This is a genomic window from Ensifer sp. ENS11 (assembly GCF_014851895.1).
GTDB classification, from domain to species: Bacteria; Pseudomonadota; Alphaproteobacteria; order Rhizobiales; family Rhizobiaceae; genus Ensifer; species Ensifer canadensis.
The window spans coordinates 55,026-169,965 of the sequence record NZ_JACVAN010000002.1; the positions used below are offsets into that span (position 1 = coordinate 55,026).

At 61.0% G+C, this 114,940-nt stretch carries 103 protein-coding genes, 3 tRNA genes, 2 pseudogenes and 1 riboswitch (1 of these 109 running past the window's edge); of the genes and pseudogenes, 45 read left to right on the plus strand and 63 right to left on the minus strand.

The window, feature by feature from the left end; translation table 11 throughout:
* Window positions 1-267: 267 nt before the first annotated feature.
* Window positions 268-1,509 (minus strand): N-acetylmuramoyl-L-alanine amidase, encoded by a 1,242-nt coding sequence (locus IB264_RS04365; protein ID WP_038576015.1) that lies wholly within the window; start codon window positions 1,507-1,509, stop codon window positions 268-270.
* 759 nt (window positions 1,510-2,268) lie between these two features.
* Between IB264_RS04365 and IB264_RS04370 the strand changes: the two genes are divergently transcribed.
* Window positions 2,269-5,079, plus strand: coding sequence for a ribonuclease E/G (locus IB264_RS04370; protein WP_025426641.1), 2,811 nt, complete (start codon window positions 2,269-2,271; stop codon window positions 5,077-5,079).
* A 163-nt stretch (window positions 5,080-5,242) separates the two neighbouring features.
* Here IB264_RS04370 and IB264_RS04375 read toward each other — a convergent pair whose 3' ends face one another.
* Complete coding sequence (locus tag IB264_RS04375) at window positions 5,243-6,355, minus strand: pyridoxal phosphate-dependent aminotransferase (protein WP_051509202.1); 1,113 nt, start codon at window positions 6,353-6,355, stop codon at window positions 5,243-5,245.
* A gap of 536 nt (window positions 6,356-6,891) precedes the next feature.
* Here IB264_RS04375 and IB264_RS04380 point away from each other — a divergent pair.
* The 5 genes from IB264_RS04380 (at window position 6,892) to aat (ending at window position 10,692) form a co-directional block, all read left to right on the plus strand.
* Window positions 6,892-7,659, plus strand: a complete 768-nt coding sequence (locus tag IB264_RS04380) for a DsbA family protein (protein ID WP_025426639.1) — start codon at window positions 6,892-6,894, stop codon at window positions 7,657-7,659.
* A gap of 118 nt (window positions 7,660-7,777) precedes the next feature.
* Window positions 7,778-8,224 (plus strand): type II 3-dehydroquinate dehydratase, encoded by a 447-nt coding sequence (gene aroQ / locus IB264_RS04385; protein ID WP_025426638.1) that lies wholly within the window; start codon window positions 7,778-7,780, stop codon window positions 8,222-8,224.
* Window positions 8,225-8,247: 23 nt separating this feature from the next.
* Window positions 8,248-8,712 carry an acetyl-CoA carboxylase biotin carboxyl carrier protein gene (gene accB, locus IB264_RS04390; protein WP_025426637.1) on the plus strand — a complete coding sequence of 155 codons (465 nt, stop codon included), beginning with the start codon at window positions 8,248-8,250 and terminating at the stop codon, window positions 8,710-8,712.
* A 12-nt stretch (window positions 8,713-8,724) separates the two neighbouring features.
* Window positions 8,725-10,068, plus strand: a complete 1,344-nt coding sequence (gene accC, locus IB264_RS04395; RefSeq protein ID WP_025426636.1) for an acetyl-CoA carboxylase biotin carboxylase subunit — start codon at window positions 8,725-8,727, stop codon at window positions 10,066-10,068.
* 9 nt (window positions 10,069-10,077) lie between these two features.
* Window positions 10,078-10,692, plus strand: a complete 615-nt coding sequence (gene aat / locus IB264_RS04400; RefSeq protein WP_025426635.1) for a leucyl/phenylalanyl-tRNA--protein transferase — start codon at window positions 10,078-10,080, stop codon at window positions 10,690-10,692.
* A 357-nt stretch (window positions 10,693-11,049) separates the two neighbouring features.
* Here the strand turns inward: aat and IB264_RS04405 are convergent, their stop codons facing one another.
* The 5 genes from IB264_RS04405 to gatB form a co-directional block, all read right to left on the minus strand.
* Window positions 11,050-11,502, minus strand: coding sequence for a DUF2155 domain-containing protein (locus IB264_RS04405; RefSeq protein WP_025426634.1), 453 nt, complete (start codon window positions 11,500-11,502; stop codon window positions 11,050-11,052).
* A gap of 127 nt (window positions 11,503-11,629) precedes the next feature.
* Window positions 11,630-12,025, minus strand: a complete 396-nt coding sequence (locus tag IB264_RS04410; protein WP_025426633.1) for an NADH:ubiquinone oxidoreductase subunit NDUFA12 — start codon at window positions 12,023-12,025, stop codon at window positions 11,630-11,632.
* Between the two features lie 108 nt (window positions 12,026-12,133).
* Complete coding sequence (locus tag IB264_RS04415; RefSeq protein WP_192433199.1) at window positions 12,134-12,604, minus strand: GNAT family N-acetyltransferase; 471 nt, start codon at window positions 12,602-12,604, stop codon at window positions 12,134-12,136.
* A gap of 133 nt (window positions 12,605-12,737) precedes the next feature.
* Window positions 12,738-13,235, minus strand: a complete 498-nt coding sequence (locus tag IB264_RS04420) for a GNAT family N-acetyltransferase (protein WP_025426631.1) — start codon at window positions 13,233-13,235, stop codon at window positions 12,738-12,740.
* Window positions 13,236-13,238: 3 nt separating this feature from the next.
* A complete protein-coding gene (gatB, locus tag IB264_RS04425; RefSeq protein WP_025426630.1) occupies window positions 13,239-14,741 on the minus strand; it encodes an Asp-tRNA(Asn)/Glu-tRNA(Gln) amidotransferase subunit GatB in 1,503 nt (500 codons plus the stop codon).
* A 149-nt stretch (window positions 14,742-14,890) separates the two neighbouring features.
* Here gatB and IB264_RS04430 point away from each other — a divergent pair, with 149 nt between their 5' ends.
* Together IB264_RS04430 and IB264_RS04435 are read left to right on the plus strand one after the other, a co-directional pair.
* Window positions 14,891-15,202, plus strand: coding sequence for a DUF1294 domain-containing protein (locus IB264_RS04430; protein ID WP_025426629.1), 312 nt, complete (start codon window positions 14,891-14,893; stop codon window positions 15,200-15,202).
* A gap of 173 nt (window positions 15,203-15,375) precedes the next feature.
* A complete protein-coding gene (locus IB264_RS04435) occupies window positions 15,376-15,630 on the plus strand; it encodes a YjhX family toxin (protein ID WP_025426628.1) in 255 nt (84 codons plus the stop codon).
* A gap of 89 nt (window positions 15,631-15,719) precedes the next feature.
* On the opposite strand, the gene IB264_RS04440 is transcribed toward IB264_RS04435, so the two are convergent.
* The 4 genes from IB264_RS04440 to IB264_RS04455 form a co-directional block, all read right to left on the minus strand.
* Complete coding sequence (locus IB264_RS04440) at window positions 15,720-16,223, minus strand: GNAT family N-acetyltransferase (RefSeq protein ID WP_025426627.1); 504 nt, start codon at window positions 16,221-16,223, stop codon at window positions 15,720-15,722.
* Between the two features lie 127 nt (window positions 16,224-16,350).
* Window positions 16,351-17,832 (minus strand): Asp-tRNA(Asn)/Glu-tRNA(Gln) amidotransferase subunit GatA, encoded by a 1,482-nt coding sequence (gene gatA / locus IB264_RS04445; RefSeq protein WP_025426626.1) that lies wholly within the window; start codon window positions 17,830-17,832, stop codon window positions 16,351-16,353.
* A gap of 70 nt (window positions 17,833-17,902) precedes the next feature.
* Window positions 17,903-18,190, minus strand: coding sequence for an Asp-tRNA(Asn)/Glu-tRNA(Gln) amidotransferase subunit GatC (gene gatC, locus IB264_RS04450; RefSeq protein WP_025426625.1), 288 nt, complete (start codon window positions 18,188-18,190; stop codon window positions 17,903-17,905).
* Between the two features lie 110 nt (window positions 18,191-18,300).
* Window positions 18,301-19,005: a metal-dependent hydrolase gene (locus IB264_RS04455; protein ID WP_025426624.1), complete on the minus strand. Its 705-nt coding sequence runs from the start codon at window positions 19,003-19,005 to the stop codon at window positions 18,301-18,303.
* An 82-nt stretch (window positions 19,006-19,087) separates the two neighbouring features.
* Between IB264_RS04455 and ruvX the strand changes: the two genes are divergently transcribed.
* On the plus strand, window positions 19,088-19,576 hold the full coding sequence (gene ruvX / locus IB264_RS04460; RefSeq protein WP_025426623.1) for a Holliday junction resolvase RuvX: 489 nt from the start codon (window positions 19,088-19,090) through the stop codon (window positions 19,574-19,576).
* On the opposite strand, the gene IB264_RS04465 is transcribed toward ruvX, so the two are convergent.
* The gene (locus IB264_RS04465) at window positions 19,519-19,863 is read right to left on the minus strand and encodes a DUF6105 family protein (protein ID WP_025426622.1); all 345 of its coding nucleotides are present in this window, start codon (window positions 19,861-19,863) and stop codon (window positions 19,519-19,521) included. The two genes, ruvX and IB264_RS04465, sit on opposite strands and share 58 nt — an antisense overlap.
* Window positions 19,860-20,015 (minus strand): hypothetical protein, encoded by a 156-nt coding sequence (locus tag IB264_RS04470; RefSeq protein WP_156407888.1) that lies wholly within the window; start codon window positions 20,013-20,015, stop codon window positions 19,860-19,862. Before IB264_RS04470 ends, IB264_RS04465 begins: the two co-directional genes overlap by 4 nt.
* Before the next feature lie 239 nt (window positions 20,016-20,254).
* On the opposite strand from IB264_RS04470, the gene IB264_RS04475 reads away from it, so the two are divergent.
* Window positions 20,255-21,190, plus strand: coding sequence for an AEC family transporter (locus IB264_RS04475; RefSeq protein ID WP_025426621.1), 936 nt, complete (start codon window positions 20,255-20,257; stop codon window positions 21,188-21,190).
* Here the strand turns inward: IB264_RS04475 and IB264_RS04480 are convergent.
* The gene (locus IB264_RS04480; protein ID WP_025426620.1) at window positions 21,172-22,824 is read right to left on the minus strand and encodes an acyl-CoA dehydrogenase family protein; all 1,653 of its coding nucleotides are present in this window, start codon (window positions 22,822-22,824) and stop codon (window positions 21,172-21,174) included. The two genes, IB264_RS04475 and IB264_RS04480, sit on opposite strands and share 19 nt — an antisense overlap.
* Window positions 22,825-22,981: 157 nt before the next feature.
* On the opposite strand from IB264_RS04480, the gene IB264_RS04485 reads away from it, so the two are divergent.
* The 10 genes and pseudogenes from IB264_RS04485 (at window position 22,982) to rpmG (ending at window position 35,060) form a co-directional block, all read left to right on the plus strand.
* Complete coding sequence (locus IB264_RS04485; RefSeq protein ID WP_025426619.1) at window positions 22,982-23,923, plus strand: aspartate carbamoyltransferase catalytic subunit; 942 nt, start codon at window positions 22,982-22,984, stop codon at window positions 23,921-23,923.
* On the plus strand, window positions 23,920-25,212 hold the full coding sequence (locus IB264_RS04490; protein ID WP_025426618.1) for a dihydroorotase: 1,293 nt from the start codon (window positions 23,920-23,922) through the stop codon (window positions 25,210-25,212). Before IB264_RS04485 ends, IB264_RS04490 begins: the two co-directional genes overlap by 4 nt.
* Window positions 25,213-25,239: 27 nt before the next feature.
* Entirely contained in the window at window positions 25,240-25,851 is a 612-nt protein-coding gene (plsY, locus tag IB264_RS04495; protein ID WP_025426617.1) for a glycerol-3-phosphate 1-O-acyltransferase PlsY, read from the plus strand.
* Window positions 25,851-26,989: pseudogene (dprA, locus tag IB264_RS04500) on the plus strand (DNA-processing protein DprA). The gene plsY and the pseudogene dprA overlap by 1 nt, the downstream one beginning before the upstream one ends.
* A 266-nt stretch (window positions 26,990-27,255) precedes the next feature.
* Window positions 27,256-29,925, plus strand: coding sequence for a type I DNA topoisomerase (gene topA, locus IB264_RS04505; RefSeq protein ID WP_025426616.1), 2,670 nt, complete (start codon window positions 27,256-27,258; stop codon window positions 29,923-29,925).
* A gap of 2 nt (window positions 29,926-29,927) precedes the next feature.
* Complete coding sequence (rnr, locus tag IB264_RS04510; protein WP_025426615.1) at window positions 29,928-32,297, plus strand: ribonuclease R; 2,370 nt, start codon at window positions 29,928-29,930, stop codon at window positions 32,295-32,297.
* 141 nt (window positions 32,298-32,438) lie between these two features.
* Window positions 32,439-32,900 carry a DUF983 domain-containing protein gene (locus IB264_RS04515; protein ID WP_107027590.1) on the plus strand — a complete coding sequence of 154 codons (462 nt, stop codon included), beginning with the start codon at window positions 32,439-32,441 and terminating at the stop codon, window positions 32,898-32,900.
* A complete protein-coding gene (locus IB264_RS04520; protein WP_025426613.1) occupies window positions 32,897-33,601 on the plus strand; it encodes an NUDIX hydrolase in 705 nt (234 codons plus the stop codon). The genes IB264_RS04515 and IB264_RS04520 overlap by 4 nt, the downstream gene beginning before the upstream one ends.
* Before the next feature lie 13 nt (window positions 33,602-33,614).
* A complete protein-coding gene (locus IB264_RS04525) occupies window positions 33,615-34,799 on the plus strand; it encodes an MFS transporter (RefSeq protein WP_025426612.1) in 1,185 nt (394 codons plus the stop codon).
* Between the two features lie 93 nt (window positions 34,800-34,892).
* A complete protein-coding gene (gene rpmG / locus IB264_RS04530) occupies window positions 34,893-35,060 on the plus strand; it encodes a 50S ribosomal protein L33 (protein ID WP_007626161.1) in 168 nt (55 codons plus the stop codon).
* A 543-nt stretch (window positions 35,061-35,603) separates the two neighbouring features.
* Here the strand turns inward: rpmG and IB264_RS04535 are convergent.
* Together IB264_RS04535 and IB264_RS04540 are read right to left on the minus strand one after the other, a co-directional pair.
* The gene (locus IB264_RS04535; RefSeq protein ID WP_025426611.1) at window positions 35,604-36,971 is read right to left on the minus strand and encodes a PleD family two-component system response regulator; all 1,368 of its coding nucleotides are present in this window, start codon (window positions 36,969-36,971) and stop codon (window positions 35,604-35,606) included.
* A gap of 17 nt (window positions 36,972-36,988) precedes the next feature.
* Window positions 36,989-37,360 (minus strand): response regulator, encoded by a 372-nt coding sequence (locus IB264_RS04540; protein ID WP_025426610.1) that lies wholly within the window; start codon window positions 37,358-37,360, stop codon window positions 36,989-36,991.
* A gap of 156 nt (window positions 37,361-37,516) precedes the next feature.
* Between IB264_RS04540 and IB264_RS04545 the strand changes: the two genes are divergently transcribed.
* From IB264_RS04545 to IB264_RS04560, 4 genes are all read left to right on the plus strand, one after another.
* Complete coding sequence (locus IB264_RS04545) at window positions 37,517-37,789, plus strand: DUF3572 domain-containing protein (protein WP_025426609.1); 273 nt, start codon at window positions 37,517-37,519, stop codon at window positions 37,787-37,789.
* Window positions 37,790-37,791: 2 nt separating this feature from the next.
* Window positions 37,792-38,433, plus strand: a complete 642-nt coding sequence (locus tag IB264_RS04550) for a hypothetical protein (protein WP_081788849.1) — start codon at window positions 37,792-37,794, stop codon at window positions 38,431-38,433.
* 162 nt (window positions 38,434-38,595) lie between these two features.
* A complete protein-coding gene (locus tag IB264_RS04555; RefSeq protein ID WP_025426607.1) occupies window positions 38,596-39,888 on the plus strand; it encodes a DNA polymerase IV in 1,293 nt (430 codons plus the stop codon).
* 183 nt (window positions 39,889-40,071) lie between these two features.
* Entirely contained in the window at window positions 40,072-41,304 is a 1,233-nt protein-coding gene (locus tag IB264_RS04560) for a L,D-transpeptidase family protein (protein WP_025426606.1), read from the plus strand.
* Window positions 41,305-41,404: 100 nt separating this feature from the next.
* Here IB264_RS04560 and dnaE read toward each other — a convergent pair whose 3' ends face one another.
* Window positions 41,405-44,902, minus strand: a complete 3,498-nt coding sequence (dnaE, locus tag IB264_RS04565) for a DNA polymerase III subunit alpha (RefSeq protein WP_025426605.1) — start codon at window positions 44,900-44,902, stop codon at window positions 41,405-41,407.
* On the opposite strand from dnaE, the gene IB264_RS04570 reads away from it, so the two are divergent.
* The 3 genes from IB264_RS04570 (at window position 44,828) to IB264_RS04580 (ending at window position 46,480) form a co-directional block, all read left to right on the plus strand.
* A complete protein-coding gene (locus IB264_RS04570) occupies window positions 44,828-45,289 on the plus strand; it encodes a hypothetical protein (protein ID WP_162174733.1) in 462 nt (153 codons plus the stop codon). The two genes, dnaE and IB264_RS04570, sit on opposite strands and share 75 nt — an antisense overlap.
* 73 nt (window positions 45,290-45,362) lie before the next feature.
* Window positions 45,363-45,932, plus strand: a complete 570-nt coding sequence (locus tag IB264_RS04575) for a hypothetical protein (RefSeq protein WP_192433201.1) — start codon at window positions 45,363-45,365, stop codon at window positions 45,930-45,932.
* Between the two features lie 80 nt (window positions 45,933-46,012).
* The gene (locus IB264_RS04580) at window positions 46,013-46,480 is read left to right on the plus strand and encodes a DUF5680 domain-containing protein (protein WP_025426603.1); all 468 of its coding nucleotides are present in this window, start codon (window positions 46,013-46,015) and stop codon (window positions 46,478-46,480) included.
* Between the two features lie 63 nt (window positions 46,481-46,543).
* Here the strand turns inward: IB264_RS04580 and IB264_RS04585 are convergent, their stop codons facing one another.
* From IB264_RS04585 to IB264_RS04705, 25 genes are all read right to left on the minus strand, one after another.
* Window positions 46,544-47,230 (minus strand): ABC transporter ATP-binding protein, encoded by a 687-nt coding sequence (locus IB264_RS04585; protein ID WP_025426602.1) that lies wholly within the window; start codon window positions 47,228-47,230, stop codon window positions 46,544-46,546.
* A 16-nt stretch (window positions 47,231-47,246) separates the two neighbouring features.
* Entirely contained in the window at window positions 47,247-48,557 is a 1,311-nt protein-coding gene (locus IB264_RS04590) for a lipoprotein-releasing ABC transporter permease subunit (RefSeq protein ID WP_025426601.1), read from the minus strand.
* A 20-nt stretch (window positions 48,558-48,577) separates the two neighbouring features.
* Complete coding sequence (gene proS / locus IB264_RS04595) at window positions 48,578-49,906, minus strand: proline--tRNA ligase (RefSeq protein ID WP_025426600.1); 1,329 nt, start codon at window positions 49,904-49,906, stop codon at window positions 48,578-48,580.
* Between the two features lie 780 nt (window positions 49,907-50,686).
* A complete protein-coding gene (locus IB264_RS04600; RefSeq protein WP_025426599.1) occupies window positions 50,687-50,956 on the minus strand; it encodes a DUF1467 family protein in 270 nt (89 codons plus the stop codon).
* Window positions 50,957-51,188: 232 nt separating this feature from the next.
* A complete protein-coding gene (gene mce / locus IB264_RS04605) occupies window positions 51,189-51,593 on the minus strand; it encodes a methylmalonyl-CoA epimerase (protein WP_025426598.1) in 405 nt (134 codons plus the stop codon).
* Between the two features lie 69 nt (window positions 51,594-51,662).
* Window positions 51,663-53,330 (minus strand): ribonuclease J, encoded by a 1,668-nt coding sequence (locus IB264_RS04610; RefSeq protein ID WP_025426597.1) that lies wholly within the window; start codon window positions 53,328-53,330, stop codon window positions 51,663-51,665.
* Window positions 53,331-53,354: 24 nt separating this feature from the next.
* The gene (locus tag IB264_RS04615; RefSeq protein WP_162174742.1) at window positions 53,355-54,119 is read right to left on the minus strand and encodes a biotin--[acetyl-CoA-carboxylase] ligase; all 765 of its coding nucleotides are present in this window, start codon (window positions 54,117-54,119) and stop codon (window positions 53,355-53,357) included.
* Complete coding sequence (gene nuoN, locus IB264_RS04620) at window positions 54,119-55,564, minus strand: NADH-quinone oxidoreductase subunit NuoN (protein ID WP_025426595.1); 1,446 nt, start codon at window positions 55,562-55,564, stop codon at window positions 54,119-54,121. Before nuoN ends, IB264_RS04615 begins: the two co-directional genes overlap by 1 nt.
* Window positions 55,565-55,583: 19 nt before the next feature.
* Entirely contained in the window at window positions 55,584-57,095 is a 1,512-nt protein-coding gene (locus IB264_RS04625) for an NADH-quinone oxidoreductase subunit M (protein ID WP_025426594.1), read from the minus strand.
* Entirely contained in the window at window positions 57,095-59,089 is a 1,995-nt protein-coding gene (nuoL, locus tag IB264_RS04630) for an NADH-quinone oxidoreductase subunit L (RefSeq protein WP_025426593.1), read from the minus strand. Before nuoL ends, IB264_RS04625 begins: the two co-directional genes overlap by 1 nt.
* Before the next feature lie 7 nt (window positions 59,090-59,096).
* A complete protein-coding gene (gene nuoK / locus IB264_RS04635; protein ID WP_025426592.1) occupies window positions 59,097-59,405 on the minus strand; it encodes an NADH-quinone oxidoreductase subunit NuoK in 309 nt (102 codons plus the stop codon).
* A 28-nt stretch (window positions 59,406-59,433) separates the two neighbouring features.
* Window positions 59,434-60,048, minus strand: coding sequence for an NADH-quinone oxidoreductase subunit J (locus IB264_RS04640; RefSeq protein WP_025426591.1), 615 nt, complete (start codon window positions 60,046-60,048; stop codon window positions 59,434-59,436).
* Window positions 60,049-60,185: 137 nt separating this feature from the next.
* Window positions 60,186-60,677, minus strand: coding sequence for an NADH-quinone oxidoreductase subunit NuoI (nuoI, locus tag IB264_RS04645; protein WP_025426590.1), 492 nt, complete (start codon window positions 60,675-60,677; stop codon window positions 60,186-60,188).
* Between the two features lie 64 nt (window positions 60,678-60,741).
* On the minus strand, window positions 60,742-61,785 hold the full coding sequence (nuoH, locus tag IB264_RS04650; protein WP_025426589.1) for an NADH-quinone oxidoreductase subunit NuoH: 1,044 nt from the start codon (window positions 61,783-61,785) through the stop codon (window positions 60,742-60,744).
* Between the two features lie 20 nt (window positions 61,786-61,805).
* Complete coding sequence (gene nuoG, locus IB264_RS04655; RefSeq protein ID WP_025426588.1) at window positions 61,806-63,878, minus strand: NADH-quinone oxidoreductase subunit NuoG; 2,073 nt, start codon at window positions 63,876-63,878, stop codon at window positions 61,806-61,808.
* 103 nt (window positions 63,879-63,981) lie between these two features.
* Window positions 63,982-64,656: an NADH:ubiquinone oxidoreductase gene (locus IB264_RS04660; protein ID WP_025426587.1), complete on the minus strand. Its 675-nt coding sequence runs from the start codon at window positions 64,654-64,656 to the stop codon at window positions 63,982-63,984.
* Between the two features lie 6 nt (window positions 64,657-64,662).
* A complete protein-coding gene (nuoF, locus tag IB264_RS04665; RefSeq protein ID WP_025426586.1) occupies window positions 64,663-65,967 on the minus strand; it encodes an NADH-quinone oxidoreductase subunit NuoF in 1,305 nt (434 codons plus the stop codon).
* 11 nt (window positions 65,968-65,978) lie between these two features.
* Window positions 65,979-67,106 (minus strand): NADH-quinone oxidoreductase subunit E, encoded by a 1,128-nt coding sequence (locus IB264_RS04670; RefSeq protein ID WP_025426585.1) that lies wholly within the window; start codon window positions 67,104-67,106, stop codon window positions 65,979-65,981.
* 16 nt (window positions 67,107-67,122) lie between these two features.
* The gene (locus IB264_RS04675; protein ID WP_025426584.1) at window positions 67,123-67,377 is read right to left on the minus strand and encodes a hypothetical protein; all 255 of its coding nucleotides are present in this window, start codon (window positions 67,375-67,377) and stop codon (window positions 67,123-67,125) included.
* A complete protein-coding gene (locus tag IB264_RS04680) occupies window positions 67,377-68,567 on the minus strand; it encodes an NADH-quinone oxidoreductase subunit D (protein WP_025426583.1) in 1,191 nt (396 codons plus the stop codon). Before IB264_RS04680 ends, IB264_RS04675 begins: the two co-directional genes overlap by 1 nt.
* A gap of 57 nt (window positions 68,568-68,624) precedes the next feature.
* Window positions 68,625-69,230: an NADH-quinone oxidoreductase subunit C gene (locus tag IB264_RS04685; protein ID WP_025426582.1), complete on the minus strand. Its 606-nt coding sequence runs from the start codon at window positions 69,228-69,230 to the stop codon at window positions 68,625-68,627.
* 18 nt (window positions 69,231-69,248) lie between these two features.
* Window positions 69,249-69,827: an NADH-quinone oxidoreductase subunit B family protein gene (locus IB264_RS04690; RefSeq protein ID WP_025426581.1), complete on the minus strand. Its 579-nt coding sequence runs from the start codon at window positions 69,825-69,827 to the stop codon at window positions 69,249-69,251.
* Window positions 69,818-70,183, minus strand: coding sequence for an NADH-quinone oxidoreductase subunit A (locus IB264_RS04695; RefSeq protein WP_025426580.1), 366 nt, complete (start codon window positions 70,181-70,183; stop codon window positions 69,818-69,820). The genes IB264_RS04690 and IB264_RS04695 overlap by 10 nt, the downstream gene beginning before the upstream one ends.
* A gap of 295 nt (window positions 70,184-70,478) precedes the next feature.
* Window positions 70,479-70,555: transfer RNA gene (locus IB264_RS04700), tRNA-Asp, on the minus strand.
* A 75-nt stretch (window positions 70,556-70,630) separates the two neighbouring features.
* Window positions 70,631-70,707: transfer RNA gene (locus IB264_RS04705), tRNA-Asp, on the minus strand.
* Window positions 70,708-71,178: 471 nt separating this feature from the next.
* Here IB264_RS04705 and IB264_RS04710 point away from each other — a divergent pair.
* Window positions 71,179-71,254 (plus strand) — tRNA-Val (locus IB264_RS04710).
* Window positions 71,255-71,552: 298 nt separating this feature from the next.
* Here the strand turns inward: IB264_RS04710 and IB264_RS04715 are convergent.
* Genes IB264_RS04715 through IB264_RS04725 form a run of 3 tightly spaced genes read right to left on the minus strand, consistent with a single transcriptional unit; the run spans window position 71,553 to window position 76,742 of the window.
* Complete coding sequence (locus IB264_RS04715) at window positions 71,553-71,951, minus strand: cupin domain-containing protein (RefSeq protein WP_025426579.1); 399 nt, start codon at window positions 71,949-71,951, stop codon at window positions 71,553-71,555.
* 52 nt (window positions 71,952-72,003) lie between these two features.
* Window positions 72,004-75,465 carry an AAA family ATPase gene (locus IB264_RS04720; protein WP_025426578.1) on the minus strand — a complete coding sequence of 1,154 codons (3,462 nt, stop codon included), beginning with the start codon at window positions 75,463-75,465 and terminating at the stop codon, window positions 72,004-72,006.
* Window positions 75,465-76,742, minus strand: a complete 1,278-nt coding sequence (locus IB264_RS04725; protein ID WP_025426577.1) for an exonuclease SbcCD subunit D — start codon at window positions 76,740-76,742, stop codon at window positions 75,465-75,467. Before IB264_RS04725 ends, IB264_RS04720 begins: the two co-directional genes overlap by 1 nt.
* A 376-nt stretch (window positions 76,743-77,118) precedes the next feature.
* Here IB264_RS04725 and IB264_RS04730 point away from each other — a divergent pair, with 376 nt between their 5' ends.
* Entirely contained in the window at window positions 77,119-78,957 is a 1,839-nt protein-coding gene (locus IB264_RS04730; RefSeq protein ID WP_025426576.1) for a methyl-accepting chemotaxis protein, read from the plus strand.
* Between the two features lie 183 nt (window positions 78,958-79,140).
* Complete coding sequence (locus IB264_RS04735; RefSeq protein ID WP_025426575.1) at window positions 79,141-79,614, plus strand: MarR family winged helix-turn-helix transcriptional regulator; 474 nt, start codon at window positions 79,141-79,143, stop codon at window positions 79,612-79,614.
* Between the two features lie 94 nt (window positions 79,615-79,708).
* Here the strand turns inward: IB264_RS04735 and IB264_RS04740 are convergent, their stop codons facing one another.
* The 9 genes and pseudogenes from IB264_RS04740 to IB264_RS04780 all read right to left on the minus strand — a co-directional run bounded on the left by IB264_RS04740 (window position 79,709) and on the right by IB264_RS04780 (window position 92,345).
* Window positions 79,709-81,904 carry an esterase-like activity of phytase family protein gene (locus tag IB264_RS04740; protein WP_025426574.1) on the minus strand — a complete coding sequence of 732 codons (2,196 nt, stop codon included), beginning with the start codon at window positions 81,902-81,904 and terminating at the stop codon, window positions 79,709-79,711.
* A gap of 98 nt (window positions 81,905-82,002) precedes the next feature.
* Window positions 82,003-82,911, minus strand: a complete 909-nt coding sequence (locus tag IB264_RS04745) for a DMT family transporter (protein ID WP_375154956.1) — start codon at window positions 82,909-82,911, stop codon at window positions 82,003-82,005.
* Between the two features lie 77 nt (window positions 82,912-82,988).
* Window positions 82,989-83,241: riboswitch (FMN riboswitch) on the minus strand.
* A 122-nt stretch (window positions 83,242-83,363) separates the two neighbouring features.
* Window positions 83,364-83,639, minus strand: a complete 276-nt coding sequence (hupB, locus tag IB264_RS04750; protein ID WP_025426572.1) for a DNA-binding protein HupB — start codon at window positions 83,637-83,639, stop codon at window positions 83,364-83,366.
* 222 nt (window positions 83,640-83,861) lie between these two features.
* A complete protein-coding gene (gene lon / locus IB264_RS04755) occupies window positions 83,862-86,282 on the minus strand; it encodes an endopeptidase La (protein WP_025426571.1) in 2,421 nt (806 codons plus the stop codon).
* A 378-nt stretch (window positions 86,283-86,660) separates the two neighbouring features.
* Window positions 86,661-87,938 carry an ATP-dependent Clp protease ATP-binding subunit ClpX gene (gene clpX / locus IB264_RS04760; protein ID WP_025426570.1) on the minus strand — a complete coding sequence of 426 codons (1,278 nt, stop codon included), beginning with the start codon at window positions 87,936-87,938 and terminating at the stop codon, window positions 86,661-86,663.
* A gap of 294 nt (window positions 87,939-88,232) precedes the next feature.
* Window positions 88,233-88,865, minus strand: a complete 633-nt coding sequence (gene clpP, locus IB264_RS04765) for an ATP-dependent Clp endopeptidase proteolytic subunit ClpP (protein ID WP_025426569.1) — start codon at window positions 88,863-88,865, stop codon at window positions 88,233-88,235.
* A gap of 291 nt (window positions 88,866-89,156) precedes the next feature.
* A complete protein-coding gene (locus IB264_RS04770) occupies window positions 89,157-90,716 on the minus strand; it encodes a phospholipase D family protein (protein ID WP_025426568.1) in 1,560 nt (519 codons plus the stop codon).
* A gap of 22 nt (window positions 90,717-90,738) precedes the next feature.
* Entirely contained in the window at window positions 90,739-91,596 is an 858-nt protein-coding gene (locus tag IB264_RS04775) for an endonuclease/exonuclease/phosphatase family protein (protein ID WP_025426567.1), read from the minus strand.
* Window positions 91,597-91,832: 236 nt separating this feature from the next.
* Window positions 91,833-92,345, minus strand: a pseudogene (locus IB264_RS04780) (VOC family protein).
* A 257-nt stretch (window positions 92,346-92,602) separates the two neighbouring features.
* On the opposite strand from IB264_RS04780, the gene IB264_RS04785 reads away from it, so the two are divergent.
* A complete protein-coding gene (locus IB264_RS04785) occupies window positions 92,603-93,850 on the plus strand; it encodes a cytochrome P450 (protein WP_025426566.1) in 1,248 nt (415 codons plus the stop codon).
* Between the two features lie 94 nt (window positions 93,851-93,944).
* Here the strand turns inward: IB264_RS04785 and IB264_RS04790 are convergent, their stop codons facing one another.
* The gene (locus IB264_RS04790; protein WP_025426565.1) at window positions 93,945-94,763 is read right to left on the minus strand and encodes an SDR family oxidoreductase; all 819 of its coding nucleotides are present in this window, start codon (window positions 94,761-94,763) and stop codon (window positions 93,945-93,947) included.
* Window positions 94,764-94,891: 128 nt separating this feature from the next.
* On the opposite strand from IB264_RS04790, the gene IB264_RS04795 reads away from it, so the two are divergent.
* Window positions 94,892-95,380: a MarR family winged helix-turn-helix transcriptional regulator gene (locus IB264_RS04795; protein ID WP_025426564.1), complete on the plus strand. Its 489-nt coding sequence runs from the start codon at window positions 94,892-94,894 to the stop codon at window positions 95,378-95,380.
* Between the two features lie 8 nt (window positions 95,381-95,388).
* Here IB264_RS04795 and IB264_RS04800 read toward each other — a convergent pair whose 3' ends face one another.
* The 3 genes from IB264_RS04800 to IB264_RS04810 form a co-directional block, all read right to left on the minus strand.
* A complete protein-coding gene (locus IB264_RS04800; RefSeq protein WP_025426563.1) occupies window positions 95,389-95,733 on the minus strand; it encodes a cupin domain-containing protein in 345 nt (114 codons plus the stop codon).
* Between the two features lie 56 nt (window positions 95,734-95,789).
* The gene (locus IB264_RS04805) at window positions 95,790-97,073 is read right to left on the minus strand and encodes an O-acetylhomoserine aminocarboxypropyltransferase (protein ID WP_025426562.1); all 1,284 of its coding nucleotides are present in this window, start codon (window positions 97,071-97,073) and stop codon (window positions 95,790-95,792) included.
* A 212-nt stretch (window positions 97,074-97,285) separates the two neighbouring features.
* A complete protein-coding gene (locus IB264_RS04810) occupies window positions 97,286-97,714 on the minus strand; it encodes a CoA-binding protein (protein ID WP_025426561.1) in 429 nt (142 codons plus the stop codon).
* A gap of 198 nt (window positions 97,715-97,912) precedes the next feature.
* Between IB264_RS04810 and IB264_RS04815 the strand changes: the two genes are divergently transcribed.
* On the plus strand, window positions 97,913-98,749 hold the full coding sequence (locus tag IB264_RS04815; RefSeq protein ID WP_025426560.1) for an EamA family transporter: 837 nt from the start codon (window positions 97,913-97,915) through the stop codon (window positions 98,747-98,749).
* A gap of 19 nt (window positions 98,750-98,768) precedes the next feature.
* Here the strand turns inward: IB264_RS04815 and IB264_RS04820 are convergent, their stop codons facing one another.
* A complete protein-coding gene (locus IB264_RS04820; RefSeq protein WP_025426559.1) occupies window positions 98,769-99,590 on the minus strand; it encodes an enoyl-CoA hydratase in 822 nt (273 codons plus the stop codon).
* A 172-nt stretch (window positions 99,591-99,762) separates the two neighbouring features.
* On the opposite strand from IB264_RS04820, the gene IB264_RS04825 reads away from it, so the two are divergent.
* The 3 genes from IB264_RS04825 (at window position 99,763) to rpsI (ending at window position 101,351) form a co-directional block, all read left to right on the plus strand.
* The gene (locus IB264_RS04825; protein ID WP_025426558.1) at window positions 99,763-100,194 is read left to right on the plus strand and encodes a PaaI family thioesterase; all 432 of its coding nucleotides are present in this window, start codon (window positions 99,763-99,765) and stop codon (window positions 100,192-100,194) included.
* A 225-nt stretch (window positions 100,195-100,419) separates the two neighbouring features.
* Complete coding sequence (gene rplM, locus IB264_RS04830) at window positions 100,420-100,884, plus strand: 50S ribosomal protein L13 (RefSeq protein WP_025426557.1); 465 nt, start codon at window positions 100,420-100,422, stop codon at window positions 100,882-100,884.
* On the plus strand, window positions 100,884-101,351 hold the full coding sequence (rpsI, locus tag IB264_RS04835) for a 30S ribosomal protein S9 (protein ID WP_025426556.1): 468 nt from the start codon (window positions 100,884-100,886) through the stop codon (window positions 101,349-101,351). The genes rplM and rpsI overlap by 1 nt, the downstream gene beginning before the upstream one ends.
* Before the next feature lie 54 nt (window positions 101,352-101,405).
* Here rpsI and IB264_RS04840 read toward each other — a convergent pair whose 3' ends face one another.
* Complete coding sequence (locus IB264_RS04840; protein WP_051509158.1) at window positions 101,406-101,879, minus strand: Lrp/AsnC family transcriptional regulator; 474 nt, start codon at window positions 101,877-101,879, stop codon at window positions 101,406-101,408.
* A 112-nt stretch (window positions 101,880-101,991) separates the two neighbouring features.
* Between IB264_RS04840 and IB264_RS04845 the strand changes: the two genes are divergently transcribed.
* Window positions 101,992-102,783 (plus strand): phenylalanine 4-monooxygenase, encoded by a 792-nt coding sequence (locus tag IB264_RS04845; protein WP_025426554.1) that lies wholly within the window; start codon window positions 101,992-101,994, stop codon window positions 102,781-102,783.
* A 183-nt stretch (window positions 102,784-102,966) separates the two neighbouring features.
* The gene (speB, locus tag IB264_RS04850; protein ID WP_025426553.1) at window positions 102,967-103,929 is read left to right on the plus strand and encodes an agmatinase; all 963 of its coding nucleotides are present in this window, start codon (window positions 102,967-102,969) and stop codon (window positions 103,927-103,929) included.
* A 12-nt stretch (window positions 103,930-103,941) separates the two neighbouring features.
* Here the strand turns inward: speB and IB264_RS35345 are convergent, their stop codons facing one another.
* Window positions 103,942-105,627, minus strand: a complete 1,686-nt coding sequence (locus tag IB264_RS35345) for a sulfatase-like hydrolase/transferase (protein WP_192433202.1) — start codon at window positions 105,625-105,627, stop codon at window positions 103,942-103,944.
* A gap of 300 nt (window positions 105,628-105,927) precedes the next feature.
* Between IB264_RS35345 and argC the strand changes: the two genes are divergently transcribed.
* The gene (argC, locus tag IB264_RS04860; RefSeq protein WP_025426551.1) at window positions 105,928-106,860 is read left to right on the plus strand and encodes an N-acetyl-gamma-glutamyl-phosphate reductase; all 933 of its coding nucleotides are present in this window, start codon (window positions 105,928-105,930) and stop codon (window positions 106,858-106,860) included.
* 71 nt (window positions 106,861-106,931) lie between these two features.
* On the opposite strand, the gene IB264_RS04865 is transcribed toward argC, so the two are convergent.
* Window positions 106,932-108,035, minus strand: a complete 1,104-nt coding sequence (locus IB264_RS04865) for a COX15/CtaA family protein (protein WP_025426550.1) — start codon at window positions 108,033-108,035, stop codon at window positions 106,932-106,934.
* A 156-nt stretch (window positions 108,036-108,191) separates the two neighbouring features.
* On the opposite strand from IB264_RS04865, the gene IB264_RS04870 reads away from it, so the two are divergent.
* The 3 genes from IB264_RS04870 to IB264_RS04880 all read left to right on the plus strand — a co-directional run bounded on the left by IB264_RS04870 (window position 108,192) and on the right by IB264_RS04880 (window position 110,550).
* On the plus strand, window positions 108,192-108,404 hold the full coding sequence (locus tag IB264_RS04870; RefSeq protein ID WP_025426549.1) for a DUF2842 domain-containing protein: 213 nt from the start codon (window positions 108,192-108,194) through the stop codon (window positions 108,402-108,404).
* Window positions 108,405-108,420: 16 nt separating this feature from the next.
* Window positions 108,421-109,164 (plus strand): metallophosphoesterase, encoded by a 744-nt coding sequence (locus tag IB264_RS04875; protein WP_025426548.1) that lies wholly within the window; start codon window positions 108,421-108,423, stop codon window positions 109,162-109,164.
* A 138-nt stretch (window positions 109,165-109,302) separates the two neighbouring features.
* Window positions 109,303-110,550: a GNAT family N-acetyltransferase gene (locus tag IB264_RS04880; RefSeq protein ID WP_025426547.1), complete on the plus strand. Its 1,248-nt coding sequence runs from the start codon at window positions 109,303-109,305 to the stop codon at window positions 110,548-110,550.
* Window positions 110,551-110,574: 24 nt separating this feature from the next.
* Here IB264_RS04880 and IB264_RS04885 read toward each other — a convergent pair whose 3' ends face one another.
* The gene (locus tag IB264_RS04885) at window positions 110,575-112,770 is read right to left on the minus strand and encodes an exopolysaccharide transport family protein (protein WP_025426546.1); all 2,196 of its coding nucleotides are present in this window, start codon (window positions 112,768-112,770) and stop codon (window positions 110,575-110,577) included.
* A gap of 206 nt (window positions 112,771-112,976) precedes the next feature.
* Here IB264_RS04885 and IB264_RS04890 point away from each other — a divergent pair, with 206 nt between their 5' ends.
* The 3 genes in view from IB264_RS04890 to IB264_RS04900 are tightly spaced (at most 56 nt apart) and all read left to right on the plus strand, a layout consistent with a single transcriptional unit that may run on beyond the window.
* On the plus strand, window positions 112,977-113,552 hold the full coding sequence (locus IB264_RS04890; protein WP_025426545.1) for a polysaccharide biosynthesis/export family protein: 576 nt from the start codon (window positions 112,977-112,979) through the stop codon (window positions 113,550-113,552).
* Between the two features lie 5 nt (window positions 113,553-113,557).
* Window positions 113,558-114,730, plus strand: coding sequence for a glycosyltransferase family 4 protein (locus IB264_RS04895; protein ID WP_025426544.1), 1,173 nt, complete (start codon window positions 113,558-113,560; stop codon window positions 114,728-114,730).
* 56 nt (window positions 114,731-114,786) lie between these two features.
* Window positions 114,787-114,940, plus strand: partial view of an undecaprenyl-phosphate glucose phosphotransferase gene (locus tag IB264_RS04900; protein WP_025426543.1) — the 5' end (the start) only. Its footprint extends 1,409 nt past the window's final position; only the first 154 of its 1,563 coding nucleotides appear in the window; it begins with the start codon at window positions 114,787-114,789; its stop codon lies beyond the right edge, outside the window.

The following is a 114,940-nucleotide window of genomic DNA, read 5'->3' on the forward strand; positions in this document are numbered from 1 at the left end:
GGCCTGGCCAAACGCTTCTATCAGAAATCGTCTGGCATTGCGGCTACACGCGCCCACCCAGTTCCTCATATGGCGAGGGCCACCGGGCATCAACACTGTTTCCCAACAAATCCGGGCGCAATTCGGGTTAGGTCCCGGATTGTGCGTAAAATAGGGCTTGTTTCCGATTATCGAGTGCGCATCCTGTTGAAAAGCATATCGCTGTTACCGAGGCGACACAAATCACATCGTATGCTGCGCCGTCAAACAGATCATCGCGACCGGATCTCAGCCGCCGTTTGCGACAGCCTGTTCGCGGTAGCGCTTCACGGCAACGGCGAGCAGGCCGGACACTTTCTTGCGCCATTCCGGATCGAGCAGCAGCTTCTCATCGTCCTTGTTCGACATGAATCCGAGCTCGAGCAGGATCGACGGAACATCCGGCGCCTGCAAGACACGGAAGCCCGCGTGACGGTGCGGATTGTTGATGAGGTTGATCTGCCCCTCGAAGGACGACACGACAGTGCGTGCCATGTTGACCGAGAAAGCCTGGGTCTCGCGGCGCGTCAGGTCGATCAGGATATCGGCGACTTCGGCCGGCTCGCTCTGGAGCGGTACGCCAGCGATCTCGTCCGAAAGGTTTTCGCGCTGCGCCAGGTCGGCCGCCAGATGGTCGGACGCCTTGTCGGAAATCGTATAGACGGTGGCGCCGCGAATGTCCTTCTGTCTCAATGTGTCGGCATGGATCGAAATAAACAGATTGGCGCCTTTGTTGCGGGCGATCTGCACGCGTTGCGGCAGCGACAGGAAAACGTCCTTGTCGCGGGTCAGAAAAGCTTCGATGCCGCCTTCGCGGTTGAGCGTGGCGACAAGCTCCTGCGCGAAGGCAAGCGTGACATGCTTTTCCTCGGTCTTGGTGCCGCTGCCGATCGCGCCGGTGTCGATACCGCCGTGGCCGGCATCGATCGCAATCACGAATGCACCGGTCTTTTGCGCAGGTGCAATTGTCGGCCGATCCGTTTTTGCCGAGACCACCGAGCCCGTCCACTGCTGATCCCCAAGAAGCGCGTCGAACCGGGTTTGGTCGACCTTCTCGGCATCGATGACCAGGCGATAACTCTTACCGCCCTCTTGCTCGATGACTTCGGCATGGGTGACCGCTACCGGCCCCTTTGCCGACAACACGAGGCGAGAACTGCCGGCGCCCATGCCGCCATAGCGGATGGCCTCGAACAATCCCCGCGGCTCGAGGCTCTCGGCCTTCAGGCCAAAGGCGGTTTCCGGCAGATCGACGACGACACGCACGGGGTTTGCCACATAATGAATGGAAAAGTCGGGTTTGCGGTCGAACTCGACCACGACACGTGTGCGCGCGTCGTCACCGGCAACCCGTGCGCCGAATGCCAGAAACGGTGCCGGCTCGGCGGCGTATGCTATCGGTCCGGTCATCATCAAGACGCCTGCAACGAACACTGAAGCCGCGACGCGCGCGCCGCCGCGCAGCAGTGTCGACAACAGTGAAGCGTGCATATGATTAGCCGAAGGCTTCACCCGGTCTCTCCGTCAATCCACGAAATTCGAGCGGTCAAAGCGCCGGGCGTCCGCCCACACATACCGCGACATCCCTTGATCAATGAACCCTTATGGTTAACCAAAGCTTGACAGCGCTCCTTACGCAACGCGGCCAAGGCATATGATTCGCCGTTCCCCGACCTACTCTACCGGGGCAAGCGAATCGATCATTATTGTGGCGGCACAGGCTTTTCCCTTGCCAATGTGACATAGAAAACATAAAAGCATCACAAGGAGAAAGTGTTGACGGGATAGAATCGTGGGCCGGGCAGCCGGAGCTTTCCAGAGCTTGGCGCCAGGGAGTGATCGAGCCGGAATTGCCGGTTGCAACCGTATCATCTTTCCGCGGCCGCAAGGTGTTCATCCGCCGTCGCTGCATTTCCTCCCCGTACACTGGATCGTAAATTTCCGGCGGTGGCCGGAGTTCTTAGCGGTGATTTTTCACCGGCAAGCCCGCAAGCGGGCGCATTCATCGGGTCTTTATGAGACCTTTGACATTGGCATTCTTGTTTGGTCATTGATGTTGACTCAGCGGTATCGGTCAGAAGTAAAGAGGCCCCGGAACGTAACCGTTCCGGCTGCCATCTGGCTGCTGCACCATCACCTGCACCAGACAGGACCTTTCACATCCGGCGCAACCTCTGACGCGAGTGGCAGTCTTCCCATGGAAGAACGTCTGCCGCCCGTTCCGTTGTCGCGCCGAGGAGCACAACTTAGATGGCAGAGAAAATGCTTATCGATGCGTCTCACTCTGAAGAGACGCGCGTCGTTGTCGTTCGCGGGAACCGCATAGAAGAATTCGACTTCGAATCGGAACACAAGAAACAGATCCGCGGCAACATCTACCTGGCAAAGGTAACGCGAGTGGAGCCTTCGCTCCAGGCGGCCTTCGTCGACTACGGCGGCAATCGCCACGGATTCCTGGCCTTCGCCGAAATCCATCCCGACTACTACCAGATCCCCCTCGCCGACCGTCAGGCGCTGTTGAAGGCGGAAGCCGAAGAAGCGCGCCGCGACGACGATGTCGAGCACGTTGAGACGGCAACGCCGACCCAGAGCGGGCTCAGCGTTCCGGTCGATCTGGAAATCGCCGCTGAAACGGAAGTCGTCACCGAGACGGCAGCCGAAGCTGTCGTCGAGGTCGATGCGCCCGCCGAGAAGCCCAAGGCAAAGCCGAAGCACCCACGCCGCACCAAGGCGAGAATCGCCGAAGAGGCCGCTGCAGCTGCAGCGACCGAAGAGGCCGATGCCGGCGAAGAAAGCAATGGTGGCGAGATGGCCGCCATGGTCGACACCGATTCGGTCTCGGAAGACGTCGACAGCCGCCGCCGTCGCGATGACGACGACGATGATGACGACAACCACGACGGCGAAAAGGAAATTATCGAGTCGGTCGGCGCCGAAGACGCGATGGAAGAGGTTCCGGATCGTCACGTCCGCAAGCCGCGCAAGCAGTATCGCATCCAGGAAGTCATCAAGCGTCGCCAGATCCTGCTCGTTCAGGTCGCCAAGGAAGAGCGCGGCAACAAGGGCGCAGCGCTGACGACCTACCTGTCGCTCGCCGGTCGCTACTCGGTGTTGATGCCGAACACGGCCCGTGGTGGCGGCATTTCCCGCAAGATCACCAACCTGCAGGACCGCAAGCGCCTGAAAGAAATTGCGCGTGGCCTCGAAGTGCCGCAGGGCATGGGCGTCATCCTGCGCACGGCCGGTGCCAACCGCACCAAGGTCGAGATCAAGCGCGACTTCGAATATCTGATGCGCCTTTGGGAAAACGTCCGCACGCTGACGCTCAACTCCACGGCCCCCTGCCTCGTCTACGAGGAAGGCAGCCTGATCAAGCGCTCGATCCGCGACCTCTACAACAAGGACATCAGCGAGATCGTCGTTTCCGGCGAGGAAGGCTACAAGGAAGCCAAGGGCTTCATGAAGATGCTGATGCCGAGCCACGCCAAGGTGGTCCAGCCGTACCGCGACGTGCATCCGATCTTCTCGCGCTCCGGTATCGAGGCGCAGCTGGACCGGATGCTGCAGCCGCAGGTGACGCTGAAGTCGGGCGGCTACATCATCATCAACCAGACGGAAGCCCTGGTTTCGATCGACGTGAACTCCGGTCGGTCGACCCGCGAGCATTCGATCGAGGACACGGCGCTTCAGACCAACCTGGAAGCCGCCGAAGAAGTGGCCCGTCAGCTGCGGCTTCGCGACCTTGCTGGCCTCGTCGTCATCGACTTCATCGACATGGAAGAAAAGCGGAACAACCGCTCTGTCGAGAAGAGGCTGAAAGATTGCCTGAAGAACGATCGTGCCCGCATCCAGGTCGGCCGCATCTCGCACTTCGGTCTGCTCGAAATGTCGCGCCAGCGCATTCGCGCTTCGGTGCTCGAATCGACGATGCAGACCTGCCCGCATTGCAACGGCACGGGTCACGTCCGCTCGCAGTCTTCGGTCGCGCTGCATGTCCTGCGCGGTATCGAAGAGCATCTGCTCAAGAACACCACCCACAACATCACCGTTCGCACGATCCCCGATATCGCGCTCTATCTGCTCAACCAGAAGCGCGCCACGATCATGGATTACGAACAGCGCTTCGGCGTCTCGATCATCATCGAGGCTGACGCCCATGTCGGCGCGCAGCATTTCGCGATCGATCGCGGCGAGCCGGTCGAAAACCCGGTCAAGATCGAACAGATTCTGCACTTCGAGCCCGAGCCCGAAGAAGACGATGACATCGTGATCGAAGAGGATCTCGACGAGGAAGAAGCAGAAGAAGTCGTCGTCGAACAGCGCCAGGAGCAGCCGAAGGCTGCGGCCCAGGCCGACGATCAGAACGGCCGCAAGCGCAAGCGTCGTCGCCGCCGTCGCGGCAAGGGCAGCCAGCAGGCGGAAGGTGCGACCGCACAGGACGCCGATGCGACTGAAGATGCCGATGACGCATCCGAAAGCGATGCCGACGAGGACGAAAACGATACGGATGCGCTGACCGCCGATGGCGAACAGAAGCGCAAGCGTCGCCGTCGCGGCAAGCGCGGTGGCCGTCGCAACCGACCAGAACTCGGCGAAGGTGAAGTCGAAGGCGAGGAGCAGGCTGCTGCATCCGGCGACGGCGAAGCGGGCGAGCAAGGCGACGCGGAAGCACCCGTAGAAGCCGAGGTCGAAGCGGTAGCCGTCGTTGCCGAAGCCGAGACCGTCGCGGAAGCGGTGGAACCGGTCGTCGAGAAGGCCGCCAAGCCGAAGCGTACACGCAAGAAGGCCGTCAAGGCTGAGGAGCCTGTCGTCAGTGCCGACGAGGCAGCACAGACCGCGGTCGAAGCACAGCCGGAAGCGGCTGAGCCGGTGCCGGCAGCAATCGAAGAAACGGCCGCTGACCTCGAAGAAGGCAAGCCTGCTCGAGCGAACCGCGACCTTTCGACGATCGCATCGGAACCGGTGCTGACCTCGACGGTCACGAACAAGAACGAAGGCACCGAAGAAGACCAGTCCAAGCCCAAGAAGGGCGGATGGTGGCAGCGCCGCGGCTTCTTCTAAGCCGCGCCTGAACTTCGGACGAACAGAAAAGCCCGGACCTTGGTCCGGGCTTTTTTCGTTTCCGTTTGGAGACAATCGAAAGCGTGTATTCGCTGCGAGTTTGAATCAAGGGCTTCGCAAAAAGAGTCCGGAAAAGGCCGCAACTCGATGAAACCACAGAGGATCAGGCGATCCAGCGGGCGATCCGCTCCATCGCTTCGGTCATGTCGGCTATCGATCCGGCATAGGAGAACCGCATCGTACGATGCCCTTCAAGCGGATCGAAATCGAAGCCGGGCGTTGCCGCCACGTTGATTTCCGCCAGCATCCGCCGGGCAAATGCCATGCTGTCATTGGTGAAGCGACTGACATCCGCATAGGCATAGAAAGCGCCATCCATCGGTGACGCGATCGAAAAGCCGATCTCCGGCAGGCGCTTCAACAGCATATCGCGATTGGCCGCATAGGCCGCCTTGTAGCCATCGAGCTCAATCTGCGCACCGAGCGCCGCCTCCGCCGCGATCTGCGACAGCTCCGGCGGCGAAATGTAGAGGCTCTGGGCGATACGCTCAAAGCCGCGAACCTGCAGTTCCGGCAGCACCATCCAGCCGATACGCCACCCGGTCATGCAGTAGTATTTGGAGAAGGAGTTGATGACGAAGACGTCGTCGGTCACCTCCAGTGCACTTGCCTCTTCACCGGCGAAGGTCAGCCCATGATAGATTTCGTCGGAGATGAAGGCGATGTTTTCGGCGCGGCAGTAGTCGGCGAGCGCCTTGAGCCCCGCTTTGCCCGTGACCGTTCCTGTCGGATTGGCCGGGCTCGCCAGAAGCACGCCCTTCAGCGGGCGCCCGATCTTCGCGGCAGCACGCGCCAGGTTTTCCGGCGTCAGCGTGAAGCCGCTCTCGGCATTGGCCTCGACCTCCACGACCGTCAGGCCGAGCGCTGCGAGAATGTTGCGGTAGGCTGGATATCCGGGTCGCGCGATTGCGACGCAATCGCCGGGGTCGAAAAGCGCGAGGAAGGCAAGATTGAACCCGGCTGACGACCCGGTGGTCACGGCAATGCGCTGCGGGTCAAGCGCTATACCGTGGCGCTTTTGATAGTGCCGGGCGATCGCGGTTCTGAGAGACAAGGTGCCAAGTGCGTCGGTGTAGCCGAGCCGGCCATGCTCGAGCGCCTTGCGCGCCGCATCCAAAGCCGCCTTCGGCGCAGGATGCGCCGGTTGGCCGACAGCCATCGAAATCACCGGATGGCCGGCGTCGCGTCGGCGCGTTGCCTCGGCCAGCACGTCCATGGCATGAAAGGGTTCGATAGCACTGCGGTTCGACAATTCTACCAAGGTAATATCCTCAAGAAGCGGCCTATACCAACCTGCGCTGATATTGACCTATTGTTTGGGACCGTGTGCGGTCATCCGGGCGGGAGCGTACCGCCGAGCGATGCCTTGGCATCGGTCGAGGATTGTGAAGCTGCCGTGGCCGGCACAAGGCCCGCCCGAAGGGCCGGGCGCTTCTGGCCTCCGGATAGCGTCGACAATCCTCACCGGACCACATGGTGTCTCCTCGCCAGAAACCAAGATCGCTCCGACGCAATGGGTCAATATCAGCACAGATTGGTACTACATGCCGCCCCCTTGCCCGATCGTTTAAAGCTTCACAAGTGCGCGAGCGCCGTATTTCCGCCGATTTTGCCGTTTCGTTTCGCCGGAGCCCACCCTATGCTGCCCGCGTGTTGCGGTGTTGGAGATTCCTGTTGTCTTTTACAAGCGCGCATTGACGCCGTATCGCGACATGGACGACAGACAGGGCAGGCAGAGACAACGAGGTAGAAATGAATTTCAGCACGAAAATGATTGCCGCCGGAACGCTCGCCGCGTTCATGGCAGGGGTCAGCTTGCCGCAAAGCGCACTCGCGCTCGACCAGAAACAGAAGGAAGAGTTTGGCGCCTTCATCAAGGAATACCTGCTCGCCAATCCGGAAATCATGCTCGAAGTCCAGGAGGCGCTGGCTACAAAGCAGCGCGCCAAGCAGCAGGAAGCAGCTGAAGGTGCGATCGCCGAAAACAAGAAGGCGATCTTCAACTCAGACTACGACATGGTACTCGGCAATCCTGATGGAGACGTCACCGTCGTCGAGTTCTACGACTACAACTGCGGCTATTGCAAACGTGCGCTGACGGACATGGACGAGATCCTGTCGAAGGACAAGAACATCCGCTTCGTGCTGAAGGAATTGCCGATCCTCGGCCCGGATTCGCTGGCTGCCCACAAGGTCAGCGCTGCATTCCGTCTCGCCGCGCCGGAGAAGTACGGCGAGTTCCATCGGGCCCTGCTCGGCGGCGAGGACCGCGCAACCGAGGAAACGGCGATTGCCGTTGCCGGCAAGCTCGGCGTCACCGAAAAGCAGCTGCGCGCCAAGATGGAAAAAGAGCCGCATGATGCCGCGGTACGCGAGGCCTACACCCTTGCCAACGATCTCGGCATCACCGGCACGCCCTCCTACGTGATTGGCAACGAGGCGGTGTTCGGAGCCGTCGGTGCCGAGGAAATCAGCACCAAAGTGTCCAATATGCGCAGCTGCGGCAAGACCGCCTGCTGACCGCCTGCATTGGCCGTCCCGTCCCAACTGTGGACAAATCCCGCGAGGACCCAAAGGGCTTTTCCTCGCGGGACCATCAGTCTATAGGTAACCCTCTATCACTGGACCGGAATCCCGCATGCCCACCAAAATTTTCGTGCTGAACGGCCCCAACCTCAATGCGCTCGGCAAGCGCGAACCGGGGATTTATGGCGGCCAGACACTCGCCGACATCGAGGCGATGTGCACCACGGAAGGCAAGACGCTGGGACTGGAGGTCGATTTTCGGCAATCCAACCACGAAGGCACGCTTGTGGACTGGCTGCATGAGGCCGGCGAAAAGGCGGCGGGCGTCGCTATCAATCCGGCAGCCTACGGCCATACGTCGATCGCGCTGCACGATGCCATCCGCGCAATCGGCATCCCGGTGGTCGAACTGCATCTTTCCAACATCCACGCGCGTGAAGAATTCCGCCACAAGTCGATGATCGCCCCGGCGGTCAAAGGCGTCATCTGCGGTTTCGGCGCGCAGAGTTACATTCTGGCGCTGCATGCGCTAAAGAACCTGACAGAAACGTCGAAATAAAAAGAACACGAGGCTCATATCCCATGGCTGACAAGAAACCCGGTATCGACCAGGCGCTGATCCGCGATCTCGCCAATATCCTGAACGACACGGATCTCACCGAGATCGAAGTGGAGCAGGAAGACCTCCGCATCCGCGTATCGCGCGCCGGCACGCCGGTCGCCATGTCGATGCCGACCTACCAGGCCCAGCCGGCCGTCCACGCTGCGCAGCCCGCTGCAGTTGTCGCTCCGGCCGAGACCAGCCGCAATTCCAAAAACGCCTTAACGGCTCCGATGGTCGGTACGGCCTACCTCGCGCCGGCCCCAGGCGCCCGCCCGTTCATCGAGGTCGGTACCGTGGTCAAGGAAGGTCAGACGGTCCTGATCATCGAAGCGATGAAGACCATGAACCAGATCCCTGCCCCGCGTTCGGGCAAGGTGACCGAAATCTTCGTCCAGGACGCAGCCCCCGTCGAGTATGGCGAGCCGCTGATCGTAATCGAATAAGGCGGCGCTGCGATGATCTCGAAAATTCTCATTGCCAATCGCGGCGAAATCGCCCTTCGCGTACTGCGCGCCTGTAAGGAACTCGGCATCGCGACGGTGGCCGTCCATTCCACGGCTGACAGCGACGCCATGCATGTGCGTCTGGCCGACGAAAGCGTCTGCATCGGTCCTCCGCCGTCGCGCGATAGCTATCTGAACATTCACCAGATCGTCGCCGCCTGCGAAATCACCGGCGCTGACGCCGTGCACCCGGGTTACGGCTTCCTGTCGGAAAACGCCAAGTTCGCCGAAATCCTCGACGCCCACGACATCACCTTCATCGGTCCGACGGCGGAACATATCCGCATCATGGGCGACAAGATCACCGCCAAGAAGACGGCGCAGGAACTTGGCATCCCCGTGGTTCCGGGCTCCGACGGCGAAGTGAAGCCTGAGAACGCCCTCGAAGCCGCGCGCAAGATCGGCTTCCCGGTTCTGATCAAGGCGACCGCCGGCGGCGGTGGCCGCGGCATGAAAGTCGCCAAGACCGAGGCTGACCTCGACGAGGCCGTGTCAACCGCTCGTTCCGAGGCGCTTGCTGCCTTCGGCAATGACGCTGTTTACATGGAGAAGTATCTCGGCAAGCCGCGCCACATCGAAATCCAGATCGTCGGCGACGGCGAAGGCAATGCGATCCATCTCGGCGAGCGTGACTGCTCCTTGCAGCGGCGCCACCAGAAGGTGTGGGAAGAGGCAAACTCCCCTGCCCTCAACGTCGAGCAGCGCATGAAGATCGGCCAGGTTTGCGCCGATGCGATGAAAAAGCTGAAGTACCGCGGCGCAGGCACGATCGAGTTCCTCTACGAGAATGGCGAGTTCTATTTCATCGAAATGAACACCCGCCTCCAGGTGGAGCATCCGATCACCGAAGCGATCACCGGCATCGACCTGGTGCACGAACAGATCCGCGTCGCATCGGGTGGCGGGCTTTCGGTCAAGCAGGAAGACATCGTGTTTTCCGGCCACGCGATCGAGTGCCGTATCAATGCCGAAGATCCGCGCACCTTCGTCCCCTCGCCGGGCACAATCACGCATTTCCACGCACCGGGCGGTCTCGGCGTTCGCGTCGATTCTGGTGCCTATCAGGGCTACCGTATCCCGCCTTACTACGACAGCTTGATCGGCAAGCTCATCGTCCATGGCCGGACCCGTGTCGAATGCATGATGCGCCTTCGTCGCGTGCTCGACGAATTCGTCATCGATGGTATCAAGACGACGCTGCCGCTGTTCCAGGACCTGATCAACAATCAGGATATCGCGAACGGCGAATACGACATCCATTGGCTGGAGCACCATCTGGCCACGACGTCCGAATAGGACCGTGCATTGAAAGGGACGCGCAGCAAGCAACCCGACGTAACACCGGACATGCTGCTGCGCGCCTATTCCATAGGCCTGTTTCCGATGGCCGATTCGGCTGACGATCCAGAGCTTTTCTGGGTCGAGCCGGAAATCCGCGGCGTCATTCCGCTCGATGGCTTTCACGTCTCGCGCAGTCTTGCAAAGACAATCCGCAAGAGCCACTTCGACATCCGCTTCAACACCGCCTTCGAGGCCGTGATGGAAGGCTGCGCCGCGCCGGCGCCGGATCGCCCGACCACCTGGATCAACAACAAGATCCGCTCGCTTTACGCCACGCTTCACTCGATGGGCTACGCGCACAGCGTCGAAGCCTGGGAGGACGATGCGCTGGTCGGCGGTCTCTACGGCGTCTCACTCGGCTCGGCATTTTTCGGCGAAAGCATGTTTTCCAGACGCACCAACGCGTCCAAGATCTGCCTCGTGCATCTGGTGGAGCGCCTGCGCGCCAAGGGCTTTGAATTGCTGGACACCCAGTTCACGACCGAGCATCTCAAGTCCTTCGGTGCGATCGACGTGCCGAAGGCGGAGTATGAGATCATGCTCGCCAATGCGATGAACTCTCCGGATCTATCGTTTTGAGCTCATCGTCGACCTGAGCCCCCGGTGCAAACGCCCATTTCCACCCCGTCTCAGACCCTTCAAAGTGCCCAGGGATGTCCGCGCCAGAGCATCGCCCGCTCACAAAAGGAGTCGCGCAACCGCTCTATCGCTTTGTTTTGCCAAATTTATTTGCGGGAGCTATTCTACTGGACTTCCAAGACATTACGGACGGCTTGTCACGGCATGGCCGGTGCGGACGTCCGCGAAGCGAAACCATCACGAGATGGTCCACCGCCGCCCGTTGTGCGCGCTCGTTCCGGCGCACCGAAGAGCGGGTTGGCACAGAAAAATTGAGGGCATATCGCAGCCGCGTTCAAGGGCGCCTGCCAGGCAAGGCTACCTCTTGGAGGCAGTATCCGGTGGCGGCAGGTCCGACGTCGCTTTGCAGGACTGCAGCCAGACATCATAGACGGGGTGCTCGACGGCGTTGAGGCCGGGGCTGTCGGCAAACATCCAGCCGGTAAAGATCCGCCTGATCTTGCGGTCAAGCGTAATCTCGTCGACCTCGACGAAGGTGGTGATCTTCTGAGCTTCCGTGTCGTCCCTGTTATAGCAGACGCGCGGCGTTACCTGCAGGGCGCCAAACTGGACGGTCTCACCGATATAGACGTCAAAGGTCGTGATGCGGCCGGTGATCTTGTCGATGCCGGAAAACACGGCGACGGCGTTGTTTACCCGCGCGGCCTCGGCCGTACCGGCCGAGGAAATCATCGGCAGCGCGGCAAGCGCAGCGACACAGAGCCGGCTCGACATCTGGCCGATTGTTTTCCGCAGATAAGAACCCGCCATTCCCGCCTGTCTCCCGCGCGCTTCGCATTCACCGTTGATGGATATCAGGCGCTAAACATGAAATGTGGCCGCCCCGTGGTCATCGGACCATTTCGCGGGCGGCGCGCCTTGTCCGACGACAAGCGTCTCAGGAGCCCGGCGTCCAGGCGTCATAATCACCCGTTACGCGCGGACGCGCACCGGTACCGGCGATCGAACCCTGCGGCCGGTAAGCGTTGGCCGTACCAGTCGGGTTCGGACGATGTGGCTTCTGCCACTCGCGAGCGACGTATTTTTCGTCAGCCGGCGAAACGTCGGTGCGGTGATGCATCCAGCCGTGCCAGCCGGCCGGAATAGCAGAGGCTTCGGCATAACCGTTGTAAATCACCCAACGGCGCGTCCGGCCTTCGGAGTCCTTACCGCCCTGATAATAGACGTTGCCGAGCTCGTCTTCGCCGACACGTTGACCGTTACGCCAGGTATGAAACCGCGTTCCGATCGTCTGTTGGTTCCACCAGGTGAAAATCTGCAGCAGGAGCTTCATGGATGCCGTCCTCAACCGACCGTTGGGAAGGCGGCCGGATACCAAAACTATGTCCCCGCTTATGCCCCGCCACTCCAGGCTTGTCCAGTGATTCCGAGGCAAACACAGTCATTTCAGCGGCATGTGGAACCCGAAATGGCTGCGTACAAAACCGAGACGTTCGTAGAAGCGATGCGCGTCGGTGCGCGTCGCATTAGAGGAGAGCTGGACCTTTGCTGCCCCCTCCTCGCGCGCACGCTCGATCGCATGACGTATCATGCGTGCGCCTATGCCACGGCCGCGCATGTCTTTACGGGTTTGCACGGCCTCGATCAGCAGTCTTGGCGGGCCGCGTCCAGGAAGCGAGGTCAATAATGTTGCCTGGAAAGTGCCGACCACTTCTTCACCGAGGCGGGCGACATAAAGGGTTTGAAGCGGTGATGCCTCGATGCGCGCGAAGGCCGCGAGATAGTCGTCGAAAGCCTCCGGCTCGACCGTGTCACCGTGTCCGCCAACGTCGTCGGCGGCAAAGAGCGCGATGATCGCCGGTAGATCAGCCCGCTCGGCCTTGCGGATATCCAAGTCAGTCAGCGCGTGCATGTTTTCCTCCGGGCGTCACCATCAGCACCGAGCATCAATCATCAGAAGGCTAGCGTTTCGCGACAGCCAACCCTAACCGCGCGATCTTCCCCGGAGGAAGGCGACGGCCGCTAACCTCAGAGGAACGACGGCGTCAGACCAACGGTTTTTCGAGGATGAGTGCCAGAAGCCCCGACTGGTCGTCGCCGCAATCGCTGGTTTGACCGACTTCGGAAAAGCCGTGAGTCCGGTAGAATGCGAGGGCATGAAGGTTCTGCGGCTCGACCTCGACCCGCATGCGCTCGGCATCCGGGAAGCAGGTTTCGAGTTCGGCGAAAATGTCGCGGCCGATGCCCTGCCTCTGCAGTTTCGGCAGGACGTAAAGCTGGTGGAGCACCACGGTCTTCTTCAACGTATCTGACATGGACGCATAGCCCATGCCGCCAATGCTGCGACCATCGTCGGCAACCAGGAATTCCGCGTCCTTGCGCTCTAGCCGGACCTTGAGCGCCGGTAGCGAATGCCAGCGGCCCGTCAGTTCGTTGACCTTCTCGACGCCATAGAAGGTGTCATAGGTCGCGTGCCACGTCTCGACGAGCAGCGCGCGAACCTTTTCCAGATCGCGCTCGCTCGCCGTGCGGACGAAGAACATCGTTTATTCCTCGATGCCGAGCTTGGCCTTGACCAGTGCCTGAACGGCCTGCGGATTAGCCTTGCCGCCGGTCGACTTCATCACCTGGCCGACGAACCAGCCAGCGAGCGAAGGCTTTGCCTGCACCTTGGCAACCTGGTCCGGGTTGGCGGCGATGATCTCGTCGACCGCCTTCTCGATGGCGCCGGTGTCTGTTACCTGCTTCATGCCACGCGCTTCAACGATCTCGGCAGGATTTCCGCCTTCGTTCCAGACGATTTCGAAGAGGTCCTTGGCGATCTTGCCGGAAATCGTCTCCGCCTTGATGAGATCGATGATGCCGCCGAGCTGGGCAGGGGAAACCGGAGTCTCTTCAATAGCTTTGCCGGCTTTGTTCAAGGCGCCGAGCAAGTCGTTGATGACCCAGTTTGCAGCGATCTTGCCGTCACGGCCTTCGGCCACAGCCTCGAAATAGTCGGCAATCGACTTTTCGGAAACGAGCACCGAGGCGTCATAGACCGACAGGCCCATGGCGCTGACAAAGCGTTCCTTCTTGTCGTCAGGCAGTTCCGGCAGGTCGGCTTTCAGCGCATCGACGAAGGCCTGGTCGAATTCGAGCGGCAGCAGGTCCGGGTCCGGGAAGTAGCGATAGTCGTGCGCGTCTTCCTTGGACCGCATGGAGCGTGTCTCGCCCTTGTTCGGGTCGAACAGGCGCGTTTCCTGGTCGATAGAGCCGCCGTCTTCCAGAATTCCGATCTGACGGCGCGCTTCATATTCGATCGCCTGACCGATGAAGCGGATGGAGTTGACGTTCTTGATTTCGCAGCGCGTGCCAAAACCTTCGCCGGGGCGACGGACCGAAACGTTGACGTCGGCGCGCATCGAACCTTCGTCCATGTTGCCGTCACAGGTGCCGAGGTATCGCACGATCGAACGCAGCTTGGTCATGTAGGCCTTGGCCTCGTCGGACGACCGCATGTCGGGCTTTGAGACGATTTCCATCAGCGCCACGCCGGAGCGGTTGAGGTCGACATAGGACATCGACGGATGCTGGTCGTGCATCGACTTGCCGGCATCCTGCTCGAGATGCAGGCGCTCGATGCCGATCTCGACGTCTTCGAACTGGCCCTGGCGATCAGGCCCGACGGAAATGATGATCTTGCCTTCGCCGACGATCGGATCCTTGAACTGCGAGATCTGATAGCCCTGCGGCAGGTCGGGATAGAAGTAGTTTTTGCGGTCGAAGATCGAGCGGTTGTTGATCACGGCCTTGAGACCGAGGCCGGTGCGGACCGCCTGCCTGACGCATTCCTCGTTGATGACGGGCAGCATGCCAGGCATGGCCGCATCGACAAGCGACACGTTGGCGTTCGCCGGCTTGCCGAATTCGGTCGATGCACCCGAGAACAGCTTCGAATTGGAAAGCACCTGGGCATGGACCTCCATGCCGATGATAACCTCCCAGTCGCCAGTGGCGCCAGGGATGAAGCGTTTGGAATCGGGAGTGCGGACGTCGACAATGCTCATATCATGCTCTTCTTTGAAGCCTGAATTCTTGGTTTCTCGGTAGAGCAATTGCCGCAATGGTGCAAGTTGTTAGGCGCGATCAGCCGCCCCGCGATGACGTGGCGCACGGTTTAACCGCCGCTTAGCGGTCGCTATGGCAAAAGGTGGACATGGCCCTCACCGCTGCCAGTCTCCTGTGTTTCCTTGTCGCGATCAACATCACGAGCTTCTGCCAATTCTGGTACGACAAGCACGCGGCGCGATCAGGCTGGCGCCGCATCAGCGAGCGGACGTTGCTGCAATCGGCATTTTTCGGCGGCAGCATCGGTGCGATGGCCGGTCGCCAGGTCTTCAGGCACAAGACACGCAAGGAGCCGTTTCGAACACATCTCATTCTGATCGTCCTGTTCCAGATGATTGTGGCGGTTGCCTGCGCAATCTTTGCGAGCGGATATATTGACGCTTTCGTCGGTCTCTTCTAGGAAGCGTTCGTTCGAATGGAGTTTTGATGTTCACATCGTCTGAGTCCCGGTAAGGGCCCCTGCCCGCTTTCTCATAGATTGCGCGCACGGGCCGGAAACGTAACCCCGCTTTTCCCAAGATTTGCGGAACGTTTTTCTGCGTTCTCACGAACGCTATTCCGGAACATTCAGATATGGATATCTCACGCGCTGAGCAGCGCATTCTTCATCATTTGGCCCAAGGCGGCCGTATCGAAATTACCCGCGACGACAAGACGATCATCGACATCAGATGCTTCACGCGCGACGGATGGGTCTATCCGGGCTTCGACCTCGAACTCTTCCGCAAGCTGAAGCGCAAGAAAGCGATCTCGTCATCGGCCGGCAAACCCTATCGCATCACCGAGCGGGGCTTGCGCCTGGTCCGGTCGGAACTCAACAATCGCTGATCGGCGAAACCATGAGGATGCCGGGTATCGCCCGGCATTTTCTCCAGCCCTTACGGTATGCCGCGATTAGGGATCGTATCTCTTATCACCTAGCGGCCGTAAAGGCCGAGATCGGTAACAGCAAGCGGCTTGCCCAGCCCGATGTACTCGACATCGCGATCAAGCTTGGGCGCATAGGAGGTCGACAGCCAGGTGACCCCGTAGCCGTGTTTGCGGAAGAAGCCGATGGCTGCTGTGTTCTTGGCGTGCGTCTTGGTTTTCGCTGCGTCGAAGCCGTCGTTTGAGATGCGAAGCTCAATGTCGGCGAGCAGACGACCGCCGAGCCCCCGCCTCTGGGCTTCCGGCTCGATCCACAGATCGGAGATCATCTCGTCGAAGTTCTCGCGAGCGGCCCAGCCACGCGGCCGGCCATCAACTTCGATCAGCGAAACGGAGAGCCAATGATTGGCAAGAAAATCGCCAAAGGCGTTCTCCGCCAGGCGCCTCATCCGACCGACATCGGCAAGGCCGACAATCGCCCCTTCCCAGGCGCGAAGGCCTACGGCCGTGAGAGCACCAACCTCATCCTCTCGAGCATGACGGATCACGGGCATGGCGCGGCCCCCCTCTCCGCGTCACTGAAGCGTCGCGCGTCATGTGTGACGCGTCAAGGACGCTGGCTGACACACCAGTCGCGGCGATCGCGGCGCAGCACGCTTGCGGTGCTGCGCCGTTAGCGTTTTACCACCACTTGGTGGGCGCGAAACGACCGGCTGCCTGCTCGATCACATGGGCGGTCTTGAAGAGGGTCTCTTCCTCGAACGGCTTGCCGATCAGTTGCAGACCAAGCGGCAGGCCCTTGTGATCGACGCCGCCGGGAACGGCGATGCCCGGCAGGCCGGCCATGTTGACCGTCACCGTAAAGATGTCGTTGAGGTACATCTTGACCGGATCCGATGCGAGATCCTCGTCGGCGATGCCGAACGCGGAGGACGGTGTCGCCGGCGTCAGGATCGCGTCGACGCCCGCATGGAAAGCGAGTTCAAAGTCGCGCTTGATCAACGTGCGAACCTTCTGGGCGCGCAGGTAGTAGGCGTCGTAATAGCCGGCAGAAAGCACATAGGTGCCGATCATGATGCGGCGCTTGACCTCCTGGCCGAAGCCGGCTGCGCGGGTCTTCTCGTACATGTCGACGATGTCCTTGCCGTCGACGCGCAGGCCGTAGCGGACGCCATCGTAGCGGGCAAGATTCGAAGACGCTTCGGCCGGAGCGACGATGTAGTAAGCCGGCAGCGCGTATTTGGTGTGCGGAAGCGTGATGTCGACGATCTCGGCACCGGCATCCTTAAGCCAGGCGATACCCTGCTGCCACAGGGCTTCGATCTCTTCCGGCATGCCGTCTACCCGGTATTCGCGCGGAATACCGATCTTCATGCCCTTGATCGACTGTCCGATCGAAGCTTCGTAGTTCGGCACCGGCAGATCGACGGAGGTCGTGTCCTTGGCGTCGACGCTTGCCATCGACTTCAGAAGGATCGCGGCGTCGCGCACGTCACGGGCAATCGGGCCGGCCTGATCGAGCGACGACGCAAAGGCGACGACGCCCCAGCGCGAGCAGCGGCCATAGGTCGGCTTGATGCCGACGGTGCCGGTGAAGGCGGCCGGCTGACGGATGGAGCCACCGGTATCGGTTGCGGTCGCACCGGCGCACAGATGCGCGGCGACGGCAGCGGCCGAGCCGCCCGACGAGCCGCCCGGGACCAGATCGAGGTTGGAGCCCTTGGCGCGCCAGGGGTTCTTCACGGCACCGTAGTAAGAGGTTTCGTTGGAGGAGCCCATGGCGAACTCGTCCATGTTGAGCTTGCCGAGCATCACGGCGCCGTCGTTCCAGAGGTTCTGGGTCACGGTCGATTCGTAGCGCGGGGCGAAACCATCGAGAATGTGGCTGCAGGCCTGCGTGTGCACGCCTTCGGTACCGAACAGATCCTTGATGCCCAGCGGAATGCCTTCGAGCGCGCCGGCCTTGCCGGCCGCGATGCGCGCGTCCGATGCCTTGGCCATTTCGCGCGCCTTGTCCGGCGTGACGGCGATATAGGCATTGATCGCTTCATTGGCGGAATCGATCGCCGCGATATAGGCGTCGGTCAGTTCAACGGCGGTGATTTCCTTGGCGACAAGCTTGGTGCGGGCTTCGGCGATCGTAAGGCTGGTGAGTTCGGTCATGATGAAATCGGACTTTCGCAATCAGGGACGCCGGGCGCAATCAGGGACGCCGGGGCGGCAGGTGGTCGGATTATTCGACGACCTTCGGGACGAGGAAAAAGTTGCGATCGGTATTGGGAGCATTGGCAACGATATCGTCGGCCTTGCTGCCATCGGACACGACGTCAAGGCGCTTCTTCATGTCCATCGGCGTCACCGACGTCATCGGTTCTACGCCATCGACATTCACTTCGGAGAGTTGCTCGACGAAACCAAGGATGCCGTTGATTTCGCCCACCATTCGCGTGGCTTCATCTTCACTGACGGCGATGCGGGCGAGGCGCGCGACGCGCTTCACGGTGGCAAGGTCTACGGACATGGTCGTCTCCGGTATCTGGAACTTTCCCCCGCTATAATGGTGCGCGGCGAGGCGCGCAACGGGGGAATCGCCCGATCGCTCGCCTGCCGCGGTGCTGACGGCCTTCGCCGTCAGACGGTCACTACGCCACCGACGGCCGGTGTTGCCACTTTGGTCGAGGCGCTGTCCATGCCGACGACGAAGTTTTCCGGCGTCTGATCGATGATCGGGAAGGATCCGTAGTGGCAGGGAATGGCGGTCGAGAACTTGAAATAGCGCTGGCAGGCAAGTGCGGCCACGGCGCCTCCCATGGTGAACCGGTCGCCGATTGGAACGAGGCCGATCTCCGGCTGGTGCAATTCCTCTACCAGAGCCATGTCCGAAAAGATGTCCGTGTCGCCCATATGGTAGAGCGTCGGTTCATCCTCGAAATGCAGAACGAGGCCGTTAGCACTGCCGAGCGAATGCGAAACGCCGTCTTCGGTAATCTGTGCCGAAGAATGCAGCGCATTGACGAAAGTGGCGGAAAAGCCGGCGAGATGAATGGTGCCGCCGGTGTTGCCCGGCTCCATCGCCGAAACGCCCTGGCGCCCAAGCCACATGCAGAGATCGAAGTTCGCAACGACCACGGCTCCCGTTTCCTTGGCGATTGCGACGGTGTCGCCGACATGATCGCCATGACCGTGCGTCAGCAGAATATGGGTGAGCCCGGTCGTCACCTCCTTGCGCTCGCTGTCGAGGAAGGCCGGGTTGCCGGTGAAGAAGGGATCGATCAGGATCTTCGACGTTGCCGTTTCGATGTGGAAAGCGGAATGGCCGAGCCATTTGATCTTCATGACATTCTCCCAGATGATTTGCGCCTTGGACCAGCTATATGGAACGGATCGAACACCTGCAAAGATCGAATCGGCAAATCAAATGACAATTCTGACCATCGAAGAGCTCGCGAGCCAGCTTCAGCCCAACCAGGCCATCGCCGGCCTCGATCTCGGCACCAAGACGATCGGCATCTCGGTGTCCGACCTTGGACGCCGGATCGCAACGCCGCGCGAGGTGATCCGGCGGGTCAAATTCGGCATCGATGCGGTGACGCTTCTGGCAGTGGCCGAGAAGGAACGGGTTGCGGCCCTTATCATCGGCCTGCCGGTCAACATGGACGGCAGCGAAGGGCCCCGGTGTCAGGCGACCCGCGCTTTCGTGCGAAACATGGTCGAGAAGACGCCCCTGCCCTTCGTCTACTGGGATGAGCGGCTTTCGACCGTCGCGGCCGAACGGGTGCTGATTGAAATGGACGTATCACGCAAGAAGCGGGCCGAGCGCATCGACTCGGCTGCCGCATCCTTCATTCTTCAAGGGGCGCTCGACAGGCTGGCGTCCCTTGCCAGGGACGGCGCTTCGGCCGACTGAGCGGCCACTGCACCAAAGCAGCGGCGATACCAGACTGCAAGCTCACGACGCTTGCGGAAGGCGATGATGCCGAAAACGATGAAGCTGTCGACAATGATGGCGCGGGCGACGAGCGGCGGAATGCTTTCCGGCGGAATGCCGAGCACGTTGCCGTAGACCTGGAAGACCAGGTCATGGGTCTGGCGCGTCAGCATGAAGAATCCGAAGCTCATGTCGTAGTAGGAAAGGCCGTACCAGGCGGCCAAAAACATGACGGGGCATGCCCACAGGATCAGAAACCACTTCATGCGGCCCCCCTTTCCGATATGCGTCGATAGAACAATGGATAGATCGCGCGGTCTGCCAGTACCAAGGCAAGCAGAACCATTGCGGGAACCACGATATCGAGCGCCAGTCCGGCGAAAAACATCATCATGATGATCAAAAGACCAGTTCTCACCGAACCGCTCCCTTCCGGATCTCTTTGCGTTACCCAACCACTGTCCACGCTCGCCGGCGGTCACGCAATGTAAACCACTTGTTAAGGTTAATTTTCACAGGCTCCTGTCCGACTGCAGCCAGCCCGACCCGCCAAGGCGCTGCAAAGCTTGAAACGCACGGCGCGATTTCGTCTTAAATTGATTCCGGCTCGAGGGATTATGCAGTAACGGTGGGCTCCTCTCCCGCTCAGGCCCCGTCATGATCATCGTCTTTGAAAGTATCCTTCCCATCTTCCTTCTGGTGCTGCTCGGCGCATGGCTGAAACGCACGACGCTGGTCGATCAGAACCTTTGGCTGGGCCTCGAACAGTTCGGCTATTACATTCTCTTCCCCGCCCTCTTGTTCTCCACGCTGGCCCAGGCCGATTTTTCCGGCATGAAGGCGGACGCCACGGCGATCGCCACGATCGGCAGTGTCAGCCTGATGTCGATCTTTGTCCTCTTCCTCTGGCCGCTGTTTCGAAACAGAGAGGTTTCGGGCGCCTCCTTCACCTCGGTCTTCCAGACGGCGACGCGGTGGAACGGCTTCATGGCACTGGCGATCGCACAGAAACTCTATGGACCGATCGGGCTGACGCTGACGGCGCTGGTGATGACCCTCGTGATCATCCCGATCAATCTCTACAACGTCGGCGTGCTGGTTTGGTTCGGGGGCGGCAACCGGGATTTCCGGCGTTTCTTTGCCAAGATCGCTACCAATCCGTTAATCGTCGCATCGGTGCTGGGCATCGTGTTCAACCGGATGGGCATAACTGTCTACGGGCCGGTGATGACGACCATCGACATGCTGGCAAGCGCCTCGCTCAGCCTCGGGCTCGTTATGGTCGGTGCCGGATTGCGGGTGTCGGACGCACTGAAGCCGAGTGGATCGGCGATGTTGGCAGTCTTCCTGAAGCTGATCATGATGCCGGTGTTCATGGTGGGTGCCAGCTTCCTGCTCGGCATCCGCGGCGATGCGTTGTGCGTCATTGCGCTCGGCGCTGCCGTTCCGACCGCGATGAACGGCTATCTGCTCGCCAAACAGATGGGCGGCGACGCAGAGCTCTACGCGGCGGTGGCGACGGTTCAGACCGTCGTCTCCTTCTTCACGATCCCGCTGGTGCTGTCGGTGACCGCCTATGTGGCGGCCGGATAGAGCAGGTCGAGGATGTAGGCCGAATCGAAGCGCGAATCGAGCATGCCGTAGGTGGACCGCCAGCCGGCGGCAAGGCGCGATTCGAGGAAGGCGTCGGCGATGCGGCCGGCCCCGAGCCGATAGAGTTCGGCAGCCGCCGCTGCCAGAGCCAGTTGCTCGACCAGCATGCGGGCGGCCCCTTCGTCGCGCTCGCAGAGCGACATCGCCGCACGCAGCACGTCGATCGTCTTGCGACCGGCAGGCCCGAGATCGCGGCTCAGCACGGCAAACAGCTGTTCGAAGAGATCCTTGCGCTTAAGCAGAACGCGAAGCACATCCAGCGCCATGACGTTGCCCGAGCCTTCCCAGATCGCGTTGACCGGCGCCTCGCGATAATGCCGCGCCAGCGCCCGCTCTTCGACGTAGCCGTTGCCACCGAGGCATTCCATCGCTTCATAGATCAGCGCCGGGGCGATCTTGCAGCACCAGTATTTTGCGACCGGCGTCATGATGCGCGCATAGGCCGCCTCTTCGGCACTGCCGTGCGCCTTGTCGAAGGCATCGGCGAGGCGGAACGACAGGGCACTGGCGGCGGCGACGTCGAGCGCCATATCGGCGAGGACCCGGGTCATCATCGGCTGGCCGACGAGCGGCTTGCCGAAAACCTTGCGGCCACGCGTGTGGTGGACGGCCTCGGCGAGCGATGCCCGCATGATGCCGGCGGACGCCAGCGCGCAATCGAGACGCGTCAGCGTCACCATGTCGAGAATAGTGCGGATACCGGCATCGGGCGCGCCGAGCACGAAACCGAATGTGTCGGAAAACTCGACTTCGGAGGATGCGTTGGAGCGGTTGCCGAGCTTGTCCTTCAGGCGTTGGAAGCGCAGGCCGTTGGCGCTCCCGTCTTCAAGCAGCCTCGGTACAAGGAAGCAGCCGAGCCCGTCGCGGGTCTGCGCCAGCATGACGAAGGCGTCGCTCATCGGCGCCGACATGAACCACTTGTGGCCGTTCAGGCGGTAGATACCCTCGCCGACACGCTCTGCGGTCGAAGTGTTGGCGCGCACATCGGTGCCGCCCTGCTTTTCCGTCATGCCCATGCCGACGGTAACGGCAGACTTCTGCATCCACGGCTTGTTGGACGAATCGTATTTGCGCGACAGGATCTTCGGCGCCCATTCCTTCTGCACGGCGGGCGAGGCGGTGATCGCGGCAAGCGATGCACTTGTCATCGTCAGCGGGCAAAGATGGCCGCATTCCAGCTGGGCCGTCAGGTAGAAACGGATCGCCCGCGTCTTGTGCGACTGATTGCGCTCGTCAGGCAGGTTCTCCCAGGCGGATGCGTGCAGGCCCGAGGTCATGGAGCGTCGCATCAGCGCATGCCAGGCCGGATGGAACTCGACGACATCGAGGCGCTCGCCGCGTGGGCCATGCGTCTTCAGCTTCGGTACGCCTTCGTTCGCCATGCGCGCGAGTTCCTGCGCCTCCGGCGAGGTCACGTAGCGCCCGAGCGTACCGAACTCGTCGCGCAGGGCCTTCGGCATGCCCGACGTGATGTCCACGACCAGCGGATCGGAACGATAGGCATTGATGCCGGACCAGGGCTTGGGCTGGTTCAGCTCGGCGAGTTTCTGTTCGGTCCGGTTCATCTGATTCATGGGCCGGTTCTAGCGCAACTTTGCCGACCACGAAACGGGGCCAGGGAAAGATAGGATGCCGCACCCAAGTTTTCTGCGGAAGGGCCCGCGCAACGCTTGCCGTGCCGGGGGTCACGTCTTATAGAGCGAGCCACATTCCAGAGCGCAAGGGCGGCCCATGACCACTTTCCCGCATCGCCACCTGCTCGGCATCAAAGGTCTTACGGAGCAGGATATCACCTACCTGCTCGATCGTGCCGATGAAGCCGTCAAGATCTCCCGTCAGAGAGAGAAGAAGACGTCCACCCTTCGAGGGATGACGCAGATCAATCTCTTCTTTGAAGCGTCCACCAGGACGCAATCCTCCTTCGAGCTAGCGGGCAAACGGCTCGGCGCCGACGTGATGAACATGTCGGTCGGCAACTCGTCGGTGAAAAAGGGCGAAACGCTGATCGATACGGCGATGACGCTCAACGCCATGCACCCCGACGTGCTGGTCGTGCGCCATTCGTCCGCGGGTGCGGCCGCACTTCTGGCCCACAAGGTTTCCTGCTCCGTGGTCAATGCCGGCGATGGCCAGCACGAACATCCGACCCAGGCCCTGCTCGATGCACTGACGATCCGCCGCATCAAGGGCAAGCTCTCGCGCATCATCGTGGCGATCTGCGGCGACGTGCTGCATTCGCGTGTCGCCCGCTCCAACATCCTTCTGCTCAACCAGATGGGCGCGAGGGTGCGGGTCGTCGCACCGGCAACGCTGCTTCCCTCTGGGATCGCCGACATGGGCGTTGAGGTCTACCACTCGATGGCCGAGGGACTGAAGGATGCAGATGTGGTGATGATGCTGCGCCTGCAGCGCGAGCGCATGGCCGGCTCCTTCGTGCCTTCGGTGCGCGAATATTTCCACTACTACGGCCTCGATGCCGAAAAGCTCAAGGCAGCCAAGGACGACGCGCTCGTCATGCACCCGGGCCCAATGAACCGCGGCGTCGAGATCGCGTCCGAAATCGCCGATGGGCCGCAGAGCGTAATCGAGCAGCAGGTTGAAATGGGTGTCGCCGTGCGCATGGCGGTGATGGAAACGCTTCTTCTTTCGCAGAACCAGGGGCCGCGCGTATGACCAGACCGCTCGTTCTTAGGAACCTTCGCATCGTCGATCCGTCCCGCAACCTCGACGAAACCGGCACGATCATCGTCGGTGATGATGGCCGTATCCTGGCCGCAGGCAAGGATGCCCTCAATCAGGGAACGCCTGTTGGCGCCTTCGTCAAGGATTGCGACGGACTAACGGCCGTTCCGGGCCTCGTCGACGCGCGCGTCTTCGTCGGCGAGCCGGGCGCCGAGCACCGCGAAACGATCGAATCGGCCTCGCGCGCAGCAGCCGTCGGCGGTGTGACCTCCTTCATTTCGATGCCGGACACGGATCCTGTCATCGACGACATCGCGCTTGTCGAATTCATGCAGAAGACGGCCCGCGACAAGGCGCTCGTCAATGTCTATCCGGCGGCCGCGATGACCAAGGGTCTCGCCGGCGAAGAGATGACCGAGTTCGGTCTGCTGCGGGAGGCAGGTGCGGTCTGCTTCACCAACGGACGCAAGGCGATTCACGATACGCTGATGCTGCGCCGCGCCATGACCTATGCCCGCGAGTTCGGCGCGGTGATCGCGCTCGAAACGCGCGACAAGTATCTCGGCGCCAACGGCGTGATGAACGAGGGCCTGCTTGCCAGCTGGCTCGGTCTTGCCGGTGTGCCGCGCGAGGCGGAAATCATCCCGCTCGAGCGCGACCTGCGTATCGCCGGCCTCACCAAGGCCGCCTACCACGCCGCCAACATCTCGGTTCCCGAATCCGCCGAAGCCGTTCTGACCGCCCGCAACCGCGGCGCCAACGTCACCTGCGGCATCTCTATCAACCATCTGACGCTCAACGAGAACGACATCGGTGAATACCGGACCTTCTTCAAGCTCTCGCCGCCGCTGCGCCGCGAGGACGACCGCGTCGCGATGGCGGAAGCTCTTGCCAACGGCACCATCGACATCATCGTTTCCTCGCATGATCCGCAGGATGTCGACACCAAGCGCCTGCCCTTCTCCGACGCGGAAAATGGCGCGATCGGGCTCGAGACGATGCTAGCCGCAGCGCTTCGCCTGCATAACAGCGGCCAGGTTCCGCTGATGCGCCTCATCGACGCGATGTCGACGCGTCCGGCGGCGATCTTCGGGCTTGATGCCGGCTCGCTGAAGCCGGGTGCCAAGGCCGACATCACCGTCATCGATCTCGAAGAGCCTTGGGTCCTCTACAAGGAAGCGATCGTTTCACGATCGAAGAACACGCCATTCGAAAATGCGCGCTTTACCGGACGGGTTGTGCAAACCTATGTTGCCGGCAAGCTTGTGCATTCGGCATAAGCGACAGCAGTCGCGCGGGAGGAATCGGTGGATCTTTTTTCCTGGCAGCTTGGACTGCCTTCGACAGCCTTGAGCCTTGCCTTCGGCTATCTGCTCGGCTCGATCCCCTTCGGGCTGATCCTGACCCGCATGGCCGGCCTCGGTGACGTTCGCAAGATCGGCTCGGGCAATATCGGCGCCACCAATGTCCTGCGAACCGGCAACAAGAAGCTTGCCGCGGCAACCCTGCTGCTTGACGCCCTGAAAGGCACGGCGGCAGCCGCTATCGCATCGCTTTGGGGTGTCGAAGCCGGTATCGCCGCAGGTCTTGCCGCCTTCCTCGGCCATCTCTACCCGGTCTGGCTCGGCTTCAAGGGCGGCAAGGGCGTCGCTACCTATATCGGCGTGCTGCTGGGCCTCGTGCCCTGGATGGTTCTCGTCTTTGCGGCGATCTGGCTGGCGATGGCGAAAATTAGCCGTTACTCTTCGCTATCGGCGCTGGTTGCAACTGCAGTCATTCCGGTTGTACTCTACCTGACAGGACACGAGAAAGTCGCCCTGCTGTTTGCGGTCATGACCCTGATTACATGGGTGAAACATCGCGCCAATATCCAGCGGCTCATCGCGGGCACCGAAAGCAGGATCGGAGACAAGGGATAATGTTGAACGTCAGTGCAAAGCGAACCGGAGTTGCACTGACCGAACGACAGAAGATTTCCTGGCTGCGGCTGATCCGCAGCGATAATGTCGGCCCCGTAACGTTCCGCGATCTCATCAATCACTTCGGCACGGCTGACGCCGCACTTGACGCCTTGCCCGAACTATCGCGGCGCGGACGTTCCGCGTCGCCACTATCGCCGAAGCGGAACGGGAGCTCGAAATAGCGCACCGCTTCGGCGCGACCTTCGTCGGTATCGGCGAACCAAATTATCCTTTCGCCCTTCGCCAGATCGATGGCGCTCCACCGCTTCTGGCGGTCAAAGGCAACCTCGACGCCGCGGCACGATCGTCTCTCGGCATCGTCGGCTCGCGCAACGCCTCGGTCAGCGGTGCCAAGTTCGCAGCGATGATCGCGCGCGATGCCGGTCGTGCCGGTTATGTGATCACGTCAGGGCTGGCGCGCGGCATCGACACCGCCGCCCATCGAGCAAGCCTGGAAAGCGGAACGATCGCGGTGCTTGCGGGCGGTATCGACCGACCCTATCCACCGGAAAATGTCGGGCTGCTCAACGATATCATGTCAGGCCAGGGCCTGGCCGTGAGCGAAATGCCGTTCGGCTGGGAGCCGCGGGCTCGCGATTTCCCGAGGCGCAACCGTCTGATCGCCGGCATCAGTCTCGGCGTGGCGATCGTCGAGGCAGCCAACCGCTCGGGCTCACTGATCACGGCCCGCTACGCCGCCGATTTCGGCCGACTGGTATTTGCCGTTCCCGGCTCGCCGCTCGACCCACGCTGCCACGGAACCAATGATCTGCTCAAACAGGGCGCGATCGTCACGACGACGTCGGACGATGTTCTCGACGCCCTTGCGCCTCTCAGCCAATACAGGCTGCCCTTGGCGGCAGGGGCCGAAGAGCCCGGCCATGCAGCCCCGTCGAGACAGCCGGTGCCGCTCGCTGACGGCGACCGGGCAACGATCATCGACGCGCTCGGCCCGACACCGGCCGAAATCGACGATGTCATCCGCCACACTGGACAGCCTGCAGCGGAAGTCTACCTCGTGCTGCTCGAGCTTGACCTTGCCGGACGCCTCAGCCGCCATGCTGGCGGACTGGTGTCGCTCAATGCGGAGCAATAAAACTTCTTGTTTGCGCACGATCCAGTCGGCAACCGGCAACACAAAAGCACATTCGCAGATACGAAGAAAACACGAGCGACTCAATCGGAAAGAGATATAATTATCTATTCTCGCAATGGCTGCATAACGCAGCCCTGTCGCTATTTTGAATGAAACCCCTTGACCCCGCTCGAATCCCTGTCCATTTCGGGGCATCGATATTCGGCGATGCTCAGTGCAAACCGCGCTGACGCAGGACCAAACCCGGTTGTCTCAGAAAAATGACGATGAATGTTGTAGTGGTGGAATCGCCTTCGAAGGCAAAGACGATCAACAAGTACCTCGGCCCAGGCTACAAGGTTCTTGCCTCGTTCGGCCATGTGCGGGATCTGCCTGCCAAGGACGGCTCGGTTCGTCCTGACGAAGATTTTGAGATGTCCTGGGAGGTCGACGCCGCGTCGGCCAAACGCATGAAGGATATTGCCGATGCCGTGAAGGCAGCGGACGGCCTCATCCTCGCGACCGACCCGGATCGCGAAGGCGAAGCGATCTCCTGGCATGTGCTCGATCTTCTCAGGAAGAAAAAGGTGTTGGGTGACAAGCCGGTCAAGCGTGTGGCCTTCAACGCCATCACCAAGAAGGCCGTGCTTGACGCGATCGCCCATCCGCGTGACCTCGATATTCCGCTTGTTGATGCGTATCTGGCGCGCCGTGCACTCGACTATCTCGTCGGCTTCAACCTGTCGCCGGTACTTTGGCGTAAGCTCCCCGGCGCCCGCTCTGCCGGCCGCGTTCAGTCCGTCACGCTGCGGCTGGTCTGCGATCGCGAAGCGGAAATCGAACGGTTCATCTCCGAAGAATACTGGAACCTGTCGGCGCTCTTGAAGACGCCGCGCGGTGACGAGTTCGAGGCACGGCTCGTTTCGGCGGACGGAAAGCGACTGGCTCCACGTGCGGTCGGCAACGGCGAGGAAGCCAACCGGCTAAAGACCCTGCTCGATGGCGCAACCTATGTCGTCGACAGCATCGAGGCAAAGCCGGTCAAGCGGAACCCCTCGCCGCCATTCACCACTTCGACGCTACAGCAGGCTGCGTCATCGAAGCTCGGCTTCTCCGCCTCCCGCACCATGCAGGTTGCGCAGAAGCTCTATGAAGGTGTTGATATCGGCGGCGAAACCGTCGGTCTGATCACCTACATGCGTACCGACGGTGTGCAGATGGCGCCCGAATCGATCGAGGCCGCACGTGAGGCGATCGGCAGCCAGTTCGGCAACCGCTACCTGCCGGAAAAGCCACGCCTCTACTCTACCAAGGCGAAAAACGCCCAGGAAGCGCACGAGGCCATTCGCCCGACCGACTTCAACCGGACGCCCGACCAGGTCCGCCGCTTCCTCGACGGCGATATGCTGAAGCTTTACGATCTTGTCTGGAAGCGCGGCATCGCCAGCCAGATGGCGTCTGCCGAGATCGAACGTACGACCGCCGAGATTACCGCCGATAACGGTGGCAACAAGGCTGGCCTGCGCGCCACCGGTTCGGTCATTCGTTTCGACGGCTTCATCGCCGCCTATACGGACGCCAAGGAAGACGGCGAGCAGACCGATGACGGCGACGAAGATGGTCGCCTGCCGGAGATCAACGCGCGCGAAAGCCTGGCAAAGCAGAAGATCAATGCTTCGCAGCATTTCACCGAGCCGCCGCCGCGCTACTCGGAAGCAACGCTGATCAAGAAGATGGAAGAGCTCGGCATCGGCCGTCCATCGACCTATGCCGCGACGGTAACGACGCTGCTCGACCGCGACTACATCACCAACGACAAGCGCAAGCTCGTGCCCCAGGCCAAGGGACGGCTCGTCACGGCGTTTCTCGAAAGCTTCTTCACGCGCTACGTCGGGTACGACTTCACGGCGTCGCTCGAAGAAAAGCTCGACCAGGTCTCGGCTGGCGAGGTCAACTGGAAGGACGTTCTTCGCGACTTCTGGAAGGATTTCTTCGCGCAGATCGAGGAAACCAAGGAACTGCGCGTAACCAACGTGCTCGACGCGCTGAACGAGGAACTGGCACCGCTGGTGTTCCCCAAGCGCGAAGACGGCAGCGATCCGCGCATCTGCCAGGTTTGCGGCACCGGCAAGCTGTCGCTGAAACTCGGCAAGTACGGCGCCTTCGTCGGCTGCTCGAACTACCCCGAGTGCAACTTCACCCGCCAGCTTTCGTCCGACGGCAACAGCGATGCCGAGGCTTCGGTCTCGAACGAGCCGCAGGCGCTCGGCAAGGATCCGCACACCGGCGAGGAAATCACGCTGCGCAGCGGCCGTTTCGGTCCCTATGTCCAGCGCGGCGACGGCAAGGAAGCCAAGCGTTCGAGCCTGCCCAAGGGCTGGACGCCATCCTCCATCGACCATGAGAAGGCCGTCGCCCTGCTCTCGCTGCCGCGCGATATCGGCGCGCACCCCGAAACCGGCAAGATGATCTCGTCGGGTCTTGGCCGCTACGGACCCTTCGTGCTGCATGACGGCACCTATGCGAACCTCGAATCGATCGAAGACGTCTTCTCGATCGGTCTGAACCGCGCCGTTTCCGTGATTGCCGACAAGCAATCCAAGGCCGGTGCCGGTCGTGGCCGTGGCGCCGCGGTCGCGCTGAAGGAACTGGGCGACCATACGGAAGGCGGCGCAATCACCGTCCGCGACGGCCGCTACGGGCCCTATGTCAACTGGGGCAAGATCAACGCGACCTTGCCGCAAGGCAAGGATCCGCAATCGGTAACGGTCGAAGAGGCGCTCGCCCTCATTGCCGAGCGTGCAGCCAAGAGCGGCACCGGCAAGGGCAAGGCGACGAAGGCAAAGACGACGAAGTCTTCCAAGGCTGCGACAGACGGCGCCACCAAGAAGACGACCAAGGCCAAGGCGCCTGCCAAGGCAAAACCAAAGACGGCCGCGAAGGCCAAGAAGGACTGACCTTGACCAGAATACCGCGCGACCCGACCGAAAGATCCGGAAAAGGCTCCGGCAGGAAAGAGGGCCGCGCGGCAAAGGCCGCGCCGGCGTCGGAGAAAACCTCGATCATCCACGGTGCGGTTCCCCCGCGCGATGTGCTGATGCGCTTCATCGCCGAGAATCCGGAACGCGCCTCCAAGCGAGAAATTGCCAAAGCATTCGGTCTCAAGGGCGACACGCGCGTCGAACTCAAGGCGCTGCTGCGTTCGTTGGAAGCAGACGGGCTGGTCGAGAAGAAGCGCAAGTCGCTCGTGCGTCCGGGCGCCCTTCCCCCGGTTACCGTGCTCGATATCACCATGCGCGACGTTGACGGCGAACTGATCGGCCGCCCGGCCGAATGGCTGGATGACGATGGCGTCGCACCGGCAGTGCTGATCAAGCAGTCGACTGTCGGCAAGGACAAGGGCAAGACGCCGGTCGGCGGCCTCGGCGACCGCGTGCTTGCAAAGATCTTCCCGGCCAAGGACCGTGGCGGCCCAGCCTATACCGCACGCATCATCAAGGTGCTCGACAAGCGCCGGGACGCCGTCCTCGGCGTCTTCCGCGCCACGCCGGGTGGCGGCGGGCGCCTGATGCCGATCGAAAAGCGCGGCGAGGAAATCCTTGTTGATCCGGACTTCGTCGGCGACGCCAAGGACGGCGATCTCATCGAAGTCCAACTGACGCGCCTTGGCCGCTACGGCCTGCCGCGCGCTCAGGTTCAAAACGTCGTCGGTTCGGTCGCTTCGGAAAAGGCGATCTCGATGATCGCCATCTATGCCCACGGCATCCCGCACGTCTTTCCGGAACGCGCTCTGAACGAAGCGGAAGACGCCGGCCCGGCCACCATGGCGCATCGGGAAGACTGGCGCTCGCTGCCGCTGATCACCATCGACCCGGCCGATGCGAAGGACCACGACGATGCTGTTCACGCGGAGCCGGACCCGTCGGAGGACAATCCGGGCGGCGTCATCGTCACCGTCGCGATTGCCGACGTCTCCTGGTACGTCCGGCCGAAATCGGCACTTGACCTCGAAGCGTTGAAGCGCGGCAACTCGGTCTATTTCCCGGACCGAGTCGTTCCGATGCTGCCGGAGCGGATCTCCAACGACCTCTGCTCGCTCAAGGAAGGCGTCGACCGGCCGGCGCTCGCCGTGCGCATGCGCTTTTCCAAGGAGGGCCGCAAGGCGGGCCACACCTTCCATCGCATCATGATGAAGAGCGCGGCCAAGCTTTCCTACCAGCAGGCCCAGGCCGCCATTGACGGCAATCCCGACGACAAGACCGGCCCGATCCTCGACACGATCCTGAAGCCGCTGTGGGAGGCCTATCGCACGCTCACGCGCGGTCGTGACCGCCGCCAGCCGCTCGAGTTGAACATGCCCGAGCGCAAGATCATCTTGAAGCCCGACGGCACCGTCGATCGCGTCTTCGTGCCGGACCGCCTCGACGCGCACAAGCTGATCGAAGAAATGATGATCCAGGCGAACGTCGCCGCCGCCGAGACGCTCGAGCAGAAGCGCCAGGTGCTGATCTACCGGGTGCACGACCAGCCGTCGCTGGCCAAGCAGGAGAGCCTGCGCGAGTTCCTGGCCACGCTCGACATCGCGCTGGTCAAGGGCGGCAACATGCGCTCGAACCACTTCAACGGCATCCTGTCCAAGGCCGAAGGCAAGCCGTTCGAAACCATGGTCAACGAGATGGTGCTGCGCTCCCAGAGCCAGGCGATCTACAGCCCTGAGAACATCGGCCATTTCGGCCTCAACCTGTTGAAATATGCGCATTTCACTTCGCCGATCCGGCGCTACGCCGATCTGATCGTGCACCGAGCGCTGGTCGCCTCGCTCGGTCTTGGCGAAGGCGGTCTCACGCCGCAGGAAGAGGCGGTGCTCGACGATATCGCCGCTGAGATCTCGACCTTCGAGCGCCGGGCCATGGCCGCCGAGCGCGATACTGTCGACCGGCTGATCGCCCATCATCTGAACGGCCGCATCGGCGAGGAATTCGAAGGCCGTGTTGCCGGCGTCACCAAGGCGGGACTTTTTGTCACCCTGCCGGCCTATGGCGCCAACGGGTTCGTACCTATATCTACGCTCGGACGAGACTACTTCATCTATGATGAAGCGCATCAGGCCCTTTCCGGCGAAAAGACCGGTCTCGGCTTTCGTCTCGGCGATCAGGTGCAGGTCAAATTGGTCGAAGCCGTACCGCTTGCCGGCGCGCTTCGCTTCGAGATGATCAGCGAAGGACGGAAAATGCCGACCGCCACGCGCTCCTTCCACAAATCGGGGCGTCGTGATCGCTCGAGCCCGCGCAAGACGCCGGGTACACGACCGCCGCGCGGAAAGCGCTAGAGCATGTCGCGCAAAAGTGTTCATCGCTTTTGCGATGACAGCATGCGCAAAAACAAGAGCTTAAAGCGCAGCAAGCGGATCTGAAAGATCGCGATGCGCTTTAGGCCACGACATGTGGCCGGCGGCTTCGACAAGGAGAGAATGCAGATGATGGCAACGGACAAGGAAACGCTTCACCTCGGTGGTCATGCAGCCGATGAACGTCCCGTCGGTCGATCCATGCGTCGCGGCTTTTTCGGCACGTGCCCGGCCTGTGGCAGCGGCAAGCTCTTCCGCAGCTATGTCAAAGCCGTCGATGCCTGCGCGGCCTGCGGCGAGCGTATGGACCACCAGCGCGCCGACGACTTTCCACCCTATATCGTCGTCACCATCGTCGGCCATCTGGTGCTTGGCGGCTACATGATGACCGACTTGATCCTGCCGCTGACGACGTGGCAGCACCTTGCCATCTGGACGCCGATTACGCTGATCAGTTCGCTTGCGCTGCTGCAGCCGATCAAGGGCGCTGTCATCGGCCTGCAATGGGCGCTGAGGATGCACGGCTTCGGTGGACAGGAGGACACGCCCGAGGACGTCCTGCCTGTGCGAGATCCCTCCGCATGACGTCAGGACGCGAAAGCGTCACCTTGGCCCCCGACACGCCTGAGCGGCGCGCAAGGCCGCGTGACGCAGCGTCGATCATGCTGCTCGACCGCTCCGGCGACGGCGTACGCGTGCTGATGGGCCGGCGCAGCAGTGCGCATGTCTTCATGCCCGATCTCTATGTCTTTCCCGGCGGGCGCCGAGACCCGACCGACCATCGCCTCGCGTTCTCCAGTGATCTCAACCCCGCCGTCCTGCAGGCGCTGAAAAGCGTCCGGGGGGCACCCGTAAGCGACTCTCGTGCAAGAGCACTGGCGCTGGCGGCGCTCCGAGAACTCTACGAGGAAGCCGGTGTTCCCTTGGGCACGCCGCATGCAAAGGCGGAAGCGCCACTGCCCTTTCTTCCAGATCTCGCAAACTTGCGCTATATGGCTCGGGCCATTACTCCTCCGGGACACTCGAGGCGGTTCGATACACGCTTCTTCGCGATCTTCGCGGACGAAGCCGAAGTCGATACATCACGGGTTCTGGAAAGCCGGGAGCTCCAGGATTTGCAGTGGATCGATGTCAACGACCTCCCCTCGCTCCGGATACCGGAGATAACCGCAATCATCCTTTCGGATTTGAGAAGCGGCCTTAACACGGACCCGACGCTACCCTATGAGCGCTCCGTGCCCTTCTATTTCGCGCGCCGTGGGCGGCTCATCCGCACGCTTCTCTAAGGACCACCGTCGCATGTCACAGCCGACGCCCGGGTGCCCAGCACCGGTTGAGGAAATTCACTGGCCGTCGCTGATCGCGGCGGTCTCCGCCATCAGCGCCGTCGGCATCGCCATCGGCCTCGGCCTACCGCTGCTTTCGAGCATCATGGAGAACCGCGGCATCTCGTCGACGCTGATTGGTCTCAATTCGGCGATGGCCGGCGTGGCCTCCATGGTCGCGGCTTCCTTCACGACCAAATTCGCCCATCGCCACGGTGTTGCGCCGACGATGCTCTGGGCCGTCCTGCTCGCCGCAATCAGCGCCTTCGGCTTTTACTACATTACCAACTTCTGGCTCTGGTTTCCGCTGCGGGTCGTCTTCCATGGCGCCATTACCGTACTCTTCATCCTCTCCGAATTCTGGATCAACGCCACCGCCCCGCCAGCGAAACGGGGCTTCGTCCTCGGCATCTACGGCACGGTTCTATCCCTCGGCTTCCTGAGCGGGCCGCTGCTCTTCTCGATCCTCGGCAGCGAGGGTGTCTTGCCCTTCGTGGTCGGCGCCGGTGTCATTCTGCTCGCGGCCGTGCCAATCTTCCTCGCGCGGGACGAGAGCCCTGTCATCGACGAAAAGCCCGACCGCCATTTCATGCGCTACATCTTCCTGGTGCCGACCGCGACCGCCGCCGTCTTCATCTTCGGCGCGGTCGAATCGGGCGGGTTGTCGCTCTTTACGGTCTACGGGACACGATCGGGGTTCACCGAATCACAGGCGGCGCTGCTGCTGACCGTGATGGGCATCGGCAATTTCATCTTCCAGATTCCGCTCGGCATGCTGTCAGACCAGATCAAGGATAAGCGCACATTGCTGACGGCCATGACCGTTATCGGCCTCATTGGCGCCCTCTGTCTGCCGATGCTGGTGGAAAGCTGGTTCCTGATGGCGATCATTCTGTTGTTCTGGGGGGGCTGCGTCTCTGGTCTCTACACGGTCGGCCTCAGCCATCTCGGCTCGCGCCTGCAGGGCTCCGACCTTGCCGCGGCCAATGCGGCGTTCGTTTTCTCCTATGCGGTCGGCACGGTGGCCGGGCCGCAGGTGATCGGCGCATCGATGGATGTGGCTGGCAACAACGGTTTTGCCTGGGCGATTGCCGGGTTTTTCGGCCTTTACGTCGCGCTTTCGGTTGTAAGGATCGTTTTGAATCCAAAACGGTCTTGACTTTTCGGCCGCGATTTGTAGTTTCGCGCCAACCTTGCCCGTGGCCCGCAACCGGTTGTCCACGGCTTTCAATTTCATAAAGGCAGGACGACCATGGCAAAAGCCACCACCATCAAGATCAAGTTGCTGTCGACAGCCGACACGGGTTTCTTCTACGTCACGACCAAGAACAGCCGTACGATGACGGACAAGATGACCAAGACCAAGTATGATCCGGTCGCCAGAAAGCACGTCGAGTTCAAGGAAACCAAGATCAAGTAAGATCTGACGTTTCGTGGGATCAAGGGGCGCCAACCGCAAGGTTTGGCGCCCCTTTCCGTTGGTGCGCCAAGAAGCGGCCGCCGACTGTTCGGAGGCCGTCCCGCCTGCGTGTGCGCACAGGCAAGAATCAAAAAGCGCTGTCCCTTCCGGAACAGCGCTTTGAATGGGGGTCGGCTGGCTACTGACCGCGGCACGAGGATTCCGCAGGTGTCAAAAGCCAACCGACCGACCCCACGACCCAGGAGATGCGGCGGACCTGAGCATCATGGGGTAACCGAAGCTGATGGAAGCTATGCCCCCGCATTTATCAGCATCACCTGAAAATAGAAAAAAATCAATGAATTCTTAATGCGCGAAGCGGTGTCGCTCGGCGCATGGTTAATTCCGTATCACATCGGCACATGTAAATGCTTGCGCGCCGCCGCTACCAAACCCCTCGGTAGCATCGTTGCGGCGGAGAATACAACTTTAAAGGCATATCGCAAGAGGGATCCGGAATTTCATCAAGCCACCAGCAGGTGGTGACAGGCTCGGTTCTTTCCGTCAGGCTGCAGCCGCCACCACTCTGTTGCGACCCTCGTTCTTCGCCTGGTAGAGCGCCATATCTGCGCGCTTCAGCAAAGCTTCTGTCGTGTCGCCTTCCAGTTTCAGGCCGGCAATGCCCATGGACGCGGTGATGACCAGCGCGCCGTCCGCATGCGGTATCGAGAATGGCTGACTCTCGATGATATGCCGCAACCGCTCGGCAACGGCGGCCGCCATCTCCGGCGGTGTGTCGGGCATGACCACGACGAACTCTTCGCCGCCAAAGCGGCAGGCCAGATCGGCGCCGCGGACGGTGGAGCGGATGCGGTTGGCAAATTCGCGCAACACCTCATCACCAACATCGTGACCATAGGTGTCGTTGACCTGCTTGAACCGATCGATGTCGGTCATGCAGATCGACAACGGGCGACCGCGTGCTCCCGCACGATCGAGCAGCAGCTTCAGATGATTGTCGAGATAGCGGCGGTTGTGCAGCCCTGTCAGGCCATCGGTGACCGCCAGCTCGATCGTCTGCTGCACGCTCTTTCTCAGCATGTCGTTGCAATGCTTGCGCCTGATCTGGGTCAACGAGCGGGCAACAAGCTCATTGGGATCAACCGGCCGGATGATGTAGTCGGTAATACCGAGATCGAGCGCACGCACGATCATCTCGTCATTGCCCTGCTCCGTGATCAGCAGGATCGGAATGAAACGTGTGCGCTCCAGCGATCGCAACTGCGAGCACAATCGCAAGGGATCGTAATCGTCGAAGTTGGCGTTGACGATGACGAGGTCGAAATTGTTCTCGGCCGCCTCGAACAGCGCCGCCTGCGGGTCGGAGATAACAGAGACATCGGCAATCGGCTTGAGCGTGCGCTGCAGCCGCTCCTGAGAGGAGCCGCGGCCATCGACCAGGAGGATATTGCCCGGCTCGTCCGGACGGTCCTGACGGGCCAGTTCCTGCAGGCCGATAGTCTGCGCCGTCTGGGCCCGCAGCCGCAATTCGTCGCTGACGTTCTTCAGGCGGACGAGGCTCTTCACCCGCGACATCAACTGAAGATCGTTGACCGGCTTCGTCAAGAAATCGTCGGCGCCGGCCTTTAACCCGCGAACCCGATCGGACGGCTGGTCGAGTGCCGTCACCATGACGACGGGAATATGTGCTGTGCGTGCATTGGCCTTCAGACGTTCGCAGACCTCGAAGCCGTCGATGCCGGGCATCATGATGTCGAGAAGCACCAGGTCGACCGGTGTCGTCTCGCAGAGCGTCAGCGCCGTATGGCCATCACCCGCCGTCAGCACATCGAAATACTCAGCGAGCAGACGCGCTTCGAGAAGCTTAACGTTGGCAGGCACGTCATCGACAACAAGAATGCGCGCAGTCATATCAATTTTCCCGCCAGTTAGGCATCGCCAAGGTAGGTCTTGATCGTCTCAATAAACTTTGGCACAGAAATCGGTTTTGAAACATAGGCTTCGCATCCGCCCTGACGGATACGTTCCTCGTCGCCCTTCATGGCGAAGGCAGTCACGGCGATCACCGGGATGACGTGCAACTCATCGTCTTCCTTCAACCACTTCGTGACTTCGAGCCCGGAGACCTCCGGCAGCTGAATGTCCATCAAAATCAGATCGGGGCGATACTTCCGCGCCAGCTCGAGCGCCTCCATACCGTTGCGCGTCTGGATCGTCGCGTAGCCGGAAGCCTCAATCAGGTCTCGGAAGAGCTTCATGTTCAGCTCGTTATCCTCAACAATCATTACCTGTTTGGGCATGTCGATCCCTTGCTGTCCGTCGTCTTCTTGCAAGTCTTCTCAAGACATCTAAGTTGCAGAACCAACGACTCGACCCATTTCCTCAAGTTCACCGATAAACCTATTTGGTTGAAAAATAGGTAATTCCGGGCGTAAAAACAGTAGGAGGCCAAGACATTGAAGAGCGCCGACGAAATCGCCATCGACATTCTCTCCTGGCTTGCCGGCGAGCCGGACCTGCTGTCCCGATTTCTGGCGCTGACCGGCACGGACCCGTCCTCCCTGCGCAACGCGATCGGCGAGCCGGGCTGCATGGGTGGGCTCATCGCCTTTCTTATGGACCACGAACCAACGTTGATCGCTTTCTGCGATGCAACAGGGACAGCCCCGCAGGATGTCGTGCGTGCGCATGAGAAGCTTTCCGGCGCCGCCGATCTGCAGGACAGCTGAGCTTGAGCAACACCGTCTTCGAAGATGAAATCCGCCTTAGCAACCGCCCGCTTGTTATCAGCGACATCGATGAAGTCGTGCTCGAATTCCTGGATCCATTCCGGTCCTTTCTCGAAAGCCGCGACCACGTCCTCTTGCCGCGCTCCTTCCGGCTGACCGGCAACATCATCCATCGCGCAACGGAGCGGGCAGCGAGCGAGGCTGACGTCAAGGACATGCTCGATGCCTTCTACGCCACGCAGGATCGCTGGCAGACGCCGACTGCCGGCGTTGTCGAGACTCTCCGTGAATTGTCCAAGCAGGCTGACATCGTCTTCCTGACGGCCATGCCACCGCGCCATGCGGCCGCGCGTCGTGCTCTGCTCGACCGGCTCGATCTTCCCTATCCACTGCTCGCATCCGAGGAACCCAAAGGGCCGATCGTTCAGCGCCTGCATGCCGGACGGGCGCTTCCCGTTGTTTTCATCGACGATATCGCGCGCAACCTGCAATCGGTGCAGGAGCACGCGCCATCCTGCCTGCTGATCAATCTGATGGCGAACGCCGAGTTTCGGGCGCTCGCGCCTCAACCGGCGGACTGCGTTCACATTGCTAGCGACTGGGTCGACGCTGCGAATGCCATTCGCGCGCATTTCCAGCGATAGCGGCACCCGGACCAGCAGATCGAGACCTGCAAGACGACGCGCAAAATCCGACCAGCGGCTTGGCGTCGGCAACCTGACATGCAAGGCAATTTCCAACGCGGCCTCCCTTGAGACTCGTTAGCGTAGAGCGTAAAGTCCCAATGTTCAACATTTGTTCCAGATATGCTCGACAGTGGTTCTCAAACTCCAGGCTTCTGCCGTGACTGCCTCAGGGAACAGACCGCGACGGCGCGACGCTGCCTTGCCTGCGGCAGCCCCCGTCTGTTGCGTCATGCCGAGCTCTACGACCTGACTCTAGCCCATATCGACTGTGATGCGTTTTACGCCTCCGTCGAGAAGCGGGACAATCCGGAGCTTGCCGACAAGCCAGTGATTATCGGCGGCGGCAAGCGCGGCGTCGTCTCGACGGCTTGTTACATCGCCCGCATTCACGGCGTGCGCTCGGCAATGCCGATGTTTAAGGCGCTTGAGGCCTGCCCGCAGGCGGTCGTGATCAAGCCCGACATGGAAAAATACGTTCGCGTCGGCCGCGAGGTCCGCACGTTGATGCAGGAACTGACACCGCTGGTGCAGCCGCTCTCCATCGATGAGGCCTTCCTGGAGCTCAGCGGCACCCAACGGCTGCACCACGATCCCCCCGCGCGCACCCTCGCCCGCTTTGCCCGCCGTGTCGAACAGGAGATCGGCATTACCGTCTCCGTCGGCCTTTCCTACTGCAAGTTCCTCGCCAAGGTTGCCTCCGATCTGCAGAAGCCTCGCGGCTTCTCGGTAATCGGCCAGGCCGAGGCGCTCGAATTCCTGAGAGAAAGGCCGGTGACCTTGATCTGGGGCGTCGGCAAGGCGTTCGCCGCCACGCTGGAGCGCGATGGCATTCGCACGATCGGTCAGCTTCAGACGATGGAGGAAGCCGACCTCATGCGCCGCTACGGCACCATGGGCCAGAGGCTCTACCGCCTGTCGCGCGGCCTCGACGAAAGAACGGTCGAGATCGACGGCGAGGCGAAAAGCGTATCGTCAGAGACGACATTCAACGACGATCTCGCCCGCTACGACGATCTCGTCACGCATCTGCGTCGGCTGAGCGAACAGGTCGCCCACCGCCTGCGTAAATCCGAACTCGCCGGCCAGACCGTCGTTTTGAAGCTGAAGACTGCCGACTTCAAGACCAGGACTCGCAACCGCCGCCTCGACAGTCCGACGCGGCTCGCAGACCGTATCTTCCGCACCGGGCTGCAGCTTCTGGAGAAGGAAGTTGACGGCACGAAGTACCGGCTGATCGGCATCGGAGTCAGCGATCTTTCCAGCCCCGATCTCGCAGATCCCCCCGATCTGGTCGATCCAGCCGCAACCCGTCGTGCCGCCGCCGAGGACGCCATCAACAAGCTGCGCGACAAGTTCGGCAAGGCCAGCGTCGAAACCGGCTACACCTTTGGCAGCCGCAAGCGCGATCACTAGTGCGTTATCGGCGGCGGCTTGACGTATCCTGCAACGATAAAAACATGCAGCAATTCAAAGTGCTACAGCGACCTTTGCGCGTCTAATAAGACGCGCGGCGCTGTAGGTCGATCGGGACAAATTCTTTAAAGATTTCAGCGTAAGCTTGTCGGCCAGTTTACGTGTTGGGATGAGTGTATGGTATTGCGTTTCGCTCTCACGGCCAGCGTCGTCGTCTTCTTGTTTTCGCCTGCGGTCGGCTTTGCCGGCAGCAACGCACCGCTGCAGATCATCGTTTCGAAGAACCAGCAATCCCTCGTCGTCTATGACGGCGACGCGGTGATCGCAACGTCGGCAGTCTCTACCGGCAAGGCCGGCCATTCCACACCGACGGGCATCTTCTCGATCCTTGAAAAACGCCGTCACCACAAATCCAACATCTATTCGAATGCGCCGATGCCCTTCATGCAGCGACTGACCTGGTCAGGCATTGCGCTGCATGGCTCCAATCACGTGCCGGCCTATCCGGCTTCGCACGGTTGCGTGCGCCTGCCGAGCAAGTTTGCCGCCAGCCTCTTCAAGATGACGTCGCGCGGCGTGCATGTCCTGATAACCGATCGGCAGGTCAGCCCCACCGAAGTGTCGAGCGCCGTGCTCTTCCAGCGCAACCCGGCGCCCGGCGAGAACCCCGCACCGCTGTCGGATGTGCCCCTCCGCCCGGCGATCAGCCAGACCGAGACCATGCCGGTCGAAGTGGCGATGACCGAGGCATCGACCGCCAACTCAGTCATCAAAGCAGAAGACCGCGAGCCGATCCGCATGCTGATCACCCGACGCGGCGAGCGCGATATCAAGCGTGAAGTCCAGTCGGCGCTGAACCAACTCGGCTATGTCGCCGGCGTGCCGGACGGCCACATCGGCCCGGACACGACCGCCGCCATCAACGCGTTCCAGACTGCCGAGGGATCGACCGTCGATGGCAAGCTGACGCCGGAGCTGACTGAGGCGATCTTCAGGAAAGCGGGCCGCGACGTTCCCCCCAACGGGGTGATCCTTGTCCGCCAGGGTTTCAAGCCGATTTTCGAGGCAGGCGTCACGATCGACAAGCCGGAGCAGGCGCTCGGCACGCATTTCCTGCAATTTCAAGAGATTGACGAGGGAAAGAGCGAAGGCAAGTGGTACGGCGTACCGCTCGAAAACCATCTGCCGTCATCGGTGAAGAAGCGCCTCGGGATCGCCGCCGACGCCGACGCATCAGCCTTCAATGCCGTCCAGCGCACGCTCGGGCGCCTGACGGTCTCCGACGACGTCCGCGAACGGATCGGCGGCCTGCTTGCAGACGGTTCGTCGCTGTCGATTTCGGACATGGAGAGCGGGCTCGAAACCGGCGACGGGACCGATTTCATCACAATCACCCGCGCATCCCCGCGGGGCTGATGCCCTGCGCAGTCGATCCGATACTCAAAAGCTGCGCTGCAGCCGCGCCTGACGTTCCGTATCTTTATACGCCGCCGGCTCAAGCAATCATGCAGCGCGGTCAGACGAGTTCAACGTCGACCACACCCGGAGCCGAGCGAAGTGCTGCGGCAATCTCCGGCGAAATCCTGAACTTCTCGTTGAGTTCGACCTCGATCTCGCGCTGGCCGTTATCCTTGATGACGATGAAGGAAACGAGACCCTCGCCCCTCGCATTCAAATGGGCGGCGATCGACTTCAGTGGTCCTGAATCGCGCACATAAACGCGCAGCGCCTTCTGCATCTGCAGCGATTCTTCCTCGAGCGAGCGCAGGGTCTGGATGCGAAGGCCGATGCCTTCCGGCCGCTCCTCCGCCTGAACCGTCATCACCAGCGATTTGCCGGGCTCAAGCAGGTCGCGATACTGGTGCAGCATTTCCGAAAACAGCACGGCCTCGAACTGACCGGACGAATCCGAGAAAGCGATGATGCCCATCTTGTTGCCGGTTCGGGTCTTGCGCTCCTGTCTGGAGGTAACGGTGCCGGCGAGACGTCCCGCCGTTGCGCCCTTCTTCACCGCTCCGGCGAAATCGCCGAAGGTCTGGACGCGCATCTTGGCGAGCAGCGGGTTGTAGGTGTCGAGCGGATGGGCCGAGAGATAGAAGCCCAGCACCTGAAACTCGCGGTGCAGCTTTTCTGAGGCGAGCCACGGCGTGTAGGTGGGAAGCGAGATCCGTTCCGGTCCGGTCGCGGCCCCCGCACCGAACATATCGCTCTGTCCGCTCGTCTTGTTTTCCTGCGCGCGCTGGGCAAAGCCGAGGATGCGATCGAGACCGCCGACCAGCTCGGCACGGTCGTAACCGAAGCAATCGAAGGCGCCGGCCGCGATCAGGCTTTCGAACACACGCCGGTTGAGCAGCTTCGGGTCGATCCTCAGGCAGAAATCCTCAAGGCTCGCAAACTCGCGGTCGCCGCGAACGGCAACGATATGCTCGACTGCCGATTCGCCGACACCCTTGATGGCGGCCAATGAGTAGTAGATGCGCTTGTCGCCGGTCTGGAAATGCCGGAAGGAGGACTGGACCGACGGCGCAATCACCTGGATGCCGAGGCGCCCGGCATCCTGACGGAAGTCGTTGACCTTCTCCGTGTTGGCCATATCGAGCGTCATCGACGCCGCCAGGAACTCGACCGGATAGTGCGCCTTCATATAGGCCGTCTGATAGGAGACGATGGCGTAGGCGGCAGCGTGCGACTTGTTGAAGCCGTAGTTGGCGAACTTGGCGAGAAGATCGAAGATCAGATCGGCCTGCGGCTTCGATACCTCGTTCTTGACCGCGCCGTCGACGAAACGGGCGCGCTGCTTGTCCATTTCCTCCTTGATCTTCTTGCCCATGGCGCGACGCAGAAGGTCGGCTTCGCCGAGCGAATAGCCCGACAGGACCTGGGCGATCTGCATCACCTGCTCCTGGTAGACGATAACGCCCTGCGTTTCCTTGAGCAGATGGTCGATCTTCGGATGGATCGATTCGATCTCTTCTTCGCCGTGCTTGCGGGCGTTGTAGACCGGGATATTCTCCATCGGGCCCGGACGATAAAGCGCCACCAGCGCAATAATGTCCTCGATGCAGTCTGGCCGCATACCGATCAGCGCCTTGCGCATGCCGGCACTTTCCACCTGGAACACGCCGACCGTCTCGCCGCGCGACAGCATCTCGTAGGTCTTCTCGTCGTCGAGCGGAATGCTGGCGAGATCGACCTCGATGCCGCGCAGCTTGACGAAGTCGACGGCGACCTTCAGCACGGTCAGCGTTTTCAGGCCGAGGAAGTCGAATTTTACCAGGCCGGCCTGCTCGACCCATTTCATGTTGAACTGCGTCACCGGCATATCGGAACGCGGATCGCGATACATCGGCACGAGCTTTGACAGCGGCCGGTCGCCGATCACGATACCGGCTGCGTGGGTCGAGGCATGGCGATAGAGACCCTCGATCTTCTGCGCGATGTCGAGAAGACGGGCGACGACGGGTTCCTTTTCCGCCTCTTCCTGCAGGCGCGGTTCTTCCTCGATCGCCTTTGACAGCGGCGTCGGGTTGGCCGGATTGTTGGGCACGAGCTTGCAGATCTTGTCGACCTGGCCATAGGGCATCTCGAGCACGCGGCCGACGTCGCGCAGCGCCGCGCGCGCCTGAAGCGAACCGAAGGTGATGATCTGGGCCACCTGCTCGCGGCCGTATTTCGCCTGGACGTAGCGAATGACTTCTTCGCGCCGGTCCTGACAGAAGTCGATGTCGAAGTCGGGCATCGATACGCGTTCCGGATTGAGGAAGCGTTCGAACAGCAGTGAGAACCGCATCGGGTCGACATCGGTGATCGTCAGCGCATAGGCGACGAGCGAGCCCGCGCCCGAACCGCGTCCCGGGCCGACGGGGATGTCCTGCTGCTTGGCCCATTTGATGAAGTCGGCAACGATCAGGAAGTAGCCGGGGAACTTCATGCGCTCGATGACGCTGAGTTCGAACGCCAACCGCTCGCGGTACTCTTCCTCTGTATAGCCGGGCGCCATGCCGAGCTTGCGCAACCGATCGTTGAGCCCCTCTTCCGCCTGCCGGCGCAACTCGCTGGACTCGGCACGCTCGGCCTCCTCCGGATCGTCCGAGGCGCCGGTGAAGCGTGGCAGGATCGGCCCGCGCGTCTTCAGCATGAACGAGCAGCGCCGCGCGATCTCGATGGTATTTTCGAGCGCCTCGGGCAGGTCGGCAAAAAGTGCCGCCATTTCCTTCCGGCTCTTGAGATAATGATCCGGCGTCAACCGGAACCGACTGTCGTCGGAAACCATGGCGTTGTGAGCGACCGCCATCAGCGCGTCGTGCGCGTCATAGTCGGATGGCGAGGGAAAGAACGCCTCGTTGGTCGCAACCAGAGGCACATCGAACTTGTACGCCAGATCGATCATCCGGCTTTCATGTCGGCGGTCAAAGTTTCCGTGCCGTTGCAGCTCGATATAGAGCCGATCGCCGAAGAGATCCTTTAGGGCTTCCAGGCGTGCCTCGGCCAAGGCCGTCGAGCCGGATTTCACCGCCATGTCGATCGGGCCGCCGCCTGCGCCCGAAAGGGCGATCAGCCCGTCGGTGCCGGCCTCCACGAGCCACGACCGCGTGATCCTCGTGACCTGGCTGCCTTCGCCGCCGAGATAGGCGCGGCTTACCAGATCGACCAGTCGTGTGTAGCCGTCGTCCGTCGCGGCGATCAGGACGATGGCCGGCAGCTTGGCGAGCTGCTGGGCATGGCTGCGACGTTCGCCGTCACCGTCGTCTTCCATGTCGATCGACAACTGACAGCCGGTCAGCGGCTGCAGGCCGTCTTCGGCCGCCTTCTGGGAAAATTCAAGGGCTGCGAAAAGATTGTTGGTGTCGGCGATACCGATCGCCGGCTGAGCATCGGCCACAGCCTTGCCGATCACCTTCTTCAAAGGCAGTGCGCCTTCGAGCAGCGAAAAAGCCGAGTGAACACGCAAATGCACGAACTGCGGATCCGCAGTCGTCTGATCGTTCCGTTCCCCGCTGCCGTGATCCGCCATCTCTACATCCTGATTCCTGTCAGGGTGTCAGGATATCCCGTTTATCACCCGCCATGTCCAGTTTTGCATCGTGGGCCGGCGTTCTTTTCAACGGTGCTGGTGTCGGGGGTGCTGTGCCGGGATAATATCGAGCGACCCCGCATCGGGGTCGCGCAGCATCTTGAGTATGCCCAGGGATCAAAGTCCGAGAGCGATGAAGGCAACGCTGGCGACAAACAGGCCCATCGATGTGAAGGCGGCGAGGTCACGAACAAAATCAGTCATAACATGGCTCCTTTTCCGTTATGTATCCACTTTGTTCTTTTTTTGTTCTCTCGTCAATCGCTGTTGAGCACACCGCCCGCTTTCCACCGCGCATGGTTAACCGCATCAACAAAGAGCGTTTGAGGTAATTAACCGAAACCTTGAGCGCTCCGTCCATCGCGCCTATGACTGGACCAACCACACGGAGCACAACGACATGACTGCACGCCTGACCCTGCCTCTCGTTTTTCTGCTTCCTTCCCTCGCCCTTGCCGCCGAGGCGATTGATCCCGGCCGCATTGTCCCGGCCGCGACAGGCGACTGGGACAAGAATGGTGCTGGCGATCTGGCGCTGCTGGTGAAGCCCGATGACGGGACAGACGAGAACAATGCCGTCTATATCTATCTCGCCGGCGAAGACGGCCCGCTGGCGCTCAAGTCGGCCGTTCCGAACAAGGTCTGGGGGCAATACGGCATGGCCGGCCAGGCACCGTCCGTCACGGCGCTTGCGAATGGTTCGCTGGTGATTACCACCCACAACGATTCGGTCGGGCGTGACCGTTGGGAACAGAAGCTGACGATCGCCTATCGCAATTTCGACTTTGTCGTCGGCGGCTACACCTACTCGTCCTATGACACGCTCAATCTCGACAATACCTCGCACTGCGACCTGAATGTGCTGACGGGCAAGGGCAAATCGAACGACAAGCCCGTCAGCGCCAAAGGCGAGCTTGTGCTTCTCGATGACTGGAACGACGACCGCGGCCAGCACGCCTGCGGCATCTAATCGAGCTATTTGTTCCCTTTTTGTTCTTTACATCGACGGAATGTCGCGGCATGCTGCCAGGGAACAAACAAGGTGTTCTCATGGCCAGCATCGAGCAGCTCAAAGACTTCATCGTGGAAGCCAAATCGAAGACATATGTCGGTGGCGGGATAACAAGCCCGCCATCGCGCGCGGGCTCGCGCGATATCGGCTACCAACGCGACCGGTGGCGGTATCTCGACAGTTACTTCGGTGGGACCGATTTCGCAGGACAGGAAACCGTCTGGTTCGAGGACGACACCCGCTGGGCCATGAATTATTTCGGCCGCGTCATCCGGCCCGATCTGATCGATGCGGAACGCGCCGGCATCGTCATCAAAGCCGCGCTCGATACCATGTATCGCGAGAAGCGGCACTTTCTCGGTGGAATGGAATATCGCCACGCCTACGGCTACTACATCGACAACAGCCGCGGCGACACCGGGCACTTTTCCGGACGTGAAGTCATCTTTGTCGACGGCGACGAAGCCTACGAACTCGACTATCGAGGTGGCCTCATCGTGCCTTAAACTAAAGGTTTCGCATCACATTGATATCGCGCGCTCCATTGGAAACGGGCTTTGACGCGAGCGTTATTTCAGCTCGACGACCTTGCCGTCCTCGATCGTCACCCGCCGGTCCATAAGCGATGCCAGCTCGTGATTGTGCGTGGCGATCAGGGCTGCAAGACCGGACTGGCGAGCCAATGCTTCGAGCGCTTCGAAGACGTATCCCGCAGTTTCCGGATCGAGATTGCCGGTCGGCTCATCGGCCAGCAATACCAAGGGAGCATTGGCAACGGCGCGGGCGATCGCCACGCGCTGCTGTTCGCCGCCTGAAAGCTCCGACGGGCGGTGATCGGCGCGGTGGCCGATACGCATGTAGTCGAGCAGCGCCCGCGCACGCTCGGCGGCCTCAGCCTTGCCAAGGCCGGCGATCAGCTGCGGCATCATGATGTTTTCGAGAGCGGTGAACTCCGGAAGCAGATGATGGAACTGGTAGACGAAACCGATCTCGTTGCGACGGATAGCGGTGCGCCTGTCGTCGTTGAGACCGTCGCAGGTCACGCCGTTGACCACGACCTTTCCGCCATCCGGCCGCTCCAGCAGGCCCGCAACATGCAGAAGCGTCGACTTGCCAGTGCCTGACGGCGCCACAAGCGCAACGGTCTCGCCGCTTTTCAGCGTGAAGTCCGCGCCCTTGAGGATCGAGAGGAAGGTGTCCCCCTGCCCGTAATTACGCTCGATGCCCGAAAGCTGCAGTGCCACGCGCGCATTCATTCAGATGATGTCCTTGTCATTCGTACCGCAGGGCCTGCACGGGATCGAGGCGCGAGGCGCGCCATGCCGGAAAGATCGTGGCAAGGAACGACAGGCTGAGGGCCATGACGACGACGAGGATCGTCTCGTCGGCGTTCATATCTGCCGGCAACTGGCTGAGGAAATAGAGCTCGGGGCTGAACAGCGTCGTGCCTGAAATCCAGGAGAAGAATTGGCGAATGGACTCAATGTTCAGGCAGACGACGACACCGAGCAGCACGCCGGCAACGGTTCCCGCCGCACCGATGGCAGCTCCAGTCATGAAGAAGATGCGCATGACGGAGCCGGAGGTCGCGCCCATCGTGCGAAGGATGGCGATGTCGCTCCCCTTGTCCTTCACCAGCATGATCAGTCCGGAAATGATGTTCAGCGCCGCGACCAGAACGATCAACGTCAGGATCATGAACATCACATTACGCTCGACCTCGAGCGCCGAGAAGAACGTCTTGTTGCGGTCGCGCCAATCGGTGATGAAGATCTGCCGCTCGGCAGCGTCCTCGACCGGCTTGCGCAAATCGTCGACCATATCGGGGTGCTCGACGAAGATCTCGATCTGCTGGGCCAAGCCTTCGGCATTGAAGAACAGCTGCGATTCCTCAAGCGGCATGAAGATGATCGACGCATCATATTCCGACATACCGATCTCGAAGATTGCCGAGACCGTATAGGCCTTGACCCGCGGGTTCATGCCCATCGGCGTGACGTCGCCGTTCGGCGATGTCAGCGTGATCGTGCCGCCCACCTGAATGCCGAGCTGCTCAGCCATACGTGAACCGATCGCCACGCCGGTGCCGGCGGCGAAGCCGACGAGATCGCCGGATTGAATATGGTCGGAGACCGACTTCATCTTGCTGAGGTCATCGGCGCGGATGCCGCGCACGAGCGCACCGGTCGAAGAATCGCCGACGCCCTGGGCCAGAACCTGGCCTTCGACCAGCGGGATCGCCATCGTCACACCCTTCACACCGGAAAAGCGGGTGGCGAGGTCGGGGTAATTGTTGAGCGGACCGTCGATCGGTTGCACGATCATGTGGCCATTGATGCCGAGGATGCGCGAGATGAGCTCGGTGCGAAAACCGTTCATCACCGCCATGACGATGATCAGCGTCGCGACGCCGAGCATGATGCCGATGAAGGAGAAGCCGGCGATCACCGAAATGAAGGCTTCCTTGCGCCGCGAACGCAGATAGCGCCAGGCGACCATGCGCTCAAAGGCGGAAAAAGGGCGGCTGGCGGACTTTGCAGACTGGCCAGCGGCCTGCACCTGATCTTCCGTCACGGCGGTCATCCTGCCTCCCCTTGCCTCACTTACTTCGTCGCGATCAGCTTGTTGAGGGCTGCCTCGACAGTCATGGTCTCGCGCTCACCGGTCTTGCGATCCTTGAGCTCGACTTCGCCGTTGGCGATAGAACGCGGTCCGACGATGATCTGGACAGGTACGCCGATAAGATCGGCAGAGGCGAACTTGGCGCCGGCGCGGTCGTCCGTATCGTCGAGCAGCGCATCGAATCCTGCGGCGCCGAGCTTCGAATAGAGCGTCTCGCAGGCTGCGTCGCAAGCGGCATCGCCCGCTTTCATGTTGATGATCACACCATCGAACGGCGAGATCGACTTCGGCCAGATGATGCCGTTGTCGTCATGCGACGCCTCGATGATCGCCGGAACCAGCCGTGTCGGGCCGATGCCGTAGGAGCCCATATGGACCGCGTGTTCCTTGCCATCCGGACCGAGAACCTTCGCGCCCATCGCCTCGGAATACTTGGTGCCGAAGTAGAAGATATGGCCGACTTCGATGCCGCGTGCCGACAGGCGATCGCCTTCGGCGACTTCGTTGAACGCCGCTTCGTCGTGCATTTCGGACGTGGCCGCGTAGCGCGAGGTCCACTTGTCGAAGATCGTCTTCAGACCAGCGACATCATCGAAATTGGTGTCTTCGCCGGGAATATCGAAGCCGAGGAAGTCCTTGTGGCAGAACACTTCGGATTCACCGGTTTCGGCGAGAATGATGAATTCATGGCTGAGATTGCCGCCAATCGGTCCGGTGTCGGCACGCATCGGAATGGCACGCAGCCCCATGCGCGAGAAGGTGCGCAGGTAAGCGGCGAACATCTTGTTATAGGCGTGCTCGGCACCTTCGCGGTCGAGATCGAAGGAATAGGCATCCTTCATCAGGAACTCGCGCGAGCGCATGGTGCCGAAGCGCGGACGGATCTCGTCGCGGAACTTCAGCTGGATATGGTAGAGATTGAGCGGCAGATTGCGGTAGGACTTCACGTAGGAACGGAAGACATCCGTGATCATTTCCTCATTGGTCGGACCATAGAGCATCGGCCGATCCTGGCGGTCCTTGATGCGCAGCATTTCCTTGCCATAGGCGTCATAACGGCCGCTCTCCTGCCAAAGCTCGGCGGACTGCAGCGTCGGCATCAAAAGCTCATTCGCGCCGGTGCGGTTCTGCTCTTCGCGAACGATCGCATTGACCTTGTCGAGAACCCGCTTTCCGAACGGCAGCCAGGTATAGATCCCCGAGGACTGCTGCCGGATCATGCCCGTCCGGAGCATAAGACGGTGGGAAACGATTTCCGCTTCCTTCGGATTTTCCTTCAAGATGGGCATGAAAAAGCGGGACAGGCGCATGACGGGTTCCAGAACTTGATGAACGTCGCACTATCGACGGATTCGGGCGAAATGACGTTGAGCTCAGGTACGCCGGTCTCGCCGAAAACAGGCAAAGGCGACCATTGCTTCTTGGGGTCGGCTCTCAAATTTCCGTCACCGACAAGTCGGCAGGAACCTTTCCGAGCCCTGCGTTCATAGCCGCTTCGCGCCCGGATGAAAACCCTGCTTGCAGAAGGAACCACACAGAGTGGATCGAGAGATTCGAAGGAGAACCGACAAGCCAAAAGCTGCGTCAAAAGAGCACGGTAGTAACAGTATTGCGACGATGCTTGTCAACGGAGAAATTTTATCCAACTGTAGCAAAAATGCAAAAAAATAAGGTGACATCGCCCAATGTTTGGGCTAATTTCGGCTCACAAAACAGGCATGAAGTCTAAATTCTTGCCGACTTTCGCGGTCAAGTCTTGGGAGGATAAGATCTTAGGCGCGCTTCGTCGCTGCCGCCGGAAACGGATTAAAGATCACGCGATACTTGAAAAACAAGGCTTTTAGCCTTGTTTTTTTTTGCCTTTCGCCAAGCGAACCCTCATCGGAGCACCCGGGCTTTCTTGAACTATGTCAATTTCGGGGCGGTCAATCGTAGGATTGCCCGGGTTTCGCGCAGAGAGGCACCCGAGAGAACTCTACGGGCCTGTGCAGCGGTAAATCGATAATACTTAACTGGGGATTGTGAGGAAGCGGACACGATCACTCGATATCCCTAGACGCCGAGCGCCCACATGCTTGCCGATGCTTGGCTCAATAGAACTTCGGATAGAAGCGCGGAATGCTGTCGATGCCGTAGCCGAGCCGCACCGACACAATGTACCAGGCAAGCTGGATGACCGCCGCGATTGCAGTTGTCAGCAGGATGACCCGTTTGGCACGGAACCGCGCCGGCGCGCTTTCGACAGTGCCGGGCACCACCTCGTTTTCCTCCGCCTGCGTGCGCACGCCAAGCGGCAGCACTGCAAACAGCGTCAGCCACCAGATAATGAAGTAGATGGCAAAGGTTGAAAAAAGCGGCATTTCCGGCTCCTGATGAAGACCTGTCCCGAACTGGCTACTGGCCCTCAACGGAACGATCCTCGCGATATTCTACTGCATAATTCCTTAAATCGGCATCGATTTAAGGAGAAAATTATGCAGCAAGTTTAAAGTGTTACAGCGTGCTGAGCGCGTCAAACTTGACGCGCGGCGCTGTAGCCCGCTTATAACGCCACCGGCGCGATCACACAAACCGGCATCGCGCGGTCAACTGTCACACCTGTTCAAGCTCGATCAACGTGCCTTGAAAATCCTTCGGGTGCAGAAAAAGCACCGGCTTGCCGTGAGCGCCGATCTTCGGCTCGCCGTCACCGAGAACCCGCGCGCCGGACGCCTTCAGCGTGTCACGGGCAGCAATGATGTCCTCGACCTCGTAGCAAATGTGATGCATGCCGCCGGACGGGTTCTTGGCGAGAAACGCCGCAATCGGCGAGGCATCGCCGAGCGGCTCCAGCAGTTCGACCTTGGTGTTGGGAAGCGCGACGAAAACGACGGTGACACCGTGCTCGGGCAAGGCTTGCGGCTCGGTCACCGAAGCGCCGAGCGTCACTCGGTAGCCCTCAGCAGCGGATGCCAGATCCGGCACGGCGATTGCCACATGGTTTACACGTCCAAGCATCGCGATCCTCCAACCTTCGGGCTGTTTTCAAGCCCCCGGACGTCTACAGCGCCGGGAGCCTGAAGGAAATCAGACTTTGGTGACGAACACGGTCACCACGGGCTTCTTGCCCCAGATCTGGTTGACGGTGCTACGCACGGCGCGGCGCACCGCCTCCTGCAGCATGGCCAGATCCTTGCGCTTGGCACGCGGGATGCTTTCGACAGCACCGAGCACGGCGTCATAGAGCGTGTCTTCCATGTCCTCGCCCTCGTCGTCGAACTCGGGCAAGCCGATGGCAACGAGGTCAGGATCACCGAGGAAATCGTAGCGGTTGTCGAGCACGACGTTGACTGAGACATGTCCGGCAAAGGAGAGCTTGCGCCGCTCACCGATGCCCATTTCCTCGAAATCACCGATCAGCGAGCCATCCTTGTAGATCCGGCCATGCGGCGCAGTGTCGATGACTTCGGCCGGACCTGGCGCCAGCCGCAGCATATCGCCGTTGCGAAGCCGCGGAACGCTGGCGATACCCGACTGCAGGCCAAGTTCGGCATGCGCCGTCAGGTGTGCGGCCTCACCATGCACCGGCACGAGGATCTGCGGACGGACCCACTGGTACATCTGCTGCAGCTCGCTGCGACGCGGGTGGCCCGACACATGCACCAGCGCTTCACTGTCGGTGATGATGTGAATGCCCTGCTCGATCAGGCCGTTCTTGATGTCGTTGATCGCCTTCTCGTTACCGGGAATGGTACGCGACGAAAACACGACCGTATCGCCGGCGGAAAAGGCGACGTTGCGCATCTCGTCGCGGGCGATCTTGGCAAGTGCGGCACGGGGTTCGCCCTGGCTACCGGTCAGGATCACCACGACCTTGTCGCGCGGCACATAGCCGAACTCGTCTTCGGCGAGGAAAGGCTTGATGCCTTCCATCAGGCCGAGATCGCGGGCGACGGCGACGACGCGCTTCATCGAGCTGCCGAGAAGCAACACCTCGCGGCCCGCCTCTTCCGCAGCTTCCGCAATCGAGCGGATGCGCCCGACATTGGAAGAGAAGGTGGTGATCGCCACACGTCCTTCAGACTTGGAGATGATCTGCGTCAGGCTTGCCGAAACCTCCTGCTCGGACGGCGAGACCCCGTCACGAAGCGCATTGGTCGAATCGCAGACCAGCGCCAGCACGCCCTCGTCACCGATCTTGCGGAAGCGCTGCTCGTCGGTCAGGGGCCCGAGCGACGGCTGAAGATCGATCTTCCAGTCGCCGGTGTGAACGATCGCGCCAAGCGGCGTGCGGATGATCAGCGACATCGGCTCGGGGATCGAGTGGTTGACGCCGACCGCTTCGATTTCGAACGGGCCAACATTGATGCGGTCGCCCTGCTTGAAGATCGTTATCGGGATTTCGCCGCGGCTCCTTTCGAAGTCGCGTTTCGCCTCAAGCATGCCCGCGGTAAACGGCGAGGCATAGACCGGTACGTTCAACCCCGGCCAAAGATCGTTGAGACCACCATAGTGATCCTCGTGGGCATGGGTGATGATGATGCCCTTGAGATTGCGGCGTTCTTCCGCCAGGAAACTGATATCGGCCAGAACCAGATCCACTCCCGGCAGCTCCGGCCCCGGGAAGGTGACGCCGCAATCGACCATTATCCACTGTCGATGACCGGGTTTGCCATAGCCATAGAGGCCGAGGTTCATCCCGATTTCACCGACGCCGCCGAGCGGCAAGAACACCAGTTCTTCTTCTTGCGCCATGTTTTTGATGCGCCCTTGTTTTGATTATCCGAAAAATACGTCGCCGGCGGCGATCGTCTGCATCGTGTCCGAGCCCGTATCGAGCATCAGCCGGCCGTCCTGATCAATACCGGCAAAGCGGCCGGAAAGCGACCGATCCGGCAGGTTCACCGTAATGGTCTCGCCGATGCCGCGCGCTGCCGCCCGCCATTGGTCTATGATGTGTGCCACACCCCTGCCCTGGTCCCAAACGGAGAGCGTATCGGCCATGGTCAGGAAAAGGTGGGCAAACAAGTCGTCCGGCGATACCGACGCCCCTTCGTTGCGAAGCGAAGTCACCGGGTAGAGTGCCTCGTCGGGCATGACGGCGATGTTGATGCCGCAGCCGATGACCAGCGCGCGACGTCCGTCTGCAAGACTCTCGCCTTCAAGCAGGATGCCGCAAGTCTTCTTGCCGTCGATGAGGATATCGTTCGGCCATTTGATCTCGACCGGAGCGCCGGCCAGCGGCATTACCTGTCGGATGGCCCTGTGAACCGCCACTGCCACTGCCAGCGGCAGCGAGTGCAGCAGCTCGATCGGAGCCGGCTCGATCAAGAGGAGCGAAGCATAGAGATTGCCGGGCTCTGAAAACCAGGCCCTACCGCGTCGACCACGTCCACCTGTCTGGCGGGCGGCGGTGATCCAGAGATTTCCCCTGTCCCCCTCGCGCGCCCGCACCAGGCATTCGCTGTTGGTCGAACCGACTTCATTGAGAGCGACGTGCCGGAAATCGTCGAGCGAAACCCGGCCGCCGCCTTCAAGGCCTATCAAAAGAAGGTCCGAGCCGCGACTTCAGCGGCGTTGCCGAGCGGACCACCGATCAGGACGTAGCCAAGCACGAACAGGCCCGAGAGACCGAAAACCAGGCGAAGCTCGCCGGCCGTCCGGGCAAACTCGCCCTTGGCATCGTCGAACCACATCACCTTGATGACACGCAGGTAGTAGTAGGCGCCGACGACCGAAGCGAGCACGCCGATGATGGCAAGCGCATAGAGATGGGCTTCGATAGCCGCCATGAACACGAAGTACTTCCCGAAGAAGCCTGCCATCGGCGGGATGCCGGCGAGCGAGAACATCAGGATGGTAAGGACCGTGGCCATGAAGGGGTTGGTCTGCGACAGGCCAGCGAGATCGTCGACGCTTTCGACGTTCTCGCCATCCTTGCGGCGCATGGCGAGGATGCAGGCGAAGGTGCCGAGCGTCATGACCATGTAGATGAGCATGTAGAGCAGAACGCCGCGAACGCCCGCCATAGAGCCGGCGGCGAGACCGACGAGCGCGTAGCCCATGTGACCGATGGAGGAATAGGCCATCAGGCGCTTGATGTTCTTCTGGCCGATCGCCGCAAAGGCTCCGAGCAGCATCGAAGCGATCGAGATGAAGACGACGATCTGTTGCCACTGGACAACGACCGGCTCGAACGCGTTGATGACGATGCGAACGAAGATGGCCATGGCGGCAACCTTCGGGGCCGCGGCGAAGAATGCGGTGACCGGCGTCGGCGCACCTTCATAAACATCCGGCGTCCACATGTGGAACGGAACGGCAGAAATCTTGAATGCAAGGCCGGCAAGGATGAAGACCAGTCCGAAGATCAGGCCGAGCGACGGCGTGCCCGTAGTCGTCAATGCAGCGGCAATCTCGTCAAAGCCGGTGTGGCCGGTGAAGCCGTAGACCAGCGACATGCCATAAAGCAGCATGCCCGAAGACAGCGCGCCGAGGACGAAATACTTCAGGCCGGCTTCCGTCGAACGGATGCTGTCACGGTTGATGGCGGCTACGACGTAGAGCGCCAGCGACTGCAATTCCAGCGACAGGTACAGCGACATCAGGTCGTTGGCCGAGATCATCAGGAGCATTCCGAGGGTGGCGAGCACCAGCAGCACCGGGAACTCGAAACGATCGATCTGCGCGGAACGGGCATGGCCGACCGTCATCACCATGGCGGTGATCGAGCCGATCAGCGCCAGCACCTTCATGAACTTGGCGAAGGGATCGGACAGGAAGGCGCCGCCGTAAGCTTCGCCCTCGCCCGTCTTCAGGACGAGCCAGAGGCCGGCGATGGTGAGAAGGGCAACCGCAAGGCCGGTGACGGTCGAGGTCGACTTTTCACCGGCGAACACGCCGATCATCAAGAGCGCCATCGCGCCGACCGCGAGGATCAACTCGGGGATCGAGAGCTGCAGGCTAGCGAGGAGGATTTCAGCAGTCATGTCCAATCACGTCCTGTGGTCATTGCACCGAAAGCGCAACGTTTTGCGCTGCCTGCAGGGCTGCGGAGTAGTTGTTGACGAGCAGATCCACGGAGGCTGCGGTCGCATCGAAGATCGGCGCCGGATAGACACCGAAGAAGATCGTCAGGATCACCAGCGGGTAAAGGATCGCCTTCTCGCGAGCCGAAAGATCGAGCAGAGCCTTCAGGCTTTCCTTTTCCAGCGCACCGAAGATCACTCGGCGGTAGAGCCAGAGCGCGTAGGCAGCCGAGAGAATAACGCCGCTCGTTGCAAAGAACGCAACCCAGGTATTGACGCGGAAGACGCCGACGAGCGTCAGCACTTCGCCGACGAAGCCTGATGTGCCGGGTAGGCCGACGTTGGCCATGGTGAACACCATGAAGGCGACGGCGTATTTCGGCATGTTGTTGACGAGGCCGCCATAGGCCGAGATCTCGCGGGTGTGCAGCCGGTCATAGACGGCGCCGACGCAAAGGAAGAGCGCGCCGGAGACGATGCCGTGCGACAGCATCTGGAAAATCGCACCCTGAACACCCTGCGTATTGGCCGCGAAGATACCCATCGTCACGTAACCCATATGTGCGACGGACGAATAGGCGATCAGTTTCTTGATGTCGGTCTGCATCATCGCCACCAGCGAGGTGTAGATGATCGCGATGACCGACAGCGTGAAGACGAAGGGCGCGAAATAGTCGGACGCCAGCGGGAACATCGGCAGCGAGAAGCGCACGAAGCCGTAACCGCCAAGCTTCAGGAGGATGGCGGCCAGGATGACCGAACCCGCCGTCGGCGCCTGAACGTGCGCGTCGGGAAGCCAGGTGTGCACCGGCCACATCGGCATCTTCACCGCGAAGGAAGCGAAGAAGGCGAGCCATAACCACGTCTGCATCTCACGCGGGAAGTTGTAGGCGAGAAGTTCAGTGATGTCGGTGGTACCGGCCTGCCAGTACATCGCCATGATGGCGAGCAACATCAGCACCGAGCCGAGCAGCGTGTAGAGGAAGAACTTGTAGCTCGCATAGACGCGATCCTTGCCGCCCCAGACACCGATGATGAGGAACATCGGAATGAGGCCGGCTTCGAAGAACACGTAGAACAGCACGATGTCGAGCGACACGAACACGCCGATCATGAACGTTTCCAGGATCAGGAACGCGATCATGTATTCCTTCAGCCGCTTTTCGACCGAGAACCAGCTTGCGAGCACGCAGAACGGCATCAGGAAGGCAGAGAGAACGACGAAGAGCACCGAGATGCCGTCGACGCCGAGATGATAGGAAATCCCGGTGCCGAGCCATTCGTGCTTCTCGGTCATCTGGAAACCCGGGTTCGAGCTATCGAACTGGTACCAGATATAGACCGACACGGCGAACGTGAAGAGCGTCGTCAGCAGCGATACGTTCAGGATGTTGCGGCGGCCGTAGGCGCTGTCTTCTCTTGTCAGCAAGAGAAGCAGGACGCCGACGAGCGGCATGAAGGTGACCGCGGAAAGTACGGGCCAATCGGTCATCAGAAGGAACTCCCGAGCATCATCCATGTAACGAGCGCAGCAATGCCGATCAGCATGGCGAACGCGTAGTGATAGAGGTAACCGGTCTGCAGCCGGACCACACGATCGGTGACATCAAGCACGCGTGCCGCAATTCCGTTAGGGCCAAGGCCGTCGATGACCCGGCCGTCGCCTTCCTTCCACAGGAAGACGCCGAGGCGCTTGGCCGAGCGTACGAACAGGAAGTCGTATAGCTCGTCGAAGTACCACTTGTTGAGCAGGAACTGGTAGAGGCCGCGATGCTGTTCCGCCAGGTACTTCGGCAGCTCAGGCCGACGGATGTACATGTACCAGGCCGTGAAGAGACCAAGCGCCATGGCGCAGAACGGGCTCCACTTAACCCACAGCGGAACGTGGTGGTACTCATGGAGGATTTCGTTTTCAGCCGAGGTGAACAACGCACCCTTCCAGAACTCGGCATAGCCCTCGCCGAAGAAGTGGTCGTGGAACAGGAAGCCTGCGAGCAGAGCACCGGCAGCCAGGATGTAGAGCGGCACCAGCATGACCTGAGGTGATTCATGGACGTGATGCATGACATCCGACGAAGCGCGTGGCTTGCCGTGGAAGGTCATGAAGGTCAGGCGCCAGGAATAGAAACTGGTGAACAGAGCGGCGATCACCAGCATCGCAAAGGCAAAGCCCGAAACGATGCTGTGCGAAGCGAACGTCGATTCGATGATGGCATCCTTCGAGAAGAAGCCGGCCGTACCGATGACGGTGCCGGGGATGCCGACGCCGGTGAGCGCGATCGTGCCGATGAACATCATCCTATAGGTGACCTTAATATGCTTCCGCAGGCCACCCATGTAACGCATATCCTGTTCGCCATCGACGGCGTGAATGACCGAACCTGCACCCAAGAAAAGGAGAGCCTTGAAGAAGGCGTGCGTGAACAGATGAAAGATGGCCGCGCCATAGGCGCCGACGCCGAGGGCCACGAACATGTAGCCAAGCTGCGAACAGGTCGAATAGGCGATGACGCGCTTGATGTCGTTCTGGACCAGACCGACGGTTGCGGCGAAGAAGGCCGTGATCGCGCCGATCAGCGTGACGACCGTCAGTGCAGTCGGCGACAGCTCAAACAGCGGCGACATGCGAGCGACAAGGAAGACGCCGGCGGTGACCATGGTTGCGGCGTGAATGAGGGCCGAAACCGGGGTCGGGCCTTCCATCGCGTCCGGAAGCCAGGTGTGCAGCAGGAACTGAGCCGACTTGCCCATCGCGCCCATGAAGAGCAGCAGGCATGCGGCCGTGATGGCATCTGCCTTGTCGAGGTGCATGCCGAACAGCGTAACAACCGCCTCCCCTGCTGCGGCACCTTCGGCCGGCAGGTAGGTCTGGGCTGCTGCAAAGATGGTTTCGAGGTTGACCGAACCGAACAGCACGAAGACGAGGAAGATGCCAAGCGAGAAACCGAAGTCGCCAACGCGGTTGACGATGAACGCCTTCATCGCCGCCGCGTTCGCCGACGGCTTCTTATACCAGAAGCCGATCAGCAGGTAGGATGCGAGACCCACGCCTTCCCAGCCGAAGAACATCTGCACCAGGTTGTCCGACGTGATCAGCATCAACATCGCGAAGGTGAAGAGCGACAGATAGGCGAAGAAACGCGGACGATGCGGATCGTGGTGCATATAGCCGATCGAATAGACATGCACGAGCGTCGACACTGTGTTGACGACCACGAACATGACTGCGGTCAGCGTGTCGACGCGGAACGCCCATTCGACGTCGAAGCCGCCGGACTGGATCCAGCGCAGCACCGAAACCTTGATCAGTTCCTGCTCGCCCATCGCGACGTCGAAGAAGACGTACCACGACAATGCGGCGGCGATGATCATCAGTCCGCTGGTGACATATTCAGAAGCCTTGGCGCCGATCGAAGTGCCGAAAAGGCCGGCGACCAGAAAGCCAATCAAAGGCAGGAAGACGATAGCCTTGATGATGGTATCCATAGCCCAATCAGCCCTTCATCATGTTGACGTCTTCAACAGCGATCGAGCCGCGGTTGCGGTAGAAGACGACGAGAATTGCAAGCCCGATGGCGGCTTCCGCGGCCGCGACGGTCAGAATGAACAGAGCAAAGACCTGGCCAGTGATGTCGTTCAGGAACGACGAGAAGGCGACCATGTTGATGTTGACCGCAAGCAGGATCAGTTCGACCGACATCAGGATGACGATGACGTTCTTCCGGTTCAGGAAGATGCCGAAGACACCAAGCGTGAACAGGATGGCGCTGACGGTGAGATAGTGGGAAATTCCGATTTCCATTTTTTGGTTCCTCGACCTCGCGTCCGAATTAAATGCCCTGCCCGGGCTTGACCGTGATCACCTCGACGGCGGTCTCGGGCGTGCGGGCAACCTGCTGCGGAATGCTCTGGCGCTTGATGTTCGTGCGGTGGCGCAGCGTGAGGACGATGGCGCCGATCATGGCGACCAACAGCACAAGGCCCGCGATCTGGAAGAAGTAGACGTAGTGGGTATAGAGCACGTCGCCGAGTGCGGCGGTGTTCGTCCGGTCGGCAACCGCCGGGATCGGCATCGAGATGCCCTTGGCAATCTCCGGCGAGAAGGTCGCGCCGCCGACGACGATGATCAGTTCGGCAGCCAGGATCAGACCGATCAGCGCACCGACGGGCGCATATTCAAGCACGCCGGCTCTGAGTTCGGCGAAATCGATATCGAGCATCATGACGACGAACAGGAAGAGCACCGCAACCGCGCCGACATAGACCACGAGCAGGATCATCGCCAGGAACTCGGCGCCAGCCAGCAGGAACAGGCCCGCCGAATTGAAGAAGGTCAGGATCAGGAACAGCACCGAATAAACGGGGTTCCTGGCCGCAATGACCATAAATGCCGATGCCACCGCGATGAAGGCAAAGAGATAGAAAAAAAGAACCTGCAGACCCATGATCGGTGCCTTTTTCGTCTTGCACGGCGTGAGGCTCTTGCAGCCCCCACTCCACTGGCAAAGCCGGACTGATGTCCGGCCTTTGCCCCAAACTGTTTCACATGTGCCGCCTTGAAGGGCGACACCACGCATCGGCCTCAGCGATAGGGCGAGTCCATTGCGATGTTGCGTGCGATTTCCCGCTCCCAACGGTCGCCATTGGCGAGGAGCTTGTCTTTGTCGTAGTACAGCTCTTCACGCGTCTCGGTGGCGAATTCGAAGTTCGGTCCCTCGACGATGGCGTCGACCGGACAGGCTTCCTGGCAGAAACCGCAATAGATGCACTTCACCATGTCGATGTCGTAGCGCACCGTGCGGCGGGTGCCGTCGTTGCGGCGCGGGCCGGCCTCGATGGTGATGGCCTGGGCAGGACAGATCGCCTCGCAGAGCTTGCAGGCGATGCAGCGCTCTTCGCCGTTCGGATAACGGCGCAGGGCGTGTTCGCCACGGAAGCGCGGGCTGACCGGCCCCTTTTCGAAGGGGTAGTTCAACGTCGCCTTCGGCTTGAAGAAGTAGCGCATCGACAGAAAGAACGCGCCGACGAATTCCTTGAGGAACAGCGAGCTGACGGCTTGCGAAAGACCGGCCATCATTTACCTCCAGACTTGCCGGCCTGGGAGCGGCCAGCGGTATGCAACCGAGCGAAAGCCAGCATCATGCAGCTCCCGTCAGCTTGAGAACGAATGCAGTGATCACGACCATTGCCAGAGAAATCGGCAGGAAGACCTTCCAGCCGAGACGCATCAGCTGGTCGTAGCGGTAACGCGGAACGAAAGCCTTCACCATCGCGAACATGAAGAACACGAAGGATGCCTTGAGAACGAACCAGATGATGCCCGGGACCCAGTTGAGGAACCAGACGTCAACCGGAGGCAGCCAGCCGCCGAGGAAGAGAATGGTCGTCAGCGCGCACATCAGGCAGATGGCGGCATACTCGCCGAGCATGAACATCATGTAAGGCGTGGAGCCGTATTCGACCATGAAGCCGGCGACGAGTTCGGATTCCGCTTCCGGCAGATCGAAGGGCGGGCGGTTCGTTTCAGCCAGCGCCGAAATGAAGAACACGATGAACATCGGGAAGAGTGCGAGCCAGTGCCAGTCGAGGAACGATGCGGGCAGACCCAAGTTCGTACCGATGCCGTTGCTCTGCGCATTGACGATATCAGTCAGGTTCAGCGAACCCACGCACAACAGGACGGTGACGATGACGAAGCCGATCGAGACTTCGTAAGACACCATCTGCGCGGCAGAACGAAGCGCGCCGAGGAAGGGATATTTGGAGTTCGACGCCCAGCCACCCATGATGATGCCATAAACTTCAAGAGAAGATATGGCGAACACGAAGAGGATGCCGACGTTGATATTCGCGATCACCCAGCCGGCATTGAGCGGAATAACCGCCCAGGCGGCGAGCGCCAGCGTCACGGAGACGAGCGGCGCGAGCAGAAAGATTGCCTTGTTTGCGCCAGCCGGAATCACCGGCTCCTTGAAGACGAACTTCAAAAGGTCGGCAAAGGACTGGAAAAGACCCCAGGGGCCCACCACATTCGGACCACGGCGAAGCTGGACAGCAGCCCAGATCTTGCGGTCGGCCAGCAGAACGTAGGCGATGAAAAGCAGCAGCGCGACCAGCAGCAGCAGCGACTGGGCGACCATGATGATCGCAGGCCAGACATAGGTCGAAACGAAAGCGTCCATGATACTCTATTCCCTCGCGCTCATTCCGCCGCAGCTTTGAAGTTGTTGCGTGCCAAAGCCGAGCATTCGGCCATGACGGCGGATGCGCGCGCTATCGGGTTCGTCAAATAGAAGTCTTTGACCGGAGACGCAAACACGGATTTGCCCATCTCACCGGCTTTTTGAGCAAGTGCGGCAATTTCGTCGCCACTGCCGACGGCAATCGCGTCGACATCGGCGAAATGCGGCTGCGCGGCGTAAAGCTTCGAGCGTAATTCGCCAAGCGAATCAAAGGGCAGCTTCTTGCCGAGAACGTCGGAGAGCGCACGGATGATCGCCCAGTCCTCGCGGGCGTCGCCCGGAGCGAAGCCGGCACGGTTGCCGATCTGCACGCGGCCCTCGGTGTTGACCCAGGTGCCGGATTTTTCGGTGTAGGTGGCGGCGGGCAGGATGACGTCGGCAGCGTGGGCGCCATTGTCGCCATGCGAACCGATATAGACAGTGAAGCCGGACTTGCGGCCAGCAAGATCGATCTCGTCGGCGCCGAGCAGGAAGAGAACGTCAGTGGCCGAAACCATTTCGGCGGCCGTCTTGCCGTTCTTGCCCGGGACGAAGCCGAGGTCGAGACCACCGACGCGGGACGCTGCGGTGTGCAGAACGGCAAAGCCGTTCCAGTCGGCCGTCACTGCGCCGACAAGCTTGGCGGCAGCGGCGAGAACGGCGGCACCGCCCTCCCCTGCAACGGCGCCCTGGCCGATGATGATCATCGGACGCTGCGCCTTCTTCAAGGTCGCAGCGAACTTGCCCTTGCCGGACACGAGTTCGGCCAGCGTGTCGGTGCCTGCACCGAGGTATTCGTATTCGTAGCGCAGTTCACCCTGCTCGCCGATGACGGCGATCGGGAAATTGCCCATCCGGTAACGCTTGCGGATGCGTGCGTTGAGAACGGATGCTTCGAAGCGCGGGTTCGAGCCGATGATCAGCAGCGCGTCGGCGCTCTCGATCCCCTGAATGGTCGGGTTGAAGATGTAGCTGGCGCGGCCGAGCGACGGATCGAGCGCTGCACCATCCTGGCGGCAGTCGACGTTTTCGGAACCGAGCGAAGCAAGCAGTTCCTTCAGCGCGTACATTTCTTCTACGGAAGCAAGGTCACCGGCGATGGCGCCGATCTTGTCGCCGGAGGTCGCTGCAACGGCAGCCTTGACCGCCTGGAACGCTTCGCTCCACGTTGCAGCCTGCAGACGGCCGTCCTTCTTGACATAAGGACGGTCGAGACGCTGAGTCTTCAGGCCGTCCCAGATGAAGCGGCTCTTGTCGGAGATCCACTCTTCGTTGATGTCCTCGTTGACGCGCGGCATGATGCGCATCACTTCGCGGCCACGGGTATCGACGCGGATGGCCGAACCGAGCGCGTCCATCACGTCGATCGATTCGGTCTTGTTCAGTTCCCACGGACGCGCCGTGAAGGCGAACGGCTTGGAGGTCAGCGCGCCGACCGGGCAGAGGTCAACGACATTGCCCTGAAGCTCGGAGGTCATGGCCTGTTCAAGATAGGTAGTGATCTCGGCGTCTTCGCCGCGGCCGATCAGGCCGAGTTCGGCAATGCCGGCCACTTCCGTGGTGAAACGGACGCAGCGCGTGCAATGGATGCAACGGTTCATCACCGTCTTGACCAACGGGCCGATATACTTGTCTTCGACAGCGCGCTTGTTTTCCTGGTAGCGCGAACTATCGATGCCGAAGGCCATCGCCTGGTCCTGCAAGTCGCATTCGCCACCCTGGTCGCAGATCGGGCAATCGAGCGGATGGTTGATCAGCAGGAATTCCATGACGCCTTCGCGCGCCTTCTTGACCATCGGTGTGGTCGTGAAGACTTCCGGCGTCTCGCCGTTCGGACCCGGACGAAGGTCGCGCACACCCATGGCACAGGAGGCGGCGGGCTTTGGTGGCCCTCCCTTCACCTCGATCAGACACATGCGGCAGTTGCCGGCGACCGACAGCCGCTCATGGAAACAGAAGCGCGGAACCTCGGCGCCGGCTTCTTCGCACGCCTGAAGCAGCGTGAAATGATCCGGGACCTCGATCTCTTTTCCGTCGACTTTCAGCTTTGCCATCTTCGTACTCAATCCTGTCTTCCATCCGTCCACCTTGAGGCGACGGACAATTCCAACACAGCCATGCTGCTTGCCGGTGGCGACCTCTGCCGGTCACCGCCTCTTATTCTTTTGCGCCTTTCAGCGCCTTTGCCTGCTTTACCCAGTCGTCGCGCAGAATACGTCCGCCAAAGCCCAGTTCGTCGTCGAAGCGGGCAATGTCGGCGTCACTCCAGGCGGCGATATCGGCGAACCGGCGAATGCCCTTGCCGTTCAGGACCTGCTCGAGCTTCGGGCCGATGCCGGAAATCCGCTTGAGGTCGTCGGCGGTGCGGGTCTTGGACCGCGAAGCTGCCGGCGCCTTCACGCGCTCCGCCAGCTTGTTCTCAGCCTTCGGCTTTGATACCGCGCCTTTCTTGGCGACTACCGGCTTCACCGTCTCTTGCGGCATTGCTTCTGCCTGAACCGGAGCTGCTTGGGTCGGAACGACCCCAGCCGGGGCGTCTGCCTGCATCTGGCCAGCCAAGGCCGAGCCCTTCTGCAGCGCTTCGACGGCGCCCTGCATCGCGCCGAACATAACGCCGGCGATGTGGCTCGACAGACCGAAACCAAGCGCGGTGGCAGCTGCCACGGCGCCTGCCGGATGCGCCATCAGCGGATGCAGCGGCACTTTGGGCATGGTCTTCATCCATTCGGCCATGCCGAACGGATCGGCCGGATCACTGCCAAGCGGACGTGCGGACGGAATGCCGCTCTCGGCCTCTCCCCTCACCTGTCCATCCTTGCGTGTGCCGGCCATGGCCCGTTACTCCGCCGCTTCCAGCACCGCGCCGTGCGACGTCGCGTTGCGGGTGTATTCGTCGATGCGCTTTTCGATCTCCGGACGGAAGTTGCGGATCAGGCCCTGGATCGGCCAGGCGGCCGCATCACCCAGAGCACAGATCGTGTGACCTTCGATCTGCTTGGTGACGTCGAACAGCATGTCGATCTCGCGCTTCTGGGCGCGGCCCTGCACCATGCGTTCCATCACGCGCCACATCCAGCCGGTGCCTTCGCGGCACGGCGTGCACTGGCCGCAGCTCTCGTGCTTGAAGAAAGCCGAGATGCGGGCAATTGCCTTGATGATGTCCGTGGAGCGATCCATGACGATGGCAGCCGCCGTGCCGAAGGACGATTTGACTTCACGAAGCCCGTCGAAATCCATCGGGCAGTCAATGATGTCTTCCGCCTTGACCACCGGGCACGATGCGCCGCCGGGAATGACCGCCAGCAGGTTGTCCCAGCCGCCGCGAATGCCACCGGCATGCTTGTCGACGAGTTCACGGAAGGTGATGCCCATCGCTTCTTCGACCGTGCACGGCTTGTTGACGTGACCGGAGAGCATGAACAGCTTGGTGCCGACGTTGTTCGGACGGCCGATCGACGAGAACCAGCCAGCGCCGCGGCGCAGGATCGTCGGGGCAACTGCGATCGACTCGACGTTGTTGACGGTCGTCGGGCAGCCGTAGAGACCCATGTTCGCCGGGAACGGCGGCTTCAGGCGCGGCTGGCCCTTCTTGCCTTCAAGGCTTTCGAGCAGCGCGGTTTCTTCGCCGCAGATGTAGGCGCCGGCGCCGTGGTGGACGTAGATGTCCATGTCCCAGCCCAGCTTGTTGTTCTTGCCGAGCAGGCCGGCGTCGTAGCATTCGTCGATCGCAGCCTGCAGCGCCTCCCGCTCGCGGATATATTCACCGCGCACGTAGATGTATGCGGTGTGCGCACCCATGGCGAAGCTGGCGATGACGCAGCCTTCGATCAGGGTGTGCGGATCGTGACGCATGATGTCACGGTCCTTGCAGGTGCCCGGTTCGGATTCGTCGGCGTTGACGACCAGATAGTGCGGACGCCCGTCGCTTTCCTTCGGCATGAAGGACCACTTGAGACCGGTCGGGAAGCCTGCGCCGCCACGACCGCGAAGACCCGAAGCCTTCATCTCGTTGACGATCCAGTCGCGACCCTTTTCGAGGATCTGCTTGGTGCCATCCCAATGGCCGCGGCTCATCGCGCCCTTGAGAGACTTATCCTTGAGGCCGTAGATATTGGTAAAGATGCGATCTTCATCTCTGAGCATGGTTCACCTCTTTACCGCGGCTTCTTGCCGAAAACTCTGATGTATTCGGCTTCGCCACCCTTGGCGAGCGCCTTGGCCTGCTTGACCCAATCGTCACGTTCGATCCGGCCCTTGAAATTGAGATAGCTGTCGACCCATTCGCGCTCGGCCTTCTTCCACGACGCGACTTGCGCGAACGTGTAGATGCCGAGTTCGTGCAGCGTGCCTTCGATCTTCGGGCCAACGCCGGAGATCAGCTTGAGGTCGTCGACAGCCGCCGGCCTAGCGATGCCTGCCGGGCGGTTCTTGTCTTCAAGCGACGGCTTGCCGGAAACGTCGGCCGCCCTGGCGGGCTTCGACTTGTCGGCGGTGTCGCCCTCGACCTTGGCGTTTGCCGCCGCTTCCTTCTTCGCCGTCGCCGGCGTCTTCACGGCGGCGTTGGTTTCGCTGGCAGCGGTCTTTGCCCGTGCAGCGTTCGATGGCGGAACGCTGACAACAGGCGCATCGCTGACCTTCTTCGCGCTCGCGGGAGCCTTCCTGGCCGGCGCGTCCGGCGTCATGAGCGTGGTCGGGCCACCTTCCGGCGCCGAGAAGACACGATCGATCTGCGGACCGGTGGCGACTTCGGCACCCTTGCCTGCATCGAAGCGGTCGATGATCTGCTCGAGCTGCTCGGGCGTCAGGTCTTCATAGGTGTCCTTGAAGATCATGACCATCGGCGCATTCACACAGGCGCCCTGACATTCCACTTCTTCCCAGGAAAGCGTGCCGCTCTCGTTGAGGGTGAAAGGATCGTGGGCGATCTTGCTCTTGCAGACCCGGATCAGGTCTTCGGCGCCACGCAGCATACACGGCGTCGTGCCGCAGACCTGCACGTGAGCGCGCGTTCCGACCGGCTTCAGCTGGAACTGGGTATAGAAGGTCGCAACTTCGAGCACGCGGATATAGGCCATGCCGAGCATGTCAGCGATCGATTCGATCGCGGCCTTCGTTACCCAGCCGTCCTGCTCCTGCGCCCGCATCAACAACGGAATGACCGCGGACTGCTCACGGCCTTTCGGATACTTCTGGATTGTCTTCTTTGCCCAAGCGGCGTTTTCGCGATTGAACGCGAATGCGGCCGGCTGAACATTGTCTTCGGCTAGTCGACGAACAGACATTCTTCACGACACCTTATCAGTTAATCGACCCACACCGCGATTTCGTCACCGAAACGAATTCGCAGGCATAGGCTGACTGGTCTTTTTGTAAAAATACGATGTAGCGCGTGCCGTTGGCCACGGCCGCCTTGATCTCGTAGCCCTTGGCCACGAGATCGGCCATCGAGCCCCCACGCATCGCGGCAGACGCTTCGCTGTTGACGGAATCCTGTGCGGATGCCGCCGTCGCAAGCATAAGAAATCCTGCCATTGCCAGGGGCGCGAAACGCATCAGCGATCCACCTCACCGAACACGATATCGAGGGAGCCCAGCACGGCTGACACGTCGGCAAGCTGGTGTCCGCGACAGAGGAAGTCCATCGCCTGCAGATGCGCGTAGCCCGGGGCACGGATCTTGCAGCGATAGGGCTTGTTGCTACCGTCGGAGACGAGATAGACGCCGAATTCGCCCTTGGGCGCTTCAACGGCTGTATAAACCTCGCCGGCCGGCACGTGGTAGCCTTCGGTGTAGAGCTTGAAGTGGTGGATCAGCGCTTCCATCGAGCGCTTCATCTCACCACGTTTTGGCGGAACGATCTTACCGTCCATCGACGAGACCGGGCCAATCTTGGCATCGCCGAGCAGACGGTTCACGCACTGACGCATGATCTTGGCCGACTCGCGCATTTCGATCATGCGGATGAGGTAACGATCGAAGCAGTCACCGTTCTTGCCGATCGGAATGTCGAAATCCATGTCCGAATAGCATTCGTAGGGCTGCGAACGGCGCAGGTCCCAGGCAGCGCCGGAACCGCGAACCATCACGCCCGAGAAACCCCAGGCCCAGGCGTCTTCCAGCTTGACGACGCCGATGTCGACGTTGCGCTGCTTGAAGATGCGGTTGCCAGTCAGAAGCTCGTCGATATCGTCGACGGTCTTGAGGAACGGGTCGATCCACTTGCCGATATCCTCGACCAGCTCATGCGGCAGATCCTGGTGCACGCCGCCGGGACGGAAATAGGCCGAGTGCATGCGCGCGCCGCAGGCACGCTCATAGAACACCATCAGCTTTTCGCGCTCCTCGAAGCCCCAGAGCGGCGGCGTCAGCGCGCCGACGTCCATGGCCTGCGTGGTCACGTTCAGAAGATGCGACAGGATACGGCCGATTTCCGAATAGAGAACGCGGATCAGCTGGCCGCGGATCGGAACTTCGGTTCCGGTCAGCTTTTCCACTGCAAGCGCAAAAGCATGCTCCTGGTTCATCGGCGCGACGTAGTCGAGCCGATCGAAATAGGGAATCGCCTGCAGATAGGTCTTGGTTTCGATCAGCTTTTCGGTGCCGCGATGCAGCAGACCGATATGCGGGTCGACACGCTCGACGATTTCGCCATCAAGCTCGAGCACCAGACGAAGAACGCCGTGCGCCGCCGGATGCTGCGGACCAAAGTTGATGTTGAAATTGCGGACGTTATGTTCGGTCATACCGATTGCTCCAGGCCGGACGGCGCCCTCAAAGGGTCGCCGCGGGCCGACTTAGTCTCACCGTGCTTTCGCCTTCTCGTCGCCGGGCAGGACGTATTCCGTCCCTTCCCACGGGGAGAGGAAGTCGAAGTTACGGAATTCCTGCTTCAGTTCAACGGGCTCATAGATGACGCGCTTGGCTTCGTCATCATAGCGAACCTCGACAAACCCGGTGACCGGGAAGTCCTTGCGCAGCGGATGCCCTTCGAAACCGTAGTCCGTCAGGATGCGACGCAGGTCCGGATGGCCGGTAAACAGAATGCCATACATGTCGTAGGCTTCGCGTTCGAACCAGTCGGCGCCCGGAAAGACGCTGGTGGCCGACGGCACAGGCTCGCCTTCACCGGTCGCAACCTTGATGCGCACGCGGAAATTCTGGCGTGGCGACAGCAGGTGGTAGACGACATCGAAACGGTCCGGCCGCTGAGGCCAGTCGACACCGCAAACATCGACGAAGTTGATGAAGGCGCACTGCACGTCGTCGCGCAGGAACGTCAAGAGCTCGATCAGGTTTGCAGCCGTCGTCGTCAGCGTCAGTTCGCCGTAGTTGATGGCGGCATCCGAAATCAGCTGGCTGCGCGTCTCGCGCAGATAGGAGGCAAGCTCGTTCAGGGCTTCACTCATGTTAAGGACCCCCTACCCTTAGCGTTCGATCGTGCCGGTCCGGCGGATCTTCTTCTGCAGCAAAAGCACGCCGTAAAGCAGCGCTTCTGCTGTGGGAGGACAGCCTGGCACATAGATATCAACGGGCACGACACGGTCGCAGCCACGCACGACGGAATAGGAATAGTGATAGTAGCCGCCGCCATTGGCACACGAGCCCATCGAGATCACGTAACGCGGCTCCGGCATCTGGTCGTAGACCTTGCGGAGCGCTGGCGCCATCTTGTTGGTCAGGGTGCCGGCGACGATCATCACATCGGACTGGCGCGGTGAAGCGCGCGGCGCGAAGCCGAAGCGCTCGGCGTCGTAACGCGGCATCGACATCTGCATCATCTCGACGGCGCAGCAGGCAAGACCGAAGGTCATCCACATCAGCGAACCAGTGCGCGCCCAATTGATGAGCTCGTCGGTCGACGTAACCAGAAAACCCTTGTCGGCGAGCTCATTGTTGATCTCGCCGAAGAATGCATCATTGCTGCCGATCGGCTTGCCGGTCGAGGGATCGATGATCCCCTTCGGCTTGGGCGCAACGAGCGTGGTGCCGGATGCTAGTTCCATTCCAGCGCTCCCTTCTTCCATTCATAGATAAAGCCGATCGTCAGCACACTGAGGAAGACCATCATGGACCAGAATCCGAACCAGCCCAGCTGGTGGAACGAGACGGCCCACGGAAAGAGGAAGGCGACTTCCAAGTCGAAGATGATGAAGAGGATCGACACAAGATAGAAACGAATGTCGAACTTCATTCGAGCGTCGTCGAACGCATTGAAACCGCATTCGTAGGCCGACAGCTTTTCCGAATCAGGCGCCTTGAACGCGACGGCGAAGGGGGCAATCAAAAGTGCCACGCCGATCACAAGTGCGATTCCAATGAAAATCGCGATCGGAACATAGGAACCGAGAAGTTCAGTCATTGTTATCCGTCCCTGCCTGCGGGAGGGCGCATGGGAGAGCGCCAAACAACAAATCTCGCAGGCCGAAAAATATGTTGCAACGCCAGAGTGGTTAGCGCAGCCCGCGCTTGCGCGCAAGCCTTCGAGGGCCATTTAAACCGGTTCGCGGCACAGGATTGGACGACGTGTCGCGGCAAAGCGCTGATTTGCAGGCACGGGCAGACTTTACGGTAAAAGCGACGCCAGAAGGACAGATTGCCGCACTGCAAAAAACAGAATTTGCAGTGACGTTGTATCGGAGGAATCAAGAGGTAAATGGCGCGAGTGACGGGGCTCGAACCCGCGACCTCCGGCGTGACAGGCCGGCACTCTAACCGACTGAGCTACACCCGCGCATATGACCCAAGGGGTCAGTATTACCACCATCGGCGCTTCGTGAGAATGCCTCAAGTCAAACCATGTCAAGAATGGCGCGAGTGACGGGGCTCGAACCCGCGACCTCCGGCGTGACAGGCCGGCACTCTAACCGACTGAGCTACACCCGCATCATCTTGAAGTGGCTGGAGCGTTTCCGCCCCGGCACCGAGCGGGCTTGCCCGTTCGATGAGCGGCTAACTAAGCGGTTCGCATTTGGGTGTCAAGCGTGTTTGGAGACAAATCCATAACGGAGCCAATTTTGATCCACAGGCAATGTCAAAGCCGCCCTCGACCTCCCCTTAAGAGAGAGGGCCCCTGCCCTTTGCGCAGCAGCCGGCTCTGGCGTGAGGAAAGACAATGCACAGATACATGCCAGCGACTGATGGATTCGGATGAAAGTCGTCGCGTGGCCAATCACCTTTTTCCACAGTCGCCGCTCTCCGCTTTTTTCCACAATGTGAAAACCCGGCAACTCCTGCACTTTTGTCGCCTCGTGCAAAAAAAATCAAAAAAACGACGGAAATGCTCTTGCGGTTTTTTTCGGTTACGCCTAGATCACGGCCACCGACGCGGCGGACACATCCGGTCCGAACGCTGAAGGGCGATTAGCTCAGTTGGTAGAGCGCCTCGTTTACACCGAGGATGTCGGGAGTTCGAGTCTCTCATCGCCCACCATTTTTTCCTTGGAACTTCCACCGCCGACTCAAAAAGCGCATTTGCGTTCATGTTTTCACTGTCGAACTGTCCGTGGCCAAAATTCTGCGCTTCCTGTGTTCAGGCGTTCATCAGATCGAGCTGTCGGTACCGTGACCCAAGGCAAACGCCCGCACAGGCTTCGACGATAGAGCGACCTGCGCCTTTCGCGCGATGCAACCGAATTTGTTGAAAGCGATCCTTACGCCACGTGCGCTGTGAACGCGCTGGCGACAGATTCGTCACGAATCGCAAAGCAGCAGACGAGCAAAAGAATCAGCTAGCTGCCGCGATACTGTTCGTCGGTGACATGCTCCAGCCAGTCGACCGCCTTGCCGTCGAGCGCTTCCTGGATGGCGAGGTGAACCATGGCCGTGTCAGGCGCGGCACCGTGCCAATGTTTTTCGCCTGGCGGAAACCAGACCACGTCTCCCGTACGAATCTCACGCACCGGCTCGCCCCAGACCTGCGCCAGGCCTCTGCCCGATGTCACCACCAGCGTCTGCCCAAGCGGATGCGTATGCCATGCGGTCCGCGCGCCGGGCTCGAAGGTCACGTTGACGGCGCGCACACGGGCCGGCTCTGCTGCCTCGATGACGGGATCCTGCCTGACTGTCCCGGTGAAGTAGTCGGCCGAGGGTCGTGTCGACGCTCGCGATCCGCTGGGTATGATTTCCATCTGCCGTTCCTCCGGGTTTCCGTCACGATCATTCGCCGACGGCATGTCGGCATCATAACCTGTGGATAGTCACTTCCGGGCACGCCGTTCGGGCAATATCGCAAAGATGCTCGTGGTGCGTCAGGTAGATCACCTGCCCGACGCGGGCCATATCCGCCATCAGCTCGAAGGCGCGACCGGCGCGGCCGTCGTCAAACGTCTCCATGATGTCGTCTGCGATGAAGGGCAAGGTTTCGCGCGCCGCGGCGACCTCGTGATAGCCGGCGATCCTGAGCGACAGATAAAGCTGAAAGCGCGTCCCCTTGGAAAGATCGCGCGCCAGCTTGGACCCGCCAGTTGCGGCGTTGGCAATCAGGAATTCCTGACCCTTGTCGGCCTGCGCCGACAGGCTGGAATATTCTCCACCGCTGATGCGGCTGAAGGTTTCCGAGGCGCGCCGCATCATGGCGCTGCGATGGCGCTCGCGAAAGAGCCGGAGTGCCTGCTCGGCGGCGATCAGGCCGGCTCTCAGCTTGAGATAGCCGAGCGCCTTGGCCTCGATCTCCAGAAGCAGCGTGCGGCGACGCTGATCGAGTGCTGCGACAGCGTCGTCGCCGGCGATATTGGCGAGCGCCCCTTCCTTCGTCCGCATGTCGGCGTGCAATTCACTTACATCACGGTCGCTCTCTTCAAGCAGCGCCTCGACGCGAGCCAGTTCCAGCCGCACCGCTTCGTCGTCAAGCGCAGCCAGCAACGCCTCGGCGTCTTCGCTGCGGGCGACACCAAGGCGCTGCGCAAGGTCGGCCTCCGATTCGGCAATGCGCTGGCGCAGCCGTTCCTGCTCGCGGGAAGCGTCGAGCCGCAAGCCGGCTTCATCCAATGTCTCGCAGTCGAAGAAGTCGAGGACCAGACGTTTGCGGGCAATGTGAAGATCCTGCTCGGCAGCAACGCTGCGTTTCTCCTCCTCAAGGCGGGCAAGCTCCGTCAACAGCGTAGCGCGCCGATCCTCCTGCTTTTCAGCCTCTGCGGCACGCGCCTTCATGGCGGCGAAAATCGCAAGCGTATCTCCGGTGTCGGGCACACCGGCAAGATTTGCGATCGCCGCTTCAAAAGCCACTTGATCCTTGCGCATGCCGGCGACGCGGTGATCGAGATCGGCCTTGCGCTGCACCAGCTTGTCGAGATCCTGCAAGACCGCGAGCATGGGGGCGATTTGATCCGGCAGCAGCTGTTCCGGCCGACCGGCAAGCCAGGTGGTTGAGAGCAGATCGTCCCATTGCTCCCGCCAGGAGCACAGGGCGTCCTCGGCTTGCGCCAAGATCGACTTACGCTGCTCCAGCGCGTCACTGGAACGTCGGACCGCCTCGCGCGCCGCCTTGCCGGCAGAAAAAGCCGCCTGGGCCTGCCCGACAGCATTCTCGGCAAAGGCCATGAGATCGTCGAGCCGTTGCGGCAAACGCTCGGTCACACCGATCTCGGCAAGTGAATCCTTCAGAACATCGCGCGCGTCATTCTCGTCGGCCTGGGCGCGATCGAGCTCCAGCCGCGTAGAACGCTGTTGTGTGCGGACATCGAGCGCCGCGAGCCGGGACACGAGCCAGGCTTCCAGCTGCGTCAACTGCGTGACGTCAGGTAAACCGCTTGCAGAGGCTGTTGCTTTGACCGCCTGTGCAAGTGCAGACGCCTCCTCGGCGAGCGAGCATTGTTGTCGCCCAAGCTCATCAAGACGCGCCCGGCGCTCGGCGATCGACAAAGCGAGCGAGCGCATATCCGCGACCTTTGCTGCCTCGGCGAGCCGCAATGCCGTCGCATCGTCGTCGCGACCCAACGCGTCCTCAAAGATTTCCGCAGTCGTCGCATCCAACCGGACCTTGTGCCGCTCCCAGGCGTGTTGTCGCTGCTGGCGAATCTCGATGGACGCCCGGTCGTCAAGGGCGCCGCCCGAAGCAATCAGGGCCGCGAGGCGAGCTTCCTCTCCGGCCAGTTGTTCAGTTTCGCTCGCGACGCGGTCGGCAAGGCGCAGGCGCCTTTGGTCCTGCGCCGCCGTGTCGCGTCGCCAGGTCTCGATCGTGCCGGCAGCGGGCACAGTCAGGCCAAGCAGATCATCGGCGCTGCCTGAATAGGGTTTCAAAGCCGCCAGCTTGTCGGCAAGCTCTGCATCCAGGCGTTCGAGCACTTGTCGGGTGGCCTGCAGGCGCAGGGAGCAATCATCCTGCCGAACACGCCGCAAGCGCTCGACAAACGCGCTCGGATCGATGGCCGAGCTGCGTTCGGCCTGCAGCCGCGCCAGCTCGTCTGTCGCCTCCCGCTCCATCCGTTTTGCCCCATCCGCCTCCTGTCGAGCCGATGCCGCACGCTCCTGCAACGCGGAATGCCGCCGTGAGAGTTCCTGCAGGCGAGCGCCTGTGGCCGTCGGCAACAGCAGCGATGCCGGATCCTGGTCGCCGCGCTCGCCGAGCCTAACGAGGCAGGCAGAAATTTCGATATTTGTCCGCGACAGTTCGTCGATCCGTGCGGGCATGTCGCGCGCGGCTGTGACGTAACGCGCATCGAGCGCCGTCTCCTGCAGCGCGTTCAAACGTTCCACCAGGATGAGGGCCGCCTTGTCATGCGGCAGGACCTCCAGCTCTTCCTGCCGACGGCGACTTTCGTCCGCGAGTTGACGCAACCTGGTCGCAATTTCGATGTCGCGCCGTCGCAGTGCGGGCAGTTCTGCGGCCCACTCGGCCGGCGCTGGCGGCAAGGCCGGCGCCTTTGCCAGATCAATGCGCAAGCCACACAGGCGCCGGAAGAGCGGCAAGGCATCGATCTGCGCTCGCAGGCGATCGCGCTCCACTCGCAGTTCGACGCGCCGCGCCATGGCCGCGTCGTGGCGCTCGCGGGCGGCAAGAAGCGTCTTGCGCAGCGATGCATATTCACGCGCATTGACGTCCAGCCCGTTGCGCTCGACTTTCAACGCATCGAGTTCGGCCTTCAGCTCGGAAAGCTGATGCTTGCGTGCCTGGGGTCGATAGAAGGCATCCGCCTCGGCGCGCAGGATAGACAGGATCGCAGCGCTGTCCGGCAGACCTGAACTGGCGGAAAAGAGCAGGGAGCCGAGTTCGCCCTCGCTCTTCAGGATCGCCTCCCCTCCCTGCTCGATACTGTCGTCGTCGAGCGAGAACATCATGCGGTAGGTCGCGCGGTCGATCGAGCCGAGCGCGGCGGAAAACAGATTGTCCGGCAACGGCTGATCGTCGGCACCGACCAGCGTGTTGGTCTTGCGCTTTATCCGGAAGGCCTGATGGGTGCGGCCGGCCGCCTCGATCGTGCCGCCAACCCGCATCGTCTGATAGGCGTGCAGAAAGCCGTAGGAGCTGTAATGCTCGATGCCGAAGAGCAGGTCGAGGAAGCCCGAAAACAGCGTCGACTTGCCGGCCTCGTTCGGGCCGTAAACGATATGCAGGTCTGGCCTACCTGATATCGCCGGACCGAAGTCGAGGCGCCGCTCGGTAAACTTGCCGTACCGCACCAGGTCGAGTTCGCGCAGCCGCATCAGCGTGAACCCTCGCCTGCATTGCCATGAAGGTGTGCGAGCACCTCCGCAGCACCGGAGACACCGGCATCGAACGCCAGTCTTTCGACCGCCGCCTCATCCGGCGCCAGAACCTGGCGCAGGTCCGGCGGCAACTGCTGCAGCAATTCCTCGACCGCAGAGCGCACTTCCTGACGGAAACCGTGGGCCGGCAGGACATCGCTGCCGACAAGGGCCGCCAGTTCGTCGACCGGATCAGCCATAACCGCCCCCGCCTCTGCACCAGGACTGCGGCAATCGAGCTCGATTTTCTCGACCCAGCAGCCGCCGTTGCCCGCAGCCACATTGTCGATCTCGGCCCGGAGCAGATCGCCATCACGGCGCATGCGCCAGGAAAGCGGCGTCGCGCCAGTCAGTGTCAGGCGGAAGATCACATTGTCGGCAGCGGTCGTCTCGCGCGACTGCAAGAAAGCGTTCCCGACCGTATCAAGCATATCGCCCCACTCGGAAACGCCGGTGAGGTCAAGGCTGATCCGCTCGAAGGTGGCAAGGCCGATTGCCCGCTCCTCGATCGAAACCCGCCCTTCGTCGGTCACCGTCACCAACGTCACGCCCTTGCTGCCGGCTTCGTTGATGTCGCGCCCCTGCGGCATGCCCGGCATGACGACGAAAGGTTCGCTGGCATGGACCTGACGCTGATGGACATGGCCGAGCGCCCAATAGTCGAAGCCGTGCGCCTGGAGATCCGCCACGCTGCAGGGAGCATAGAGGTCATGGCCGGCAGCGCCGGCGAGGCTCGTGTGCAACATGCCGATATTGATCGCGTCGGCGACCGGTGACTGAAAGGACGGCAGCAAGCTTTCCGACGCATGGGGGTTCGCAAAGCTCACACCATGGATATAGACATCGCGGCCGCTCTCCAGCGTCTTTGCGAGGACTGCCTTGCCGCGGCCCTTGAAGACGTGTGTCGATGGCGAGAGCGTCAGCTCGTTCGTCACTTGCGATTGGGCATCGTGATTGCCGCGGATGATGAAGACCCGGATGCCGGCCTCGTCGAGCCGGCGCAGTTCGCCAGCGAGAAACAGCGCGGTGTTCATCGAGGTCTGGCTGCCATCATAAAGGTCGCCGGCGATCAGCAAGGCATCGACCTCTTCGGCAAGGCAAAGATCGACGATCCTCACAAGCGCTTGCCTGGTCGCACCGCGCACGATGTCGGCGAGCTCGGCATTTCGAAGCGCAAGGCTGCGCAGCGGGGAATCAAGATGAAGATCGGCGGTGTGAACGAAGCGGAAGGACATGGCCGACCATGGCCCGTGGGAGCAGCACCCGTCAATGCGCCGGACACCGTCATCCACGCGGATGCGCCCGTCACTCGCCGTTATTTCAGGGCAGTTAAGTAAAGCCAGCGCTCATACGTAATGACTGGAGTTTCGACTTGAAACGTTCTGCCGCAAAAGCGCGCGCCCCTATGTGCAAATATCAGATTATACTCACTTTAATCGATTGGCGCTTTTGTAAGAACTTGTTGGCTAGGTTCCGCTCGGCTGCATTTTGCGTGCGGCCAAGCACAGGAATGACTCCCTGCTTCGGCATCCGCTCCGTCATGACGATCAAGAGCCGGAACGACTTATTCATGCACAAGCTTTTACGGACGCCGTTCCTCCGGAGTTATTCATGTCGCGCCTAAAGATATCACACACCCTTATTGCCCTTTTCCTGATGGTTGGCCTCATCGTCACCGTTCTGGCCGTCGCCTCGCTTGGCGGCATCAAGATGATGAACGAGCGCAACAACGAGATTGCCACCACGTGGCTGCCGCGTGTCTCGCTCTCGCGCGCACTGGAAACCCAGCTTTCGGACACACGCATGTCGTTTGCCCGGCACCTGATCTCGCTGACCCCCTTCGAGAAGAAGGCGGCCGAGAAGGTCATCGGCGAAACCGTAGATGGCTTCAACAAGCTTTCGGACGAATACGCCGCCCTGATGGTCAACGACGCCGACAAGGCAGCACTTGAAAAGGTCAAGAGCGCCTATGAGGCCTACCTCTCGGTTTCCGCCGGCATGGTCAAGCTCTCCAACAATCTCGAGAATATGAAGGCGCAAAGCGTGTTCAAGGTCGAGATGCGCGAGAGGGAACAGCAGGTCGACCAGGCGATCAAGGAAATGCGCGCGCTCAATCTGGCCGGCGCCGACGCTGCCGTTGCTGACAGCTCCACCACGCACGACCAGATCCGTATGATCGAAATGGCTGTCATCGCGGTTGCGGCTCTCATCGTCCTCGGCGCTATTTTCTACGCAATCCGCGGCATTGCCCGTCCAATCCAGATCATCACCCGCTCGATGGCAGGTCTCGCAAATGGCGATACGGCCACCGCCATTCCCTATGGCGTGCGCAAGGACGAGATCGGCGAGATGGCGCGCGCCGTCGAGGTCTTCCGCGAGGCGGCCATCTCCAATCTTCAGCTCGAGGAAGATGCCAAGGTCCAGCGTTCGCAGGCAGAGGCCGAGCGTCACCGCGTGACCGAAGAGGCCGAGGCGGCCGCACAGCTCCGTCTGCAGGAAGCGACAGCCGGCCTTGCAACCGGTCTTCGCCGCCTGGCGGCCGGCGATCTCGCCTTCCAGCTCAACGAACCTTTCGCACCGGATTTCGAACAGCTGCGTCACGACCTCAACCAGGCCGTTGCCCAGCTGGCCGATACACTGGCTGCCGTCTCCTCCAGCTCGGGCAGCATCGACAGCGGTGCACGCGAAGTCAGCCAGAGCGCCGACGATCTGTCACGTCGCACCGAACAGCAGGCCGCGTCGCTGGAAGAAACGGCAGCCGCCCTCGACCAGATCACGGTCAATGTCGGCAGCTCGTCCAAGCGCACCAACGAAGCCCGCGCCATTGCCAGCCAGGCAAACGAAAGCGCCCACAAGTCCGGCGCCATCGTCTCCGGCGCAATCGACGCCATGGGCCGCATCGAGCATTCGTCGAGCCAAATCTCCAACATCATCGGCGTCATCGACGAAATCGCCTTCCAGACCAACCTGCTGGCGCTGAATGCCGGCGTGGAAGCAGCGCGCGCCGGTGATGCCGGCAAGGGATTTGCCGTCGTCGCCCAGGAAGTGCGCGAACTCGCACAGCGTTCGGCCAATGCCGCCAAGGAGATCAAGGACCTGATCCGCAATTCAGCGGTGGAAGTGCAGAGCGGCGTCAAACTCGTGCGTGAAACCGGCGAGGCTCTGCGCACGATCGAAGGCTTTATCGTCACGATCAACCAGCACATGGACGCGATCGCCGTTTCGGCACAGGAACAGTCCGCCGGGCTTTCCGAGGTCAACACCGCCGTCAACCAGATGGACCAGGTGACCCAGCAGAACGCCGCAATGGTCGAAGAGGCGAACGCCGCAAGCGCGACGCTGGCACAGGAGGCCGGCCGTCTTCGCGAACTGATCGCTCGCTTCACATTGGCCCAGGATTCGGGCCACGGTTACGCGCCTTGGACCGGCTCATCGCGCCGGGCAGCATAGTCCGAACGGGTGAAATTCTTGGCACTACAAGTGAAACGGCCTCCGGAAACGGAGGCCGTTTCTTGCTTGCGGAGGTCGTTACCGTGAAATTGCAGAGGTTTTAGTCGACAAATGTAGCAATTGTAACTATCAATAATGTTGCTGCCATTTGACATGGCACCTCACAATTTTCCAACGATGATCATGAAGAAGACATTCGAAGTTTCCGACAGACTGTTTGAGCTTTATCACCGCGTCCACCGGCTCGTGAACGAGTCGATGACGGAGGAAGGCGTTTCGCTGGCGCGGAGCAAATTCCTGTTCTTCCTGAGCAAGCTCGGCCCCTGTCGCTCGACGGATATCGCCTGCGCGCTGAACTTTGCGCCGCGCACCGTCACCGAAGCGATCGACGGCCTCGAGCGCGACCGATTGGTGATGCGCAAACCCGATCCCGAGGATCGCCGCGCCAAGATCGTCTCGATCACCGACACGGGACGCGTGATCCTGGAGGCAGCCGAACACCCGCGCAAACAGCTGATCGAGGAGATCTTCTCCGCGCTCGACGACAAGGAGCTCGGTCAGCTCTTCGATATCGTCGGCAAACTCGTCGACAAGACCGACGAAATTCGCAAGCGCAAGGATGAGGCCGAAGCAGCACAGATTGCGGTCGCTCGCTAGGCCCGCCCTTCCCCCAGCCTTTACAGATAGCCGAAACAGAAAGAGGCCGGGACGTCATGTCCCGGCCTCTTTCGTTTTTCTCCTGGCCCGACGATTACATCGCGTCGATGGCACCGATGGAGAAGAACAGTGTCTCGCCGGAGGAATCGTCGACGCCGTCATTGTCGGTGACGACATAGCCGTTGCCGGCGGCATCGACGGTGAAGCCTTCGACCTTGTCGACGACGTAACCCTTCAGGGCCCTCAGATCGGGAAGGAGGTCGCGAACCTCTTCCTTCTTGACGACAGGAAGCTCGCCGCCAAGGGCTGCCGGCTTCAGGTCGGCAAGGGCGACACGGTAGAGCTTCTTCAGCTTGGCTGCCTGGCCGATCAGGTTGTCTCGCTCGATGATATAGGCATAGTCGCCGTGGACGGAGATTTCCGACAGGCCGACCCAGCCGCCATCCGCCTTCTCGAGCGGATAACGCACAGCACCCCATTCCTCGCTCGACGGCTTGTAGGAGACGAGCTTGACGAAGCCCTTCTCGTCGTCCTTCCATTCGCGCTGGACGGCCATCCAGAGAACCTGATCGTCGCCTTCGCCGACAACCGTTACACCCTCGAAGCCGAAGCGGCTCTCGCCTGCACGCAGAGTTTCGGGCAGGGCGATCTCCTTCTTGATCTCGCCCTTCTTGTTCACACGCAGCAGCGCGTGGCTGTAGAGCTTGTCGGCGTTGCCTTCCGAAGCGAGCCAGAAGCCCCCTTCCCCATCATTGGCGATGCCTTCGATGTCGAGCTTCTGTGCCGGGGCGCCATCGCGGGTGATCCGAAGCGTCTCGGTGATCAACGCCGGCTTCTGCGTCGCATCGATGGTGAAGATGGTCGGCTGCGATGCATAAACCGAATCGTTGACTGCGCGCAGGAAGCCCGGCTTGTCGGCAACGGCTGCGAGGCCCGACAAGGCTCCGAAGCCCACCGGCAGACCATCCTTGTCCGCCGAACGGATCTGCGGATAGGCGGCTTCACCTTCGCCACGCTCGTAGATCATCACATGCGAGCGAGCGCCGCCGTCTTCGCCGAGATCGACCTCGTTGGCGGTCGCAAGCAGATTGCGCGACGGGATCGCGACGGCACCCTCCGGCGAGATGCCCGACGGCAGCAATTGCAGCAGTTCCGGCTCGGCGCCGGTGTCCTTGTAAACGCCGACGACGGATGCACGTTCGGTAAGCACGAAGAACAGATTGTCTTCGCCGAACTTGGCAGCCTCGAGGCCTTCCGGCTCGACGCCCTTGGCCGACGAGCGCTTCTCGGGATAGTGGCCGATCGAAGCGATCTCGTGTTCGAAACTCGCACCCGATTCGAACAGGACCTTACCGGCCGTATCGAAGATGGTGAAGCCGCGCGAACCGCCCTCATAGTCACCTTCGTTGGCGACGACGATGCGATTGTCGTCGAGCCACTTGACGGCGTCAGGCTCGCGCTTGCGGCCCGGTTGCTCGTCCATGAAGGCGATAGCGCCGTCACGCTTGGCGTCGATGTCCCTAAGGTCGACCGCGCCAGCGGAGAAATGCGTCTTTACCGTCGCCGACTTGCCGTCGATGATGACGATGTGGTTGTTCTCCTGCAGCGTCAGCGCAATCTCGTCCTTGCCGTTGAAGGACACGAATTCCGGCTCCGGGTCGTCGCCTGCAACCTCGGCAAGACCGGTGAGGGTCACGTGCTTGATCGTCGCGCAATCGGCACCACCATCCTTCAGAGACAGGATCACCAGGTCGCCGGCAGGCATCTGCGGGATCTTGCCGTCGTTGACCTCTTCATCGCGCTCATTCTCGATCGCGATCGCAGCAATGGTCCGGTCCTTGTTGACCGCGACGGAGTCCGGCTGGCCGCCGAGATCGCAGGTCGACTCGACCTTCTTCGAGGCAACGTCGACGGTAGCGAGAAAGCCGGAAGGCTTGGTGAAGCTTTCGCGTGTGTTGACCGCGATCAGGGCCTTGGTACCGGCGACGGTTACCGAGGTCGGCTCGCCATCGAACGACACGATACCGGCCGCCTTCGGCGCCTTGGCGTCGGTGATATCGATAAGGCCGATGCGCTTGCCCGGGCTATCGGAATAGATCAGCGTATTGCCGTCTTCGGTGGCGGTAATGATTTCCGCGGATGTCGCGTCCTTGCGGGCATCGCCCTCCGGCAGATTGTCGGCAACGGCGAAGGACGCAATACGATTGAACACCGGTTCGGCGGCAGCCGGAAAGGCAACGGACGCAAGAAGTATGGCGGCAAGTGCCGTTCTGCATGATGAAATGGTCATGAAAAATCCCCCATGTCGAATATTCAAAACAAGGGGGTTCTGCGGGATGGCGATGACAGGCGCATGACAGTCCCGCGCCTTTGTTGTGCAGCGTTGTCTTACGCGGTCGCGCGCTCGCGTTTCATCTCGTTGCGCATGATGAAAAGCGAGGCGCCGAGGATCAGGACCGCCCCCAGCCACAGATAGCCGCTCGGCGCATAACCGAAGACGAGCCAGCCGGCGAGAACGTTGAGCGGTAGCTTGAGATCGTCGAAAGGCTGCACATACGCTGCGTCTGCGACGGTATAGGCAAGCGTCAACAGATACTGTGCCACCACGGTCAAAAGCCCCGCCAGCACCAATAGCGCAAGGATAGTTCCACTCGGCACGACAAACCCTGCCGACAGCGCCAGCACACCATTGATCGGCGTCAGAAGCACGAGCAACCAGACCGTCATCGTCTCAGGGCGCTCGATGCCTGTCAGGCTCTTGGTGATCAGCGACGCCGCCCCCCAGAGCAGCGCCGAGAAAACCGGCAGCAGCGCTGCCCAGGTGAAGCTTTCCGACCAGGGCTGCAGGATGATCGTGGCGCCGGCAAAGCCGACTGCCGCCGCTGCCCAGCGTGCCGGACCAACGCGTTCGCCCAGGAAGAGCCGCGCACCAAGAATGATGAAAAATGGCGATGTCATCACCAGCGCGATCGCCTGCCAGATCGGAACAGAAGCCAGGCCCGAAACCCAGGCCCCTACGCCGAGCGCCGCAAAGGCAACGCGAATGACGTGACGCCAGGGGTAATCGGTGCGCATGGCCGACAGGCCGGCGCGAAACAGGAACGGCAGGGAGAAGACGAGTGCAAATGCATATTGCCAGAAGGCAGTCGAGGTGGCGGAAAAGCCGAGTTGCATCGTCATCCATTGCGTGACGACATTCAGGAGAGCAAAGGCGACGCCGGCCAGTATCATCCAGGCCGCACCGGCCATGGCACGGGAGGTGAAAAGTGCTTGGGTCGTCTCGCTCATGTCCTTCATCCGCAAACAGGGACCTACACAAATCAGGACACATGAGCGCAGGATGCGACGACGGACCGCCCGCCCGTCGCACCCACGATCATTCTCTTTCATCCGGACTGTGACCGTCGGCTCCGGAATCGCACCGGATCTGCTAACCTTCCGACACGACAGCGCCTGAAGTGCTCGCGGGCTTGGGCCTGCTGCATAATTCCTTAAATCCAATCCGATTTAAGGAGAAAATTATGCAGCAGCTTTCAAGTGTCACAGCGTCCGTTGCGCGTCATATTTGACGCGCGGCGCTGAGCCCTTACCGCCGGTGGGGAGTTTCACCCCGCCCTGAGAACAGGGCTGAGCCGTAGACCAAAGACCGCGCTGCTGCAAGGGCAGCCGAAACGCAAAAGGGTCCGGCGTGAACCGAACCCTTCAAGACTTGGACGGCCGGCCTCGTATCCGGCCGTCAAGCAAACCTATCAGCCGTTAACGGCATCCTTCAGGCCCTTGCCGGCCGTGAACTTCGGAACGTTGCGTGCCGGGATGTCAACTTCTGCGCCCGTGGACGGGTTGCGGCCCTTGGAGGCTTCGCGACGCGAAACGGAGAAGTTGCCGAAACCGACGAGGCGAATGTCGCCACCGTCCTTAAGTTCAGCCTGGATGGTCTCGAAAACTGCATCAACTGCGGAAGATGCGTCGGTCTTGGAAAGTCCGGCCTTCTCAGCAACGGCAGACACGAGCTCATTTTTGTTCATGTTTCCACCCCTTTCAAAATGGTTCGAAACGACTGTGTTTTTAAGCCGCGGCGGCTTGCGCATCGCCCGCGTCTTGCCATTCCCAATTGCGCCTAATCCCTTGGAATGCAAGGCTTGCAGCATGCTTTTACAACAAAAAAGACCGGCCAGAGGCCGGTCTTCCTTGTTTTTCTGCCAAATGGGCCTGACGGGAACACAATTGCACCCGCCCGGTCCTGTCAATCAGTGGGCGATGGAAGCGCCCGCTTCGTCCTGCGAATCAACCGCGGCGACGGTTGCCGGCTCATTTGCCGGGTCCCATTCGATCGGCTCCGGGACGCGGACCAGAGCGTGCTCGAGCACTTCACCCATCCGCGAAACGGGGATGATCTCCAGCACGTTCTTCACGTTGTCCGGGATCTCGGCGAGATCCTTGGCGTTTTCCTCGGGGATCAGCACCTTCTTGATGCCGCCGCGAACGGCCGCCAGCAGTTTTTCCTTCAGTCCTCCGATCGGCAGCACGCGGCCGCGAAGGGTGATCTCACCCGTCATCGCCACGTCCTTGGAGATCGGAATACCGGTCATGACAGAGACGATCGCTGTTGCCATGGCAACACCGGCCGACGGGCCATCCTTGGGCGTCGCGCCTTCCGGCAAGTGCACGTGGATGTCGCGCTTGTCGAACAGCGGCGGCTCAATGCCGAAGTCGATCGCCCGCGAGCGGACATAGGATGCCGCCGCCGAAATCGATTCCTTCATCACGTCGCGCAGGTTGCCGGTGACGGTCATGCGGCCCTTGCCGGGCATCATGACGCCTTCGATCGTCAGCAGTTCGCCGCCGACCTCGGTCCAGGCAAGACCTGTGACCACACCGACCTGATCGTCGCGTTCGGCTTCGCCGTGACGATAACGCGGTACGCCAAGGTAGTCCTGGATGTTGCCGGCAGTGACTGCCACTGCCTTGGCCTTGCCCTTGATGATCTCGGTTACCGCCTTGCGGGCGAGCTTCATCAGTTCGCGCTCGAAGTTACGAACGCCGGCTTCGCGTGTGTAGGTCTGGATGATCGCCATCAGCGCACCGTCGGTGACCGAAAACTCTTTCGGCTGCAGCGCGTGATCGCGGATCGCCTTCGGCAGCAGGTGCCGCTTGGCGATTTCCAGCTTTTCCTCTTCGGTGTAGCCGGCAATACGGATCACTTCCATGCGGTCCATCAGCGGCGCCGGAATGTTCAGCGTGTTCGCCGTGGTGATGAACATCACGTTGGACAGATCGTATTCGACTTCAAGGTAGTGATCCATGAAGGTCGAGTTCTGTTCTGGATCCAGCACCTCCAGCAGAGCCGAGGACGGGTCGCCACGGAAGTCCTGGCCCATCTTGTCGATCTCGTCGAACAGGAAGAGCGGGTTGGACTTCTTCGCCTTCTTCATCGACTGGACGACCTTGCCGGGCATCGAGCCAATGTAGGTGCGGCGGTGACCGCGGATTTCGGCTTCGTCACGAACGCCACCCAGCGCCATGCGCACGTATTCGCGGCCGGTCGCCTTGGCGATCGACTTGGCAAGCGAAGTCTTGCCGACGCCCGGAGGGCCGACGAGGCACAGGATCGGGCCTTTGATCTTCGTCGAACGGGCCTGGACGGCGAGATATTCGACGATGCGCTCCTTGACCTTGTCGAGGCCGAAGTGATCGACGTTGAGCACTTCCTCGGCATGGTTCAGATCGGTCTTGATCTTGGACTTCTTGCCCCACGGCATGCCAAGCAGCCAATCCAGATAGTTGCGCACGACGGTTGCTTCCGCCGACATCGGGCTCATCTGGCGCAGCTTCTTCAGCTCGGCGTCGGCCTTTTCGCGCGCTTCCTTGGAAAGCTTGGTCTTGGCGATGCGCTCTTCGATTTCGGCCATCTCGTCGCGGCCGTCTTCACCGTCGCCGAGTTCCTTCTGGATCGCCTTCATCTGTTCGTTGAGGTAGTACTCGCGTTGGGTCTTCTCCATCTGGCGCTTGACGCGCGAACGGATACGCTTTTCCACCTGCAGGACGGAGATCTCACCTTCCATGAAGCCGAGCGCCTTTTCCAGGCGCATCTTCACGCTGGTGGTTTCCAGCATTTCCTGCTTTTCGACGATCTTGATCGATAGATGCGATGCGACGGTGTCGGCAAGCTTCGAATAATCTTCGATCTGGCTCGCGACGCCGACGACTTCCGGAGAAATCTTCTTGTTGAGTTTCACGTAGCTTTCGAATTCGGAGACGACCGAGCGGCTGAGCGCCTCGATCTCGACCGGATCTTCTTCCGGCTCGTCGAGCGCCTGTGCGGACGCTTCGTAGAATTCTTCGCGCGGCGTGTAGCTGTCGATCTTGGCGCGCGTGCGCCCTTCGACCAGCACCTTGACGGTGCCGTCGGGCAGCTTCAGGAGCTGCAGGACATTGGCAATCGTGCCCACCTGGTAGATCGCCGAGGCTTCCGGATCGTCGTCCGTCGCGTTGATCTGGGTGGCAAGCATGATCTGCTTGTCGGTCCCCATGACTTCTTCAAGCGCACGGATGGACTTTTCACGGCCGACAAAGAGCGGCACGATCATGTGCGGGAAGACTACAATGTCGCGAAGCGGCAAGACCGGATAGGTCGCGCTTTCAGTCGCCGGAGACGTTTTGCTCGTCATGTCATTTCCTTTCCGTCCCGATTTCGGGCCCGTTCCCGGGAGCCACAGCGGCACTCCCGGTTGTCATATTTTCCACATGAAAGTGGAGTGCTAGAGAGTCCTTTTCAAGGCTCGCCGCAACATCCACCATCAGTGGCCGGGTCCTTCTGACTACGCTTTATTGCTGTTGCGTACCTTGCGACGGAAAACGAGGCTTCAAGGATATGCAACGGCCGAGGCCCTCTACTGAATCGTCACATCATTGCGTTGTTAAGACACTTTAGCAACAACCGAATTGTTAAATCGTCCCCCGCGCAAGCCATCTCAACAACTAAGTGCAGGGCCATGAAAAAGCCCGCACGAGGCGGGCTTTTTCAGGTCCGATCTGTGGGCCTGCGATCAGGCCGAAACGTTCGCCTTCTCTTCCGAGCGCTCGGAATAGATGTAGAGCGGCCGCGCCGCACCCTTCACCACCTCGTCGGAGATCACGACTTCGCGAACGCCTTCGAGCGTCGGCAGCTCGAACATCGTGTCGAGCAGGATCTTTTCCATGATCGAGCGCAGGCCACGGGCGCCGGTCTTGCGCACGATGGCGCGACGGGCGATCTCGCGCAGCGCGTCCTCGTGGAAGGTCAGTTCGACGTCCTCCATCTCGAACAGCCGCTGGTACTGCTTGATCAGAGCGTTCTTCGGCTCGGACAGGATCTGGATCAGCGCGTCCTCATCGAGGTCTTCGAGCGTTGCCAGAACCGGCAGACGGCCGATGAATTCCGGGATCAGGCCGAACTTAACCAGATCTTCCGGCTCGAGTTCGCGCAGAACTTCGCCGACGCGGCGATCTTCCGGCGAGCGAACCGTCGCGCCGAAACCGATCGACGTCTTCTCGCCACGGGCGGAGATGATCTTATCGAGGCCGGCGAAGGCGCCGCCGCAGATGAACAGGATATTGGTGGTATCCACCTGCAGGAATTCCTGCTGAGGATGCTTGCGGCCACCCTGAGGCGGCACCGAAGCAACAGTGCCTTCCATGATCTTCAAGAGCGCCTGCTGCACGCCCTCACCGGAAACGTCACGGGTGATCGACGGGTTGTCGGATTTGCGCGAGATCTTGTCGACTTCGTCAATGTAGACGATGCCGCGCTGGGCGCGCTCGACATTGTAGTCGGCAGCCTGCAGCAGCTTCAGGATGATGTTTTCGACGTCTTCACCGACATAGCCGGCTTCCGTCAGCGTCGTCGCATCGGCCATCGTGAAGGGCACGTCGATGATGCGTGCAAGCGTCTGTGCGAGATAGGTCTTGCCGCAACCGGTCGGGCCGACGAGCATGATGTTCGACTTCGCCAGCTCCACATCGCTGCCCTTGGCCGCATGGGCCAGACGCTTGTAGTGGTTGTGCACGGCGACCGAAAGAATGCGCTTCGCCTGCTGCTGGCCGATGACGTACTCGTCGAGGACCTTGATGATTTCCTGGGGGGTCGGAACGCCATCGCGGGACTTGACCATCGAGGTCTTGTTCTCTTCGCGAATGATGTCCATGCAGAGCTCGACGCATTCATCGCAGATGAAGACCGTCGGTCCGGCAATCAGTTTGCGGACTTCGTGCTGGCTCTTGCCGCAAAACGAACAATAAAGCGTATTCTTCGAGTCACCGCCGTTGCTACCGCTGACCTTGCTCATTTCCATTTCCTTCCAGCACGCCGGACATCTTCGGAAAAGATATCACGGACCACTCAATTCGCCCCGCGCAAAGACCTGCGCCGCATTAAGAGGGCTTCCGGGAGTACTCACCGTATCAGGGCATTTTGCCCAAGATTCGGCCGCAACGACTCTCCCACCTAACTCTGAACCCTATGTCTTCACAGCTCAATAGAACATTAAGGGGTCATCTTAGCGGCTTTACCCCCTCGATAAAGCCCTTTCACCATTACAATTGTGTCACAATTGCATCTATCGTGACACAAAAGCGCGTTATCACGCCTGCTCTGCAGCCTCGATCGCTTCGCGCGACGTGATGACCTTGTCGATCAGACCCCAGTCGAGCGCTTCGTCGGAACTCATGAAATGGTCGCGATCGAGCGTCTGTTCAACCTCTTCGTAGGTCCGGCCGCAATGCTTGACGTAAACCTCGTTCAGGCGCCGCTTCATCTTGAGGATGTCCTTGGCGTGACGCTCGATATCAGAGGCCTGGCCCTGGAAGCCACCGGACGGCTGATGCACCATGATGCGCGAGTTCGGGGTGGCGAAACGCATGTCCTTGTGGCCGGCAGCCAGCAGGAGCGAACCCATCGAGGCGGCCTGACCGATGCACAGCGTCGAAACCGCCGGCTTGATAAACTGCATGGTGTCGTAGATCGCCATACCGGCGGTAACGACGCCACCCGGCGAATTGATGTAGAGAGCGATTTCCTTCTTCGGGTTTTCTGCCTCGAGGAAAAGAAGCTGGGCGCAGACGAGCGTTGCCATCTGATCTTCGACCGGACCGGTCAGGAAGATGATGCGCTCTTTCAGAAGGCGCGAAAAGATATCGTAGGAACGTTCGCCGCGGTTGGTCTGCTCCACAACCATCGGCACCAGCGCCATGGCGGTATCAACTGGATTTCTCATATCGAACCTTCATCAATCGGGCCCGCAATGCCTTTGCGAACCGGGAATCACAGGATTAGCCTTCTGCCCCTACATAGAGTGTCAACACCCTTCACTTCAAGTCGCCAACCTCCGATAACCTTAATCGGCGGCGCCCTTCCAGCCTAAGAACAGCGGTCCTCCACACGTGATTGCTGATAGAACATTTTTTCGCCGCCGCCTTTGCCAACGCCCTGGCTTTTGCGCTTTCCGCACAGCATTCGCCACCGCTGGGTAAACGGACGGTAAACGGCGCGCGCGCCACGGCGGACCTCAAAGCTGCGATTCGATCGGCAGGATACGGATGATCCCGGCGATAACGCGCCTCAGCAGGCTGGCGTCGGGCTCGCGCCGCAGCCGCCGCTCGGTCCCGTTGGTTCGGTCACGCCAGACGAGCCGCGCACCTTCAAGGCTTAGCCGATAACTGACGGACGGGGCCGTCTCGTCCTCAAACATCGTGGCGAGTTCGCCGGCAAGTGCTGCATCCACAAACACAACGCCCATTTCGGTGTTCAGCGATGCCGACCGCGGGTCGAAATTCATCGAACCGACGAAGCCGTTCAGACCATCGACCACAAAGGCCTTGCTGTGCAGGCTCGCATTGCGCCGGCCAAACAGCGACATACGATGACTCTCGACCGTATCGCCCTGCTCTTTCAGTTCGAAAAGCTCGACACCGGCGCGAACGAGGTTTCGACGGTACTTCACATAGCCACCATGAACGGCCGCGACGTCGGTCGCAGCCAGTGAATTTGTCAGCACCGCGACGCGGATGCCCTTTTTCACAAGCGCCGTCAGTTCGCGCGTCCCGGCCGTGCCGGGAATGAAATAGGGCGAAATGATGCGCAGATCGTTCTTTGCCGCCTGGATCAGCGGGAAGAGTTCGCGCAGCAGCCAGTTCTGCCGCTTTTGCATCAGCGCCTTCTCGGGCGGGTCGGCCTCAAGGCGAACGTTGTCGATCCAGTACAGCCTTCTCGAGCCGCTATAGAACGTCTCTTCGGCCATCGCGTCAGTCACGCGCTCCAGATAGAAACGGGCGGCAGGCGTGCGCGCATGGGCATCGAGCGCCTCCCTCAGCGCCGGCAGATATTGCTTGCGGGGGGTGCGCAGTTTGGCGATCGGCAGCACGGACGTGCTGTTCCAATAGCGATCGAACATTGCCGTTGCCTGATCGACCACCGGCCCGATCATCCAGAGATCGAGGTCACGAAAGTTTGAAAGCTCGGCCGCGTCGAAATAGGCATCGCCGATATTGCGCCCGCCGGCGATGGCCAGGCGCGCATCGGAAACCCACAGCTTGTTGTGCATGCGGCGTGTGGCGCTGAAAGCGCGGATGGCCATCTCGAAACCCCGGCGGATACGATCGGTGCGGGCACGGCTTGGATTGAAGAGCCGGACCTCAATGTTCTCGTGGGCATCAAGCGCGATGCACATCCGGTCGTGGATGCCGGCGTTGATATCATCGAGCAGCAGGCGGACGTGGACGCCGCGGTCGGCAGCCGTCAGGATTTCACGCGTGAGCAAGAGACCGGTCAAGTCATCCTTCCAGTAGTAGTATTGCAGGTCGAGGCCGCGGCCGGCCCTGCGAGCCGCATGCGCCCTGACGACGAAAGCTTCGATGTTGTCAGAGACCAGCGATATGCCGTTCTTTCCGGAACGGGTGCGAAGCAGCGGGCCTATGGCCCGATCGAGTTCGGTATCGGCGTCAGCGACAGGGAGTGCAGCAGACGGGTCTCCATGGGGACGCCGACCGAAGCGGCCATAGACATAGAAAATCGCCGCACCGAACGCGCCGCCGATGGCGACAACGGCAACAATGACAAAGGACAACATCACCTGCCCGCCAGAAAGTGTCTCAGGCCGATCCGGCCCGGCTCACTTCAATCCGTTCGTTGTTATGGTCTTCCCGCTTGCCGACCTTCAGATCGATCGATGCCTTGACCGGCAAATGATCGGAAGCGATGCGGGCCAGAGGAGAATCGTGCACTGCGACCGATGTCACCAGGCTGTGCGGGTTGCCGAGAACGCGATCGAGCGGCAACAGCGGAAAGCGAGAGGGAAAGCTCGCGACGGTCGCATGCGAGGGGTCGAAGACGGGGCTAAGGAAGGACAGCGACGACCGTTTGCCCATGCGCCACTCGTTGAGGTCGCCGATCAAAAGCGTGGGTCGTCCGCCCGCATCGGAGGCCGCCTCGATGATCGCCTCGGCCTGTTGCGCGCGGGAATGACGAAGCAATCCGAGATGGGCGGCGATCACGCGCAGCGGCCCCATCCTGAGGTCAAGATCGACAACGAGCGCTCCGCGCGGCTCGACACCCGGAAGTTTCAGTTGCTGTACGTCGGAAACCGCACCTTCACGCAGAAGCAGCACATTGCCGTGCCAGCCATGCCCCTTGGTGGAGAAGCCCGAGATCGGAACGGATACGAGATGCGCTTCGCGCCGCAGATGTTCCAGATCGAGGAGCCCTGCCCGCTCACCGAACCGCTGGTCGGCTTCCTGAAGGGCGACGATATCGGCGCCGAGTTCGCCGATCACTTGGGCCGTGCGGCCCGGATCAAAGCGGCCATCGGTGCCGACACATTTGTGGATGTTGTAGGAAGCGATGACGATATCACCGCGGTTGACCGCCGCCTCACGGCTGACGACGGTGGGTCGCCGCTTGCGGATTGCCGCTACGATGCCCGCCGATAGACTGGTCTGGTTTTTTGCCATGCCGCTCCCTGCTTGCTGCCGCATCATGCGCAAATAGGTCGCCGGACGCCACTGAAAAAGGCTCCAGACCAAAACTTGTTCCGTTCGAAATGGCGGCAGTGGCGCTTTTTCGAACTGCTCCACAGTCATCGGCGCCGCTCAGACCTCAAGGCACAGGTAGACTGTTTCCCGCATTTTTGAGGGCTGGAGAATGACGGCCGGCCGCCGGGCCACCCGCCGTTGCGCAAACGCGACCTTCAATCCGCCGGACCGGCAAAGAGGATCAGATTGCCGTCGGGATCAAGGACGATGAAGTTCCGCGCACCCCAAGGCTCGGTCCGCAATGTTTGGTGAAAACGCACGCCGGCGGCCTGATAGTCGAGGAACAGGCGCTTGAGCTCATCCGATGTGGCGACGGTCAAGGAGGCGGAAAGCAGATGCTCCCGCTCTCTGATGTCGCCGACGAAGACAGGCTCGCAGACCAGGCGCAATGCGAGCAGCGCATTGTCGCGTTTCACCTGGCCATAGAAGGGTGGATCGCCGTAGACGAAGTCGACGGCAAAACCGAGTTTGTCGGTGACGAAGTCGCAAGACGCCTTGATATCGGCGACGAACAATTGTGCCGAAGTCGATTGCAGAACAGGGCGCGGTGCTGCTTGTTTTGCTTGCATGCGACCAGTTCCTGGGCGTCGGCGAGCTTGAAGTCTGCCTTCAATATTTCCCGATCATCCAGGTCGGGCCTGCTTCTTGAGGTTTTCGAGGTTCGGCATGGGCGCAACTAAGGTCTATCTACCGTAGGTGGGCGTTGCCCTTTCGACCTTGCACCGATGCGCCCTACGCAGCGTCAGAACATTGACTCGCGGTGAGCTATCTTGTCAACGCGCTGATACCGCAAGCCGATGACCCGTTGCGACAACCACTCAGTCGCGCTGTCGATCGGTCAGGGCTCTGCAACTTGTACTCTTGCGGGGCGAACCCGGTCGCCCTTAGAAATAGCTGTCGCACCCGCCTTGCAAAGAGCCAGATCATGCCGCCCAAGCCCGCCATCATCATCGACAGCGCCAAGCGAAGCGTTTCGATCGACGTGCACGACCCGGATTTCTACCGTGCGCCACTGTCGGCTTACGCGGAAATTCACGCCCATTGCCCGGCATTTTACTGGAGCGAGCGCGAACAATGGTATTTCGCGGGCTACGACCAGGTGAACGCGTTGCTACGCGACCGGCGTTTTGGCCGGCAGATCCTACACGTGGCGACACGCGAAGAACTCGGCATGCCGGCACCGAAGCCGCATCTGAAGGATTTCGACGCACTTGAGGAGCATTCGCTACTGGAGCTCGAACCGCCGACCCACACCAGGCTTCGCACCCTCGTCAACCGCGCCTTCGTCTCCCGGCAGATCGAACAGTTGCGGCCGGACATCGAACGGCTTTCGCATACGATCATCGACGGTTTCGAGCAGGACGGCGAAGTCGAGCTACTGAAGACCTATGCCGAAACGATCCCGGTCACGATCATCGCCAGGATGCTCGGCATTCCCGTCGACGCCGCGCCAAACCTGCTCGATTGGTCGCATCGCATGGTGAGAATGTACGTCTTCAATCGGAGCCACGAGACCGAGTTCGACGCCAACCAGGCCTCCGCCGACTTCGCCGACTACCTCAAGACCATCATCGCCGAGAAGCGCCGCAAGCCGGCCGACGATCTGCTGACACATATGATCACGTCGGAGAAAGATGGAGAGCGATTGTCCGAGGCAGAGCTGGTTTCGACGGCCGCCCTGCTTCTCAACGCCGGCCACGAGGCGACCGTCCATCAGATCGGCAACGCGGTCAGAACGATCCTGCAGTCGGACCACGCGCCGGGAGATCTGTTCGCAACGGAGGCGACGACCGATCTTGCGATCGAGGAGTGCCTCCGATTTGCCGCACCGCTGCATATCTTTCAACGCTATGCGCTGTCGGATATCGAACTCGACGAAGGGATTGCGCTTCGCAAGGGCGACAAGATCGGCCTGCTTCTTGGTGCCGCCAATGTCGATCCGCGGAAGTTCAGCGACCCTGACCGCTTCAAGCCTGCGCGCGACGAGGGCGTCAACGTCTCGTTCGGTGCGGGCCTGCACTTCTGCATCGGAGCGCCGCTCGCCCGGCTCGAACTCAAGCTGTCGCTGCCGATCCTGTTCCAGCGCTTGCCCGGGATGCGGCTGAAACACCCGCCGGAAGTGAAGGACAGTTTCCATTTCCATGGCCTGGAGCGGCTCGATCTCGTTTGGTGAAGGGACACCCCTGCCCGGTCTGCGCAAAGCAAACGGCTTCGACGCAACCGCCGAAGCCGTTTGATCCCAATTGCAGAGGCGAATGCGTTGGGGTTTAGACGGCGGCGGCCGTCTGTTCGACACCGTAGCGCGCCGCCGGCCTGTCATGCGAAAGATTGGGCGACAGCACCATGCGCGCCTTTGTGAAGGCGTGCCAGTCGGCAGCGTCGGGCAACGATGGAATGGTGACCAGTTCTCCCTGGTCGAAACCGGCAAGTGCCGCGTCGACGAGATCGGTGACGTCCATCACCATCGAAGGGTCGAGCCGGTCGATCGAGCCGCCGGCCCGGTCAAAGATCTCGGTGCGGGTCAGCCCGGGCAGCACCGCCTGAACCCTGACGCCCTTGTCTGCCGCTTCCACGTTGATCGATTGCGTCAGGTTAAGCACAAACGCCTTGGAGGCATTGTATGTGCCGTTGAACCGCTCGGGCACCAGCGCGACGACGGAGGCGATGTTGATGATCGCTCCCTTGCCGCGCATCGCGAATGTCTGGGCGGCGGCAATCGCCAACCGGTTCACGGCGACGACGTTCAGCTCGATCATGGCTTCGAGATAGTCCAGGTCATCAGTGAGCAGCGGTCCCTTCGGACCGATCCCCGCGTTGTTGACAAGGAGTTCGATTGCCTCGTCTTCGCGCAGGCGCTTCTCGACCAGCCTTACGTCATCCCGTAGCGTCAAGTCCGCCTTGAGCACGTCGACCGTCACACCGTATTGCGCCGACAGCTTGGCGGCAAGATCGGAGAGACGCTTTTTATCGCGTGCCACCAGAACCAGGTCATGGCCGCGTTGCGCCAAGCGGTCCGCATAGGTCGCGCCGATGCCCGACGACGCGCCCGTCACCAGCGCCTTACCCCTTTTCTCCACTGCACGCATTGTCGGTTTCCTTGTTCGGATTTCAATCTAGTGGTATATGCCACTAAATATACAGCAAACTGGACGCTGCGCAAGAGTGGCGCTACCAAAGTCGAAAATGGGCGCCGCAGCTCCCGACGGAGGAAACGATGGACGACACGCCGAAGGGAATCTGGGACTTCTGCACCAACAGTGCGCTGAAGCGCGCCTCGCGACAGTTAGGACAGCTCTATGAGGATGTGCTCGCACCAAGCGGATTGCGCGGCACGCAGTATTCGCTGCTGAGCCAGATCGCCCATAGCAAGAATGCGTCGCTGCGCACGCTCGCGGATCTGTTGGTGATGGACCTGTCGGCGCTTGGTCACACGCTGAAGCCACTCATCCGCGACGGCTATGTCGAGCTTGTGCCCGACGCGTCGGACCGGCGAGTGAAGCGCGTTCAGCTGACGCCCTTCGGCGCCAAGAAGCAGCGGGAGACGACGGATCTCTGGCGCAAGGCGCAGGCGCGCTTCGACAATGCTCTCGGTAAACAGGAGGCCGAAGCCTTGCGGCGGGCGCTGAACGGAATCTCGGAAGCCTCGTTTGCCGAAGCGTTCACCCGGGCATCGGACGGTACCGAGCCGGGCGCAAAGGGATAACGGGTCGATCAGAGGCGGATGACGTAATCCTTGCGGGTCGTCTCGATGACCTCCCACGTTCCCTTGAAACCGGGCTGGAGGATCATGCTGTCGCCGGCGCGCAGGTGCACCACTGCGCCGCCGTCGTCGGTGACGACCGAGTAGCCCGACAGGATATGGAAGTACTCCCATTCGTCATAGGCGATGCGCCACTTTCCGGGCGTGGATTCCCAGACGCCGGCATAAATCCCGCCATCGGCCTCCTCGACGTTCCAGGTGCGGAACCGAGGCGTGCCGGAAATCAGCCGATCGGCCGCAGGCCCGCCGACTTCGGGCTCGATCGCCGCCAAGTCGAATTTCTGCATCTTCACCATCACGCACCAACTCCATAAGGGGACGGAAGGTCCGTCCCCTCTTTTTCATATCAATATCAGATCTTTGCGAGCGACTGCTCGAGATCGGCGATGATGTCGGAAACGTCTTCGATACCGACAGACAGGCGCACGACATCGGGACCTGCCCCCGCCGCAACCAGCTGCTCCGGGGTCAGCTGACGATGGGTGGTCGAGGCCGGGTGAATGACGAGCGAACGGGTATCACCGATATTGGCAAGGTGAGAGAACATCTCGAGCCCCTCGACGAAGCGCTTTCCTGCCTCGTAGCCGTCCTTGAGACCGAAGGTGAAGACGGCGCCGGCACCCTTCGGTGCATAGCGCTTTTGCAGCGCATTGTTCGGATCGTCCTCAAGCCCGGCATAGTTGACCCAGGACACCTTGTCGTGGCCCTTCAGCCACTTGGCAACGGCGAGCGCATTGTCGCAATGGCGCTGCATGCGCAGCGGCAGCGTCTCGACGCCAGTCAGGATCATGAAGGCGTTGAACGGCGAAATCGCCGGCCCGAAGTCGCGAAGCCCGAGAACGCGAGCAGCAATCGCAAAGGCGAAATTGCCAAAGGCCTGATGCAGCACGACGCCTGCATATTCCGGGCGCGGCTCCGACAGCATTGGGTACTTGCCGGACTTCGACCAGTCGAAGGTGCCGCCATCGACGATGACGCCGCCCATCGAATTACCATGACCGCCGATGAACTTGGTGAGCGAATGCACGACGATATCCGCACCGTGCTCCAGCGGACGCAGCAGGTAGGGTGTCGCCATCGTGTTGTCGACGATCAGCGGCAGGCCATGCTTGTGTGCGACCTCGGCAATCGCGGCGATATCGACGAAGGTACCACCCGGATTGGCGAGACTTTCGATGAAGATCGCCTTGGTGCGCGCATCGATCTTCGCCTCAAAGCTCGAAGGATCGCCCGGATCCGCCCAACGAACCTGCCAATCGAAGGACTTGAAGGCATGGCCGAACTGATTGACCGAGCCACCGTAAAGACGGTTGGCGGCGACGAAATTGTCACCCGGGCTCATGATCGTGTGGAATACGAGAAGCTGGGCCGCATGCCCGGAAGCAACCGCCAGCGCCGCAGTGCCGCCTTCCAATGCGGCGAGGCGCTCTTCCAGCACCGCCTGCGTCGGGTTCATGATGCGGGTGTAGATATTGCCGAACTGCTGGAGGCCGAAGAGTGCTGCCGCATGGTCGGTGTCGTTGAAGACGAAGCTGGTCGTCTGGTAGATCGGCGTCGCCCGGGCGCCCGTCGTCGGATCTGGTTGCGCTCCGGCGTGGATTGCGAGCGTGCTGAAACCAGGATTGTCTTTCGTCATTCGTCCCTCCCATGACCGCGCCGCACCTCCCATGGAGGCGCCAAACGCACCCTATCCCTTTGATTCCAGGCATCGTGCGCGTCGAAGAACAGCTTCGATTTCGGCTTCATGCGCTGGAGCGGCGGCACTATCCCAGAGCCGCCACGCGTGGTCAAAGAAAGATTTTTTCAAAACTGACGGTTGCACGAAACATCGCTGTGGCCGATGCCGTGTCAGCCGATCAGACGCGGATACTCCATCGCCGGACAGCGATCCATGACGACCTTGATACCGGCGGCCTCCGCCTTGGCAGCAGCGGCGTCGTGCCTCACCGACAGTTGGCCCCAGATCGCCTTCGGCAAGGTCTCGAGCGCCAGGATCTCGTCGACGAGCGCCGGCAGTGCATGGGCCGCGCGAAAGACGTCGACCATGTCGATCGGCTCCTTGACGTCGGTGAGCCTGCCGACGACGGGCTGATCGAGGATCGTCTTGCCGACATGACCCGGATTGATGGGGATGACGCGATAGCCCTTGCGCAACAGGAAGGCCATGACCCGATGGCTCGGCCGCTCGGCGTTCGGCGATGCACCGACGAGGGCGATCGTCTTTGTCGAACGCAGGATGTCGGCGAGGTAATAATCCGGGTAGGCGTCGTGGTTCATGTTCTGATCCGAACTCATCTGTTATACGCGTGTATAGTTCGCACGGTGGCGGCGGGTGTCAATCGAGCGCCCGATGGCGGCGGCGGAACGGCTGTAGCGCCGCACAGGCATCCTCCCGCCAATTTCCGGTTGCTTTTCCCGTACAGTGGCGCGACAACGCTGGCAACGGCCTGCCCCATTCTCCACTGAGGTTTCACCTTGCCCCTTGATGTCATTGCGCTCGTCCTCTTCGGGGCGCTGTTGCACGCGACCTGGAATGCGCTGGTCAAGGCGGGCTCGGAGAAATCGCTCGATGCGGCAATGATCGCACTCGGCGCGGCAGTCGTGGCCATTCCTTTCCTGCCGTTCCTGCCATTGCCGCAGCCGGAAGCCTGGCCGTTCATCCTGGTTTCGGCGCTTTTCCAGTTTGCCTATTTCCAGCTGGTCGCTGCCTCCTACCGTGCCGGCGATATCGGGCTAGTCTATCCCCTGATGCGCGGCGTCGCGCCACTGATCGTCGCCTCCACCAGCAGCGTCATCATCGGCGAGCAGCTGACAACCGGCGCCATGGCGGGTGTGTTGACCATCAGCGTCGGCGTGCTGACGCTCGCCTTCGAATCGCGAAAAGGCGGCAAACACGCGATCATCCTGGCGCTACTCAATGCCTGCGTGATTGCATGCTATACCTTTGTCGACGGCATCGGCGCGCGGGTGTCGGGCAACGCGATCTCCTACACTTTGTGGATGGCGCTGCTTCCGCCGGTGTTGCTGTTTACCTGGGCCTTTGCCCGGCGGGGCATCAAGCCGGTCGCCCGCCACGTCTACAAGAACTGGTGGCGCGGCCTCATCGGCGGCGCCGGCTCCATTGGCGCCTACGGCCTGGCACTGTGGGCGATGACGAAGGCGCCGGTCGCGACCGTCGCAGCGCTGCGCGAGACCGCGATCCTGTTCGCTGTCGTTATCTCCGTGGTGTTTCTGAAGGAGCGCGTCAGCATCTGGCGCATCGCCGCCGCCTGCGTAATCGCGCTTGGCGCCCTGCTCCTGAAACTGGCCTGACCGCTATTCCCAATCCCAATTATTCCCTATCCCACTCCGGCATCCGCTTGCCGAGGAAGGCGCCGATGCCGTTCTCGGCGTCGCCTGCCAGCATATTTTCGACCATGACGCCGACCGCATAATCGTAAGCCTCGGGAAGGCTCATTTCCGCCTGGCGATAGAACGCTTCCTTGCCGATCTTCAGCGCCTGCGGCGATTTCGAAGCAATGACGGCTGCATATTTGTCGACGACCTGGCGAAGATATTGCTGGGGCACGATGCGATTGACCAGGCCGAAATCCTTGGCGGTCGATGCATCGATGGTCTCGCCTGTCAGAAGCATTTCCATCGCCTGCTTGCGATGTGCTGCCCGCGACAGCGCCACCATCGGCGTCGAGCAGAACAGGCCGATATTGACGCCCGGCGTGCAGAAGGTGGAGCTGTCGGTGCAGATCGCCAGATCACAGCTGGCAACAAGCTGGCAACCGGCTGCCGTCGCCAGGCCGTCGAACTCGGCGATGACCGCCTGGGGCAGCCGCGTGATCTTGATCATCAAATCTGCAGCAAGGCGGATCGTCGTTTCGAAGAAGGCCCTGCCCCCGTCGGCATCGGCCCGATGTGCCGTCATTTCCTTGAGGTCGTGGCCCGCGGAGAACAGCTTGCCGGATGCCGCCAGCACGACAACTCTGATGTCCTTGGAATGGGCAACGGCATCGAGCGCCGTATGCAACGCCTCCATCAGCTCGATCGAAAGCACATTGGCTGGCGGGTTGTTGAGCGTCAGCCGAAGCACCGGTCCCGAAAGCTCGCGCACCAGCAATGCACTCGGCTCTTCCTTCCGAAATGAAACAACGTCCGCCATGCTTTTCTCCTGCTGTCCTGTCTATCCCCGTAAATGGGCATCCGTGGTACGCCGCCTCCTGCAACCTTTCAAGTCAGTGGTAGCTGTCGCGACTTAGACCTTTTTCCGCCTTGCGCAAAAACGCATGTCGGCTTCACTAAGTGTCGATGTTAGCGCAAAGGAATACCTGCCGATGAAGATCCAGCCCATCATGACGGTCGAGGAGCTGAACCGGTTTCTCGACACGGACTTTCCTCAGGTCCACACGGACGGCAAAGTGTTCCATGTCACCGAGGCCGGCCCCGGATTTGCGACGATGCGACTCGATCCGAACGAGCGTCATATCCGGCCGGGCGGCACCGTATCGGGCCCGACACTTTTCGCGCTTGCGGACGTTTCGGCTTATATCGCGCTGATCGCCCATATCGGACCTGTGGCGCTTGCCGTCACCACCAATCTCAACATCAATTTCCTGCGCAAGCCGGAGCCGCGGCCGCTCGAATGCACCTGCCGCATCCTCAAGCTCGGTAAGCGATTGGCCGTTCTTGACGCCGCTATCGCAATGGTCAGCAGCGACGATCTCGTGGCGCATGCGACAGCGACCTATTCGATTCCGCCTCAGTAAATTGAGGTATCAATGTACCACATTGCTAAGTCGTTGTTTTCGCAATACTTTATTTCAACCTTGCAAAATTCACGTTGTTGACGCCGGTTTAGGGCTTGGGTATAAGCACCCTCAGATCGCGGTCCCTCTCGGGCCGCTTTCTTCTTTTGGCTGAGTTTCAGTCAAAACCAAGCAACAAGAAACGCCCAGCGGTTCGCCGTTCGGGTCCAGAGAAAGAGTTTTGTTATGGCAACCTTCGTTCAGAAGCCTGCAGAGGTGGAGAAGAAGTGGATCATCATCGATGCCGAAGGCCTCGTTGTCGGTCGCCTCGCTTCCATCATCGCGAACCGCCTGCGCGGCAAGCACAAAGCCACCTTCACGCCGCATGTTGACGATGGCGACAACGTCATCGTGATCAACGCCGAGAAGGCCGTGCTTACGGGCAAGAAGTACACCGACAAGAAGTACTACTGGCACACCGGCTACCCCGGCGGCATCAAGGAGCGCACCGCGCGCCAGATCATCGAAGGCCGCTTCCCGGAGCGCGTCATCGAGAAGGCCGTCGAGCGCATGGTTCCCCGCGGCCCGCTCGGCCGTCGCCAGATGAAGAACCTGCGCGTTTACGCAGGCACGAACCATCCGCATGAAGCACAGCAACCGGCCGTCCTCGACGTCGCCAAGCTGAACAGCAAGAACACAAGGAGCGCCTAATGGCCGACCTTTCCGCTCTCAAGGAAATCGCCACGACTGCGGAACCGGCAGCTCCGGTTCACGTCAAGAAGGTCGATGCACAGGGCCGCTCCTACGCGACCGGCAAGCGTAAGAACGCTGTCGCCCGCGTATGGGTCAAGCCCGGCTCGGGCAAGATCACCGTCAACGGCAAGCCGTACCTCGACTACTTCGCTCGTCCGGTTCTGCAGATGATCCTGCAGCAGCCGATCGTCGCAGCTGCCCGTGATGGCCAGTTCGACATCGACGCGACGGTCGCCGGTGGCGGTCTCTCCGGCCAGGCCGGTGCCGTTCGTCACGGCATCTCCAAGGCGCTCACCTACTTCGAACCGGGCCTGCGTCCGGTCCTGAAGAAGGGCGGCTTCCTGACCCGCGACAGCCGTGTCGTCGAACGTAAGAAGTACGGTAAGGCCAAGGCCCGCCGTTCGTTCCAGTTCTCCAAGCGTTAATCGCTGGAAGACACTGCATTTTGGAAGGCCGGGTTCGCCCGGCCTTTTTTTGTTTCAGATCGGCAGCTCGGTCGTCGACTTCAACTCGCGCAGCACGAAGCTTGAAACCACCGTGCGCACATGCGGATTGCGCATGAGATAGCGCGTCATGAAGGCGTCATAGCTGTCGACGTCGTTCGCGCGGATCTTCAGCATGTAGTCGAAGGTTCCCGACAGCGCATAGCACTCCATAATCTCCGGCCGATCGCGGACAACCGCCGAGAAAGAGGCGATGGCCTCGTCATGATGATCCTCCAGCGTCACATGGGCGATGATGCAGAGTTTCAGATCCAGTTTCGACGGATCGAGCAGCGCCACCCGCTTGCGGATCACGCCGTCGGCCTCCAGTTCCTGCAGCCGGCGCCAGGCGGAGCTTTGCGACATGCCCGCGCTTTCCGCGAGCTCCGACAGCGACTGGCCGCTGTCGGCCTGAATCAGCCTCAGCAGCTTGCGCAATGGCTGGGAAGTTTCCTTCAAATCCGACGACATTTTGAAATTTCCTCCCGCATCAGCGGCTTCCGCCGGCAACTGTGAAACAAATACTCGCTCCATTCGCGATACAATTGCAACAACCGGATGTTTTGACGAATGAGGAGACGTCATGCCCAAGGAAAGCAGCTACACCGCGAAACTGCCGGAGCCCGATGGCAGCTACCACTACACGCCCGAGGAAGATGCGATCTGGGGCGAACTTTACCAGCGACAGATGGCACTGCTCGCCGACAAGGCCTGCGACGAATATCTGGAGGGCGCGCGCAAACTTGGCCTTGGCCCTGACCGCGTGCCGCAGTTGCAGGACGTCAACCGCCGCCTGCAGGAAACCACCGGCTTCGGTGTCGAAGGCGTACCGGCACTGATCCCGCCATCGCGGTTCTACGAACTTCTGTCTGAGGGCAAGTTTCCGCTCGCAACCTTCATCCGCAGGCGCGAACACATCGACTATATCGAAGAGCCTGATATTTTCCACGAGGTCTTCGGCCATTGCCCGCTCCTGACCAACCAGAGCTACGCCAACTTCGTCCGCCGCTTCGGCGAAAAGGCCGTCGCACTTGGCAAGGGTTATTCCTGGCATATGTTCCGGATCTTCTGGTTCACTGTCGAGTTCGGACTGATCAACACGCCGCAAGGTCGGCGCTGCTTCGGTGCCGGCATCGTGTCGTCGCCGAACGAGACCCGCACGGCGATGGAGCCGTCGGCGAGTGAATTTCGCCCCTTCGACCTGATGACGGTGCTGCGCACCCCCTATCGCATCGATATCGTCCAGCCGATCTACTACGTGATCGACAGCTTCGCGCAGCTCGAGTCCATCATCGAAGAGGACATCGGCGCGCGCATTACCGAGGCCAAGGCGCTGGGTGACTTCGCGCCGACCTTCGAAGCCAAGGCGTCCTGACAGCATTACAGCGCCGCGCGTCAAATATGACGCGCGAAGGACGCTGTAACACTTTGAACCTGCTACATATTTTTATCCTTAAATCGGAATCGATTTAAGGAACTATGCAGTAGAATTCGCCGGCAGGGACTTGCCTTGCCGGCGACGATTGTCCAACGTTCCGCCATACACGGGAGACGGGATATGGCGAACAGGACGATCGATCACGCGCTAACGGCGCGCTCACTCACATCGGCGGCATCGGACCCGACGCATGCCGGCATTCTCTCCTTCATGCGGCGCAAATACTCAAAGCAGTTGAAGGACGTCGATGCCGTCGTCTGGGGCATCCCGTTCGACGCCGCAACCTCCAATCGTCCCGGCGCCCGCTTCGGGCCGCAGGCCATCCGCCGCGCCTCGGCGATCTTCGACAACGATCCGCAATACCCGTTCGAACGTGACCTCTTTGCTGAAATGGCAACCATCGATTACGGTGACTGCCTGCTCGACTACGGCAACCACTCGAAAACGCCGGCGACGATCGAGCGCGAAGCGGCAAAGATCCTGAAGAGCGGCGCCTATCTGCAGACGCTTGGCGGCGACCACTTCATCACCTATCCGATCCTGAAAGCCCATGCGGCCATCCATGGCCCCCTCGCCCTCGTCCAGTTCGACGCGCACCAGGACACCTGGCCGGATGAACGCGGTCGTATTGATCATGGCTCGTTTGTCGGCCGTGCGGCGCGGGCGGGCCTGATCGATACCGACGCATCGATCCAGATCGGCATCCGCACCCATGCGCCCGAAGACTGCGGCATCCGCATTCTCTATGGCTACGACATCGAGGAAATGAGTGTTTCAGACATTGCCGACGCCATCATTCGGCAGGTCGGGGAACGCAAAGCCTATCTGACCTTCGACATCGATTGCCTCGACCCTGCCTATGCGCCCGGCACCGGCACTCCGGTCGCCGGCGGCCCATCCAGCGCCAAGATACTCTCGGTTCTACGCAAGCTCGGAGCCCTGACTGTCGTCGGAAGCGATGTCGTCGAAGTCGCGCCTGCCTATGACCACGCGGACATCACCGCCATCGCCGGCGCGACGGTCGCCATGTACATGCTCGGCCTGCACGCCGAAAAGCTGGCGGAGCGTTCGACGCTTCGCTGATTTCCTGCTCCGTCAATCGAGATTGAGCAGACCGGCGTCCTGACGCTGACGGAGATGCTGATCGACGAGCGCTCGATCAGGACACGCGTGATAGCGCCCCTCGCAAGCATCGCGTAGTCGTGCCAACGCCTCGAACGTCGGCGATGTCGGCAAGCCCGCAGCCTCGATCAGGCTTGCGGCAAGGAAACCGACGTCCAACGGTATGGCGAAAGGCCGCATATCGATATCGCGCCCGTAGCCGTGCACAGTGTAATAGGTCTTGTAGGCAATCGATCCCAGGTCGGAAAAGACATTGTTTCCCGGGGTACCGGCGGCAAGGTAGTCCTTGGTGGCAACCGCCTGGTGATCGCCGAAATCGAGCACGATCGTGCCATTGGGGCCTGGCATCCGTTCACGCTCGCGCCGAAAATCCTGCAGGTCCTGTTTGGACAATGCAACACGCCGCAGGTATTCGTCAACCTGGGCATCCGGAGCGAAAGCCTTGTCCGGCAAGGCGTCTTGCGGCACCAGCGTCATGTCGTAAGGGCCGTGCGGGAAAAGGGTCTGCATGGCAATGAACAGTGGTCGCCGATCCTTTTCGCGGTGCTCGCGCACAATTCGTTCTACGACATCGAAATAGAAACGATCGCGCACGAAGTGCGACTCCGGTTTCATTGCGTCGAAATCGACGATATCCTGGAATCCGATCGAGGTCAGGAACGGCCCTTCATTGACGAAGCTCGCCTGCATCGGCATCACGGCGATGGTGCGATAGCCGCAGCGTGCCATGAGGCTCGGCAGGCTCGCCTTGACCCGGCCTTCCAGGATCTGCGTCACATAGGGGCTCTGCCAGCCGAAATCTGCTCCGGAGAGCCCCGTCATCACGGAGAAATTCGTGACCCATGTGCCGCCGCCGAACGTCTCGACCTGCATCGGATGCACCCGGCCGTCCTGTGATTGGAACGACGCACTCATCCATTCAGGGACCGTTACCTGCGGGAAATAGCTGGGGCTGGTCTGGCTCTCGCTGAGAACGAGAAACAGGTCGGGCTGGCTGGCCGCCACGCCGCAGCTGATGTCATCGCTGAGCTTCCCCTCCGCTTCGACATTTTCCAGTCGACCGGCAAGGACGATCCGCCCGAGCGGAAACTCAAGATCGCCGATCGACACGAAGAAGGACGAGGCGTCATAACCGGAGATGTAATGGACGTAGTCTGGCTCGCCGTTCTTCTGCGGATAAAGAGCGACAACACCGACTGCCGCTATGACAAACAGGCAAGCGCGCACGACAAAAGAGCGAGCCGACCGGCGGTCGCTCCTGAATGCCACGACCAGGAACACGAATGCTGCGGCCAGCGCAGCCAGTCCGGCAATCAACAAATTGAAGTAGGAGCCGACCAGAAAGGAAAGCGCAGATCGATCAAGGCCGGTAAAGGCGAAATCGAAAACGTGCAGGGAAAAACCCTTGAGGCGGAACTTGACCTCCGACATCGCCGCAATGAGCAATACCGTCAATCCCGCTGCCCAGAGCGAAAAAGTCGGCCGGCGCGACAAGAGGAACAGCAGTGCGGCGATCGCCAGCGTCACGGCGACGAGGAAGGGCACGAACCGCCACCGCGTATCGAAATAGTGTAAGGCCTGGAGCAGCGTCAGGAACGCCAGCGAGATAGGCAGCGGATGCCTGAGCACGCGCCCGGCCTGCTCGATCACGTATTTCACCCTCTGCTCCCATATGACAGTTTTATGACAGCGCCTCAGATGCAGAATTACCGACGACAAGGCAACCTCTGGGTTGTAAATCACAATTCATGGTTAAGCGTGGAATGCGCGGCGCGGCGTCGCCGGCCCGTTGCTTGCGCGGGCCGCCCAGTTGCGGGCTCCGGCCGCTGCTTATATATGAACACCACCGCGCCACCGGGCGGGCGCTTCACGCGCGAACGGGGCGTTGAGAAACTGAATCAAATCTGTGTCAGATTGATTCCGGAATGACTCGTAACCTTCTGGACGAACGGGAAAATCATGAAACCGAAGATCTTCATCGATGGCGAACACGGCACCACCGGGCTGCAGATCCGCACCCGCATGGCCGGCCGCAGCGATCTCGAACTCCTGTCGATACCGGAAGCCGAGCGACGCAATGCCGCGATGCGCGAAGATCTTCTGAACAATGCCGACATCGCAATCCTCTGCCTGCCGGACGACGCATCGCGCGAGGCCGTCTCCATGGTTGCCGGCAACAACCGGGTACGCATCATCGACACGTCGACCGCGCATCGCATCACTCCCGACTGGGCCTACGGCTTTGCGGAGATGGACAAGACACAGCCCGCCAAGATCCGTGACGCCCGCCACGTCGCCAATCCCGGCTGCTACCCGACGGGTGCAATCGGCGTGATCCGGCCGCTGCGTCAGGCCGGCATCCTGCCCGATGGATACCCGGTCACGGTCAATGCCGTTTCCGGCTATACCGGCGGCGGCAAGCAGATGATCGCGCAGATGGAAGACGAGGCGAACCCGGATCACATCAGCGCGCCACATTTCCTCTATGGGCTGACGCTCAAGCACAAGCACGTGCCGGAGATGAAGATGCATGGCCTGCTCGACCGCGCACCGGTATTTGCGCCATCCGTCGGCAAATTCCCGCAGGGCATGATCGTTCAGGTTCCGCTCTATCTCGACGATCTCGCCTCCGGCGCGACGATCGAGAACATTCATGCGGCGCTCGTCGAGCACTATGCCGGCCAATCGATCGTCGACGTTGTCCCGCTGGCCGTCAGCGAAAAGCTCGGCCGCATCGACGCCACGGAACTTGCAGGAGCAGACACGATGAAGCTGTTCGTGTTCGGCACGCCTGGCGGAACTCACGTGAACCTCGTCGCTCTGCTCGACAATCTCGGCAAAGGGGCCTCGGGGGCCGCTGTCCAGAACATGGATTTGATGCTGTCCGCCTGATCGGTTACAGCAATTGCAAACGAAAAAACCCGGCGAGACGTTCGCCGGGTTTTTCTTTGCGATTGTGGGTTTTAGTTGCGCAACTCGATTGCAGTCGGCTTCGGATATTCGCCGATGAAGCCGCGCCAATGGGCGATGGCAAAGCCGAGCACCACCAGCGCACCGCCCTGATGCAGGACGCCCCAGCCGACCGGCACCTGCAGCAGGAGCGTCGTGATGCCGATGATCGCCTGGACGCAGACGAGCACGAACAGCAATACCGAGCGGCGCGCATGGGTCGATTCCGGCGCCGCCCGCACCGAGGCGATCACGTGCATCAACGCCAGCGCAAACAGCACGTAGGCGCCGATCCGGTGGATGAACTGCACGGTCTTCGGGTTCTCGAAGACATTGATCCACCAGGGGTGCTGCAGGAAAAGATCGGACGGGATCCACGCGCCATCCATCAGCGGCCAGGTATTGTAGCTGAAGCCCGCATCGAGCCCGGCAACCAGCGCGCCGAGATAGATCTGGAACAGGCTCATGATTGCGATGATGGCGGCCATCCGACGCGAACGATCCGTCGGCGCCGCATCATCGGAATGCGGACAAAGGCCGCGCTGGATCCACATGCAGGCGGCGAAGATCAAACAGGCGATGACGAGGTGGGTCGCCAGCCTGTATTGACTGACTTCGGTCCGCTCCACCAGACCGGACGAAACCATCCACCAGCCGATAAAACCCTGGAAGCCACCGAGCGCCAGAATGCCGAGCAGCGGCCAGCGCAGCCGGCGTTCGACCCGACCCGTCAGCCAGAAGAAGGCGAGCGGCACGGCGAAGATGATGCCGATGGTGCGCGCCAGCAGCCGGTGCGCCCATTCCCACCAGAAGATCGTCTTGAACTCGCCGACGGTCATGCCGTTGTTGAGCTGTTGGTATTGCGGAATGCGCTGGTAGAGCTGGAACTCCTCCTCCCACTCCTCGGCCGTCAGCGGCGGGATCACACCGTGGATAGGTTTCCACTCCGTGATCGAAAGGCCGGATTCGGTCAGGCGCGTCGCGCCGCCGACAAGCACCAGCGCAAAAAGCGTAAAGAGAACGACGACGAGCCAGCCGCGGATCTGCCGGCGGTTGCGATCGGTCCTGCCAATCTCGCTTCGGAGCATCTGTTCTGTCGCCAATTCGACGCCTGCCATGGCTTTCCCTCTGGTATCGCGGGGTTGGCGGCGAGCGGTTCATCGCCGCGCCTGCCGGAAAGCCGTTGATTTGCACCAGAGCGGCATGCAAAACAAGGCCGAACCCTTTGCGGCATGCCGTCGCGGCCGGATCTCGCGCCATTTGAAAGAATTGAAATGCCCGTACGTCTCAGAAAGCTGATCGGTACGATCCTGATCATCATCCTCGTCATCGTCTATGCGCTCGCCGCCGTCACCTTCGCGTCACTGCTGCTCGGCGCTGCGCCGTGGTGGGTGCATCTGATGTACTTCTTCTTTACCGGCCTGCTCTGGGTGCTGCCGGCGATGCTGATCATCAAGTGGATGGAAAAGCCGGCGAAAGACCGCTGAGCCAAGGGGGACCTCGATGAAGGTTGCGATCATTTCCGATATCCATGGCAACGACCTTGCACTCGAGGCGGTGCTTGCCGATATCGACGCGCTGGGGATCGCCGATATTGTCAATCTCGGCGACCATGTCAGCGGTCCGCTCAATGCGGCGCGCACCGCCGATATCCTGATGGCGCGCAACATCCCCTCGATCTCTGGCAATCATGACCGATACCTGCTGACGCTCGATCCCACCGGCATGGGGTTGTCCGACCGCGCGGCCCATGCGGAATTGCAGCCTCGGCATCTTGAATGGCTAGCGACCCTGCCGGCCACCCTCGTCTATCGCGATGCATTCTTTCTTTGCCATGGCACGCCTGCGAGCGACGAGGCGTACTGGCTCGAAGCATTGACGGCGGAGGGCGTGGTCCATCTGGCAGCGCGCAGCGCCATCGAAGTCCTCGCTACAGGCATCAAGCAACCAGTCATTCTCTGCGGACACACGCACACTCCCCGAGCGATCCGCCTTGCGGACGGCCGGCTCGTAGTCAACCCCGGCAGCGTTGGTTGCCCTGGATATGACGCCGACAGCCCGGTCGCCCACAAGGTTGAAGTCGGCTCGCCGGATGCGCGCTACGCCATCGTCGAAAGCGTTGGCAATGATTGGAGTGTCACGTTCCGCACAGTTCCCTACCAGCACGAGACGATGGCAAGGCTTGCCGCGCAGCGAAACCGCCTGCAATGGGCGCAAGCTCTTGCAACAGGTTTTCTCGGTGGGTAGCAATCCGGGCTTCATGCTTTGCTAACTGCATTCGCCGGTTGTTGCCCGGAGGTCGCAGTCATATTTCAGGAATTAAACGGATTGTAGCGGAGTTGCCGTTGAATGGCAGCCGCAACCAGCATCCGGACGGCCTTGCCGATGACGAACACAGATCTGACCATCGGCCGGCCGGGCCATCGAGACGCACACGCTGCGTCCCGGTCTGATGCCGCCATGAGCCGATTCGAGATCTCCATCCATGATACGATGGCGCCGCTGGAGCAGGAATGGCGGTCGCTGGAAGCGCTGTCTTTCAACTCCCTGCATCAAGGCTACGACTGGTGCGCGGCATGGGCGCAGGCTCATGACAGCGAGTTGCAGGTCGTTCGCGGCGCCCTTGATGGCGAATTGCTGTTCATCCTGCCTCTTGAATTCGTGCCCGGTCGCCTGTTCAACACGGCGCGGTTTGTCGGTGCGCCCCACAGCAATCTCAATACCGGACTTTTCGCGGCAGATGCGCTGACCCTTCCCCGAAACGACTTCGCTGACCGACTGGCGCGCGAACTCACTCATCGGCTGCGCCATAAAGTCGATCTCGTGGCGCTCGAAAAGACGCCGCTTGCCTGGCGCGGAACCGCAAGCCCGTTTGCGAACCTACCCGGCATCAAGAACCAGAATTCCTCGTTTCAGCTGCCGCTGTTTTCGAGCTTCGAACGCACGCTGGCACAGGTCAATGCCAAACGGCGGCGCAAGAAGATGCGGATCTCCGAGCGGCGGCTCGAGGCTCTCGGGGGGTACGACTACGTCATTGCGCAGGATCCCTGCGAAGCGCGGTCGTTGCTCGACGTCTTTTTTCGCCAGAAGGCCACTCGTTTTGCAGCTCTCGGACTTCCCGATGTCTTTCAGGGCGCCCCGACCAGAACGTTCTTTCACGCAGTCGCGGGCAGTTGCGGCGCAGCTGACGAACGACTGCTCGAACTCAATGCCATCCGCCTTAAAGGCGAACATGGCGGGCGGATTGTGGCCGTCGCCAGTCTGTCGCGAAAGGCCGATCATGTCATCTGTCAATTCGGCTCCATCGACCAGGAATTGGCAGGCGACGCCAGCCCGGGCGAGCTCTTGTTCTACAGAATGATCCAAAGGCTTTGCGGCGAGGGCGCGGCGCTCTTCGACTTCGGCGTCGGAGACCAGCCCTACAAACGCTCGTGGTGTACAGTCGAGACGCCGCTCAGGGACATCGTCCTGCCGCTGACGGTGCGCGGCCGGTTTGCAGCCGGCTACCACCGGGCATTGGTGCAGGCGAAAGTGGCGATCAAGGCCAACAGGGCCGCCTATTCATTCTTCCAGCGGGTGCGGAGCCGCAAGCGGAAGACCGATCGACAGACCGGCGAGATCGATAGCGAATAAGCAGCGCCGTTAGCGCGCCTCGGCTCAGGCCGCGTGGCGGTCGGGATAATCCGGGCCGGGTTCACCCCGCCCAGTCATCAACACGATGTCCCGGTAGCCGGCCTCGCCGAAGCCGGTCAGGACTTCAATGATTCTCTCTTCGCTAACCGCCGGCGCCGACAGGATGATTTCCGCGCCGTCGCGGCGGGCAATCTTGTCGACGGCTCCCTCGTCGGCCGGTCCGCATTCGACCAGCACCAGATCATAGGCATTGGTCAACGCATCGATGATCATCTGCAGGCGCTCGATGCCGCGCATTGCGAGCCGCGGATCGGCATCGCCTTGCGGAATGATGTGCGCGTCGGAGAACCGATCGGCATGAATGGTTTCGGTGAACGCCACCTCGCCGGCCAGCAAGTTGGTGATGCCAGGCAGTTGCGCCGAACGCGCCATCAGGCGGGTCGGGCAGGCCGAACCTGTGAGGTCGATCAACACGACCTTGCGATCTTCCTCCGCGATCAGACGCGCCAGCATCACCGTCGCCGTCGACCCCTCGTCGCCACCGGGCGAAACAGAGATTGCGATCCGCACTGCGTTTTCACGCAGGTGATCGGCAACCGCCTCGATCGAGAAATCCGGTTCGGCCGTCTCGCCGCTCGGGTCGTCGACAACATCGTCCGTCTCGTCCTCGGCCAGTGGCGCCAACGGTGGCAGATCGATGGCGTCGTTCAATGCAGGCGAGATGTTGAGCTTCTTCTCATCGAAACCATCAGCAGCAGCAGCGACGGCGGCAATGGCCGGCCGCGAACGTGCCGGCGGCCGCTCGGCACCGACTGACACCGGCCGCAGTGCACGACCGCTGAACAACTCCCCGAGCATGATGATGATGCAGCTCAGAAGAAAGGTCGCAAGTGCCGCAACGATGGTGATCGGCATCACCTTCGGGAAGCTGGCGCCGGTGGGGACGACCGCGCTTGAAATGACACGCGCATCGGCGGGCGTTGCATTCTCGACCGTGCGCGACGTCGCTTCGCGATAGCGCGCCAGATAGGTCTCGAGCAGTTGCCGTTGGGCGGTCGCCTCGCGCTCGAGTGCACGCAGGCCCACCTCTTCCTCGCCGGCCTGGGCCGATTTGGCCTTGAGCGCGTTGAGCTGCTGCGTCAGCTGTTGCTCGCGCAACTCGCCGACCTTCGCCTCGTTTTCCAGACTGCTGAGGATCTTGCGGGTTTCTGAGCGGATCTGCGCCCTGATACCTTCGACCTGCGATTTCAGGGCCTTCAGCCGCGGATGGCCGTCCAGAAGCGTGGTCGAAAGGTCAGCCACCTGCCCTTGCAGGTTTGCTTCCGTCTCCTTGAGGCGCTGTATCATCGGCGAACCAACGACGTCGGCGATGGTATCAGCCTCGCGGCCGCTCGCCAGCGCCGCCCGCACACCTTCGGCGCGCGCCTCGGCATTAGCCCGCTCGCCACGCACGCGGGTCAGCTCGGTCGAGATATCCGTGAGTTGCCGGGTTGCGAAATTCGTGGTCTCGCCGGTTGGCAACAGATCGGACGACGAACGATAGGCCGCCACCTTGGCTTCGGCATCCCGCACCTTCTCGCGCAGATTGGCGATCTCCGGCTCAAGCCAACGGCTGGCTTCAGAATTGGTGTCGAGCTTCGCGCCGCTTTGCAGCGAAAGGAATACCTTTGCCATCTCGTTCGGGATCGCAGCCGCCAACTGTCGATCCTTCGAGGTAAAGGCGATCGCGATCACGCGCGACTTCTCGACCTGATAGACCTGCAGTTTCGATGTGAACTCCTTCAGCACCCGCTCTTCGGGCGGCATTTCCAGTGGGTTCTTCTTCAGGCCCAGCATGACCATCAGGTCGGAAACCGCCGAAGGTGCGGCCGAAGGATCAAACTCCTTCTGCTCGTGTAGCTTCATGTTGCGCGCGACCTGCTTGATCAGGTCGGCCGAACGCAGCACCTGAACCTGGCTCAGAATGCCGGATTCGTCGAAGACGCGGTCGGACCCTGTCTGCGCGTTCTGGTTGGAGCCGCTGAATTCAGGCTCCCGCGATTCGATGAGGACGCGCGTCTCGCTCTGATAGTCCGGTGCGATCATCTTCGCGGCGCCGAAAGCGAGCGCTGCAACACACGCAGTGGCGAGCAATACCTTGACGCGTCGATCCCACACGGCGCGGAACAGCCCGCCGAGATCGATATCCACATCCTGTTGTCCGCTGCCGTTTCCCGACATGCTTCTGGCTCCGAACCTTAAAATCTCGCTGGAAGGTAAATGAACATGGTAACGCAAGGGTTAATGGCTGCTCAACCTCTGGGCGATTTCGCCCCTCCTCTGCCGCAGGTCCCCCGTTGAAAATTCTACCGCGAGTTTACCAGCTATTAACCCTAACGGATCGATAACGGCGAGAGAGGTGGTCGTTTCCGGAGCCGAAGAGCAGCATGTCAACCGCAGGTATGAAGACGGGTCTCGCTATTACGGTGGCAGCACTGTCGATGTTGCTCGGCGGCTGCACAAGCTATCAGCCGGCACCCAAAGCGTTCAGCGAAGCAACGATCCAGCCCTATCGGCTGGACAGCGGCGACCGGCTGCGCATCAACGTATTCGAGCAGGCAGGCCTAAGTGGTACCTACACGGTCGATCAGGCAGGCTATGTTGCCTTTCCGCTGATCGGCACCGTCGCCTCGCGCGGCCACACGCTGCCCGAACTCGAAGGCATGATCGCCGCAAAGTTGAAACAGGGCTATCTGCGCGATCCGGATGTCACCATCGAAGTCGATCGCTATCGCTCGGTCTTCATCATGGGCGAAGTCGGCCAGGCAGGACAATATGCCTATGTGCCGGGAATGACGATACAGAACGCGATTGCGGTTGCCGGCGGCTTCTCGCCGCGGGCCAACCAGGCCAGCGCCGACGTCACGCGTAAAATCAACGGCCGGATCATCACCGGTCGCGTGCCGATTACCGATGCCGTACTGGCTGGCGATACGATTTACATTCGCGAACGGCTGTTCTGATCTCGATGCAGCCGCAGCGTCCCTTGCGCATCATTCACTGCTTCAGATCGCCCGTCGGTGGTATTTTCCGCCATGTGCGCGAGCTGGCGGAGGCGCACGCGGCGGCGGGTCATGAGGTCGGCATCCTCTGCGACAGTACCACTGGCGGATCCTATGAGGATTCGCTCTTCGACGGAATCCGGCCCTATCTGGCGCTGGGCCTCGTCCGCATGCCGATCCATCGCTCGATCGGCCCAAGGGATTTTGCCGCGCTCTGGCGCTGTTACAAGGAAATCAGAAGTTTGCAACCGGATGTGCTGCATGGGCACGGCGCCAAAGGTGGCGCCATAGCCCGCCTCATCGGTTCAGCCTTGCGGGTCAACAGGTATCGCGTAGCCCGCCTCTATTCCCCGCACGGTGGCAGTCTCCACTACAGCCCGAAGTCGTTTGTCGGGCGGATCGTCTTCCCGCTGGAGCGGCTTCAGGAACGCCTGACCGACGCGCTCGTCTTCGTCTGCGACTTCGAGCGCCAGACTTATTTTTCCAAGGTCGGCGAGCCGCGCGAGCACTACGAGCTGATCTACAACGGCATCGACGATCGCGAGTTCGAGGCCGTAGAGGCGCGGCCGGATGCGGTCGACTTCCTCTATATCGGCATGATGCGGGACCTGAAGGGTCCCGATCTTTTTGTGGATGCCTTTGCCCGCACGGAACGGCTTGTCGGGCGGCCGCTCTCGGCGTTGATGGTCGGCGACGGCCCACAGCAGCAAGAATACCGCGACCTCACGTTCGAGCAGGGCCTCGGGCGACGGATCACCATGCGCCCTGCCATGAACGCCCGCGAAGCCTTTGCGCTGGCACGAAACATCGTCATTCCATCCCGGGCAGAATCCATGCCCTATATCGTGCTCGAGGCGCTCGCGGCGCAAAAGCCGGTGATTGCCAGCCGCGTCGGCGGCATACCGGAAATCCTCGGCAAGCACAGCGCAGCTCTTGCCGAAGCGGCAGACGCGCAGTCACTTGCCACGATCATGGCTTCTGCAATCGTCGAGAAGGACTGGTCGGCGCGCGTGATGCCCGACCCGAAGACATTCAAGTCCCGCTTCGCGGCCTCGGTCATGACGGCGGAGGTGCTGCGGCTCTACCGGGATTTGTGCCGGGACCAATCGGCTCCGATAAGGCCTCAGGTTGCAACGTAAGCGTTTCTTAGTGGCTTTCTGCTATCCCGTGCGGACTTCAGTGCCGGAAGGAAGCCATGAACGAGTTTAAGCGGTCGGAAGCCTTCGACCCCGAAGCGCTTCGCAAGAAGATTTCGGAGATCCGTACCCGTGCGCCGGACGAAAAAGCCGGTGACGAACCGTCGACGGAACTCAACCCCCTCGCCCGACAGATTGCCGAACAATTCCGCG

Bases quoted from the DNA above. Each gene is read 5' to 3' on its own strand.
- IB264_RS04365 (WP_038576015.1), bottom strand. From the start codon at position 1,509: ATGCACGCTTCACTGTTGTCGACACTGCTGCGCGGCGGCGCGCGCGTC.
- IB264_RS04370 (WP_025426641.1), top strand. From the start codon at position 2,269: ATGGCAGAGAAAATGCTTATCGATGCGTCTCACTCTGAAGAGACGCGC.
- IB264_RS04375 (WP_051509202.1), bottom strand. From the start codon at position 6,355: ATGGACGTGCTGGCCGAGGCAACGCGCCGACGCGACGCCGGCCATCCG.
- IB264_RS04380 (WP_025426639.1), top strand. From the start codon at position 6,892: ATGAATTTCAGCACGAAAATGATTGCCGCCGGAACGCTCGCCGCGTTC.
- aroQ (WP_025426638.1), top strand. From the start codon at position 7,778: ATGCCCACCAAAATTTTCGTGCTGAACGGCCCCAACCTCAATGCGCTC.
- accB (WP_025426637.1), top strand. From the start codon at position 8,248: ATGGCTGACAAGAAACCCGGTATCGACCAGGCGCTGATCCGCGATCTC.
- accC (WP_025426636.1), top strand. From the start codon at position 8,725: ATGATCTCGAAAATTCTCATTGCCAATCGCGGCGAAATCGCCCTTCGC.
- IB264_RS04405 (WP_025426634.1), bottom strand. From the start codon at position 11,502: ATGGCGGGTTCTTATCTGCGGAAAACAATCGGCCAGATGTCGAGCCGG.
- IB264_RS04410 (WP_025426633.1), bottom strand. From the start codon at position 12,025: ATGAAGCTCCTGCTGCAGATTTTCACCTGGTGGAACCAACAGACGATC.
- IB264_RS04415 (WP_192433199.1), bottom strand. From the start codon at position 12,604: ATGCACGCGCTGACTGACTTGGATATCCGCAAGGCCGAGCGGGCTGAT.
- IB264_RS04420 (WP_025426631.1), bottom strand. From the start codon at position 13,235: ATGTTCTTCGTCCGCACGGCGAGCGAGCGCGATCTGGAAAAGGTTCGC.
- gatB (WP_025426630.1), bottom strand. From the start codon at position 14,741: ATGAGCATTGTCGACGTCCGCACTCCCGATTCCAAACGCTTCATCCCT.
- IB264_RS04430 (WP_025426629.1), top strand. From the start codon at position 14,891: ATGGCCCTCACCGCTGCCAGTCTCCTGTGTTTCCTTGTCGCGATCAAC.
- IB264_RS04435 (WP_025426628.1), top strand. From the start codon at position 15,376: ATGGATATCTCACGCGCTGAGCAGCGCATTCTTCATCATTTGGCCCAA.
- IB264_RS04440 (WP_025426627.1), bottom strand. From the start codon at position 16,223: ATGCCCGTGATCCGTCATGCTCGAGAGGATGAGGTTGGTGCTCTCACG.
- gatA (WP_025426626.1), bottom strand. From the start codon at position 17,832: ATGACCGAACTCACCAGCCTTACGATCGCCGAAGCCCGCACCAAGCTT.
- gatC (WP_025426625.1), bottom strand. From the start codon at position 18,190: ATGTCCGTAGACCTTGCCACCGTGAAGCGCGTCGCGCGCCTCGCCCGC.
- IB264_RS04455 (WP_025426624.1), bottom strand. From the start codon at position 19,005: ATGAAGATCAAATGGCTCGGCCATTCCGCTTTCCACATCGAAACGGCA.
- ruvX (WP_025426623.1), top strand. From the start codon at position 19,088: ATGACAATTCTGACCATCGAAGAGCTCGCGAGCCAGCTTCAGCCCAAC.
- IB264_RS04465 (WP_025426622.1), bottom strand. From the start codon at position 19,863: ATGAAGTGGTTTCTGATCCTGTGGGCATGCCCCGTCATGTTTTTGGCC.
- IB264_RS04475 (WP_025426621.1), top strand. From the start codon at position 20,255: ATGATCATCGTCTTTGAAAGTATCCTTCCCATCTTCCTTCTGGTGCTG.
- IB264_RS04480 (WP_025426620.1), bottom strand. From the start codon at position 22,824: ATGAATCAGATGAACCGGACCGAACAGAAACTCGCCGAGCTGAACCAG.
- IB264_RS04485 (WP_025426619.1), top strand. From the start codon at position 22,982: ATGACCACTTTCCCGCATCGCCACCTGCTCGGCATCAAAGGTCTTACG.
- IB264_RS04490 (WP_025426618.1), top strand. From the start codon at position 23,920: ATGACCAGACCGCTCGTTCTTAGGAACCTTCGCATCGTCGATCCGTCC.
- topA (WP_025426616.1), top strand. From the start codon at position 27,256: ATGAATGTTGTAGTGGTGGAATCGCCTTCGAAGGCAAAGACGATCAAC.
- IB264_RS04515 (WP_107027590.1), top strand. From the start codon at position 32,439: ATGCAGATGATGGCAACGGACAAGGAAACGCTTCACCTCGGTGGTCAT.
- IB264_RS04520 (WP_025426613.1), top strand. From the start codon at position 32,897: ATGACGTCAGGACGCGAAAGCGTCACCTTGGCCCCCGACACGCCTGAG.
- IB264_RS04525 (WP_025426612.1), top strand. From the start codon at position 33,615: ATGTCACAGCCGACGCCCGGGTGCCCAGCACCGGTTGAGGAAATTCAC.
- rpmG (WP_007626161.1), top strand. From the start codon at position 34,893: ATGGCAAAAGCCACCACCATCAAGATCAAGTTGCTGTCGACAGCCGAC.
- IB264_RS04535 (WP_025426611.1), bottom strand. From the start codon at position 36,971: ATGACTGCGCGCATTCTTGTTGTCGATGACGTGCCTGCCAACGTTAAG.
- IB264_RS04540 (WP_025426610.1), bottom strand. From the start codon at position 37,360: ATGCCCAAACAGGTAATGATTGTTGAGGATAACGAGCTGAACATGAAG.
- IB264_RS04555 (WP_025426607.1), top strand. From the start codon at position 38,596: ATGCTCGACAGTGGTTCTCAAACTCCAGGCTTCTGCCGTGACTGCCTC.
- dnaE (WP_025426605.1), bottom strand. From the start codon at position 44,902: ATGGCGGATCACGGCAGCGGGGAACGGAACGATCAGACGACTGCGGAT.
- IB264_RS04575 (WP_192433201.1), top strand. From the start codon at position 45,363: ATGACTGCACGCCTGACCCTGCCTCTCGTTTTTCTGCTTCCTTCCCTC.
- IB264_RS04580 (WP_025426603.1), top strand. From the start codon at position 46,013: ATGGCCAGCATCGAGCAGCTCAAAGACTTCATCGTGGAAGCCAAATCG.
- IB264_RS04585 (WP_025426602.1), bottom strand. From the start codon at position 47,230: ATGAATGCGCGCGTGGCACTGCAGCTTTCGGGCATCGAGCGTAATTAC.
- IB264_RS04590 (WP_025426601.1), bottom strand. From the start codon at position 48,557: ATGACCGCCGTGACGGAAGATCAGGTGCAGGCCGCTGGCCAGTCTGCA.
- proS (WP_025426600.1), bottom strand. From the start codon at position 49,906: ATGCGCCTGTCCCGCTTTTTCATGCCCATCTTGAAGGAAAATCCGAAG.
- IB264_RS04600 (WP_025426599.1), bottom strand. From the start codon at position 50,956: ATGCCGCTTTTTTCAACCTTTGCCATCTACTTCATTATCTGGTGGCTG.
- mce (WP_025426598.1), bottom strand. From the start codon at position 51,593: ATGCTTGGACGTGTAAACCATGTGGCAATCGCCGTGCCGGATCTGGCA.
- IB264_RS04610 (WP_025426597.1), bottom strand. From the start codon at position 53,330: ATGGCGCAAGAAGAAGAACTGGTGTTCTTGCCGCTCGGCGGCGTCGGT.
- nuoN (WP_025426595.1), bottom strand. From the start codon at position 55,564: ATGACTGCTGAAATCCTCCTCGCTAGCCTGCAGCTCTCGATCCCCGAG.
- IB264_RS04625 (WP_025426594.1), bottom strand. From the start codon at position 57,095: ATGACCGATTGGCCCGTACTTTCCGCGGTCACCTTCATGCCGCTCGTC.
- nuoL (WP_025426593.1), bottom strand. From the start codon at position 59,089: ATGGATACCATCATCAAGGCTATCGTCTTCCTGCCTTTGATTGGCTTT.
- nuoK (WP_025426592.1), bottom strand. From the start codon at position 59,405: ATGGAAATCGGAATTTCCCACTATCTCACCGTCAGCGCCATCCTGTTC.
- IB264_RS04640 (WP_025426591.1), bottom strand. From the start codon at position 60,048: ATGGGTCTGCAGGTTCTTTTTTTCTATCTCTTTGCCTTCATCGCGGTG.
- nuoI (WP_025426590.1), bottom strand. From the start codon at position 60,677: ATGGCCGGTCTTTCGCAAGCCGTCAGCTCGCTGTTCCTCAAGGAATTC.
- nuoH (WP_025426589.1), bottom strand. From the start codon at position 61,785: ATGGACGCTTTCGTTTCGACCTATGTCTGGCCTGCGATCATCATGGTC.
- nuoG (WP_025426588.1), bottom strand. From the start codon at position 63,878: ATGGCAAAGCTGAAAGTCGACGGAAAAGAGATCGAGGTCCCGGATCAT.
- IB264_RS04660 (WP_025426587.1), bottom strand. From the start codon at position 64,656: ATGGCCGGCACACGCAAGGATGGACAGGTGAGGGGAGAGGCCGAGAGC.
- nuoF (WP_025426586.1), bottom strand. From the start codon at position 65,967: ATGCTCAGAGATGAAGATCGCATCTTTACCAATATCTACGGCCTCAAG.
- IB264_RS04670 (WP_025426585.1), bottom strand. From the start codon at position 67,106: ATGTCTGTTCGTCGACTAGCCGAAGACAATGTTCAGCCGGCCGCATTC.
- IB264_RS04675 (WP_025426584.1), bottom strand. From the start codon at position 67,377: ATGCGTTTCGCGCCCCTGGCAATGGCAGGATTTCTTATGCTTGCGACG.
- IB264_RS04680 (WP_025426583.1), bottom strand. From the start codon at position 68,567: ATGACCGAACATAACGTCCGCAATTTCAACATCAACTTTGGTCCGCAG.
- IB264_RS04685 (WP_025426582.1), bottom strand. From the start codon at position 69,230: ATGAGTGAAGCCCTGAACGAGCTTGCCTCCTATCTGCGCGAGACGCGC.
- IB264_RS04690 (WP_025426581.1), bottom strand. From the start codon at position 69,827: ATGGAACTAGCATCCGGCACCACGCTCGTTGCGCCCAAGCCGAAGGGG.
- IB264_RS04695 (WP_025426580.1), bottom strand. From the start codon at position 70,183: ATGACTGAACTTCTCGGTTCCTATGTTCCGATCGCGATTTTCATTGGA.
- IB264_RS04715 (WP_025426579.1), bottom strand. From the start codon at position 71,951: ATGGAAATCATACCCAGCGGATCGCGAGCGTCGACACGACCCTCGGCC.
- IB264_RS04720 (WP_025426578.1), bottom strand. From the start codon at position 75,465: ATGCGGCTGCGCGAACTCGACCTGGTGCGGTACGGCAAGTTTACCGAG.
- IB264_RS04725 (WP_025426577.1), bottom strand. From the start codon at position 76,742: ATGTCCTTCCGCTTCGTTCACACCGCCGATCTTCATCTTGATTCCCCG.
- IB264_RS04730 (WP_025426576.1), top strand. From the start codon at position 77,119: ATGTCGCGCCTAAAGATATCACACACCCTTATTGCCCTTTTCCTGATG.
- IB264_RS04735 (WP_025426575.1), top strand. From the start codon at position 79,141: ATGAAGAAGACATTCGAAGTTTCCGACAGACTGTTTGAGCTTTATCAC.
- IB264_RS04740 (WP_025426574.1), bottom strand. From the start codon at position 81,904: ATGACCATTTCATCATGCAGAACGGCACTTGCCGCCATACTTCTTGCG.
- IB264_RS04745 (WP_375154956.1), bottom strand. From the start codon at position 82,911: ATGAAGGACATGAGCGAGACGACCCAAGCACTTTTCACCTCCCGTGCC.
- hupB (WP_025426572.1), bottom strand. From the start codon at position 83,639: ATGAACAAAAATGAGCTCGTGTCTGCCGTTGCTGAGAAGGCCGGACTT.
- lon (WP_025426571.1), bottom strand. From the start codon at position 86,282: ATGACGAGCAAAACGTCTCCGGCGACTGAAAGCGCGACCTATCCGGTC.
- clpX (WP_025426570.1), bottom strand. From the start codon at position 87,938: ATGAGCAAGGTCAGCGGTAGCAACGGCGGTGACTCGAAGAATACGCTT.
- clpP (WP_025426569.1), bottom strand. From the start codon at position 88,865: ATGAGAAATCCAGTTGATACCGCCATGGCGCTGGTGCCGATGGTTGTG.
- IB264_RS04770 (WP_025426568.1), bottom strand. From the start codon at position 90,716: ATGTTGTCCTTTGTCATTGTTGCCGTTGTCGCCATCGGCGGCGCGTTC.
- IB264_RS04775 (WP_025426567.1), bottom strand. From the start codon at position 91,596: ATGGCAAAAAACCAGACCAGTCTATCGGCGGGCATCGTAGCGGCAATC.
- IB264_RS04785 (WP_025426566.1), top strand. From the start codon at position 92,603: ATGCCGCCCAAGCCCGCCATCATCATCGACAGCGCCAAGCGAAGCGTT.
- IB264_RS04790 (WP_025426565.1), bottom strand. From the start codon at position 94,763: ATGCGTGCAGTGGAGAAAAGGGGTAAGGCGCTGGTGACGGGCGCGTCG.
- IB264_RS04795 (WP_025426564.1), top strand. From the start codon at position 94,892: ATGGACGACACGCCGAAGGGAATCTGGGACTTCTGCACCAACAGTGCG.
- IB264_RS04800 (WP_025426563.1), bottom strand. From the start codon at position 95,733: ATGGTGAAGATGCAGAAATTCGACTTGGCGGCGATCGAGCCCGAAGTC.
- IB264_RS04805 (WP_025426562.1), bottom strand. From the start codon at position 97,073: ATGACGAAAGACAATCCTGGTTTCAGCACGCTCGCAATCCACGCCGGA.
- IB264_RS04810 (WP_025426561.1), bottom strand. From the start codon at position 97,714: ATGAACCACGACGCCTACCCGGATTATTACCTCGCCGACATCCTGCGT.
- IB264_RS04820 (WP_025426559.1), bottom strand. From the start codon at position 99,590: ATGGCGGACGTTGTTTCATTTCGGAAGGAAGAGCCGAGTGCATTGCTG.
- IB264_RS04825 (WP_025426558.1), top strand. From the start codon at position 99,763: ATGAAGATCCAGCCCATCATGACGGTCGAGGAGCTGAACCGGTTTCTC.
- rplM (WP_025426557.1), top strand. From the start codon at position 100,420: ATGGCAACCTTCGTTCAGAAGCCTGCAGAGGTGGAGAAGAAGTGGATC.
- rpsI (WP_025426556.1), top strand. From the start codon at position 100,884: ATGGCCGACCTTTCCGCTCTCAAGGAAATCGCCACGACTGCGGAACCG.
- IB264_RS04840 (WP_051509158.1), bottom strand. From the start codon at position 101,879: ATGTCGTCGGATTTGAAGGAAACTTCCCAGCCATTGCGCAAGCTGCTG.
- IB264_RS04845 (WP_025426554.1), top strand. From the start codon at position 101,992: ATGCCCAAGGAAAGCAGCTACACCGCGAAACTGCCGGAGCCCGATGGC.
- speB (WP_025426553.1), top strand. From the start codon at position 102,967: ATGGCGAACAGGACGATCGATCACGCGCTAACGGCGCGCTCACTCACA.
- argC (WP_025426551.1), top strand. From the start codon at position 105,928: ATGAAACCGAAGATCTTCATCGATGGCGAACACGGCACCACCGGGCTG.
- IB264_RS04865 (WP_025426550.1), bottom strand. From the start codon at position 108,035: ATGGCAGGCGTCGAATTGGCGACAGAACAGATGCTCCGAAGCGAGATT.
- IB264_RS04870 (WP_025426549.1), top strand. From the start codon at position 108,192: ATGCCCGTACGTCTCAGAAAGCTGATCGGTACGATCCTGATCATCATC.
- IB264_RS04875 (WP_025426548.1), top strand. From the start codon at position 108,421: ATGAAGGTTGCGATCATTTCCGATATCCATGGCAACGACCTTGCACTC.
- IB264_RS04880 (WP_025426547.1), top strand. From the start codon at position 109,303: ATGACGAACACAGATCTGACCATCGGCCGGCCGGGCCATCGAGACGCA.
- IB264_RS04885 (WP_025426546.1), bottom strand. From the start codon at position 112,770: ATGTCGGGAAACGGCAGCGGACAACAGGATGTGGATATCGATCTCGGC.
- IB264_RS04890 (WP_025426545.1), top strand. From the start codon at position 112,977: ATGTCAACCGCAGGTATGAAGACGGGTCTCGCTATTACGGTGGCAGCA.
- IB264_RS04895 (WP_025426544.1), top strand. From the start codon at position 113,558: ATGCAGCCGCAGCGTCCCTTGCGCATCATTCACTGCTTCAGATCGCCC.